This is a genomic window from Acidovorax sp. GW821-FHT10E03 (genome assembly GCF_059415205.1).
In genome coordinates this window covers 344,759-456,864 of record NZ_JBWKMU010000003.1, presented here as the reverse complement: position 1 = coordinate 456,864, position 112,106 = coordinate 344,759, and the positions used below count along the sequence as shown (strand labels likewise).

The 112,106-nt window shown below is 66.7% G+C and carries 104 protein-coding genes (2 of these 104 running past the window's edge); 55 read left to right on the top strand and 49 right to left on the bottom strand.

Annotated elements, in window-relative coordinates; translation table 11 throughout:
• The 11 genes from AC07OD_RS07915 to AC07OD_RS07865 all read right to left on the bottom strand — a co-directional run.
• Positions 1–979, bottom strand: the 5' portion of a protein-coding gene (locus AC07OD_RS07915) for a 2-dehydro-3-deoxygalactonokinase (RefSeq protein WP_494596002.1). The gene continues 68 nt to the left of window position 1, outside the view; 979 of the gene's 1,047 nt are visible here — the first part of the coding sequence; the start codon lies at positions 977–979; its stop codon lies off the left edge, out of view.
• A 7-nt stretch (positions 980–986) separates the two neighbouring features.
• Positions 987–1,925 carry a dihydrodipicolinate synthase family protein gene (locus tag AC07OD_RS07910; protein WP_494596000.1) on the bottom strand — a complete coding sequence of 313 codons (939 nt, stop codon included), beginning with the start codon at positions 1,923–1,925 and terminating at the stop codon, positions 987–989.
• 109 nt (positions 1,926–2,034) lie between these two features.
• On the bottom strand, positions 2,035–3,768 hold the full coding sequence (locus AC07OD_RS07905) for an IlvD/Edd family dehydratase (protein ID WP_494595999.1): 1,734 nt from the start codon (positions 3,766–3,768) through the stop codon (positions 2,035–2,037).
• Between the two features lie 35 nt (positions 3,769–3,803).
• On the bottom strand, positions 3,804–4,859 hold the full coding sequence (yjfF, locus tag AC07OD_RS07900) for a galactofuranose ABC transporter, permease protein YjfF (protein ID WP_494595998.1): 1,056 nt from the start codon (positions 4,857–4,859) through the stop codon (positions 3,804–3,806).
• Positions 4,856–5,908: an ABC transporter permease gene (locus AC07OD_RS07895; RefSeq protein WP_494595996.1), complete on the bottom strand. Its 1,053-nt coding sequence runs from the start codon at positions 5,906–5,908 to the stop codon at positions 4,856–4,858. The genes yjfF and AC07OD_RS07895 overlap by 4 nt, the downstream gene beginning before the upstream one ends.
• Complete coding sequence (locus AC07OD_RS07890) at positions 5,901–7,427, bottom strand: sugar ABC transporter ATP-binding protein (RefSeq protein WP_494595994.1); 1,527 nt, start codon at positions 7,425–7,427, stop codon at positions 5,901–5,903. Before AC07OD_RS07890 ends, AC07OD_RS07895 begins: the two co-directional genes overlap by 8 nt.
• Positions 7,428–7,670: 243 nt before the next feature.
• A complete protein-coding gene (gene mmsB, locus AC07OD_RS07885) occupies positions 7,671–8,900 on the bottom strand; it encodes a multiple monosaccharide ABC transporter permease (protein WP_494595992.1) in 1,230 nt (409 codons plus the stop codon).
• A gap of 5 nt (positions 8,901–8,905) precedes the next feature.
• Positions 8,906–10,543, bottom strand: coding sequence for a multiple monosaccharide ABC transporter ATP-binding protein (gene mmsA, locus AC07OD_RS07880; protein ID WP_494595990.1), 1,638 nt, complete (start codon positions 10,541–10,543; stop codon positions 8,906–8,908).
• Positions 10,544–10,652: 109 nt separating this feature from the next.
• Positions 10,653–11,723, bottom strand: a complete 1,071-nt coding sequence (gene chvE / locus AC07OD_RS07875; RefSeq protein WP_494595988.1) for a multiple monosaccharide ABC transporter substrate-binding protein — start codon at positions 11,721–11,723, stop codon at positions 10,653–10,655.
• A 140-nt stretch (positions 11,724–11,863) separates the two neighbouring features.
• Complete coding sequence (locus AC07OD_RS07870; RefSeq protein WP_218341018.1) at positions 11,864–12,829, bottom strand: ABC transporter substrate-binding protein; 966 nt, start codon at positions 12,827–12,829, stop codon at positions 11,864–11,866.
• A 76-nt stretch (positions 12,830–12,905) separates the two neighbouring features.
• Complete coding sequence (locus AC07OD_RS07865) at positions 12,906–14,360, bottom strand: aldehyde dehydrogenase family protein (RefSeq protein ID WP_494595986.1); 1,455 nt, start codon at positions 14,358–14,360, stop codon at positions 12,906–12,908.
• 118 nt (positions 14,361–14,478) lie between these two features.
• On the opposite strand from AC07OD_RS07865, the gene AC07OD_RS07860 reads away from it, so the two are divergent.
• A complete protein-coding gene (locus AC07OD_RS07860) occupies positions 14,479–15,441 on the top strand; it encodes a LysR substrate-binding domain-containing protein (RefSeq protein WP_494595984.1) in 963 nt (320 codons plus the stop codon).
• Between the two features lie 175 nt (positions 15,442–15,616).
• Here the strand turns inward: AC07OD_RS07860 and AC07OD_RS07855 are convergent, their stop codons facing one another.
• Positions 15,617–16,414 (bottom strand): SDR family NAD(P)-dependent oxidoreductase, encoded by a 798-nt coding sequence (locus tag AC07OD_RS07855; RefSeq protein WP_492804833.1) that lies wholly within the window; start codon positions 16,412–16,414, stop codon positions 15,617–15,619.
• 131 nt (positions 16,415–16,545) lie between these two features.
• On the opposite strand from AC07OD_RS07855, the gene AC07OD_RS07850 reads away from it, so the two are divergent.
• Together AC07OD_RS07850 and AC07OD_RS07845 are read left to right on the top strand one after the other, a co-directional pair.
• Positions 16,546–17,478 (top strand): SMP-30/gluconolactonase/LRE family protein, encoded by a 933-nt coding sequence (locus tag AC07OD_RS07850; RefSeq protein ID WP_494596053.1) that lies wholly within the window; start codon positions 16,546–16,548, stop codon positions 17,476–17,478.
• Between the two features lie 22 nt (positions 17,479–17,500).
• Positions 17,501–18,433, top strand: coding sequence for an aldose 1-epimerase (locus AC07OD_RS07845; protein ID WP_494595981.1), 933 nt, complete (start codon positions 17,501–17,503; stop codon positions 18,431–18,433).
• A 79-nt stretch (positions 18,434–18,512) separates the two neighbouring features.
• Here AC07OD_RS07845 and AC07OD_RS07840 read toward each other — a convergent pair whose 3' ends face one another.
• Positions 18,513–20,114 carry a rhodanese homology domain-containing protein gene (locus AC07OD_RS07840; RefSeq protein ID WP_494595979.1) on the bottom strand — a complete coding sequence of 534 codons (1,602 nt, stop codon included), beginning with the start codon at positions 20,112–20,114 and terminating at the stop codon, positions 18,513–18,515.
• A gap of 31 nt (positions 20,115–20,145) precedes the next feature.
• The gene (locus AC07OD_RS07835) at positions 20,146–20,811 is read right to left on the bottom strand and encodes a cysteine dioxygenase family protein (protein WP_218341023.1); all 666 of its coding nucleotides are present in this window, start codon (positions 20,809–20,811) and stop codon (positions 20,146–20,148) included.
• Between the two features lie 161 nt (positions 20,812–20,972).
• Between AC07OD_RS07835 and AC07OD_RS07830 the strand changes: the two genes are divergently transcribed.
• From AC07OD_RS07830 to AC07OD_RS07815, 4 genes are all read left to right on the top strand, one after another.
• Complete coding sequence (locus AC07OD_RS07830; protein WP_218341024.1) at positions 20,973–22,001, top strand: ABC transporter substrate-binding protein; 1,029 nt, start codon at positions 20,973–20,975, stop codon at positions 21,999–22,001.
• 192 nt (positions 22,002–22,193) lie between these two features.
• Positions 22,194–23,279, top strand: a complete 1,086-nt coding sequence (locus AC07OD_RS07825; RefSeq protein WP_494595976.1) for an ABC transporter permease — start codon at positions 22,194–22,196, stop codon at positions 23,277–23,279.
• Complete coding sequence (locus tag AC07OD_RS07820) at positions 23,273–24,076, top strand: ABC transporter ATP-binding protein (RefSeq protein WP_494595974.1); 804 nt, start codon at positions 23,273–23,275, stop codon at positions 24,074–24,076. The genes AC07OD_RS07825 and AC07OD_RS07820 overlap by 7 nt, the downstream gene beginning before the upstream one ends.
• Positions 24,077–24,085: 9 nt before the next feature.
• On the top strand, positions 24,086–25,255 hold the full coding sequence (locus AC07OD_RS07815) for a c-type cytochrome (RefSeq protein WP_494595972.1): 1,170 nt from the start codon (positions 24,086–24,088) through the stop codon (positions 25,253–25,255).
• A 122-nt stretch (positions 25,256–25,377) separates the two neighbouring features.
• Here the strand turns inward: AC07OD_RS07815 and AC07OD_RS07810 are convergent, their stop codons facing one another.
• The 8 genes from AC07OD_RS07810 to AC07OD_RS07775 all read right to left on the bottom strand — a co-directional run bounded on the left by AC07OD_RS07810 (position 25,378) and on the right by AC07OD_RS07775 (position 32,757).
• Complete coding sequence (locus AC07OD_RS07810) at positions 25,378–25,767, bottom strand: VOC family protein (protein WP_494595970.1); 390 nt, start codon at positions 25,765–25,767, stop codon at positions 25,378–25,380.
• Between the two features lie 184 nt (positions 25,768–25,951).
• On the bottom strand, positions 25,952–26,320 hold the full coding sequence (locus AC07OD_RS07805; RefSeq protein ID WP_218294645.1) for a hypothetical protein: 369 nt from the start codon (positions 26,318–26,320) through the stop codon (positions 25,952–25,954).
• Between the two features lie 308 nt (positions 26,321–26,628).
• Entirely contained in the window at positions 26,629–27,621 is a 993-nt protein-coding gene (locus AC07OD_RS07800; protein ID WP_494595968.1) for a Bug family tripartite tricarboxylate transporter substrate binding protein, read from the bottom strand.
• A 129-nt stretch (positions 27,622–27,750) separates the two neighbouring features.
• Positions 27,751–28,968: an acyl-CoA dehydrogenase family protein gene (locus AC07OD_RS07795; protein WP_218294647.1), complete on the bottom strand. Its 1,218-nt coding sequence runs from the start codon at positions 28,966–28,968 to the stop codon at positions 27,751–27,753.
• Between the two features lie 132 nt (positions 28,969–29,100).
• Positions 29,101–30,717 (bottom strand): AMP-binding protein, encoded by a 1,617-nt coding sequence (locus AC07OD_RS07790; protein WP_494595966.1) that lies wholly within the window; start codon positions 30,715–30,717, stop codon positions 29,101–29,103.
• A 128-nt stretch (positions 30,718–30,845) separates the two neighbouring features.
• A complete protein-coding gene (locus tag AC07OD_RS07785; RefSeq protein ID WP_494595965.1) occupies positions 30,846–31,274 on the bottom strand; it encodes a DUF1801 domain-containing protein in 429 nt (142 codons plus the stop codon).
• Positions 31,275–31,359: 85 nt separating this feature from the next.
• Positions 31,360–31,677, bottom strand: coding sequence for a hypothetical protein (locus tag AC07OD_RS07780; protein ID WP_494595963.1), 318 nt, complete (start codon positions 31,675–31,677; stop codon positions 31,360–31,362).
• A 75-nt stretch (positions 31,678–31,752) separates the two neighbouring features.
• The gene (locus AC07OD_RS07775) at positions 31,753–32,757 is read right to left on the bottom strand and encodes a LysR family transcriptional regulator (protein ID WP_494595962.1); all 1,005 of its coding nucleotides are present in this window, start codon (positions 32,755–32,757) and stop codon (positions 31,753–31,755) included.
• 201 nt (positions 32,758–32,958) lie between these two features.
• On the opposite strand from AC07OD_RS07775, the gene AC07OD_RS07770 reads away from it, so the two are divergent.
• The 3 genes from AC07OD_RS07770 to AC07OD_RS07760 all read left to right on the top strand — a co-directional run bounded on the left by AC07OD_RS07770 (position 32,959) and on the right by AC07OD_RS07760 (position 35,977).
• Complete coding sequence (locus AC07OD_RS07770) at positions 32,959–34,065, top strand: LLM class flavin-dependent oxidoreductase (RefSeq protein WP_218294651.1); 1,107 nt, start codon at positions 32,959–32,961, stop codon at positions 34,063–34,065.
• Complete coding sequence (locus AC07OD_RS07765; protein ID WP_494595960.1) at positions 34,065–35,132, top strand: ABC transporter substrate-binding protein; 1,068 nt, start codon at positions 34,065–34,067, stop codon at positions 35,130–35,132. The genes AC07OD_RS07770 and AC07OD_RS07765 overlap by 1 nt, the downstream gene beginning before the upstream one ends.
• Before the next feature lie 287 nt (positions 35,133–35,419).
• Complete coding sequence (locus AC07OD_RS07760; protein ID WP_494595958.1) at positions 35,420–35,977, top strand: dihydrofolate reductase family protein; 558 nt, start codon at positions 35,420–35,422, stop codon at positions 35,975–35,977.
• Positions 35,978–36,123: 146 nt separating this feature from the next.
• Here the strand turns inward: AC07OD_RS07760 and AC07OD_RS07755 are convergent, their stop codons facing one another.
• Positions 36,124–37,062, bottom strand: a complete 939-nt coding sequence (locus AC07OD_RS07755) for a LysR family transcriptional regulator (RefSeq protein WP_494595956.1) — start codon at positions 37,060–37,062, stop codon at positions 36,124–36,126.
• 97 nt (positions 37,063–37,159) lie between these two features.
• Between AC07OD_RS07755 and AC07OD_RS07750 the strand changes: the two genes are divergently transcribed.
• Positions 37,160–38,398, top strand: coding sequence for an MFS transporter (locus AC07OD_RS07750; protein WP_494595954.1), 1,239 nt, complete (start codon positions 37,160–37,162; stop codon positions 38,396–38,398).
• Between the two features lie 118 nt (positions 38,399–38,516).
• On the opposite strand, the gene AC07OD_RS07745 is transcribed toward AC07OD_RS07750, so the two are convergent.
• Both AC07OD_RS07745 and AC07OD_RS07740 read right to left on the bottom strand, forming a co-directional pair.
• Entirely contained in the window at positions 38,517–39,116 is a 600-nt protein-coding gene (locus AC07OD_RS07745) for a putative pterin-binding protein (RefSeq protein WP_218294656.1), read from the bottom strand.
• Positions 39,117–39,216: 100 nt separating this feature from the next.
• Complete coding sequence (locus AC07OD_RS07740; protein WP_494595952.1) at positions 39,217–40,248, bottom strand: ABC transporter substrate-binding protein; 1,032 nt, start codon at positions 40,246–40,248, stop codon at positions 39,217–39,219.
• Between the two features lie 477 nt (positions 40,249–40,725).
• Between AC07OD_RS07740 and wecB the strand changes: the two genes are divergently transcribed.
• From wecB to AC07OD_RS07710, 6 genes are all read left to right on the top strand, one after another.
• Entirely contained in the window at positions 40,726–41,871 is a 1,146-nt protein-coding gene (gene wecB / locus AC07OD_RS07735) for a non-hydrolyzing UDP-N-acetylglucosamine 2-epimerase (protein ID WP_494595950.1), read from the top strand.
• Positions 41,846–43,171: a glycosyltransferase gene (locus AC07OD_RS07730; RefSeq protein WP_494595948.1), complete on the top strand. Its 1,326-nt coding sequence runs from the start codon at positions 41,846–41,848 to the stop codon at positions 43,169–43,171. The genes wecB and AC07OD_RS07730 overlap by 26 nt, the downstream gene beginning before the upstream one ends.
• Before the next feature lie 2 nt (positions 43,172–43,173).
• A complete protein-coding gene (locus tag AC07OD_RS07725) occupies positions 43,174–44,334 on the top strand; it encodes a glycosyltransferase family 4 protein (protein ID WP_494595946.1) in 1,161 nt (386 codons plus the stop codon).
• Positions 44,335–44,349: 15 nt separating this feature from the next.
• Positions 44,350–45,840, top strand: a complete 1,491-nt coding sequence (locus tag AC07OD_RS07720) for a polysaccharide pyruvyl transferase family protein (RefSeq protein ID WP_494595944.1) — start codon at positions 44,350–44,352, stop codon at positions 45,838–45,840.
• A 148-nt stretch (positions 45,841–45,988) separates the two neighbouring features.
• Entirely contained in the window at positions 45,989–48,181 is a 2,193-nt protein-coding gene (locus AC07OD_RS07715; RefSeq protein ID WP_494595942.1) for a glycosyltransferase, read from the top strand.
• Positions 48,178–49,101, top strand: coding sequence for a class I SAM-dependent methyltransferase (locus AC07OD_RS07710; protein WP_218294664.1), 924 nt, complete (start codon positions 48,178–48,180; stop codon positions 49,099–49,101). Before AC07OD_RS07715 ends, AC07OD_RS07710 begins: the two co-directional genes overlap by 4 nt.
• A gap of 23 nt (positions 49,102–49,124) precedes the next feature.
• Here the strand turns inward: AC07OD_RS07710 and AC07OD_RS07705 are convergent, their stop codons facing one another.
• From AC07OD_RS07705 to AC07OD_RS07695, 3 genes are all read right to left on the bottom strand, one after another.
• A complete protein-coding gene (locus tag AC07OD_RS07705) occupies positions 49,125–50,384 on the bottom strand; it encodes an ABC transporter ATP-binding protein (RefSeq protein ID WP_494595940.1) in 1,260 nt (419 codons plus the stop codon).
• Positions 50,374–51,192, bottom strand: coding sequence for an ABC transporter permease (locus AC07OD_RS07700; protein WP_494595939.1), 819 nt, complete (start codon positions 51,190–51,192; stop codon positions 50,374–50,376). Before AC07OD_RS07700 ends, AC07OD_RS07705 begins: the two co-directional genes overlap by 11 nt.
• 114 nt (positions 51,193–51,306) lie before the next feature.
• Positions 51,307–51,957, bottom strand: a complete 651-nt coding sequence (locus AC07OD_RS07695) for a 2OG-Fe(II) oxygenase (protein ID WP_218341038.1) — start codon at positions 51,955–51,957, stop codon at positions 51,307–51,309.
• Between the two features lie 816 nt (positions 51,958–52,773).
• On the opposite strand from AC07OD_RS07695, the gene AC07OD_RS07690 reads away from it, so the two are divergent.
• From AC07OD_RS07690 to AC07OD_RS07665, 6 genes are all read left to right on the top strand, one after another.
• A complete protein-coding gene (locus tag AC07OD_RS07690) occupies positions 52,774–53,595 on the top strand; it encodes a class II aldolase/adducin family protein (RefSeq protein ID WP_494595937.1) in 822 nt (273 codons plus the stop codon).
• Positions 53,592–54,746, top strand: coding sequence for an acyl-CoA dehydrogenase family protein (locus AC07OD_RS07685; RefSeq protein ID WP_494595935.1), 1,155 nt, complete (start codon positions 53,592–53,594; stop codon positions 54,744–54,746). Before AC07OD_RS07690 ends, AC07OD_RS07685 begins: the two co-directional genes overlap by 4 nt.
• Entirely contained in the window at positions 54,743–55,795 is a 1,053-nt protein-coding gene (locus AC07OD_RS07680; protein ID WP_494595933.1) for an NAD(P)-dependent oxidoreductase, read from the top strand. Before AC07OD_RS07685 ends, AC07OD_RS07680 begins: the two co-directional genes overlap by 4 nt.
• A gap of 190 nt (positions 55,796–55,985) precedes the next feature.
• Positions 55,986–56,939: an ABC transporter substrate-binding protein gene (locus AC07OD_RS07675; RefSeq protein ID WP_218294671.1), complete on the top strand. Its 954-nt coding sequence runs from the start codon at positions 55,986–55,988 to the stop codon at positions 56,937–56,939.
• A 187-nt stretch (positions 56,940–57,126) separates the two neighbouring features.
• Positions 57,127–58,332: an MFS transporter gene (locus AC07OD_RS07670; RefSeq protein WP_255591468.1), complete on the top strand. Its 1,206-nt coding sequence runs from the start codon at positions 57,127–57,129 to the stop codon at positions 58,330–58,332.
• A 97-nt stretch (positions 58,333–58,429) separates the two neighbouring features.
• Positions 58,430–60,496 (top strand): hybrid sensor histidine kinase/response regulator, encoded by a 2,067-nt coding sequence (locus tag AC07OD_RS07665; protein WP_218294672.1) that lies wholly within the window; start codon positions 58,430–58,432, stop codon positions 60,494–60,496.
• 36 nt (positions 60,497–60,532) lie between these two features.
• Here AC07OD_RS07665 and arsB read toward each other — a convergent pair whose 3' ends face one another.
• Genes arsB through AC07OD_RS07650 form a run of 3 tightly spaced genes read right to left on the bottom strand, consistent with a single transcriptional unit; the run spans position 60,533 to position 62,518 of the window.
• A complete protein-coding gene (arsB, locus tag AC07OD_RS07660) occupies positions 60,533–61,597 on the bottom strand; it encodes an ACR3 family arsenite efflux transporter (RefSeq protein ID WP_218294673.1) in 1,065 nt (354 codons plus the stop codon).
• A gap of 60 nt (positions 61,598–61,657) precedes the next feature.
• Complete coding sequence (locus AC07OD_RS07655; RefSeq protein WP_494595929.1) at positions 61,658–62,149, bottom strand: ArsI/CadI family heavy metal resistance metalloenzyme; 492 nt, start codon at positions 62,147–62,149, stop codon at positions 61,658–61,660.
• Between the two features lie 42 nt (positions 62,150–62,191).
• Positions 62,192–62,518 (bottom strand): ArsR/SmtB family transcription factor, encoded by a 327-nt coding sequence (locus tag AC07OD_RS07650; RefSeq protein ID WP_494595928.1) that lies wholly within the window; start codon positions 62,516–62,518, stop codon positions 62,192–62,194.
• 292 nt (positions 62,519–62,810) lie between these two features.
• Here AC07OD_RS07650 and AC07OD_RS07645 point away from each other — a divergent pair, with 292 nt between their 5' ends.
• Complete coding sequence (locus tag AC07OD_RS07645) at positions 62,811–63,866, top strand: methionine ABC transporter ATP-binding protein (protein WP_218341043.1); 1,056 nt, start codon at positions 62,811–62,813, stop codon at positions 63,864–63,866.
• A 15-nt stretch (positions 63,867–63,881) separates the two neighbouring features.
• Entirely contained in the window at positions 63,882–64,547 is a 666-nt protein-coding gene (locus tag AC07OD_RS07640) for a methionine ABC transporter permease (protein ID WP_218294677.1), read from the top strand.
• A gap of 123 nt (positions 64,548–64,670) precedes the next feature.
• On the opposite strand, the gene AC07OD_RS07635 is transcribed toward AC07OD_RS07640, so the two are convergent.
• Both AC07OD_RS07635 and AC07OD_RS07630 read right to left on the bottom strand, forming a co-directional pair.
• Positions 64,671–65,636, bottom strand: coding sequence for a tripartite tricarboxylate transporter substrate binding protein (locus AC07OD_RS07635; RefSeq protein ID WP_218295295.1), 966 nt, complete (start codon positions 65,634–65,636; stop codon positions 64,671–64,673).
• A gap of 142 nt (positions 65,637–65,778) precedes the next feature.
• On the bottom strand, positions 65,779–66,870 hold the full coding sequence (locus AC07OD_RS07630) for a tartrate dehydrogenase (protein ID WP_218294678.1): 1,092 nt from the start codon (positions 66,868–66,870) through the stop codon (positions 65,779–65,781).
• Positions 66,871–66,975: 105 nt separating this feature from the next.
• On the opposite strand from AC07OD_RS07630, the gene AC07OD_RS07625 reads away from it, so the two are divergent.
• Together AC07OD_RS07625 and AC07OD_RS07620 are read left to right on the top strand one after the other, a co-directional pair.
• Positions 66,976–67,956, top strand: coding sequence for a LysR family transcriptional regulator (locus tag AC07OD_RS07625; RefSeq protein ID WP_494595925.1), 981 nt, complete (start codon positions 66,976–66,978; stop codon positions 67,954–67,956).
• 91 nt (positions 67,957–68,047) lie between these two features.
• Complete coding sequence (locus AC07OD_RS07620; RefSeq protein ID WP_494595923.1) at positions 68,048–68,677, top strand: Lcl C-terminal domain-containing protein; 630 nt, start codon at positions 68,048–68,050, stop codon at positions 68,675–68,677.
• A 33-nt stretch (positions 68,678–68,710) separates the two neighbouring features.
• Here the strand turns inward: AC07OD_RS07620 and AC07OD_RS07615 are convergent, their stop codons facing one another.
• Positions 68,711–69,553, bottom strand: coding sequence for an EamA family transporter (locus AC07OD_RS07615; protein WP_492253378.1), 843 nt, complete (start codon positions 69,551–69,553; stop codon positions 68,711–68,713).
• A 123-nt stretch (positions 69,554–69,676) separates the two neighbouring features.
• On the opposite strand from AC07OD_RS07615, the gene AC07OD_RS07610 reads away from it, so the two are divergent.
• Positions 69,677–70,582, top strand: a complete 906-nt coding sequence (locus tag AC07OD_RS07610) for a LysR family transcriptional regulator (protein WP_218294682.1) — start codon at positions 69,677–69,679, stop codon at positions 70,580–70,582.
• Positions 70,583–70,690: 108 nt separating this feature from the next.
• Here the strand turns inward: AC07OD_RS07610 and AC07OD_RS07605 are convergent, their stop codons facing one another.
• From AC07OD_RS07605 to AC07OD_RS07595, 3 genes are all read right to left on the bottom strand, one after another.
• On the bottom strand, positions 70,691–70,999 hold the full coding sequence (locus AC07OD_RS07605; protein WP_218294683.1) for a hypothetical protein: 309 nt from the start codon (positions 70,997–70,999) through the stop codon (positions 70,691–70,693).
• Positions 71,000–71,114: 115 nt separating this feature from the next.
• Positions 71,115–71,663, bottom strand: a complete 549-nt coding sequence (locus tag AC07OD_RS07600; protein ID WP_218341047.1) for a GNAT family N-acetyltransferase — start codon at positions 71,661–71,663, stop codon at positions 71,115–71,117.
• Positions 71,660–72,277 carry a helix-turn-helix domain-containing protein gene (locus tag AC07OD_RS07595; RefSeq protein ID WP_494595920.1) on the bottom strand — a complete coding sequence of 206 codons (618 nt, stop codon included), beginning with the start codon at positions 72,275–72,277 and terminating at the stop codon, positions 71,660–71,662. The genes AC07OD_RS07600 and AC07OD_RS07595 overlap by 4 nt, the downstream gene beginning before the upstream one ends.
• A 12-nt stretch (positions 72,278–72,289) precedes the next feature.
• Here AC07OD_RS07595 and AC07OD_RS07590 point away from each other — a divergent pair, with 12 nt between their 5' ends.
• From AC07OD_RS07590 to AC07OD_RS07545, 10 genes are all read left to right on the top strand, one after another.
• Complete coding sequence (locus AC07OD_RS07590) at positions 72,290–72,463, top strand: hypothetical protein (protein ID WP_494595918.1); 174 nt, start codon at positions 72,290–72,292, stop codon at positions 72,461–72,463.
• A gap of 85 nt (positions 72,464–72,548) precedes the next feature.
• Positions 72,549–73,637 (top strand): DUF6817 domain-containing protein, encoded by a 1,089-nt coding sequence (locus tag AC07OD_RS07585; protein WP_218294686.1) that lies wholly within the window; start codon positions 72,549–72,551, stop codon positions 73,635–73,637.
• A gap of 103 nt (positions 73,638–73,740) precedes the next feature.
• Positions 73,741–74,538 carry a MetQ/NlpA family ABC transporter substrate-binding protein gene (locus tag AC07OD_RS07580; RefSeq protein WP_494595916.1) on the top strand — a complete coding sequence of 266 codons (798 nt, stop codon included), beginning with the start codon at positions 73,741–73,743 and terminating at the stop codon, positions 74,536–74,538.
• Positions 74,539–74,661: 123 nt separating this feature from the next.
• Positions 74,662–75,870, top strand: a complete 1,209-nt coding sequence (solA, locus tag AC07OD_RS07575; protein WP_494595914.1) for an N-methyl-L-tryptophan oxidase — start codon at positions 74,662–74,664, stop codon at positions 75,868–75,870.
• A gap of 141 nt (positions 75,871–76,011) precedes the next feature.
• Positions 76,012–76,503 carry a rhodanese-like domain-containing protein gene (locus AC07OD_RS07570; protein WP_218294689.1) on the top strand — a complete coding sequence of 164 codons (492 nt, stop codon included), beginning with the start codon at positions 76,012–76,014 and terminating at the stop codon, positions 76,501–76,503.
• A gap of 50 nt (positions 76,504–76,553) precedes the next feature.
• Positions 76,554–77,489: a serine O-acetyltransferase EpsC gene (gene epsC / locus AC07OD_RS07565; RefSeq protein ID WP_218294690.1), complete on the top strand. Its 936-nt coding sequence runs from the start codon at positions 76,554–76,556 to the stop codon at positions 77,487–77,489.
• On the top strand, positions 77,486–77,758 hold the full coding sequence (locus AC07OD_RS07560) for a helix-turn-helix domain-containing protein (RefSeq protein ID WP_218294691.1): 273 nt from the start codon (positions 77,486–77,488) through the stop codon (positions 77,756–77,758). The genes epsC and AC07OD_RS07560 overlap by 4 nt, the downstream gene beginning before the upstream one ends.
• 73 nt (positions 77,759–77,831) lie before the next feature.
• On the top strand, positions 77,832–78,764 hold the full coding sequence (locus AC07OD_RS07555) for a family 2A encapsulin nanocompartment shell protein (protein ID WP_494595910.1): 933 nt from the start codon (positions 77,832–77,834) through the stop codon (positions 78,762–78,764).
• Positions 78,765–78,773: 9 nt separating this feature from the next.
• Positions 78,774–80,831 carry a family 2A encapsulin nanocompartment cargo protein cysteine desulfurase gene (locus AC07OD_RS07550; RefSeq protein ID WP_494595908.1) on the top strand — a complete coding sequence of 686 codons (2,058 nt, stop codon included), beginning with the start codon at positions 78,774–78,776 and terminating at the stop codon, positions 80,829–80,831.
• A gap of 196 nt (positions 80,832–81,027) precedes the next feature.
• Positions 81,028–81,579 (top strand): NADPH-dependent FMN reductase, encoded by a 552-nt coding sequence (locus AC07OD_RS07545; RefSeq protein WP_218294693.1) that lies wholly within the window; start codon positions 81,028–81,030, stop codon positions 81,577–81,579.
• A gap of 168 nt (positions 81,580–81,747) precedes the next feature.
• Here AC07OD_RS07545 and AC07OD_RS07540 read toward each other — a convergent pair whose 3' ends face one another.
• On the bottom strand, positions 81,748–82,392 hold the full coding sequence (locus AC07OD_RS07540; RefSeq protein ID WP_218294694.1) for an FMN-dependent NADH-azoreductase: 645 nt from the start codon (positions 82,390–82,392) through the stop codon (positions 81,748–81,750).
• Between the two features lie 261 nt (positions 82,393–82,653).
• Here AC07OD_RS07540 and AC07OD_RS07535 point away from each other — a divergent pair, with 261 nt between their 5' ends.
• Positions 82,654–83,601: a LysR family transcriptional regulator gene (locus AC07OD_RS07535; RefSeq protein ID WP_218294695.1), complete on the top strand. Its 948-nt coding sequence runs from the start codon at positions 82,654–82,656 to the stop codon at positions 83,599–83,601.
• A gap of 170 nt (positions 83,602–83,771) precedes the next feature.
• Complete coding sequence (locus tag AC07OD_RS07530; RefSeq protein ID WP_494595905.1) at positions 83,772–84,641, top strand: HDOD domain-containing protein; 870 nt, start codon at positions 83,772–83,774, stop codon at positions 84,639–84,641.
• 33 nt (positions 84,642–84,674) lie between these two features.
• Here AC07OD_RS07530 and AC07OD_RS07525 read toward each other — a convergent pair whose 3' ends face one another.
• The 3 genes from AC07OD_RS07525 to AC07OD_RS07515 are packed head-to-tail and all read right to left on the bottom strand — an operon-like array spanning position 84,675 to position 87,387.
• Positions 84,675–85,817, bottom strand: a complete 1,143-nt coding sequence (locus tag AC07OD_RS07525; RefSeq protein WP_494595903.1) for an ankyrin repeat domain-containing protein — start codon at positions 85,815–85,817, stop codon at positions 84,675–84,677.
• The gene (locus AC07OD_RS07520; RefSeq protein ID WP_494595901.1) at positions 85,814–86,434 is read right to left on the bottom strand and encodes a sigma-70 family RNA polymerase sigma factor; all 621 of its coding nucleotides are present in this window, start codon (positions 86,432–86,434) and stop codon (positions 85,814–85,816) included. Before AC07OD_RS07520 ends, AC07OD_RS07525 begins: the two co-directional genes overlap by 4 nt.
• A gap of 38 nt (positions 86,435–86,472) precedes the next feature.
• Complete coding sequence (locus AC07OD_RS07515; protein WP_494595899.1) at positions 86,473–87,387, bottom strand: hypothetical protein; 915 nt, start codon at positions 87,385–87,387, stop codon at positions 86,473–86,475.
• A gap of 219 nt (positions 87,388–87,606) precedes the next feature.
• Here AC07OD_RS07515 and AC07OD_RS07510 point away from each other — a divergent pair, with 219 nt between their 5' ends.
• The 8 genes from AC07OD_RS07510 (at position 87,607) to AC07OD_RS07475 (ending at position 94,695) form a co-directional block, all read left to right on the top strand.
• The gene (locus AC07OD_RS07510) at positions 87,607–88,335 is read left to right on the top strand and encodes an AAA family ATPase (protein ID WP_494595898.1); all 729 of its coding nucleotides are present in this window, start codon (positions 87,607–87,609) and stop codon (positions 88,333–88,335) included.
• Positions 88,336–88,447: 112 nt separating this feature from the next.
• Positions 88,448–89,089, top strand: a complete 642-nt coding sequence (locus tag AC07OD_RS07505) for a peroxiredoxin (RefSeq protein WP_218294700.1) — start codon at positions 88,448–88,450, stop codon at positions 89,087–89,089.
• A 66-nt stretch (positions 89,090–89,155) separates the two neighbouring features.
• A complete protein-coding gene (locus AC07OD_RS07500) occupies positions 89,156–89,740 on the top strand; it encodes an RBBP9/YdeN family alpha/beta hydrolase (RefSeq protein ID WP_218294701.1) in 585 nt (194 codons plus the stop codon).
• A gap of 229 nt (positions 89,741–89,969) precedes the next feature.
• Positions 89,970–90,974 carry a sulfate ABC transporter substrate-binding protein gene (locus tag AC07OD_RS07495; protein WP_494595895.1) on the top strand — a complete coding sequence of 335 codons (1,005 nt, stop codon included), beginning with the start codon at positions 89,970–89,972 and terminating at the stop codon, positions 90,972–90,974.
• 157 nt (positions 90,975–91,131) lie between these two features.
• Positions 91,132–91,983 carry a sulfate ABC transporter permease subunit CysT gene (gene cysT / locus AC07OD_RS07490; RefSeq protein ID WP_218294703.1) on the top strand — a complete coding sequence of 284 codons (852 nt, stop codon included), beginning with the start codon at positions 91,132–91,134 and terminating at the stop codon, positions 91,981–91,983.
• Complete coding sequence (cysW, locus tag AC07OD_RS07485) at positions 91,980–92,888, top strand: sulfate ABC transporter permease subunit CysW (protein ID WP_494595893.1); 909 nt, start codon at positions 91,980–91,982, stop codon at positions 92,886–92,888. The genes cysT and cysW overlap by 4 nt, the downstream gene beginning before the upstream one ends.
• Before the next feature lie 12 nt (positions 92,889–92,900).
• Positions 92,901–94,025 (top strand): sulfate/molybdate ABC transporter ATP-binding protein, encoded by a 1,125-nt coding sequence (locus AC07OD_RS07480; protein WP_218341063.1) that lies wholly within the window; start codon positions 92,901–92,903, stop codon positions 94,023–94,025.
• A 142-nt stretch (positions 94,026–94,167) separates the two neighbouring features.
• Entirely contained in the window at positions 94,168–94,695 is a 528-nt protein-coding gene (locus tag AC07OD_RS07475) for a disulfide bond formation protein B (RefSeq protein ID WP_218294705.1), read from the top strand.
• 80 nt (positions 94,696–94,775) lie between these two features.
• On the opposite strand, the gene AC07OD_RS07470 is transcribed toward AC07OD_RS07475, so the two are convergent.
• Positions 94,776–95,396 carry a glutathione S-transferase gene (locus AC07OD_RS07470; RefSeq protein WP_494596050.1) on the bottom strand — a complete coding sequence of 207 codons (621 nt, stop codon included), beginning with the start codon at positions 95,394–95,396 and terminating at the stop codon, positions 94,776–94,778.
• Between the two features lie 53 nt (positions 95,397–95,449).
• Positions 95,450–96,454, bottom strand: a complete 1,005-nt coding sequence (trhO, locus tag AC07OD_RS07465; protein ID WP_494595890.1) for an oxygen-dependent tRNA uridine(34) hydroxylase TrhO — start codon at positions 96,452–96,454, stop codon at positions 95,450–95,452.
• A gap of 92 nt (positions 96,455–96,546) precedes the next feature.
• On the opposite strand from trhO, the gene AC07OD_RS07460 reads away from it, so the two are divergent.
• Positions 96,547–98,178 carry a GAF and HD-GYP domain-containing protein gene (locus AC07OD_RS07460; protein WP_494595888.1) on the top strand — a complete coding sequence of 544 codons (1,632 nt, stop codon included), beginning with the start codon at positions 96,547–96,549 and terminating at the stop codon, positions 98,176–98,178.
• Positions 98,179–98,353: 175 nt separating this feature from the next.
• Here AC07OD_RS07460 and AC07OD_RS07455 read toward each other — a convergent pair whose 3' ends face one another.
• Complete coding sequence (locus tag AC07OD_RS07455; protein ID WP_494595886.1) at positions 98,354–99,085, bottom strand: Crp/Fnr family transcriptional regulator; 732 nt, start codon at positions 99,083–99,085, stop codon at positions 98,354–98,356.
• A gap of 329 nt (positions 99,086–99,414) precedes the next feature.
• Between AC07OD_RS07455 and AC07OD_RS07450 the strand changes: the two genes are divergently transcribed.
• The 4 genes from AC07OD_RS07450 to AC07OD_RS07435 are packed head-to-tail and all read left to right on the top strand — an operon-like array spanning position 99,415 to position 103,213.
• Positions 99,415–99,954, top strand: a complete 540-nt coding sequence (locus tag AC07OD_RS07450; protein ID WP_494596048.1) for an ester cyclase — start codon at positions 99,415–99,417, stop codon at positions 99,952–99,954.
• The gene (locus tag AC07OD_RS07445) at positions 99,951–100,736 is read left to right on the top strand and encodes an SDR family NAD(P)-dependent oxidoreductase (protein ID WP_494595884.1); all 786 of its coding nucleotides are present in this window, start codon (positions 99,951–99,953) and stop codon (positions 100,734–100,736) included. The genes AC07OD_RS07450 and AC07OD_RS07445 overlap by 4 nt, the downstream gene beginning before the upstream one ends.
• 26 nt (positions 100,737–100,762) lie before the next feature.
• On the top strand, positions 100,763–101,836 hold the full coding sequence (locus AC07OD_RS07440; protein ID WP_494595882.1) for an MBL fold metallo-hydrolase: 1,074 nt from the start codon (positions 100,763–100,765) through the stop codon (positions 101,834–101,836).
• A 54-nt stretch (positions 101,837–101,890) separates the two neighbouring features.
• Positions 101,891–103,213: an MFS transporter gene (locus AC07OD_RS07435; RefSeq protein WP_494595880.1), complete on the top strand. Its 1,323-nt coding sequence runs from the start codon at positions 101,891–101,893 to the stop codon at positions 103,211–103,213.
• A 69-nt stretch (positions 103,214–103,282) separates the two neighbouring features.
• On the opposite strand, the gene AC07OD_RS07430 is transcribed toward AC07OD_RS07435, so the two are convergent.
• Positions 103,283–104,158, bottom strand: coding sequence for a LysR family transcriptional regulator (locus AC07OD_RS07430; protein WP_494595878.1), 876 nt, complete (start codon positions 104,156–104,158; stop codon positions 103,283–103,285).
• Positions 104,159–104,256: 98 nt separating this feature from the next.
• On the opposite strand from AC07OD_RS07430, the gene blaACA reads away from it, so the two are divergent.
• Positions 104,257–105,171 carry an ACA family class A beta-lactamase gene (blaACA, locus tag AC07OD_RS07425; protein ID WP_370628465.1) on the top strand — a complete coding sequence of 305 codons (915 nt, stop codon included), beginning with the start codon at positions 104,257–104,259 and terminating at the stop codon, positions 105,169–105,171.
• Here blaACA and argA read toward each other — a convergent pair.
• From argA to AC07OD_RS07405, 4 genes are all read right to left on the bottom strand, one after another.
• Positions 105,158–106,504 carry an amino-acid N-acetyltransferase gene (gene argA, locus AC07OD_RS07420; RefSeq protein ID WP_218294715.1) on the bottom strand — a complete coding sequence of 449 codons (1,347 nt, stop codon included), beginning with the start codon at positions 106,502–106,504 and terminating at the stop codon, positions 105,158–105,160. The two genes, blaACA and argA, sit on opposite strands and share 14 nt — an antisense overlap.
• Before the next feature lie 85 nt (positions 106,505–106,589).
• Positions 106,590–108,620, bottom strand: coding sequence for an AAA family ATPase (locus AC07OD_RS07415; protein ID WP_494595875.1), 2,031 nt, complete (start codon positions 108,618–108,620; stop codon positions 106,590–106,592).
• A 22-nt stretch (positions 108,621–108,642) separates the two neighbouring features.
• Positions 108,643–108,894 carry a hypothetical protein gene (locus tag AC07OD_RS07410; RefSeq protein WP_218294716.1) on the bottom strand — a complete coding sequence of 84 codons (252 nt, stop codon included), beginning with the start codon at positions 108,892–108,894 and terminating at the stop codon, positions 108,643–108,645.
• A 359-nt stretch (positions 108,895–109,253) separates the two neighbouring features.
• Positions 109,254–111,122, bottom strand: a complete 1,869-nt coding sequence (locus AC07OD_RS07405; protein WP_494595873.1) for a serine hydrolase domain-containing protein — start codon at positions 111,120–111,122, stop codon at positions 109,254–109,256.
• 198 nt (positions 111,123–111,320) lie between these two features.
• Here AC07OD_RS07405 and hrpA point away from each other — a divergent pair, with 198 nt between their 5' ends.
• Positions 111,321–112,106 carry the beginning of an ATP-dependent RNA helicase HrpA gene (hrpA, locus tag AC07OD_RS07400; protein WP_494595871.1) on the top strand. 3,297 nt of this gene lie beyond the right edge of the window, so 786 of the gene's 4,083 nt are visible here — the first part of the coding sequence; the start codon lies at positions 111,321–111,323; the stop codon falls past the right edge of the window.

Here is a 112,106-nt window from a genome sequence, read left to right as displayed (position 1 = left end):
CGATCTGCCACAAGCCAGTGACCGTGGCTTGGGCGGCAATAGTGGGCGGCGCAAAGCCATAGGCCTGCAGTGCGATGGCGTAGCGGCGGCACAGGTCGGCCTCGCCGCACAGCACCAGCGGGAGGGGGGCGGGGCCGGTGGGCGGGTGCAGGCGCGCCAGGCTGGCGATCTCGTGCCCGATGAGGATGCCCGACAGGTAGTCTGCCTGCGCCGTGCCGGGCAGTGCGCCCGTCAGGCCCAGCGTGCGGGTGCTGAAGATGTGCGACAGCAGGCCCGGGGCCGCATCGCTGTCGCGCGCCACCTGCAGGCCTTGCGCGAATGCGGCGTCGTCGGGATCGGCCGGGGCCTGCATCGTCCGGCCCAGGATGGTGTGGCCGCGCAGTACGGCAAACACTTCGCCCGTCATGAAGGTGTGGAACCGATCGATGCTGCGCCGGGTGCCGTCTCTCTGCGCCACCACCCACTTGCTGTGCGTGCCCGGCAGGCCCACGAGCAGCGGGCCTTGGCCCGCCAGGGCGGCATCGGCCAGCACGCCCAGCACCTGCGTCTCTTCGCCGCGCATCACATTGGGCAGGCCGGAGCGCTGCAGCAGCCCGGGCACGATGTGCAAGGGTGCGGCGTTGCCACGCTGCACCACGGCCAGCCCGCGCGCCAGATCGTCCAGCGAGGTGGGGGTGTCGATGTAGGGGGCTTCGCGCCAGCCCTGTGCGCTGCCCACCATGCCGCAGGCCAGCACGGCTGCCGAGGGCAGGGCGGCCAGCCAGTCGCCGCAGGCGTCCTGCAATGCGCGCTCGAAGGCCATGCCGGGCTCCGCGTCGGCCTGCCCGGCGGGGGGCGGGGGCAGGTTCATGATGCCCCAGGGGCGGCCGCGCTGTTCCAGCACCTGCCCGCCGGCACCCAGGCGGAAGGCGCGCAGCGAGCTGGTGCCCCAGTCCAGGGCGATCAGGCGGGTGTCCGGGAGGTTGGCGGTGTGGGCCATGGCGTGCCTATCGGCCCCAGCGCAGCACCAGCGGGTCCAGCCGGCGCGCGATGTCGATGAGGCCCCTGCGTACTTCAGGGTGCATGGCCGGGAAGGGGTGGCGGCCGGCCTCGCAGGCGATCACGCCGCCTTCCTTCATGAGCGCCTTTGCGGTGAGGATGCCGCCCTGGCGGTTCTCGTGGTTGATAAGCGGCAGCCAGCGCTGGTAGAGCGCGAAGGCCTGGTCCATGTCGCCCTGGCGGTGGGCTTCGATGATGGGGCGGATGCCGTCGGGGAAGGCGCCGCCCGTCATCGCACCGGTGGCGCCGGCGTCCAGGTCGGCCAGCAGGGTGATGGCCTCTTCGCCGTCCCAGGGGCCCTCGATGGCCGCGCCGCCCAGGCGGATCAGCTCGCGCAGCTTGCTGGCGGCGCCGGGCACCTCGATCTTGAAGTAGGCCAGGTGCTCGATCTCCTGCGCCATGCGCGCGAGGAAGGGGGCCGACAGCACCGTGCCGCTGGCGGGCGCGTCCTGCACCATGATCGGGATGCCGATCGCATCGGACACGCGGGCATAGAACTCGTAAATCTGCGCCTCGGGCACGCGAAAGGTGGCGCCGTGGTAGGGCGGCATGACCATCACCATGGCGGCGCCCATGTCCTGCGCGGCGCGGCTGCGCTCGGCGCACACGCGGGTGCCGTAGTGGGTGGTGGTGACGATGACCGGCACACGGCCTGCCACATGCTCCAGCGATGTGAGGGTGATGACTTCGCGCTCGGCGTCCGATAACGAGAACTGCTCGGAGAAGTTGGCCAGGATGCAGACGCCGTCCACACCGGCATCGATCATGAAGTCAAGGCAGCGCTTCTGGCTGTCGAGGTCGAGCGTGCCGTCTTCATGGAAGGTGGTGGGCACCACGGGGAAGATGCCTCGGTGGCGAGGGTTCTGGAGGGAATGGGTGGCTGGCATGGCGGAGGAAAGGTGGAGATTTGAGTGGAATACGGCTCTGGCGCCTGTCTATCAAGCGCTAAGTGCTATAGAATATGTAGCATTCCAACGAGCTGGTTCGCCGCCGGCATCAGTGAGAGTGGCGAGGGACGGCGGCGCCACGGCAGCCGACGAGGAAGTCGAAGTCGCAGCCATCGTCCGCCTGCAGTACATGGTCCACATACAGACGCTGGTAACCGCCGCGCCCGCCGTTGTCGGTGCTCGCCAATGCGGCCAGGCGTGCCGCCAGTTCATCGTCGCTGATGTCCAGGTGCAGGCGGCCCTGCTCGCAGTCCAGCTCGATGAAGTCGCCGTCGCGCACGGCGGCCAGCGGGCCACCCGCGGCGGCCTCGGGCGCCACGTGAAGCACCACGGTGCCGTAGGCCGTGCCGCTCATGCGTGCGTCGGAGATGCGCACCATGTCCTTCACGCCCTGGCGCAGCAGCTTGGGCGGCAGGCCCATGTTGCCCACCTCGGCCATGCCAGGGTAGCCCTTGGGGCCGCAGTTCTTCATCACCATCACGCAGCTGGCGTCGATGTCCAGGTCTTCATCGACGATGCGCTCCTTGTAGTGCTCCAGGTTCTCGAACACCACGGCGCGGCCCCGGTGCTTGAGCAGCTCGGGCGAGGCGGCCGAGGGCTTGAGCACCGCGCCGCGCGGCGACAGGTTGCCGCGCAGGATGCAGATGCCGCCATCGGCGATCAGCGGGTTGTCGATAGGGCGAATCACCTCGTCGTTGTACTGCGGCGCCTCGCGCACGTTGTCCCACAGGCTCTTGCCGTTGACGGTGAGGGCGTCGGGGTGCGGCAGCAGCCCGTTCTCGCCCAGGCGGCGCAGCACGGCGGGCAGGCCACCGGCGTAGTAGAACTCTTCCATCAGGAAGCGGCCCGAGGGCTGCAGGTCCACCAGCGTGGGCGTGCCGCGGCCGATGCGTGTCCAGTCCTCCAGGTCCAGCGGCACGCCGATGCGGCCGGCAATCGCCTTCAGGTGGATCACGGCATTGGTCGAGCCGCCGATGGCGGCATTGGTGCGGATGGCGTTCTCGAAGGCCTCGCGCGTGAGGATCTTGGAGAGCGTGAGCCCCTCGTACGCCATCTCCACGATGCGCCGCCCCGACATGTGGGCCAGCACATAGCGGCGCGAGTCCACGGCCGGGATGGCCGCGTTGTGCGGCAGCGAGGTGCCCAGCGACTCGGCCATGCAGGCCATGGTGCTGGCCGTGCCCATGGTGTTGCAGGTGCCGGCCGAGCGCGACATGCCGGCTTCGGCCGCAAAGAACTGGTGCTCGTTGATCTCGCCCGCCTTCAGCGACTCATGCAGCCGCCACACGGCCGTGCCCGAGCCGATGTCCTTGCCGTCGAGCTTGCCGTTGAGCATGGGCCCGCCCGTGACCACGATGGCCGGCACGTCGCAACTGGCCGCGCCCATCAGCAGAGCCGGAGTGGTCTTGTCGCAGCCGACGAGCAGCACCACCGCGTCGATGGGGTTGCCGCGGATGGCTTCTTCCACGTCCATGCTGGCCAGGTTGCGCGTGAGCATGGCCGTGGGGCGCAGGTTGGATTCGCCGTTGGAGAACACCGGAAACTCGACCGGGAAGCCGCCCGCCTCGTAGATGCCGCGCTTGACGTGCTCGGCGATCTTGCGGAAATGGGCGTTGCAGGGCGTGAGCTCGGACCAGGTGTTGCAGATGCCGATGATGGGGCGGCCATCGAACTCATGGTCCGGGATGCCCTGGTTCTTCATCCAGCTGCGGTACATGAAGCCGTTCTTGTCGGCGGTGCCGAACCATTCGGCGGAGCGGAGCTTGCGCGGGGAGGAGGTCATGCTGTTGTGGTTCTGGGAGAGGTGATTCGTGGAATTCAGGAAGGCTTGCCGCTGCGGTGCGTGAGCAGGCGCTGCAGCAGGCAGAAGACGAAGAGCAGCACGCCGACGACGATGCGCGTCCACCACGAGCTGAGCGTGCCGTCGAAGGAAATCAGGGTCTGGATGATTCCGAGCATCAGCACGCCGAACAGCGTGCCGGCCACATAGCCCACGCCGCCCGTGAGCAGGGTGCCGCCGATGACCACGGCGGCGATGGCATCGAGCTCCATGCCCGTGGCATGCAGGCCGTAGCCCGAGAGCATGTAGAAGGTGAACACCACGCCGGCCAGTGCCGAGCAGAAGCCCGAGAGCGTGTACACGCCGATCACCGTGGCGCGCACCGGCAGGCCCATGAGCACCGCCGAGTGCTCGTTGCCGCCCACGGCATACACGTTGCGGCCGAACGGCGTGCAGTGCGCGACGAAGATGGCGACCAGCAGCACCGCCATGGCGATCAGTGCGCCCAGCGAGAGCGACGCGCCGTCCCACAGTTCCAGGCGCCACTGCGCCATCTCGGAATACGCCTCGTCGGCCATGCTGATCGAGTCGATGCTGATCAGGTAGCACAGGCCGCGCGCGAGGAACATGCCGGCCAGCGTCACGATGAAGGGCTGCAGCCGAAAGCGCTCGATCAGAAAGCCCATGAAGGCCCCGAACACCGTGCCCATGAGCAGCACCAGCGGGATGGCGGTGAGCGGGCTCCAGTGGTGGTGCTCCACCAGGCTGGCCAGCACCATGGTGGTCAGCGCCACCACCGAACCCACCGACAGGTCGATGCCGCCCGAGAGGATCACGAAGGTCATGCCCACCGCGACGATGATCAGAAAGGCGTTGTCGATCAGCAGGTTGAGGAACACCTGGGCCGAGAAGAAGCCGGTGTAGAGCACCGAGCCCGCCGTGGCCATGGCCAGGAACAGCGCGATGGTGGCCGCCAGCGGCAGGTACTTGGGGTTCAGGCGCATGCGGGCAGGGATGGTTGGGCGCGCTGGCGCGGTGGCGGGCGTGGCGCTCGTGGGCGCCACATCCAGGGCGGGGCTGTGTCCGCCGCTCATGACAACGCTCCCCCGGCCGCGGGGCGGCGCACCAGGGCACCCACCTGGGCGCGGAAGTCGGGCGACTGCAGCAGCATCACGATGAACACCACCACGGCCTTGACCACCAGGTTGATCTCGGGCGGCACGCCCAGCGAATAGATGGCATAGGTCAGCGTCTGGATGATGAGCGCGCCGATGACGCTGCCCACCAGGCTGAAGCGCCCGCCGGTCAGTGCCGTGCCGCCCAGCGTGACGGCCAGGATAGCGTCGAGCTCCAGCATCTGGCCGGCGTTGTTGGCGTCCGCGCTCTTCACGTTGGAGCTGATCAACAGGCCTGCGATGCCCGCGCACACGCCGCAGAAGGCGTAGGCCGCGACGACCAGGCGGCGCGACTGCACGCCGGCCACGCGCGCCGCCGTCGGGTTGATGCCCACGGCCTGGATGAACAGGCCCAGTGCCGTGCGCGTGACCGCCAGGTACAGCCCGGCAAACACGGCGGCCAGCACGAACAGCGAAAACGGCAGGCCCAGCAGGTAGCCCCCGCCCAGGAAGAAGAAGGGCGCGTAGTAGATGGTGATGATCTGGCCATCGGTGATCAACTGGGCGATGCCCCGGCCGGCCACCATGAGGATCAGCGTGGCGATGATGGGCTGCATGCCCACCTTGGCCACCAGCAGGCCGTTCCACAGCCCGCACAGCAGTGCCGCGCCAATGGCGCCGGCCATCGCCAGCGGCAGGGGAACGCGGCTTTCGGTGCCCGAGACCGAGCCGCCGATCATCCAGGCACCCACGGCGGCGGCGATGGCCACCACCGCACCCACCGAGATGTCGATGCCGCGCGTGGCGATCACCATGGTCATGCCCAGCGACACCAGCGCCAGCGGTGCCGCGCGGTTGAGGATGTCGACCAGGCTGCCGTAGAAGTGGCCGTCGCGCCACTCGATGTGCAGGAAGCTGGCGTTGAACGCCGTGTTCACGGCCAGCAGCAGGGCCAGCGTGACCAGCGGCCAGGTGAGCCGGTGGCGCAGCGCGGCGGCAAACAGGGAAGGGGTGGGTGCGTCAGGCATTTTCGGCGGCAATCAGTTCGTACACGGCTTCTTCGCTGCTGCCGGCAGGCAGCTCGCCGACCTTGCGGCGGTCACGCAGCACCACGATGCGGTGCGCCACGCGCACCACCTCGCTCATTTCGGAGGAGATGAAGACCACGGCCATTCCGGCCTCGGCCAGGCGCAGGATCTGTTCCATGATTTCCTGCTTGGCGGCCACGTCGATGCCGCGCGTGGGCTCGTCCAGGATCAACAGGCGCGGCTCGATGGCCATCCAGCGCGCCAGGATCGCCTTTTGCTGGTTGCCACCCGAGAGCAGCGCGATGGGCGTGTCCACGCTGCTGGTCTTGATGCCCAGCAGCTTGACGTAGCGCTCGGCGATCGCCGTCTGCTCGGCGCGCGACAGAAAGCGCCCCATGCCCATGCGCGCCTGCAACGCCAGGGCGATGTTCTCGCGCACCGAGAGCTCGGCCACGATGCCATCGGTCTTGCGCTCCTCGGGGCACAGGGCCAGGCCCTCGCGGATCGCGTCCATGGGGTTGGCGAAGGCCACTGCCTTGCCGTCGATGCGCAGTACGCCGCGGTCGGGCACCTGCAGGCCGAACAGCAGGCGCGCCAGCTCGGTGCGGCCCGAGCCCAGCAGGCCCGCCAGGCCCACCACCTCGCCGGCCCGCACCTTCAGGTCCAGGGGCTGCAACTGGCCGCTCTGGCCCAGGCCCTCGGCCTGCAGCAGGGCGGTGCTCTCATCATCGAACTGCGGCGAAACAGGCGGTTCGGTGGACTGCGCGGCCAGCTCGCGCCCCAGCATGGCATTGATCAGCGCCTGCGCCGGCAGGTCGGCCGCCGCCCATTCGCCCACCCAGGCGCCGTTGCGCAGCACCGTGATGCGGTCCGACACGGCATACACCTGGTTCAGGAAGTGCGTCACGAACACGATGGACAGGCCCTCGCCACGCAGGCGGCGCAGCACCTCGAAGAGCTTTTGCACCTCGTCGTCGTCCAGGCTGGAGGTGGGCTCGTCCAGTATCAGCACCTTGGCCTCGATGCTCAACGCCCGGGCAATGGCCACCAGCTGCTGCACGGCCACCGGGTAGTCCGAGAGCAGGCGCGTGACGTCGATGGACAGGCCGATGCGCGCCACCAGTTCGCGCGCACGCTGGTGCAGCGTGGCCCAGTCGATGCGAAAGCCCTGGGCGATGCCGCAGCGCGGGTAGCGGCCGGCGAAGATGTTCTCGGCCACCGACAGGTTGGGGCAGAGGTTGACCTCCTGGTACACGGTGCTGATGCCCAGGCGCTGGGCGGCCAGCGGCGAATCGGGCCACACGGCCTGACCGGCCAGGCGCATCTGGCCGCCGCTGGCTTCGAGCACGCCGGTGAGCACCTTGATCAGCGTGGACTTGCCCGCGCCGTTCTGCCCCATGAGGGCATGGATCTCCCCCGGGTACAGGTTCAGCTGCACGTCGCGCAGCACGGGAATGCCCGCGAATTGCTTGTGGATGCCCGCGAGCTGCAGCACGGGAGTTTGGGATGGGCTGCTCATGGTGCTCCAAACAGCCGTTGCTGTCCACACAGTCCGCAAAGCGGGCGCGGCGCAGGCCAGTGCCCCCGCGCAAGGGCCGCACCGCCGCGCTGGGGGCGTCCCCCTCCCAGATTGCGAAGCAAACTGAGAGAGGGGCTGAGGGCCGCGGCTCCAAGCCTGCCTGCGCAGGCTTGGACGTGTCCGAAGAGCGGCCGACTCTGGCGGACGCACGGAGGCGCGAAGCGACTCAGGGGGTGCTTCATTTCAGGCCTTGTTTTTGTTGTACACGTCGACCAAAACCGCCGCCAGCAGCACCACGCCCTTGATGACCTGCTGGTAGTCGATGCCGATGCCCAGGATGGACATGCCGTTGTTCATCACACCCATCACGAAGGCGCCGATCACCGCGCCCATGACCTTGCCCACGCCGCCCGAGGCCGATGCGCCACCGATGAAACACGCCGCAATCACGTCCAGCTCAAAACCCAGGCCCGCCTTGGGCGTGGCGGTGTTGAGCCGCGCTGCAAACACCAGTCCGGCCAGGGCCGCGAGCACGCCCATGTTGATGAAGGCATACAGCGTGAGCCGCTCGGTCTTGATGCCCGAAAGCTTGGCGGCCTTTTCGTTGCCCCCCATGGCGTAGATGCGGCGGCCAATGGTGGTGCGGCTGGTGACGAAGTCGAACAGCACGATCAGCAGCGCCATCACGATGAGCACGTTGGGCAGCCCCTTGTATGACGCCATGAGGTAGCTGAAGTACACCAGCAGGGCGCCAAACACCACCGTGCGCGCGATGAACAGGCCGGCGGGTTCGGCGCGCACACCGTGCCGCAGGCGGTTGGCGCGTTCGCGCAGGCCGCCCACGGCCAGGGCGGCGGCCACGGCGGCGCCCAGCAGCAGCGAGGTCAGGCGCAGCCCCTCCACGTTGAACAGGTCGGGAATGAAGCCCGAGCTGAGCATCTGGAACGCCGAGGGGAATGGCCCCACCGACTGGCCCGCCAGCAGCGCCAGCGCCAGGCCCTTGAACACCAGCATCCCCGCCAGCGTGACGATGAAGGACGGAATGCGCGAGAAGGCCACGAACCCGCCCTGCACCGCACCGATGAGCCCGCCGCAGAGCAGGCACACCAGCGTGGCGGGCACGAAATGCCAGTTGTATTCGACCATCAGCACCGCTGCCAGCGCGCCGATGAAGCCACACACCGAGCCCACCGACAGGTCGATGTGCCCGGCCACGATGACCAGCAGCATGCCCAGCGCCATGATGACGATGTAGCTGTTCTGCAGCACCAGGTTGGTGAGGTTGAGCGGCTGCATCAGCGTGCCGTCCGTCATGTACTGGAAGAAGCCCATGATGGCCACCAGCGTGATCAGCATGCCGTACTCACGGAAGTTGTGCTTGATGTGCTCCAGCAGCGGCTTGTCGTGGTGGGCCGGTGCCTCGGCGGGTGCGCTGGCGAGCGTGGCGGTGGGGGAGGGGGTCATCTGGCTCATTTCAGTTATCCGTTGCGTTGTCCGCTGCCCTTGAGACCGGCGCTGCCCATGCCAGAGCCGCCGCGCAAGGGCCGCCCCGCCCCGCTGGCGGCGTCCCCCTTGAGGGGGAAGGCGCGAAGCGACTCAGGGGGGGCATTGACTATTGCACGCATGATCTTTTCCTGGGAGGCTTCGGCGGTGGGCATCTCGGCCACAAAGCGGCCCTCGTTCATCACGTAGATGCGGTCCGTGATGCCCAGCAGCTCGGGCATTTCGGAAGAGATCACGATCACGCACTTGCCCTCGGCCGCCAGCTGGGCGATGAGGGTGTAGATCTCGTACTTGGCGCCCACGTCGATGCCGCGCGTGGGCTCGTCGAGGATCAGCACCTCGGGGTTGGTGAAGAGCCATTTGCCCAGCACCACCTTCTGCTGGTTGCCGCCCGAAAGGTTCAGCGTCTTCTGGTCCACCCCCGAGCAGCGGATGCGCAGCTTCTCGCGGTAGTCCTGCGCCACCCGGTGCTCGCGGCCGCTGTCGATCACGGTGGCGAACGAAACGCCTTCCAGATGCGCCAGGGAGGTGTTGAACTGGATGTCTTCGTTCAGCACCAGGCCATTGCCCTTGCGGTCTTCGGTCACATAGGCCAGGCCGTGGCGCACGGCCTTTTCCACGGTGCCCACGTCGATGGCCTTGCCGTGCAGCCGCACCTCGCCGCTGATGCGCTGGCCCCAGGACCGGCCAAAGATGCTCATGGCCAGCTCGGTCCGGCCCGCGCCCATCAGTCCCGCAATACCGACGATCTCGCCGCGCCGCACGTTCAGGTCGATCCCCTTGAGGTGCTCGCGGTCGCCGTGCTGAGGGTGGTAGGCACGCCAGTCGCGCACTTCAAAAACGATGCCGCCGATCTGCGGCTGGCGCTGGGGGTAGCGATCGCTCATCTCGCGGCCCACCATGGCCTGGATCACGCGGTCCTCGCTCACCGGGCCTTCGCGGCAGTCCAGCATCTGCACGGTGCTGCCGTCGCGCAGCACGGTGATGGCATCGGCCACCCGCGAGATCTCGTTGAGCTTGTGCGAGATCAGGATGCAGGTGATGCCCTGGGCTTTCAGCTCCAGCAGCAGGTCCAGCAGGGCCTGGCTGTCGTTCTCGTTGAGGCTGGCAGTGGGCTCGTCCAGGATCAGCAGGCGCACCTTGCGCGACAGCGCCTTGGCAATCTCCACCAGCTGCTGCTTGCCCACGCCCAGCTGGCCCACCGGTGTGTCGGGCGACTCGCGCAGACCCACCTTGTGCAGCAGCGCCTGGGCGCGGCTGTGCGCGGCCATCCAGTCGATGACGCCGTGGCGCGCGGTCTCGTTGCCCAGGAAGATGTTTTCGGCGATCGAGAGCAGCGGTACCAGCGCCAGCTCCTGGTGAATGATGATGATGCCCAGGTGCTCGCTGTCGCGGATGCCGGAGAACTGACGCTCCTGCCCGTCGAACAGGATCTGACCGCTGTAGCTGCCGTGTGGGTAGACACCCGACAGCACCTTCATCAGCGTGGATTTGCCCGCCCCGTTTTCGCCGACGATGGCATGGATCTCCCCGGCCTGCACCTGCAGGTTGACCTGGTTCAGCGCCACCACCCCGGGGAAGGTTTTGCGGATGTCCCGCATTTCAAGAAGCATGGTCTCTCAGTCTTTTGGCGGGCTGCGGGCCCGTCCCGGTTGCATTCCGTCCGCTAGGCACCAGAGGTGCCAGGCGGACGGCGGCTCTACGTGCCGAAGCCTGGCATGCCTACTTGATTTGTGATTCCTTGTAGTACCCGCTGCCCACCAGCACCGCGTTCCAGTTGGAGGCATCCACCGACACGGGCTTGAGCAGGTACGAGGGCACCACCTTCACGCCGTTGTGGTAGGTCTTGGTGTCGTTGATCTCCGGCTGCTTGCCCGACAGCGTGGCGTCCACCATGTTGGCGGCCACCTTGGCCAGTTCGCGCGTGTCCTTGAACACGGTGGAGGACTGCTCGCCCTTCAGGATGGACTTGACCGATGGCACCTCGGCGTCCTGCCCGCTGACCACGGGGCAGGGCTGCTGGGCGGTGCAGTAGCCCACGCCCTTCAAGGACGACAGGATGCCGATGGACAGACCGTCGTAGGGGGAGAGCACGGCATGCACCTTGTCCTTGCCGTAGTAGGCCGACAGCAGGTTGTCCATGCGCGCCTGAGCGACCGAGCCGTCCCAGCGCAGCGTGCCCACCTTGTTCATGCCCGTCTGCTTGCTGCGCACCACCAGCTTGCCGCTGTCGATGTACGGTTGCAGCACGCTCATCGCGCCGTCGTAGAAGAAGAAGGCGTTGTTGTCGTCGGGCGAGCCGCCGAAGAGCTCGATGTTGAACGGGCCTTTGCCCTGCTTCAGGCCCAGCTTGTCCACGATGGACGTGGCCTGCAGCACACCGACCTGGAAGTTGTCGAACGTGGCGTAGTAGTCCACGTTCTTCGAGCCCTTGATCAGGCGGTCGTAGGCGATGACCTTCACGCCCTTGTCGGCCGCGTTCTGCAGCACGCGCGAGAGGGTGGTGCCGTCGATGGAGGCGATCACCAGCACCTTGGCGCCCTTGGTGATCATGTTCTCGATCTGCGCGAGCTGGTTCGGGATGTCGTCGTCGGCGTACTGCAGGTCGGTCTTGTAGCCGCGCTCCTTGAGCACCTTGACCATGTTGTCGCCATCTGCGATCCAGCGCGACGAGGACTTGGTGGGCATCGAGATGCCGATGCTGCCCTTGTCCTGGGCATGGACCAGTGGGGTCGCGCCCACGGCGGCCAGCGCCACGGTGGCCAGCACGGCCTTGAAAATTTCGCGCTTCATTTATCTGTCTCCAGGTTCTATGTTTTTTGATGTTGGCCTATGCCATGTCCGCTATCTGTGAAACTGGCGCGCCCCAGGCCAGTGCCGCCGCGCTGGCGCCTTCCCCTTGAGGGGGAAGGCGCGCAGCGACGCAGGGGGCATCAATATTTGCGCTTGGGGAACTCGGCGGCGGCCACTTCCATCGGGAAGATGCCTTCCTCGGTCACGATGCGCTTTTGCACCGCCTTGCCGGCCTTGATGTCCTTCACGGCCGTCATCAGCTGCGGGCCCAGCAGGGGGCTGCATTCCACGCTCACGTTGAGCTTGCCGGCGATCATGGCCTCGAAGGCGCCCTTGACCGCGTCGATGGAGATGATGGTGATGTCCTTGGCGGGCTTGAGGCCGGCTTCCTCGATGGCCTGGATCGCGCCGATGGCCATGTCGTCGTTGTGCGCGTAGAGCACGTTGATCTTCTTGCCCTCGGCCTTGAGGAAGGCTTCCATCACCTCCTTGCCCTTGGCGCGCGTGAAGTCACCGGTCTGCGAGCGCAGGATCTTGAACTTGGGGTCGGCCTTGACGATCTCCTCGAAGCCCTTCTTGCGGTCGATGGCCGGGGCCGAGCCCACGGTGCCCTGCAGTTCGACGATGTTGATGTCGCCCTTGTGGTCCTTCATCTTGTCCACCAGCCAGCGGCCGGCCTTGCGGCCTTCTTCCACGAAGTCCGAGCCCATGAAGGTCACGTACAGTGACTGGTCCTTGACGTTGACCGAGCGGTCGGTCAGCACCACCGGGATCTTGGCGGCCTTGGCTTCGCGCAGCACGTTCTCCCAGCCCGATTCGACCACGGGTGAGAAGGCGATCACGTCCACCTTCTGGGCGATGAAGGAGCGGATGGCCTTGATCTGGTTCTCCTGCTTTTGCTGGGCGTCGGAGAACTTGAGCTCGATGCCCGCCTCCTTGGCGGCGGACTTGATCGACTCGGTGTTGGCGGTGCGCCACTCGCTCTCGGCACCCACCTGGCTGAAGCCCAGCACGATGGGCTTCTGGGCCCAGGCGGCGCCCGGGAGCAGCCCGGCAACGGGGGCGCAGGCAAGGGCGGATACGAGGGTCCGGCGGTTCAGTTTCATCATTTGTCTCCTGTCTGTCTGTTGTTGACGCTGTTGTGGAATAAAGAAATGCACTGCGGGAAAGAAGGCGGGCGATTCAGGCGAGCATGTAGCCGGTCTTGACGGTGGTGTAGAACTCGGCGGCGTAGCGGCCCTGCTCGCGCGGGCCGTGGCTCGAATCCTTGCGCCCGCCGAAGGGCACGTGGAAGTCCACCCCCGCCGTGGGCAGGTTGACCATGGTCATGCCGACCACGGCATTGCGCTTGAAATGCATGGCGTGCTTGAGCGAGGTAGTGCAGATGCCCGCGCACAGGCCATAGGGCGTGTCGTTGGCGAGGGCCAGCGCATGCTCGTAGTCGTCGGCGCGCAGCACGCAGGCCACGGGGCCGAAGATCTCCTCGCGCGCAATGCGGTGCTCGGGCCTGGCCAGGAACAGCGCCGGGGCCATGTAGTGCCCAGGCGTGGCGCGTTCGAGCCGCTCGCCGCCCCAGACATGCTCGGCGCCCTCGCTGCGAGCGATCTCCACATAAGAGAGGTTCTGCTCCAGCTGGCCGGCATCGGCCACCGGGCCCATCTCGGTACCGCGCTCCAGCGCGTGGCCTACCTTGAGGGCCGTGAGCCGCTGGCGCAGCCGGTCCACGAAGGCATCGTGCACGCTGGCTTCGACGATCAGCCGGCTCGATGCCGTGCAGCGCTGGCCGGTGGAAAAGTACGAGCCCTGCAGCGCGCAGTCGATGGCCTGGTCCATGTCGGCATCGGCCAGCACCACCAGCGGGTTCTTGCCGCCCATCTCCAGCTGCACCTTGGCGCGGCGTGCCGTGGCCGACTTGAGGATACGGTCTCCGGTATCGACCGATCCCGTAAAGCTGATCGCATTCACCAGCGGGTGGTCCACCAGGGTCTGGCCGACCTCGCGGCCACTGCCCATGAGCAGGTTGAACACGCCGGCCGGCAGGCCGCAGCGGCTGATGATCTCGGCCAGGGCCCAGCCGCAGGCGGCCACCAGCTCGGCGGGCTTGAACACCACCGTGTTGCCATAGGCCAGGGCGGGGGCGATCTTCCAGGCCGGGATCGCGAACGGGAAGTTCCAGGGAGCGATGATGCCGACCACGCCCACGGGCTCGCGGGTCACGTCCACCTGCACGCCCTGGCGCACCGACGCCATGAGCTCGCCGGGGATGCGCAGCGCCTCGCCGGCAAAGAACTTGAAGATCTGGCCGGCGCGGGCCACCTCGGCCACGGCCTCGGGCAGGGTCTTGCCTTCCTCTCGGGCCAGCAGGGTGCCCAGTGCGTCCTTGCGCGCCAGCAGTTCGCTGCCGATCAGGTCGAGCACGTCGGCGCGGCGCTGGGGGCTGCTCTGGCTCCAGTGGGGCAGGGCGTCGGCGGCGGCGCGGATGGCGCGTTCGGTCTGGTTGCGGTCGGCCCGGGCGTATTCGGCCACCACCTCACGGGTGTCCGACGGGTTGGTGCTCACCCCGGTGGTGGTGCCGATCTCCCAGCGCCCATTGATGAGGTGCCGGGGGGTGAGCTGCTGTGTGTCGCCGAGTTTCATGGGGACCTGGGAAAGAACCTTGGTGCGGATGTGCGGCAAAGTCTAAGATCGATTTAGATATCAATCTAATAGTTTTTTTGACAAAATACATATACGTCCACGCATTCTGGAAAACCCCATGAGCACCTACAACCACTGGTTCATCCGCGCACGCCTGAAGACGCGCCAGCTGCTCTTGCTGGTGGCCCTGGCCGAGGAGGGCAACATCCACCGTGCGGCCCAGGTGCTCAGCATGACCCAGCCGGCGGCCTCCAAGCTGCTCAAGGACCTGGAGGATGTGCTGGAGGTTTCGCTGTTCGAGCGCCTGCCGCGCGGCATGCGCCCCACCTGGTATGGCGAGACCATGATCCGCCACGCGCGCATGGCGCTGGCCAGCCTGAACCAGGCCCATGTGGAGCTGGCGGCGCTCAAGACCGGGCACTTCGGCCAGGTGGGCATCGGGGCCATCACCTCGCCGGGCCTGAGCCTGCTGCCCGCCGCCGTGGCCCTGGTCAAGCAGGAGTACCCGAGCCTGCGCATCTCGCTCGATATCGAGACCAGCCCGGTGCTGATGGACCGGCTCGAGCAGGGCAAGCTCGACATCCTGGTGGGCCGGCTGTTCGAGGAGCACGACAAGGCCAACCTGCGCTACGAGCCGCTGAGCGAGGAACTGGTCTGCGCCATGACCCGCCCGGGCCACCCCCTGCTGGGTGTGCCGGGCCTGGCCCTGCGCGACGTGCTGGCCGCGGGCTGGATCGTGCCGCCCGCGGGCAGCGTGCTGCGGCACCGCTTCGACCTGATGTTCCAGCAGGAGGGGCTGGCGCCGCCGGTCAACGTGGTGGAGACCGCGGCCCTGCTGTTCATGACGCGCATGCTGCAGCAAAGCGACATGATCGCCGTGGTGGGGGCCGACGTGGCGCACTACTACGCATCGCACGGCATGGTGTCGATCCTGCCGCTGGCCATGCCCTGCCACATGGACGCCTTTGGCATCATCACCCGCAGCGACCGCCTGCTGTCGCCCGCCGCCAAGGTGATGATGAAGGCTCTCAAGCAGACCAGCCTGGTGCAGTACGGGCGCCGGCTGGAAGCGGGAGACTGAGCGTGCTTCCCTGTCGGAGCTTGTGCTTGTCGGTGCCGCTCGATACTGGCGCGGCATAGGCCAGGACCGCCGCGCAAGGGCCGCCCCGCCGCGCTGGCGGTGTCCCCCTTCCCGAATGGCGCAGCCATTCGAGAGAAGGGGGAAGGCGCGAAGCGACTCAGGGGGATGGTCCGAATCAAACCCAGCCGGCGTCGACCTTGAATTCCTGCGCGGTGCACATCGCGGCATCGTCGGACGCCAGGAACAGCACCATGCGCGCGATGTCGTGCGGGCGCAGCTTGTCGGGCAGGCACTGGTTGCGCGCCAGTTCCTTCTCGCCCTCGGCGTCGAGCCAGAGCTTGATCTGGCGCTCGGTCATCACCCAGCCGGGCGACACGGTGTTGATGCGGATGCGGTCCTGGCCCAGCGTGCGCGCCAGGCCCCGCGTGAGCCCGTTCACCGACGACTTGGCAATGGCATAGCAGGGGTAGCCTGCGCCCTTGCCCTGCCAGCCCGTGGAGCCCAGGTTGACCACCGAGCCCGCGCCCAGGCGGCGCATGCCGGGCACCACGGCCTGGATGGCGAAGAAGGCCGGGCGCTCGTTGATGGCCATGCGCTCGTCGTAGTAGTCAGGCGTGACCGATTCCAGCGTATGGCGGTCGTCGCTGGCCACGTTGTTCACCAGCACCGAGAAGTCGCTCAGGGTGGCAGCGGCCTGGGCAATGGCCGCCTGCAGCGCGGCGATGTCGCGCACGTCGCATACCTGCCACCAGGGGCGCGCGTGGCCTGCGTCGGCGATCTGCTGCGCCAGGGCTTCGCTGGCTTCGCGCGCCACGTCCACGAAGGCCACGCGCGCACCCTGTTCGGCGAACGCCGCGACGATGGCCGCGCCGATGCCGCTGCCCCCGCCCGTGACGAAGACCGATCGGCCTTGCAGGCTGGGAAATTGGGCGAGTGTGGCGGGCTGGGAGGGGGTATGGATATCAGTTGTCATTGCAATTTGTATATCGAAAAATTCCAAAAATAATCATTCCATGCATCAATTGACGTTGATAAGATGCCCGGCGTCAAGAGGCAGGCAGGTAAACAACAAACAGGAGACAAGCTTTGAGCAACCAGAATCCCATGGCAGCGGCCGCTGCGCCGTCGCGATTTCCCGTCCCCACCCTCACGGGGCCCCTGCGCTGCGTGGTCCAAGCCGATGCGCAGCTGGGGGAGGGGCTTGTATGGTCCGTGCGGGAGCAGGTGGTGTATTGGCTGGACATCCTGGGCTGCCGCCTGTACCGGCTGGACCCGGCCACGGGCGTGCAGAGGCAGTGGCGCTTCGACGAAGAGATCTCGGCCCTGGCCGAGCGCCGGGACGCGCCCGGCCTCATCATCACCCTGCGGCGCGGCTTCGCGCTGTTCGACCCGACCACCGACAGCGCCCCGCACTACCTGCACCAGCCCGCGGCCGAGCTGCCGGGCAACCGCTTCAATGACGGCAAGTGCGACGCGCAGGGCCGCTTCTGGGGCGGCAGCATGGACTTCGACTGCCAGCTGCCCACCGGCGCGCTCTACCGCTACGACCCCGACGGCCGCTGCGCGCGCCATGACGAGGGCTTTGTCGTGACTAACGGGCCCACCTGGGCCCTGGTGGAGGGCCGCCAGTGCCTGTACTTCAACGATACGCTCAGCTCCATCACCTGGCGCTACGATTTTGATGCCGCCGCCGGCACCGTGTCGCACAAGCAGGTGTGGAAACGATTCAGTGCCGAGGATGGCCTGCCCGACGGCATGACCACCGACGCCCTGGGCCGCCTCTGGATCGCCCACTGGGGCGGCCACTGCGTGACCTGCCACGACCCCGAGACGGCCGAGGAACTGGGCCGTGTGGTGCTGCCCGCGAGCCAGGTCACCACCTGCGCCTTTGGGGGCGCGGACCTGCGCACGCTGTTCATCACCACCGCGCGGGTCGGCCTCACGCCCGAGCAGCTCGCTGCACAGCCGCTGGCCGGCAGCGTGTTTGCCATCGAGATCGACAGCCCCGGCGTGCCCGCCCATCTGTTCGGTGGCTGACCTCCTTCATGAAAGCACGTGCATGAACGATTCCACCACCCACCCCATCACCTGGTTGAGCCACGCGGGCCAGCACCTGGGGCTGGTCCCCTCGCTGGGCGGCAGCGTGGCCGCCTGGCAGATCGACGACCCCCGGCAGCCCGGCGGCCGGATTGACCTCTGGCGCCCCTGGGACGGGGCCACGCCCGATCTGTACAAGATGGCCTCCTTCGCCATGGTGCCCTGGTCCAACCGCATCAGCGGCGGCGGCTTCACGCACGCCGGGCAGTTCCATCCCGTGCGGCCCAACCGCGCTGGCGAGCCGTACCCCATCCACGGCGATGGCTGGCTGCAGCCCTGGGAGATGACCCAGCCCGCGCCCGACACGCTGCAGATGACGCTGCGCTCGCAAGGCTTTGACGGCAACCCGTACGACTATGAGTGCGTGCAGACCTTTCGCCTCGTGGAGGGCGGCCTGGACCAGGGCGTGCTGGTGCAGCACCGTGGTGCCCAGCCGCTGCCCTATGGCCTGGGGCTGCACCCCTGGTTTCCGCGCACGCCGGGCACGCGCATCAGCGCGCCGGTGGGGGCCGTCTGGCTCAGCGGGGCCGACCCGCTGCCCACGGAGCTGACGGCCCGGTTCCCGCCAGGCTGGAACCTGAATGAAGGCATCTCCGCCCACGGCAGCCTGATCGACAACGCCTACACCGGCTGGGGCGGCACGGCGCGCATCGAATGGCCGGAGCGGGGGCTGCAGCTCACCGCGCACATGCCCGACTTCGCGCAGGATGGCGGCGCGGCGGGGCACTTCTGCCTCATCTACCGCCCGCCGCAGGGGCCCGCGTTCTGCTTCGAGCCCATCACCCAGCCCATTGACGCCTTTCACCAGCCTGGGCAGCCCGGCCTGCGCACGCTGGCACAGGGGCAGACGCTGGCGCTGAACGTGCAGTGGCGCCACGGCCGCCTGGATGGCTGAGAATCAACATGAAAAATGGCTCCAGCGCTTTTGGAGAAAGCGCTGGCAGCTATGAAATGTGGAGCACCTGGTGGCCTGGTCACAGCACCTTGAAGCCGTGCGTGCCATCGCGCCCCAGCTGCTCCACCAGGCCGAACTCCCAGTCCAGGTAGGCCTGCATGGCTTCGCGCGGGCTCTCGGTGCCTTCATAGGGGCGGCGGTAGCGGTCGATGCGGGGCGAGGCCAGGCGTGTCTCGCCATGTTCCAGCGGCAGGCCGGCCGCGATCCAGGCCAGGGTGCCGCCTTCGAGCACATGCACCGGGGCGCCCGTGAGGCGGGCCAGGTCCTGCGCGGCATAGCGGGCCAGCAGGCTGCTGCCGCAGGTGAGCACATAGCGCTGCGCGCGCGGGATGGACTGCACGGCCTGCGCGAGCTGTGAGCGGATCACGAACCACGCGCCGGGGATGTGGCGCAGCGTGTAGTTGGCGCTGGTGGTCAGGTCCAGCACGGCCGTGTGGTCGGCGCCGCCGTCTTGCAGCCAGGCCGCCAGCTGGGCGGGGGTGGCCCAGGCGATGGGGCCTTCGGGTTCGGGCACGGTGTTGGCCACGGCGCCGGTCTCGCTGAAATCCGCCGGCTGTGCGCCGTCGAGCACCCACACCTCCCAGCCCATCTGGGCCAGCCACGATGCACTCATGTTGGCGCGCACGCCATCGTCGTCCACCAGCACCAGGCGCGCGCCGCGCACGGCGGCCGTGTGGTCGGTCTCCTGCACCAGCTGGCCGCCGGGGGTGTTGCGAAAGCCGGGCAGGTGGCCGGCCGCGAACTCCTCGGGCGTGCGCACGTCCAGCAGGTAGGTGGTGCGGCCGGCCTCGGCCGCGAAGCGGGCCAGGTCTCCGGCCTGGGCGCGCTGCACGCGGGCCCGGTCGGCCACGTTGCGCGCCTGTTGCGGTGCCTGATTGCGGTCGATGTGCACGGCGGGGTCGAAGCGTCGGCTGGCGCCGCGTTCCAGCGTCTGCCCGGCCAGCAGCCAGCCGATGGTGCCGTTGCGCAGCGCGGCCACGGGGTTGGGGATGCCCGCGTTGACCAGCGACTGCGTGCCGATGATGCTGCGCGTGCGGCCCGCGCAGTTCACGATGATCTGCGTGGCCGGGTTGGGCGCGAGCGCCTGCGCGCGCAGCACCAGCTCGGCGCCGGGCACGCTCACGCCGGTGGGGATGTTCATGGTGTGGTACTCGTCGTAGCGGCGCGCGTCCAGTACCACCACGTCGGCCCGGGCGTCGATGAGCGCCTGCACTTCTTCAGCCGCCAGCGAGGGCGTGTGGCGCTCGGCCTCCACCAGCTCGCCGAAGGACTTGCTGGGCACGTTCACGTCGATGAACAGCTCGCCCCCGGCATCGCGCCAGCCCTGCAGGCCGCGCGCCAGCAGGGTCACACGGGTGTAGCCCAGCTGCTGGAGCGTGCGTGCCGCGGGTTCGGCCAGGCCCTCGCCATCGTCGTAGACCACGATGAGGGTGTCGCGGCGGGGAATGCGCGCGAAGGCCTCCAGCTCGATCTTGCTGGCCGGCAGGTTGGCGGCGAACAGCGGGTGGCCCTGGGCATAGGGGTCTTCCTCGCGCACGTCGAGCAGGGCGATTTCCTCGCGGGCGAGCAGGGCCTCGCGGACCTGGAGGACGGAAGTCTCTGGAATGGTGGAAGCAGTCATGGGGAAATCGTACGGGTCTTCGAAAACAGGTTCAGGCCGAGGGCGCCGGGTTGCGGGACAGGTCCCAGATGTTCGGAAGCGTCGCATTGCTGTAGCCCGAGATGAACGGCTTGGCCGTGCCGTCTTCCAGGTACACGCTGCGCTGCACGGCGCCGATGTTGGCGCCATACACGTGGATGCTGATGGAGGTCTGGCCCTCCCACGCATTGTTCACCCGGTGCACGTCGCCGATGGTGGGCGACACGGCATCGACATCGCCGGGCCGCAGCCGGTGCGGTGCGCCCTCTGGCGCCCAGCGCCCATCGGCGGTGCGGGCGAATGCCTGCGAATCTTCGGCGCCGCGCAGCATGCCGATCAGGCCCCACACCGTGTGGTCGTGGATGGGCGTGGCCTGGCCCGGGCCCCACACAAAGCTCACCACCGAGAAGCGGCCCAGCGCATCGGCATGCAGCAGGTACTGCTGGTAGCGGTCGGGGTTCGGCTGCGCAAACGCGGCCGGCAGCCAGTCGTCGTGGGCCACCAGGGCGCCCAGCAGGGCGCCGCCGCGCGCCAGCAATTCTGGCTCCGGCGGCGTACTTTCCACCAGCGCGGCCAGTTGCTGCACGAAGTGGCGCAGGCGGGCGGTGTCGGGCGCTGTGGACGTTGGTGTCGCGTGCGAGGCGGGCTGCGGCAGGACCGTGGAGGCGAGGGCATTCATGCGCTGTATTGCACCAGTGTCCGGCGCGGGGGTGTGTGGAATCTTTTGCATATGCATCTCCGTTTTTCTTCGTTCTCTTTTGGTGCCCGTTCGCATGCAATGCGGTCAGCGGGCTGCGGATGCGCGGCCATTTTGTCTTTTTCACACAAAAGGTGCAGGGCATGAACAACAAGGGTCAGATTCTGGGTGGGGGAGAAGCGCGCTGGTCGCGCCGGCAGTTGCTGCGGGCCACGGGCGCGGCCACGGTGGTGGGCGCCTCGGGCGTGGTGGGCAGCCACGTGCTGGCCGCCGGCAAGCTGCGCGAGGTGAAGCTGGCGTGGAACGCCAATGCCATCTGCCTGTCGGCCGCCCCGGTGGCGATCGAGCGTGGCATCTTCGAAAAGCACGGCCTCAAGGTCGAGCTGGTCAACTTCGCCGGTTCCACCGACCAGCTGCTGGAGACCATCGCCACCTCCAAGGCCGACGCCGGCCTGGGCATGGTGCACCGCTGGATCAAGCCGCTGGAGTCGGGCTTCGACGTGAAGCTGGTGGGCAGCTCGCACGGCGGCTGCTCGCGCCTGGTGGGCTACGAAGCGGCGGGCGTGACCAGCCTGCAAAAGCTCAAGGGCAAGACCATTGCCGTGTCGGACCTCAACAGCCCGGGCAAGAACTTCTTCTCGGTGCTGCTCACCAAGGCCGGCCTGAACCCCGAAAAGGACGTGACATGGCGCCAGTTCCCCGGCGACATGCTGGGCCTGGCCGTGGAAAAGGGCGAGGCCCAGGCCATTGCCGACGGCGACCCCAACCTGCTGCTGATCCAGCGCCGCACCAGGGGCCTGGTGGACCTGGCCTCCAACCTCTCGGGCGAGTACGCGGCCAAGACCTGCTGCGTGCTCGGCGTGAGCGGCGCCCTGGTACGCAACGACAAGGGCACGGCCGCGGCCCTCACGCGCGCCATCATCGAGGCCTCGGACTTCGTGGCCGACAACCCGAACGAGACGGCGCGCATCTTCAGCCCTTACTCCAAGGTGCCGCAGGACGACCTGCGCGCCGTGCTGGGCACGCTCACGCACCGCAGCCACCCCGTGGGCACGGCGCTGCGCCAGGAGATCGAGTTCTATGCGCGCGACTTCAAGCTGGTGGGGGTGCTCAAGCCCTCCACCGATCCCGCACGTTTCGCCGCCCATGTGCATGCCGACGTGCTGGCCTGAAGTGGCGCATTCCCTGAGTCGCTTCGCGCCTTCACCCCTCTCTCGCATTGCCGCGCAATGCGGGAGGAGGACGCCCCCAGCTCGGCGCTGCGGGGCGGCCCTAGCGCGGGCGCACTGGCTGTGGGCGCGCCAGTTTCACGGGTTGTGGGCGATGCGCATCGCCACACGAACTGACATTCACCGGAGTTTGCCATGAGCACCGTTGCCGACCATATCCTGCCAGCGCCCAATTCCGTGGCCGAGGCGCCCCGGGCGCGACGCCCCGCGGCGCCTCCCGCGAAGGTGGCCGCGCCCGCCGCATTCGGCGCGGCCCGGCCCATTCCCGCCTTCTGGCGGACGGGCCTGTTGGCCGCCGCCGCCTGGGCGGCGCTGGGCCTGCTGACCTACCTGTGGCCCAACAAGCCGGCAGGCTTCAGCGAGTGGGCATTCACCGAAGAATTCGCCATCGGTGCCGGTGCCGTGGCAGTGCTTCTGGCGGTGCTGGCGTTCGTTGCGGGCGCGCTGGGGCCCGTGGGCCACAAGGTGCGGCGGGCCGGCCCCTGGCTGGTGGCCATCGCCGCCGGCCTCACGGTGTGGGAGGTGTTCACCGCCAAGCTGGGCACCTTGCCGCCCCCGTTCTTCGCACCGCCGCAAAGCCTGGTGGAGGTCTACGCCACCGACTGGGCGCGCCTGCTGGAAAGCGCGGGCGCATCGGTCCGCCTGCTGGGGCTGGGCATCGCCATCGGCGCGGCGGCGGGTTTCACCACGGGCGTGCTCATCGGCTGGTCGCGCCAGGCCAGCTACTGGATCCACCCGGTGCTGCGCATCCTGGGTCCCGTGCCCACCACGGCGCTGCTGCCGGTGAGCTTTTATTTCTTTCCGTCGAGCTGGTCCACGGCCATCTTCCTGATCGCGCTGGGCACGGCCTTCCCGGTCGCCATCCTCACCTGGTCGGGCGTGGCGGGCGTGCACAAGAACTACTACGACGTGGCGCGCACCATGGGCGCGTCCCCCTGGTTCCTGGTGCTGCGCGTGGCCATCCCGGCGGCGCTGCCGCAGGTCTTCGTGGGCCTGTTCATGGGCCTGGGCGCGGCGTTCTCCACCCTCGTGGTGGCCGAGATGCTGGGCGTGAAGGCGGGCCTGGGCTGGTACCTGACCTGGGCCCAGGGCTGGGCGGCGTACCCCAACATGTACGCCGCGCTGATCGTGATGGCGCTGCTGTTCTCGGGCGTGATCACCTTGCTGTTCGTGCTGCGCGACCGGGTGCTGTCGTGGCAGAAGGGGGTGGTGAAATGGTGAGCACCGCGACCGCCTCTGAAGCGGGTGTGGGAGCCAAGGTCACCGGCGCACGCATCGACGTGCGCAATGTCAGCCACTGGTTCGACCTGCCCGCCGGCCCGCTGCACGTGATCGACGAGCTGGACCTGTCCATCGCCACCGGCGAGTTCGTGGCCCTGCTCGGGCCCAGCGGCTGCGGCAAGAGCACCTTGCTGCGCCTGGTGGCGGGGCTGGAGCCCGCGACCACGGGCGAGCTGCTGCAGGACGGCCAGCCCATCACCCAGCCCGACCCGTCGCGCATCGTGGTCTTCCAGGACCCCACGCTGTTTCCCTGGCGCACCGTGTGGGACAACGTGGCCCTGGGCCTGCAGGCGCGCGGCATCCTGCGCCAGCAGCGCCACCGGGTGGACGAAGCGCTGCGCCTGGTCGGCCTGCAGGACTTTGCCAAGGCCTTCCCGCACCAGCTGTCGGGCGGCATGGCGCAGCGCGTGGCATTGGCCCGTGCGTTGGTCAACGACCCGAGCCTCCTGGTGCTCGACGAGCCGCTGGGCAAGCTCGACTCGCTCACGCGCCTGACCATGCAGACCGAGCTCGTGGACCTGTGGCAGCGCACGGGTTTCTCGGCCCTGCTGGTCACGCACGATGTGGAAGAGGCGCTCTTCATGGCCCAGCGCGTGGTGGTGTTCTCCGACCGGCCCGCGCGCATCCAGCAGGTGCTGGTGAACGATTTGCCCTACCCGCGCCACCGCGGCGACCCGCGCCTTGCGGCCCTGCGCCACGAGGCCCTGGCGTTGCTGGGCCTGGGTGCGAGCTGGTAGGCCAGCGGGTTGTCGCCGGATCTGCTGAACGGCCTGCTCGAAGGCCTGCTCGCCGCGCAGCAGGGCCTGCGCGCGGTGCTGCATGCGCTGGGCCTGGCGCCGGAAGTCCATGGCCAGCCCGCATGGCCGTGGGGGCACCGCATCGCGGCCGAGATGCTGGCGGTGGACGCGGGCCACGCGCGGCAGGTGCTGCTGTCCCTGCTGTGCGCGGGGGCCGCGCTGCTGGCCCTGGCGGTGTCGCTGCCCTTCCAGCGCGCGCGCCCGTGGCTGATCGCCTTGGCGGTCGCATTGCTGGTGTTTGCCCCCTGGCCCCAGGCGCACCTGCTGCTCGCGCCCGCCGTGCCCACCAGCCTGCACCAGTCGCCCACCCGTTTCGCTGCCGGGGGCATCGTGCGCGGCCAGGCTGTCTACCAGCAGCACTGCGTGCGCTGCCACGGCGCCGATGGCCGGGGCGAAGGCCCCGATGCCCCGCAGCTGGCCCAGTGGCCGCCCAACCTGAACGGCGCGCTGCTGTGGAAGCGGCTCGACGGCGAGCTGTTCTGGCGTGTGCGCGAAGGCATGCACAACCGCGCCGGCGTGCAGACCATGCCGGGCGTGGGCAGCGCGCTGCGCGACGAAGAGATCTGGGACGTGCTGGACTACCTGCAGGCCCATGCCGCAGGGCAGATGCTGCGCGAGGCCGGAACCTGGGACCGGCCCGTGCGCCTGCCCGGCATGGCCGTGGAGTGCCGCCATGGCCGGGCCCGCCAGAGCCGGGACCTGGTGGGCCAGCGCGTGCGTGTGGCCGTGGCGGGCCCGGGCGTGCCGCTGGTGGCCGATGACCCGCGCCTGGTCACCCTGGTGGCGGGCGCCTTGCCGGCGGGCGCCGATGCCGAGTGCCAGCCGCAGGGCGATCCGCAGCACAAAAGCGCCGTGGAGCAGGCGCTGGCCCTGGTGCTGGGCGTGTCTGCCGCCGAACTGCCGGGCTACCAGCTGATCGTGGACCGCGCGGGCTGGCTGCGTGCGCGGGGCCAGCCCGGCAAGGCCGCGTGGTCCGAGGACGACCTGGTCTGCCGGGCCACCGCCGCGCCCGCGCCGCCGGTCGGGGCCGCCACGGCGCCGGTGGATGGCCTGCAGGCGCTCATACGCCGCATGGACGCCGAGCCGGTGCGCCTTGTGCGAGGAGGCTTTCCCCACTGAGCACCGGGCCTTGGGCCGCCGTGGGGCCAGGGCCCGGAAAATGAATGAAAACGGCTTGTAGCGCCGTTGGACAAGCGCTGATAGCTATCAATGAGATAGCGTTTCGCCCCGGCCTCGGTGGCTCACACTCCCGGCTGGACCAGGTTGATGAGATTGCCGCACGTGTCCTCGAACAGCACCGCCTTGATGGGCCCCATGGCCAGGGGTGTGCCACGGAACGCCACGCCCCGCTCCGAAAGCCTGCGGAACTCCGCATCGATGTCATGGGTCATGAACGCGGTGGCCGGAATGCCCGCCTCGAACAAGGCCTTCTGGTAGACCCGCGCGGGCGCGAAGGCCATGGGCTCCAGCACCAGCTCGACGCCCGTGGCGCCTTCCGGCGATGTCACGGTGAGCCAGCGGAAGGTGCCCATGGGAATGTCATGCTTCTTCTCGAAGCCAAGGACCGTGGTGTAGAAGTGCAGGGCGTGGTCCTGGTCTTCGACGAACAGGCTGGAGAGCGTGATTTGCATGGGTTCTTCCTCGCGGTTTTCGTGGGGGGAGGGGCTGCCGGGCCGGAACCTCCCTGGATTCCGGCGGCCTGTGGGCCGGATTCTCCACGGTACGGCTTCGCGCCGCCACCGCGCCACCCGAAGCACAAAAGCCCGCGGGGGCGGGCTTTGTACACGGAATGGCGGGCCACGGGCGGCGAGAAAGCTAGGGCTTCTCTATGTATCCCGGCTCGGCGGCTTCGTCCGCGGGCTCCTTGGGCGCTTCGGGTTCGACCACCTGGCCCACGGCCGCGCCGCCGAGGGCGCCGGCGATGGCGCCTGCCGTGCCGCCCACGAATACGCCCACGGGCCCGGCCACCGCCACGCCCACGGCCGCGCCGGCGGCGGCTCCGGCCATCATGCCGCCCCCCATCAGGGCGGATTTGGACTCGCGCTCGGATTCACTCGGGCTCAGGGTATGTTGTGCGGCGGGGTCGGGGTCCTGCGAGGGGACGCCGTGGCCGGGCACGGCCTGTGCGGCCAGGTCGGGGTCGATGGGTTTTTCCTCGGCCACGGGATTCGAGAGGGTGTTCATGGGGCTCTCCTTGTCGTGTTGCGGGCAGGCGAGCAATGTCACTCGCTGCATTCATTCTTGGACGGGGCGGGCGCGCTGCCCGCCATCCAAGGAATCGGCCGCCTGTCGGACAAATGCCCGTGGCGCGGGCCTGCTTGACGGTGGTCAAGGAGCGGGCGGCCCCGGGGCCGGCCCGTGGCGCAAGGGTGCGAACGCACGGCGGCCGCGCCGCAGCCAGGGTTTGGGTATGAAAAGTGCCGCTGCCGACCATCCATCCAGCGGTAGTTGCTATAAAAGGAGAAGCGTTGGCGAGAAACGGCCGGCCGCCGCTACATCGGCTCCAGCCGCGCCCTCTTCATCATGGTTTCCGTGAATGCGATTTCCTTGCCGAAAGCGCGTGTGAAGGCCTCGCTGTCCTGCACGAAGACCTGGCCGCCCTGTTCTTCCAGCGCGCTCACGACGGCGGGCTGCCTGAGCGCGGCATCGAGGGCGGCGCGCACGCGCGCGACGATGGCGTCGGGCGTGCCGGTGGGCACCGAGACACCGCCCCACGACGTCAGCTCCACGCCGGGCACCTGCAGCTCCGCCAGCGTGGGCACGCCCGGCAGCTTGGGGTTGCGCCGGGGGCCGGTCACGGCCAGGGCCCGCAATTTGCCAGCCTGGATGTTGGCGTACGCCACGGAGGTGATGGGGGCGCCGAAAGTCACCTGCTGGCCCATCACGGCATTCACGATCTCCGAGGCGCCCTTGTAGGGCACGTGGGTGGCTTCGGCCTGGGCCACGCTCAGCAGCATCTCCACCCCCAGGTGCGACGGGGTGCCGATGCCGCCCGACGCGTAGTCGATCTTGCCCGGCTGGGCGCGCATGCGGGTGAGCAGCTGCTCCAGCGTGCGGATGTCGGAGCTCGCGTGCACGATCACCGTGGTGTCGGAACTGGTGAGCCCGATCACGTGGCGGAAGTCCTTGAGCACGTCATACCCGGGCGCCTTGTACATGCGCATGCTGGCCGCCATGGGCGAGCCCGAGTAGATCCAGGTGTAGCCGTCCGGCGCGGCCTTGGCCACCTGCCGCGCGCCCAGGTTGCCGCCCACGCCGCCACGGTTCTCGATGACCACGGGCTGGCCCAGTTCCTTGGACACGGCCTCGGCCACGATGCGGGCCGTGGTGTCGGGCCCCGTGCCGGCCAGATAGGGCACCACCCACTTGATGGCGCGGCTGGGCCAGGGGGCGGAGGCCAGGGCGGGCGGGCCCGCCAGCAGCGGCAGCAGGCTGGCGGCCAGCAGGGCGCGGCGGCGCGGGGAGGATGGGGAATGGGTTGTCATGTCTTGTCTCCTTGTGATTGTCGGGTGGGTGCGCGCGCGCACTGGGGCACCGTTGTGGCGGTATGGTGGACCCGAGCAACTGGCCTGGCCCGGGCCGGGGCCTGCGCGCCGCAGCGGCGGCGCAGCCGCTCAGGGGGCTGCCAGCAATTCCTTGGCGATGGTGTTGCGCTGGATCTCGCTCGTGCCCGTGAGCACCCGGTACATGCGCAGCATGCGGAACAGGAATTCCACGCGCCGGCCCTGCACGATGCCTTCGCCGCCGTGGATCTGCACCGCGCGGTCGGCAATGCGGAACGCCGCTTCCGAGCAGAACAGCTTGGCCATCGCTGCCTGCGCGCGCGGATCGCCGCCCGCGTCGATCTGCCGGGCGGTGGCCAGCATCAGCCCGCGCGCGGCGGCCCAGTCGGTCGCCATGTCGGCCAGCATGTGCTGAATGGCCTGGAACTGCCCGATGGCGCGGCCGAACTGCTGGCGCTGCTGCGCGTAGTCGCGCGCATCGCGCAGCGCCACCTGGGCCAGGCCCAGCATGGCGGGGCAGTGCAGCAGCCGGTTCACGGTGATGCGGCCCAGCGCCAGCGCCAGGCCCCGGCCCGGCTCGCCGATGAGGTGGGTGGCCGGCACGCGCGCGCCGTCCAGGGCGATGTTGCCCGTGCTCGTCTGGCCCGCCATGGTCTTGTAGCCCGCCTGCACGCGCACGCCGGGCGCATGCAGGTCCACGAAGAACGCGGACACCTCGCGCTGCGCCGGATCGGTGGCGGTGGAGGCCATCAGCACCGCATAGTCGGCAAAGGGCGAGCCCGAGATGAAGCGCTTCTCGCCGGTGAGCACGTAGTGGTCGCCATCCTTCACGGCGCGGGTCTGCACGTTGCCCGCATCCGAGCCCGCCTCGGCCTCGGTCAGCGCAAAGCAGATCGCCATGTCGGCCTGCGCCACGGGCAGGATGAAGTTCTGCAGCTGGAACGGCGTGGCGACGCGCGCCAGCGCGCCCACGCGCGGCGGGCCGCTCAGCTCGCCGAACACATGCGGCGCGAAGGGCGAGCCGCTGGCATAGATCGCTTCCTTCACGAGCACATGGTCCAGCACCGACAGGCCCAGGCCGCCCATCTGCGGAGGCAGCGTCATGCCGTAGAAGCCCAGCGCGTGCGAACGTTTCCACACCTGGCGCAGCAGCGCCTTGCCGGGGCTGTTCTCGTGGTCGATGCCATGCTCGCGCGCCAGCGCGGCCAGCTCGCCGTGCAGGTACTCGTTGATGCGGGTGATCAGCTCGGCCGCCTGCGGCGAGCCTTCGAACGGCACGCCCGGAAACAGTGGCGCGGGGATGGGGGAGGTGATGTCGTGGTTGTTCATGTCGAGATTCCTTGTCGGTTGTGGTGCCGACTGGATATGGAAACTGGCGCGGCCCGGTGCCGCGGACGCGGGGCGAGGGCCGCCTCTGGCGGACGCGCCAGGGCGCGCGGCGCCTCGGGGGGATGCCGCTCTCTAGTTCACCATGCGGCCCCGGCCTTCCCAGTAGGGGGCCTGCACCGCGCGGCGCATGACCTTGCCGTTGGGGTTCTTGGGCAGCGTGGGCACGAACTCGATGCGCCGGGGCCGCTTGAAGCCACCCAGGTGCTGCGCGCAGAAGGCGTCGATGGCGGCGCTGACCTCGTCGCCCGCCGTGTGGCCGGGCTTGAGCACCACGTGCGCGGCCACGGCCTCGCCCCACTTGTCGTCGGGCACGGCGAACACGCAGGCATCGGCGATCGCGTCGTGCTGGTACAGCACGGCTTCCACCTCGGAGGGGTACACGTTGAAGCCGCCGCTGATCACCATGTCCTTCTTGCGGTCCACGATGTAGACAAAGCCTTCGTCGTCCATGCGGGCCAGGTCGCCCGTGTGGTACGCACCGTCCTTGAGCACCTCGGCCGTGAGCTCGGGCGCGCGCCAGTAGCCCGCGAAGACGTCGTCGCCGCGCACCACGATCTCGCCGATCTCGCCCGTGGCCACGGGCCGGCCGTCGTCGCCCAGGATCTGCACGTCGCATTCCAGGAACGGCCGCCCGCACGATGCCAGGCGCTCGGGCCGCGCGGCGCGGGCAAACAGATGGTCTTCCACCGACAGGCCACAGACACCCGAGGTCGTCTCGCCTGCGCCATAGCCTTGCTGCAGGATGGGCCCGAACACATCCATGGCCTTCAGGATGCGCGCGGGCGCCATGGGGGCGGCGCCATAGCCCAGGCGCAGCAGGTCCGGCAGGGGGCGGTACTGGCCCTCCAGCTCGGCCAGCAGCATGTTGATCATGGTGGGCACCATGAAGGTGTGCGTCACGCGGTCGGCGCGCATGTCGGCGATGAAGCGCGCGGGCTCGAAGCCGTTGAACAGGCGGATGGTCACGCCCTGGCACAGCGCGGGCACGATCTGCATGCCCGATGCGTGCGTGATCGGCCCCACCAGCCCCAGGATGTGCCCGGGCTGCTGTCCGTCCGAGCGCATGAGGAACTTGCGCAGCTGCGCCAGCCGGTTGCCAAAGGTCTGCATGGCCGCCTTGAGCACGCCCGACGAGCCCGAGGTGTAGTGCAGCACGGCCACCTCGTGCTCGTGCACCTGCACGGGACCGAAGGCATCGCTGGCCTGCGCCAGTGCGGCCTCGTAGCTTGCGGCACCTGCGCCATCGAGCAGCAGCAGGCGAGGCATGCCGCCCTGCAGTGCCTGCTCCACGTGCGGGCGGATGGCCTCGGCCCGCTCGGCTGTGGTGACGATGAGGGCGGCATCGCAGTTGGCCGCCACGGCGCCCACTTCGGCGGGCGACAGACGGGCGTTGAAGGGTGCCTTGACGAGCCCGGCCTTGTAGCAGGCGATCTCGATCTCGACGATTTCCACGCAGTTGGGCAGGTAGATGCCCACGCGGTCGCCGCGCGCCAGGCCCAAGCCGAGCAGGGCGTTGGCCAGGCGGTTGGAGCGCTGCTCCAGCTCGGCATAGGTGACGCTGCGCGCGGGGCTCTTCACGGCCACGCGCCGGGCGTGCGTCCGGGCGCTCCTGGCGACAAGCGCGCCCACGTTGGCGACCGCGCGGGGAGGGAGGGGGGAGGGGGTGGTAATGGCTGTCTCCTGAAACACCGGCCCCGTCGAGCGCGGGGCATGGGGCCACTGTTCCAGAAGACGGGGGTATCAGGGAAATACCGATTGCTGATGGGGAGGTATCAGATGAATTGATGGCCTTGCTGCCGGCCACCACCCTGGGAACACTATTTCGCCTTGGCGCGGGCGGCGGGCTTTCTGCCGGCGGGCCTGGCGGCATTGAGCTCCACCGCAGCGCGGATGAGCGCCTTGAAGGCATCGGCATCCACCTCATCGCCTTCATGGATGTCGATGGCCCGCCGCGCGTTGCCGTCCAGGCTGGCGTTGAAGAGCCGGGCCGGGTCGGGCAGCGAGGCCCCCTTGAGAAAGGTGAGCTTCACCGCCGCCTTGTAGCTCTCGCCGGTGCACAGGATGCCGCCCAGCGACCACACGGGCGTGCCCATCCACTTCCATTCCTCCACCACGCCGGGCGCGGCCTCGTGGATGAGCTGGCGCATGCGGGCCAGCGCGCGGCCGCGCCAGTCGGCGAGGTCGGCGATGCGCTGGTCGATGAGGGTGGAGGCGGGCAGGGTGGATGGGGCTGGTTTGGATGCCATGGGGTGGGTCTCATTGACGAGATGGATGCCTTGCTGTGCACGCGAGGCGAATGGCTACGTGCACCGACTGCCCTGGGCAAGTGCGTCACTGCGATTTGCTAAAGACTTCTTTAATCGTCCCAAAAACGTACTCATGCATCCAGGAGTTTCCACCGCTGGAGATTAAGTCGTCGTCCTCGTTCTGAAAGGTCAGTACAGGGCAGACTTCGTCGTTGCCGAAACTTGCGTCTCTGCTGCCATCCAGGATGACCGCCAGAGAAAACGATATGTTCTCAACCAGCTTTCGTGTCAAGGCTGGGTCAAGCTTTTCGGCCTCCAGTTCGGCCTTGACCGATTCAATCAACGCCCCGATGAGGGTTCGCTGCATCTCATCGTAAACACGACTGTCCGTAGTGAGTTTCATAGCTTTGGTTTTCCAGATGAATTCAGTCAGGAGTCATTGACACCGAGTTGGGTATTTTGTGTAGTCCATTGATCCTCACACCACCGCCTCCCACTTCCCCGACACCACCAGTTCCAGCACCACCGCGATCAGCGCCTCCATCACCACCTGCATCACGCCGTCCACCTCGCGGTCGGCGGTGGTGGCCAGGGTATAGCTGCGCGCCAGCTCGGGGTTGACCACGCGGGCCACCATCCAGTCGGGCCCGGCGGCAGGCGCGTCGCCCAGCGCGCAGGCGGGCGTGAAGGTGAAGCCGCCCCCGCACGCGTACAGCGACCGAATCACGCGGGCGGAGTCGTGTTCGTGGGCGATGTTCAGGGCCACGCCGCGCGCGGCGGCGGCTTCTTCCACCCGCTGGCGGATGGAGTAGCGGCGCGACTGCAGCACCAGGGGCTGCGCGGCGGCGTCGGCGAAGTCGATGGTGGGGCGCGCGGTGGCGGCCGCCGCGCCCGCAACGGTGCCGGTAGTGGCGGCGATGGCGTTGGCACCCGGTGGCTTGCGCAGCAGCGCCCGCACGGCGCCGCCGGGGTCGTGCCCGCAAAAATACATGGCCTCGCGCACCAGCGGGCGGCAGTGCAGGCCCTCCACCTGCGCCGCGTCCACCAGGATGCCGATGTCCGCGCGGCGGTCGAGCATCGCCTTTTTCACCATCAGGCTCAGGTCGTCCAGGACAAAGACGCGGATGCGTGGGTGCGACTCCTTCAGGTGCGCCAGCAGCGGGCCCATGATCAGCGACGAGAGCAGGAACGGCACCGCGATCGTCACCGAGCCCTCGGGCCCCTGCGGCAGGCGCTGGATGCGCTCGCGCATCGCGGCGGCGTCGCTCAGCAGGCGGCGGGCGTCTTCGTACAGCTGCTGCCCGGCGGGCGTGGGCGTGACGCCGGCGTGCGAGCGCTCGAACAGCCGCGCGCCCAGCTCGCCCTCGAGCTTCTTGATCTGCGCGGTGAGCGCGGGCTGGGCGATGTACAGCGTGCCCGCCGCGCGCGAGAGGCTGCCGGCTTCCAGCACGGCGATGAAGTAGCGGAGCGCGCGCAGGTCCATGGGGCAGGGCGGAATCTGGGGGAGGAAGGAGGGTGGTCGGCGGATGAATCGCACGCAACTCTAACCTGCCCGCCACCCCGGGCCGGGGGTATGCGGAGGGCGAGTTTGCAAACGCGTTTTTCTTCGTTGAGGCGCGGGCTCCGCGCGCGGATCATGCCCTTCAACCCCATCCCCCAACCGCTTATCCCGCAGGAGCCCGCTATGCCCGTCCAGTTCATCGGCATGATCCAGCCGAACGAAGTGTCAGAAACCATTCCCCGCCGTGGCCCGGCGGTGGACCCCGCCTATGTGCGCGTGTTCGCCCAGGCGCACGAGCACGCGGGCTTCGACCGCATCCTGGTGCCCGCCAGCTCATCGAGCCCCGACACGCTGCTCACCGCCACCTACGCGGCCTCGGTCACGCAGAAGATCGGCCTGCTGCTGGCCCACCGCCCCGGCTTCGTGGCGCCCACGCTGGCCGCGCGCCAGCTGGCCACGCTGGACCACTACACCGGCGGCCGCCTGGCGGTGCACTACATCAGCGGCGGCTCGGACGAAGACCAGCAGCGCGACGGCGACTTCCTCGGTCACGACGAGCGCTATGCGCGCACCGACGAATACCTCGGCATCCTGCGCCGCGTGTGGGCCGAGGACAAGCCCTTCGACCACGAAGGCACCTACTACCGCGCCAAGGGTGCCGTGTCCGAGGTGAAGCCGCTGCAGGGCCAGCGCGTGCCCATCTACTTTGGCGGCGCATCGGCCCCCGCCTTGCAGGTGGCCGGCAAGCATGCCGACGTGTACGCGCTGTGGGGCGAATCGCTGGCCCAGGCCGGCGACCTGGTGCGCCGCGTGCGCGCCGAGGCCACCTTGCACGGCCGCCATGTGGATTTCAGCATCTCGTTCCGTCCCATCCTGGGCAAGACCGAGGACGAGGCCTGGGCCAAGGCCGAGCGCATCCTGGACGACACCCGCCGCCTGCGCGTGCAGCAGGGCTATGCACGCGGCGTGGGACCGCAGCAAAGCGAAGGCGCGCAGCGCCTGCTGGCCGATGCGGCCAAGGGCGACCGCGTGGACGAACGCCTGTGGACGGCCATCGCGCGCGAGATCGGCGGGCGGTCCAACTCCACCTCCCTGGTCGGCACGCCCGAGCAGGTGGCCGACGCGCTGCTCAAGTACTACGACCTGGGCATCACCACCTTCCTCATCCGGGGCTTCGACCCGCTGGTGGATGCCATCGACTACGGCCGCGAGCTGCTGCCCCTGGTGCGCGCCAAAGTGGCTGAACGCGACGGCGAGCATGCCGCGCAAACCCTGCGCAAGGCAGCCTGATGAGTGGCCGCATCGACCACGCCGAGGGCAACCGCCCCGGCATCGGCAGCGACGACAGGGGCAGCGCCGGCCACCGCAGCCGCCCCGGCGCATCGCGCCGCCAGTGGCTGCAGCAGGCGGCGGCCCTGTCGGTGGGCGCCACCGGCATCCTGGGCCCGGGCTCCGCCGCCCGCGCCCAGGCGCAGGCACCTGCGGCATCGCTGGTGCTGGGCGACCAGGCCGGTGGATTGCGTGCCCTGTTCGAAGCCGCCCGCACGCTGGAGGGCGCACCGTTTGCCTGGCGCTGGGCCAACTTCCAGGGCGCGGCGCCGCTGTTTGAAGCGCACCGCAGCGGCGCGGTGGACACCGCCATGGCCGGCGACCTGCCCGTGCTGGCGGCCGCGGTGGGCAAGACGCCGCTCAAGATCGTGGCCACCCGCGTCGGCCAGCCCGACTCGCTGGGCATCGTGGTGCAGGGCGACTCGCCGCTGGGCAAGGTGGCCGACCTGCGGGGCAAAACCGTCATCGTCTCGTCCGCGCGCGGCAGCATCTCGCAATATCAGCTGTACGGCGCGCTGGAAGAGGCGGGCGTCAAGCGCGAGGAGGTCACGGTCAAGTTCGTGCTGCCCACCGACGCAGCCGCCGCCTTCGCCTCCCGGCAGATCGACGCGTGGGCGATCTTCGACCCCTACTACACCATCGCCCTGCAGCAGGGCGGCCGCATCCTGCGCGACGGGCGCGGCATCAACACCGCCCTGGGCTTCATCACCGCCACCGAGGCCGCCCTGGCCGACCCGGCCAAGCGCGCCGCCATCGTGCAGTACCTGGACCGCCTGGCCCGCGCCGGCGACTGGGCCCTGGCCCACCGCGAGGCGTATGCGCAGGTCTATACCCAGCTCACGCGCCTGCCCATCGACGCCTCGCGCATCATCACCGGGCGCGCGGCCATCGCGGCCCGGCCCGTGACGCAGGCGGATGTCACGGCGCTGCAGACGGTGGCGGACCGTTCCGCGCGCGATGGGATCCTGCCGGTGCGGGTGGATGTGGCGGCGATCACGGATATGCAGGTTTGGCGAGGGACCGTGTGAGCAGTGGATTCTCTGTTTTGAATGAAAAATGGCCCTGGCGCTTTCTGGTCAAGCGCTGGGTGCTATTGAAACGAGAGCGGACGATGTGCCGCTCTTTTTCTTTCGGCCGTGAGGAGATCCGGGCCGAACTAGCGCACGAGGCCTGACAATTCATTCCAGCCAACGCCGCTTCGTGGCGCGGCTTCACGGCCAGGCGCCAGCCGGCACGGGGGCACGCCTCGCGAAGGGGCTCGTGCACGGGAGCCAGGCGGCGAGCGGCTCGTTGCGTATCTCGCACGGAGGACACCATGGGACTCTTGACCTTCAGCATCAACGTCACCCTGGACGGCTGCGTCGACCACCAGGAAGGAATCGCCGACGAGGAGACACACGCCTTCTTCACCCGCCTCATGGACGAGAACGGGGCGATGCTGTGGGGCCGCGTGACCTACGAGATGATGGAGAGCTACTGGCCAGCGGTGGCGCGTGGCGACGTGGAGGCGCCGGCGGCGGTGCGCGAGTGGGCGGTCAAGCTGGAGGCCAAGCCGAAGTACGTGGTGTCCTCGACGCGAAAGGACTTCCCGTGGACCCGCAGCCACCACATCGCCGGCGACCTGCGCACGGGCGTGCAGCAGCTCAAGGACGCGACCCCAGACGGCGTACTTCTCGGTAGCGGCAAGCTCGCGACCGAGCTGGACCGGCTGGATCTGATCGACGAGTACCAATTGCTCGTCCATCCCAGGATCTCCGGCCACGGCCCAACCCTGTACGAGAGCGGGCTGCCCGGTACGCGGCGGTTCGCGTTGATCTCGGCGAGGCCGCTGCGCTGCGGCGCGGTCGCCATGCACTACCGGCGCGCGCGCTGAGGCAGGGAGGGGCCCTGCCGCCTCACGGCGTGCAGCCCTTGGACGGGTCCGCGCTGCGTGGCCCGCCGGTGAGGCGGGCGTTGCGGCGGCGCCGCCAAAAAAAGCCACCGGCAGCCCCTGGCCGGGACGCGTCTTGCATCTGGCGCTCAGCCCGCCACCGCCCGCATTCCCACCAGCCCGGGCATCGCGCCCCGCATCGCCTCCAGGAACAACCGCAACCGCGCCGGATAGAACCGCGCGTAGGGGTACACCAGGTACACCGGCAGCGGCGCGGCGTGCCATGTGGGCACCAGGTGCAGCAAATGCCCCTGCCGCACATCGTTGTCCACGATCCACGCCGATGAAATGCATGCCCCCAGTCCGGCCAGTGCGGCGCTGCGCAGGGCATACAGGCTGTCGGTGGCCAGGCGCGGTGTGATGCCGAAGGTGTGGGCCTCCCCGCTGGGCTCGTGAACCAGCGTCACGTCGCGCCGGTAGAAGGTGCTCAGCGCCAGCCAGGGCAGCCGCTGCAGGTCCTGCGCGTGTTCGGGCGTGGGGCGCCCGGCCATGAGGGCCGGGGAGGCGAGCACGATGCGGGGCACTTCGGCCAGGCGCACGGCGACCACGCTGGGGTCGTCCACCGCGCCGACCTGGATGGCGCAGTCGATGCCTTCGGCGATGAAGTTGGGGCGCCGGTCGTGCAGCATCCATTCCACGTCCACCTCGGGGTAGCGGCGCAGGTAGGCCATCAGCGGGGCGATGAACTGGTCTTGCCCGAAGGCGTGCGGCGCCAGCACGCGCAGGGTGCCGCGCGGAGTGTCGGCGGTGCCGCGCAGGTCGTCTTCCATGGCGCGCCAGTCTTCCAGCAGGGCCTTGGCGTGGGCAAAGCAGCGCTCGCCGTCTTCCGTCAGCTTCATCACGTGCGTGGAGCGCTGCAGCAGCTTGATGCCCAGGCTGCGCTCCAGCGCCTGCAGGCGGCGGCTCACGGTGGGCTGGCTGGTGCCCAGTTGCTGGGCGGCGGCAGACAGGCTGCCGGTCTCCACGATGCGGATGAAGGTCTGCATCAGCTCGATGCGGTCGGTGCCAGACGGCAGGGTGATGGTCATGCGCCAAGCGTATAACAAATCTGCAGCTTGGCCCACTACCCAAGGGGAGGATGCGCTAGAACAATCGCACCATTCCTTTTGTTGAGCGGGTGTTGAGATGTCTTCCATTCAAAGTGTGCATGCAACAAGCCCTGCCGCCGGCACGGCCCCGGCGCGGCCGCCTGCCGAGGGCGCGGTGAGCGCGCCGCTCTTGCTGCTGCTGGCCACCACGGCGGGGCTGAGCGTGGCGTCGCTGTACTACAGCCAGCCCATGCTGGGCGTGCTGGGGCCCGACATGCAGGCCGACAGCCGCGTGGTGGGCCTGGTGCCCACGCTCACCCAGCTGGGGTATGCGCTGGGCATTCTGCTGCTGGCCCCGCTGGGCGACCGGTATGACCGGCGCCGCATCATCGTCATCAAGTCCATCGCGCTGATGCTGGCCCTGCTGCTGAGCGGCCTGGCGCCCGGCATGGGCGCGCTGCTGGCGGCCAGCCTGGCCGTGGGCCTGGCGGCCACGGTGGCGCAGGACGTGGTGCCCGCCGCCGCCACGCTGGCCCCGGCCGCGCAGCGCGGGCGCATGGTGGGCATCGTGATGACCGGGCTGCTGCTGGGCATCTTGCTGTCGCGCGTGGTCAGCGGCTTCGTGGCGCAGCAGTGGGGCTGGCGCACGGTGTATGTGGCGGCGGCGGTGGCCATTGCGCTGCTGACGGTGGCCGTGTGGCGCGGGCTGCCGCGTTTCGCGCCCACCACGCAGCTGGGCTATGGGGCGTTGATCGGCTCGATGGTGGCACTGTGGCGCCAGCACGGTGCACTGCGCCGCGCGGCGTGGGCGCAGGGCCTGCTGGCCGTGGGCTTCAGCGCCTTCTGGTCCACGCTGGCGGTGATGCTGCACAGCCAGTTCCACCTGGGCACGGCGGCGGCGGGTGCGTTTGGCCTGGCCGGGGCGGCGGGCGCATTGGCCGCGCCCCTGGCGGGGCGCCTGGCCGACAAGCGCGGGCCCGAGGTCGTGACCCGCTATGGCGCCGGGCTGGCGGCCGCATCGTTTGCCGTGATGGCGCTGGCGCCGCTGCTACCGGCACAGGCGCAGCTCGCGTTGATCGTGGCCAGTGCCATCGGTTTTGACTTTGGCGTGCAGGCCACGCTGGTGGCGCACCAGACCATCGTGTACGGCATCGACCCCGCCGCGCGCAGCCGGCTCAATGCGCTGCTGTTCACGGGCATGTTCATCGGCATGTCGGCCGGCGCGGCGCTGGGCAGCCTGGTGCTGGCGCAGTGGGGCTGGCTGGGGGTGGTGGCGCTGGCCACCGTGGGGTCGCTGGCGGCCCTGGGGGCTCGGATGGTGGGGAGGGCACCCTGATTGGAGTGAAAATGGCCCCTTGCGCTTGTTGGACAAGCGCTGGCAGCTATGAAAAAAAGAGCGGCCATCGGGCCGCTCTTTTTCTTTTTCTTGGGGCTGCGTCATCCGGCAGGCTGACTCAGGCCTTTTTCACCTCGATGTGGTAGAGCCCCCAGGGGCACAGGCCAAAGCGCTCTTTCACCGGCTTGTCCTTGAACGCGGGCAGCACATCGGCGTCGTACACGGCCCACTGGGGGCCCAGGCCGCCCAGGGCCATGGGCTGGCCGTCGATGTGGGTGGCGACGATCATGCGGTAGGCCTGCGCATCGGCCATGCTGATGGTGACGTTGTAGCCGTCCACCGCGCGCAGCACCAGCTGCACCGGGCTGCCCGCCGCCACGCCCGCTGCCGCGAGCACGGTGGTGAGCAGGGGGCCTTTGAGCGTGTGGGGCTTGGCGTCGTACTCCAGCGTGGGTTTGATGGTGACGGCCGCCATGCGCTGCAGGGCGGCGGCGTCGAACGCGTGCGCCTGGGTGAACTGGATGCCATGCTTGCCCATCATCTGGTCGATGGTGGGGTCCAGCGCGCCACGGTTGGGCTTGGTGATGGCGCCGCTGATGGTCAGCAGCGCGGGGTTGCCGGCGGCGGCGGGCGGGGCCGCGTGGCTGCTGCCGGTGGCGGTCCACAGCCCTGCCAGTCCCATGCTGGCCGCGACGAAATGGCGCTTTTGCTTGTTCATCATGCTCCTCGTTGTGGTTGAGGGGCGCATGGTAAGCGCAAGGCGGGCTGGTGCCACGCAAAAAATGACCGGCCGGCCGGATGCCGGCCGGTGCATTGCCTCAGCCCGCCGTGGCCAACCCGGGCGGCTGCAGCACGCTCTTGAAGCTGCGGTCCCACAGCGGCGCGACCTGCGCGGGGCCGTCCAGCACGCCCAGCTGCAGGAAGGCGTCGGCCACGGCCTGGTGGCCCTTGACCACGCCGTCGTCCACGGGGCGCAGGTCGTAGTCGGTGCTGCGGTTGTTCCACAGCTCGATCAGGTCGCCCACGGGCACGCGGGTTTCGGCGGACTGGGCGCGGGCGTAGCCGAGGTAGTTGCCATTGGCCCACAGGTAGGCGCGGCGCAGGCGCTGCAGGTAGTCGCTGATGGCGGCGTGGCGGGCCGGGTCTTCCACCGCGCGCGGGTTGGCGTAGATGGGGAAGTTGCCCGACAGATACCCCTGGCCCGTCTTGAGCACGCGTGCGCCATAGCGCAGCCGCGCCAGCTGGCCGTTGTAGCCGTAGATGGCCCAGGCATCCAGGTCGCCCCGGTCGAAGGCCGACAGCCCATCGGCCGGCGTGAGGTTGATGGCGCTGATGTCGGCGAACGACAGGCCCGCCTCGGCCAGTTGCCGGCTCAGGTAGTAGTGCGAGGTGGTTGCGCGCACGTAGCCCACGCGCTTGCCCTTGAGGTCCGCGATGCGCTGGATGGGCGCGTCCTTGCGGGCCAGCGTGACCTGGTTGTGGAGGTCTTCGCGCACCACCGCGATGAAGCGCACCTGTGCCTTCTGGCGCGCGGCGAACAGGGCCGGGATCTCGCTGCCCGAGCCCAGGTCCAGCGCGTCGCCGTTCAGGGCCTCGATGTGCAGCACGCCGTTGTTCAGCTCGCGCCATTCGATGCGGTAGGGCGTGCGGCCCTGGCCGGACGCGGCGATGAGGGCGCGCCACAGGCCCTTGTAGGTGCCGATGCGCAGCGTCACCTTGGAGAGGTCGGGTGCGGGTGGCGTGGGTGGCGCGGCCAGCGCGGGCACGCCCGCCGTGGCGGCCCAGGCGGCGGCGCCCAGGCCGGCCTGGATGAGGTGGCGGCGGTTCAGGGGTTGGGGTGTGTGGGGCATGGCGGGCAGGTTCGTGGAGCAGTGGGACAGGCCGCGAGGTTCCGACAAGCGCTACGGCTGCGCAAAGACCATTGCGTAGCATCGATATGCGCTAAATGCGGCACCCGCAAGGGTCCCCGGCAAACAGGCTTCCGCGAAACTGCGGATGCCCCAATGAACCGGAGCCTCCGTCCCCGCAGAGGAGTGCGCACTGGGCACCGGTAACCAGAAGCATCCTGGTGCGATGCCAATGAAATTGACGGGCTGCGTCCAAGGGGGTCTGGGCGTACGATGGATGGCCGCTGGCGTTGTAGCAATATCCTGCAGCTCTCCGCCCCGGGGAGCCGGGGCTTCGTGTTTTTTCACTCCCACTTTAATGTGCGTGAGAAATACAGGGCATGAACGAAAGACGAGAATTTCTCCGATAGAGATTAATCTGATCAAGAGCGTGGCTGGCAACGGCCTCGTTGTTATTTTTCGCAGCTTCATCCTTTTGTAATGTACTTGTCCAACAGAATAAAAATAATTTGCGTAGTTGGCACCAGGCCAGAGGCCATTAAAATGGCGCCGCTGATTATCGCATTGCGTAGCACCAGCTGGGCATCAGTGCGAATTGTTTCGACAGGACAGCATCCTGTTCTGGTCGAGAAGATGCTTTCTCATTTTTCGCTGGCTCCAGATATCATTTGTGAGGTGATGGCGCCAAACCAAAGCCTGTCGAAACTGACGATTCGGTTGCTTGGTGAACTGGATCGTTGTTTTCAGGCTGAAAAACCGGATATTGTCATTGGGCAAGGGGACACAACATCCGTACTGGCTGCAGCGCTTGCTGCATTCTATCTTCGCATTCCATTTGCGCACGTGGAGGCGGGCTTGCGAACCAGGGACTATGACAATCCATTTCCAGAAGAAATGAACCGTGTTGTGGTTGGAAATATGGCTCGGTGGCATTTTGCACCAACGGATATTGCTCGAAATAATCTCATTGAGGAAGGAAAAGCCGCCGATACCATTCATGTAACTGGTAATACGGTTGTTGATGCATTGCTCTATACGGCAGATCTTTGTCCATCACCGGTATCATCGGAATTTAAAAAATCCAGAATGATACTGTTTACCGCACATAGAAGGGAGAATATCGGGGAACCTTTTTTTGAAATATGCCGAGCGGCAAGACATCTGGCTGATGTGCGGAATGACATCTTTATTCTCTTTCCGGTTCACCCGAATCCTGCCATAAAAAATGCAGCATATGAATATCTTTCGGATCATCCTAGGATTCGCCTTGTCCCGCCGCTTGATTATGTGGATTTCGTTGCGGCCATGAAATCTGCATTTTTCATACTGACTGACTCTGGTGGAGTCCAGGAAGAGGCGCCATCATTGGGAAAGCCTGTGCTTGTTTTGCGCAATGAAACTGAAAGACCCGAAGGCATAGACGCTGGAGTGACGAAGCTGGTAGGGTGTGATTTTGACTCCATTGTCAAATCATCGTTGCAGCTGCTTGATGATGATGCTCTCTATCAATCATTTTCATCGCGAAACTCCCCTTACGGCGATGGCCGTGCATCCGCAAGAATTGTGGATATATTGCAAGAGGCATTGACCAAAAGTAGCTATGCGCATTCTTCTGATCGCCTATGAGTTTCCTCCCATCGTCTCAGCACAGTCACTACGATGGTTCTATCTGGCGAATGAACTGGCAAGGCTCGGCGTAGAAGTGCATGTACTTTGTCCCGATATGCCCGCATTGCCACCCTTTCACCAGGATTTTGCGCCTGGAGTGATCATCCACCGGGTTTGGCCTGGGCCGTATGTTGGCTTTTCACAGAGTGCCTATTTATATATATCCAGGCGATCACAAGGTGCCGGTGTTGTGGGCCCCATTGGCGGTGACTCCATTTGGCTAAAAATGCATCGCTGGGGGCGTCGTGCACTCGATCAGATCATATTTCCTGATCTGCGTACCGAATGGGTACCCACCGCATCTTTGCGTTTGATTCACTTGCTCAGAACGACGAAATTCAGTGCAATCGTGGCTTCCCATGAGCCCGGGGCCGACCTTCTTCTCGGCCTCCTGGCCAAACGGATCTTTCGAATTCCACTCATCATCGATCTTGCTGACCCGGTCGTTGCTCCTTATACGCCGCGCTGGCGTCAGCGAATTGATCTGGCCTTTGAGGCAAAAATTATCACCCATGCTGATGCGATGGTGGTGACGACAACGGCTGTTGTTGATCTTTTGAGAAAGCGCCATGACCTGCATGATGTTGGCGGAAAATTCACATGCATCGCGCAGGGGTTTCCAAGTAAAAATAGTGGATTTATTGAAAACTGCGATCGATCGAAGTCTCTACGCCTTGTATATACCGGGAATTTTTACACAGATTTCCGTTCGCCCGCCGAATTGGCAATAGCGTTGCGATCGCTTCGTGATTTGGATATCTCAGTCGACTTTTACGGAAATCACGTTGCGTATCAATCACTGTTCGACGGTATTTCAGGCATCAAATTTCATGGAGTTGCCGATCATGGTAAATGCATTTTGGCACAGCAGAATTGCAATGTGCTGCTTAGCATTGGCAATAGCCAGCCATTCCAGATTCCAGGAAAGATTTATGAATATCTTGGTGCAGGCACTCCTATATTGCATATTTCCAGTGCGGCCACGGATGAGGCCGGAGCGCTGATCATGCGAGTCTGCGCGGGATGGGTTATCCAGAACAATGCAGCTTCAATTGAGCGTACCCTTCGCGAAATTCATGCGTGCTGGTTGGGCGGGGCCCTGAAATCGATGTTTTTGCGGAATGAGAGTGCCATTGCCGAGTTTGCGTGGAGCAAGAGAGCAATTCATTACAAGGAGGTGATCCATAGAATTTTAGAAACCTCAAAAAATACCGGATCGGCAGATGATTCGGAACAAAAAAAGAAAAAGGAAATGTAGCTATGCGCATAGCCGTGGACATCAGCATGCTTGAAATACCCGGTTCAGGTATTGCGAGGTACATAAAATGCCTGCTGCCGTTGATGATTGAGCAGAGTCAAGGCCGGCATCACTGGTTGCTCTATGGAAGGGTTTGTCCAGCGGCTCATTATGTCCAGCTGCCGAATGTGACTTGTCGATCCGATTACTTTCCCCGTGATGTCGGAAGGATCGCCAGTCTGTTCTTCTCGCAAGTCATCTGGGGGAGCATTGATCAGCCCGATGTCTACTGGAGTCCCGCGCATAGATTGCCGTGGTCGTTACCACGAAAAACAGCCACAACAGTGACCGTTCATGATCTTTGCTGGCTGAAGCAGCCAGAAACAATGCGCCGCGTCACGTACTGCCTGGACCGCTTCTTCATGCCTCGAAGCCTTGCGGCCGCTCAACAGATCATCGCGATCTCGGAATCAACGGCGGAGGATATCAAACGGTATTTTGGGGAATCGGTCCGGAAAAAAGTGTCAGTTGCAACCGAAGGCGGGGCGCATATGCCACCCCCATTGCCGCTCGTTCATTTAAGGAGCTTGGGTATTGAAAGGCCATATGTACTGTTTGTGGGCAGCTTCGAGCCCCGAAAAAATTTGGCAAGATTGCTGCAGGCTTTTCAACGCATGATCGACCGTACGGAGGCCAAAATTCTTTTGGTGCTGGTGGGGGCTGCGAGCTGGGGCCGAAATTCCGTGAAGAATGATATTGAAGCCCTGGGGATCAGGGACAAGGTGGTCATCCTGGAAAATGTTGATGATCAGGTTCTGTCAACACTGTATCGGCATGCGCAATGCTTGGCTGCGCCGTCTCTTCTGGAGGGCTTTTGTTTGCCGGTAGCGGAAGCAATGTCATTTGGAACCCCGGTGCTGGCTTCCGTATCGTCAGCATTTCCAGAAGTGGTTGGGCGAGGAGGTGTACTCGTAGATCCCCTCAATGTGGATTCAATTGCTGACGGACTCGCCAGACTCATCACCAACGAAGACTTGAGACAGGAACTCAGCGAGCATGCACTCAGGCACTCTTCGAGTTTTTCGTGGGAGCGAGCGGGATTGGCGACGCTGAAGATCCTAGAAAGCGCGCATGAAAACCAAGTGCAGAGAAGTATGAGTCCGGGTCGTGATGGAGTACCCTAGATCTCTGATCTATCGATGATGAATAATATTGGTCTGGTTGACCGTGATGGTTTACCTCGTCAGCAGTTTTTGCAAACGCGAGAAATGAATACAAGCGATTCCAATGCAATGAAAAATCAACGTTCCTGGCGCATTGGCATCTTTGGCACGTTTGATGTTCAAAATTATGGTGATCTGCTTTTTCCGATCATTGCTGAACTGGAGCTTTCTCAAAGGCTCGGGAACATTGAAATCGTCCCTTTCTCTTATCACGCCAAATCTTCGCAGGATTGGCCATATGGGGTGGAATCACTTGCGGACCTGCCCCGCATGGCCAGTGGTCTTGATGCGATCCTGATCGGCGGCGGTTTTATTGTACGTTTTGATAAATTCATCGCCCCTGGATATGAGCCGCCGGTAGCGTGGATTCAACATCCCACAGGATACTGGCTGACCCCGGCATTGCTTGGTGCACAACATGGTGTTCCGGTGATATGGAATGCACCGGGCATGCACTGCAACGATATACCAAGCTGGAGCCATCCGCTACTTTCTCTGGCTCTGGAGTGCAGTACTCATATTGCAGTACGAGACGAGCCCTCGAAAACCGCGCTCATGCCATTTGTTGACCCGCAGCGTGTGCATGTGATGCCTGATACAGCATTTTCAATTAGACGCTGTTTGAAGTCTCATTCCGGAACCGATGAGGCAGATGCAATCCTCAAGTACTTAGGCCTCAAGACGCCCTACATAGTTATTCAAGCGACTCAAAATCTCGAGCGATTTACTGATTATGTCAAGAAATTTCGAGTTGAGCTGCCGAACCTTAGTTTCCTTCTCCTCCGCCTTGGCCCCGTGCTTTGTGACCACGAATCGTTCATCGATGCTGATCTCCCAGGTACTTTCTGTCTCGGTGAATGGCCGTCGCCAATGGCCCTGGCATCATTGATCAGCGGATCCGAGGCTGTTGTGGGGCACAGCTATCATCTTGCGATCACAGCATTGTCGTGTGGTATTCCGGTGTTCAGTTCCAGTGATCTTTCCCAAGGAAAATTCACGGCACTTTCCAAATACAGCTCCGTGCATCCGCTGCCGCCGGCAGGCTGCGATGATCCCGAATGGCTGTCCCAGCGGATTGGCCGAAAAGAACCTTCGCAGTTGGCCATCGAGGCAAATGATGTGCTGGAAAATTACTGGGATCATGTTGCCGATATGGTTCGGAGTGGCAAGACCGATTCCATGGTCGTCATGAATGCTTTTTGGATGTCACTGCCTGGCATTCTTGAACGTGAATCTCGACGGGCTGGAGCCACCAGGTCAGAATCCCCCGGGGAACTGCAAGATTTTGAGGCTCGTTTGAGCGACAGCAAAAATTTGCTTGATGCAGCAAAAACGCAGTTGGTCGACGCATCGGAGAGGTCGCTCGAGCTTGAAAAAAGGCTGCTTGAAATGCAGGAATCCATTTCCTGGAGAATGACTGCTCCCTTGCGCAGTGCGTGGCGCTGGGTGCAAGGTTTGTCTATCTGAAGCAAATTAACACTATTTTCTCATGAAGACATATTCAGAGCCGCAGGAAAATTCCTCCGCGAATTCCGTGCGCACCACCAGCAATGGGGGCTGCGAATGCTTCCCCGGTTGCGCGTGCTATGACGAAATAGCTGCAATGCGGCAGACTATGCAGCAACTTGAACGGGAGTTGATCCTCGGCAAGGAGACAATTGCGTCTCGAGACATTGCCATTGATTGGCTAAAAAAAGAGGTTGACGCCGCGAGGATGACGTCGGAGTGGCGTCGCAAAAGCCTGAAATATCTGCTTGTCGATCTTATATATCTGCTGGCCGACCGTTCGACGCTGGCCCGTACGCTTGGCAATATGCTTTTGCCAAGGCGCATTAAAAGAAGGCTGCATGCGGAATCGATAAACAATCAGTTGCAGGGAGTTCCATCCCAGCATGTACCAGCCATGCCACTGCTCGGTAAGGTATGCAATGGGAAAATTGATATTGTTTGTTTTGCCAATATTGAGTGGTCTGCCCGGTATCAAAGACCACAGCAGATGATGTCTCAATTTGCTGGCCATGGTCACCGTGTATTTTATATTGTCCGCTCAAAAATGCCTGCGCGCGGCGCTCCCTATGAGTTGAGGCAGGTAGCCGAAAAAATATTTGAAGTGAGCCTTGCATTTAATGAATATGAGGATTTCTATTCGGAGCGGATGTCGCCTTCCAATCGAAGGGCTGGGAACGAGTCATTTTCCCGCTTGGCGCTTGATGCGGAAATAAGGGCAGCCTTGGTTGTTGTTCATCTGTCTTACTGGACGGCGTTGTCCATTGATCTGCAGAAATCACGTTCCTGGCGTGTGCAATATGATTGCATGGATGAATGGGCTGATTTTCCAGATATTGGAGTGCAACTTGTAGAGGAAGAAGAAATACTGGTTAAACATGCAGATTTGGTAACGGTCACGGCATCCATTCTAGAAAAAAAATGGATGCAAAAAAATACAAAATGCCTCCTTGTCCGAAATGCGGTGGACTATGATTTTTTTGCAGACCGATGTGTGGAAAATGGCTTGCTTGCTCACTTGGGAACACCAGTTATTGGATTCTACGGCGCCTTGGCCCCTTGGATAGATTTCTCCCTGCTGCGTTTCTTGGCAGAAAATCGCCCCAATTGGAGTTTTGTGCTAGTCGGCGATTGTTTTGTCAAAGATATGGCTGGGCTTGACAGGATGCCCAACGTGCATCTCACGGGTCGAAAGCCTTATGAAGACATGCCTCGCTATCTCCATGGCTTTGATGTATGCCTTATTCCATTCAAGTTGAACAAGGTTACGCATGCGGTCGATCCGGTGAAATTTTACGAATTCATGAGCGCGGGGAAGCCTGTTGTGAGCGTGCCACTTGAGGAAATGGCCATATATCAAGATTATGTGTACTTCGCCTCTGAGTTTGAGGATTTTCTTGAAAAAATTGAAACAGCTTTGGCCGAGAGTAACCCGGATTTAAAGAGTCGAAGAATTGGTCTGGCCAAAGAGAATGATTGGCGGCATCGCTACCTTGCGACCGATGAGGCCATCAAAGCGCTATATGGAAGGTGCTCAATTGTGATCGTGAGCTATAACAACGTCGAACTCACAAAACAATGTATCGAAAGCATATTTTCCCGGACCACTTATCCCAACTATGAGGTAATTGTTGTTGATAATGCTTCTTCTGATGGTACAGAAGACATGTTGCGACAGATGCAGATCCAGCACGCAACGGTAAAAGTGGTTATTAATAATAGCAACAGAGGTTTCGCAGCGGCGAATAATCAGGGAATTGCGTTGGCAGAGGGGGAGTATATCGTATTGCTTAATAATGATACTGTGGTCGCCAATGATTGGCTGGAAGCAATGCTTCGGCACTTGCAGAACGAGAATATAGGCATGGTCGGGCCCGTCACCAATTCAATCGGAAATGAGGCAAAGATAGATACAAACTACCTCAACCTGGAGCAGATGCATGACTTTGCTTCTCGCTATACCCTTGCGCATGCTGGACGCCATTTCGACATCTCGATGCTTGCAATGTTTTGCGTGGCAATGCGGCGCGATGTTTTCAATGAAATTGGAGCGCTGGATGAGATGTTCGGTCTTGGGATGTTTGAGGATGATGACTACAGCCGAAGAATGCACGTTGCCGGCTATCGCACAGTGTGCGCGGAAGATTCCTTTGTTCATCATTACGGGCAGGCATCGTTTGGGAAATTGATTGAAACAGGGGAGTATCAGGCCCTCTGGGATAGAAACCAGGCTTACTTTGAAGGCAAATGGGGCGCTTGGAAGCCACACACGCACAACCGCAATCGGCAGGAGACGGAATGAAATCCGATGACGAAATTACTGCCGCCCATTGGTCGAAGAATGTGGCGAGTTCAGATGCTTTTTCACCCCAAGTCTATTGGCTCGCTGTACCGGCTGTTCAGCAGCGTTTTCAGCGGCTTGCCTGTAGGGGAACAGATCATCGCTGGTGGGTGGAATACTGTCTGGGCGAATTCCTGCGCCGCTCGACATCCTCGGCCAGAATGCTGAGCATTGGCTGTGGCAGCGGTACCTTGGAGCGCGACCTTTTTCGGCTGAATGCATTTTCCGAGTGCGACGCAATTGATATCGCATCCGGTGCCATTGATATCGCCCGGAAGGAAGCGCATTTGATTGGTGCTTCCAATATCAACTATCACGTACAGAATGTTCAGGAAACCCCGCTGGGCGAGAGTATTTACGATGCGGTCTGGTTTAATGGCTCCTTGCATCATATCAAGCAACTGGAATCGGTTTGTGAGTCGGTTCGGGTCGCCCTGAAGCCTGGAGGATGGGTATTTTTTAATGAGTATGTTGGGGCGAACCACTTCGCTTTCTCAGAACGCCAGCGTGAGGTCATTGAAAATGCATTCCGATTGTTGCCTCCGGAATATCGTCGATCATTTCAGCCGGAACATTTTGGGAAAGTACAGTTGAAGGTTCAGCTTCCTGATCCAGCAGACGTGATCAGGGTGGACCCTTCCGAGGCAATTCGATCACAAGATATCCGTGCGGTTCTGTCTGATTACTTTGTTGAACATGCATTTAATTCTTGTGGGGGCAACATTTTGCAATTCGCCCTGCACGGAATCGCAGGTAATTTTGTAGAAACTGACTCACGCTCAATGGCACTGCTGCAGATGCTGTTTGATATTGAAGACACGCTATTGGAAAATCAATTTTTTGCGACTGATTTTGCGGTTGGGGTCGTGCGGGTTCCGTAGCGGAATGAGGGTGATGCAGAATTTCATTCGTCAGGGGTATTGGATACTGGGGTGCTTGCTTCGATTCCTAAATCGACGATACCAAGAAATGAATTGCTTCCGTGAGCTACTGTGTCAAAACTCAAGATACCTACTTGTTTGTCAATCAGCAGCGAGGTCTCTTCGGTGCGGCCATTCATCAGCTTGATGGTGACGTGATATCGACCGGCCGCCAGGATCGCTGGAAAGTGGAAAGTAATGGTTCCCTCTCGCCAATCGCTTTCCACATTGGAGTAAGGGAGGTCGAAGTTTTTTCCGCCAACCACGAGCAGCCGGGCTTCCTGGATGGTAATGCTGATGTTCGGCAGTAAAACAGATTTGCTGACCCTATACCCGATGGCAATATCAATCGTCTCACCGTAGGCAAATGATGAGTAGTGACTCTCGGTATTGGTGAACCTAGCTGAAATAATTTCACCTTCTTCTGTCCCAAATGCGATGCGGGCTTCGTTCAGTTCTTTTTTTCTAGCGACCGATGTCTTCCCGCCGCTGGCCCACCGGCGTTGTTCATCTCGCATATCCAGCAAATACATTTCGGATATTGTCTCCGGGGTTCCAGATGCCTTTAACATTCCTTCGGTGAGATAAATTGCGGTGTTGCAAAATCTCTTGACCATGCTCATGTCATGAGATACAAACAGCAGAGTCGTCCCTTTTCCTGCCAGCTTTTCTAGCCGTCCCAGGCATTTGAATTGAAAAGACGCGTCACCGACGGCAAGGGCTTCGTCGACGACCAGTATGTCGGGTTCTACGCAGACGGATACCGAAAATGCCAGGCGTACGAGCATTCCACTCGAATATGTCTTGGTTGGCTGATCGATGAAATCCCCGATATTGGCAAAATCGGCTATCTCATCAAAGCGAGCATCTATTTCTGCCCGCTTCAATCCAAGCAGTGCTCCATTAAGATAGACATTTTCACGGCCGGTGAATTCTGGGTTGAACCCTGAACCCAGTTCCAACAAGGCAGCGATTTTCCCGTGAGCCAGAACCTGCCCCGACGTGGCGCGAAGTGTATGGCAGATCAGTTGAAGAAGGGTGGATTTTCCACTTCCGTTTCGGCCAATGATACCGAGGGCTTCCCCTTTGCGGACGCGAAATGAGATATCTTTCAGTGCCCAAAATTCGCGAAACCGCTGCTGCCCAGCGAAAGGTAGCATTTGCAGTAGGCGGTCTTGCGGCTTGTCATAAATTTGATAGCATTTGCTGATTTTTTCGACTTCAATGGCGAATTCAGAGGACATCAGAAAATCCCTCGCGACTTTTCTGAAATAAGCAGAGGCTCGATATTGCAAAGATAGTGGAGAAAATAACCGATTCTCCCCATTCAATAAAATTTGGTATGCCTCCCCAAAAAATTACCATGCGTGCATTTTCAATCACTTGCGCCAAGGGGTTCATTCCCATCGCCTGATGCAACTCCGGAGGCAGGGCGCTTGTCGGGTAAAAGACGGGCGTCAAGAACATGAGTGGCAGCAATAGCGCTGAAATAATATGAGTAATATCCCGAAAATATACACCGAGAGCACTGAGGATCCAGGAGAGCCCGAGTGTGCAGAGGAGTAGAGGAAGTAAAATGACCGGAAAAATAATGCAGGACGCAGGTGGTGCTCCCATCGTCAATCCATAGAAGGCCAACCATACGGCAGAACTGACAAGCATGTGAAAAATGCCCACACCCAAGCTTATCCAGGGCAGGGCTTCAAGGGGGAATTTTATTTTCTTGACGTAGTTTGTATTGGTGACAATCAATGCTGGTGCGCGGAGCACGCACTCCGAGAATAGATTGAAAACTGTCATGCCAATAAAAATAAGCAATGCAAATTCGATGGGTGATTCCTTTCCCCCAGGCCAGCGAACTGTAAATACCTTTGTGAATACGAGCGTGTAGACGGCAAGGGTAAATGCAGGATTGATTATTGACCAAATCAATCCAATAGTAGAACCTCGATAGCGGGAATGGATTTCTCTTTGAATTAATGAGAAGATAAGTTCCCTGTGTGTCCAGGGAATAAATAGATTGACGAGATAAAAAAATGACTGCCTGGTCATGTATTGCCAATGGTTGCGAACTTGGCGTTAAAACCGCGTCCCGGTGATTGTCTTCAATGCTTCATTGAAAACTAGCGAAACCAGAGATGACTGTGCATTGAGCGAGAAAGCAGGTCAAGCTGCGTAGTCGTGCAATTCCATCTCCACGCCTGCGGGCCACATTGAACTGACGGATCCAGGCTGATAAAACGTCACAGTCACGCTCCGCCGGGATTGGCTGGCTCGCTCTGAAACCCGTGTCACCTCATGCCAGGAATTGTCTGACCTCACAAAGGTGGCTGAATTCCCGATGACCGGATTCACCAAGGCTGCAATGTCTTTTGCATCGGAAGAATTGAGGATGGCGAGGCAACCTCCGTCCGTGGGGTGCCACTTGTGGTTGAAATAGAAGACATGGGTAACCATTTTTTCAGGAAGATCGCGATGGGGGCCGAGAAGCCCGCCACGGCCATAGTGGTACACATGCGCCTCCATCGGAAGGCTAGTCAAGTCAAGGCCGGTGATTGACGACATCGCCATCCGGTATTCAGTGGAAAGCAGGTCTTTTGCCAGTTGCTGCCATGGAAGACTCAGGAATTCGGCATGCGATATGGTTTGCTCGCCCATTGGAATCAGAGAACGGGCGTCATACCGGTAATCTTTCTCTCCTCCATAAGCCTCAATGGTCCGGAAGTGATCGTGAGGATAGGTTTCGGAAAGCGCAGCGCAATCGGCCTGTGAATAGAGATTCGATATTTCAGCCCATCTAAAAGGCTGAGTGTTCATGCGACATTCCCTAATTTTTGAAAAATCGATCATGGTCTGATAACTGATGATGAAAAGAGAAGGTTGGTGAAGCGTTGACAACGTGGAGAAGAGAGTTTTTTCGCGCGGTCGAAACAGTATGCACTTCGCTTCGCCGCCCGTCCGAGGCCGCAGATTCGCACGGCGCGACGGTTGTGTGAAGGCCTTCTCGCCGGATTTTTCAGTAGGGGGCGTTGTCCGTGCCCCGACCCTATCAAGCGTGCCGCTGTTGCCGCGCTGTGATCATTCAGGAGAGGATGAGAGGCGAACGCGGCCATGGACATGCTTGATTGACGGGCTCAGGTCGAGCCATTTTGACCCGCCAGCTGAATCGCTCCGGATTTCCACGGGTTTTCGTTCGCCGGATGGGTGGGACTGCGCTAAGCGGTTCCGTGCGCACATCCATCCCGGGCCCTCCAGTCACAGATGTCCGAAGCACGGCCTCGGTACGCGGCGGGAGCCTGACGTCAGAGCGCCCAATCCGTGTAAGTCGGCGCTCATCGAAAGAGTTGGCGCGTGTGGGGCATAACCGCGCCGCCCATCCCCCGTGGCATCGCGCCTGGGCGCCACCATTGGCAATCGCAGTCCATTGCCCAGCAAGGCTGGTCCACCGCAGAACGAAAGGGCTCTGGCGCTACGCTGGCGATAGAGCTGGACAACGTTCCTGTGGGGCATGCAAAAACCGCATGTGGTCACGCGGATTTCTTCGTTGGCGAAGCAGGAGGGGACTTCTAAGGTGGCTGCGTTCTTCCGCCTCTTGCTTTTGCCAACCCTCTCCGCTTCCGAAAGCCATTGCCCATGTCTGCAGTCCTCACACCCACTCCTGCCATTCACACTCTTGTCCCCAACGCCCAGCCCCGGCGCAAGGACTGGTTCGACGCCCCGGCGGCCCGCCCCACGGTCGAGGCCGAGCGCCGCCACCGGCAGGAGACGCTGGCCGTGGCCTTCCGGCTGTTTGCGCAGCAGGGCTTCAACTACGGGCTGGCCGGTCACATCACCGCGCGCGACCCGGAGTGGACGGACCACTTCTGGGTGAACCCTCTGGGCCTGCATTTCTCGCAGATCAAGGTGTCCGACCTGCTGCTCGTGAACGCTGCCGGCGAGATCGTGGTGGGCCAGGGCCCGCTGAACCGCGCGGCGTTCGCCATTCACGCCGCGCTGCACGAGACGCGGCCGGACATCGTGGCCGCCGCTCACACGCATTCGACCTACGGCAAGGCCTGGTCGTCGCTGGGCCGCAAGCTTGATGCGCTCACGCAGGACTCGTGCATCTTTTATGAAGACCATGCGCTGTTCGACGACTTCACCGGCGTGGTGCTGGAGACCGACGAAGGTTTTCGCATCGGCGAAGCCCTGGGCGCGCAAAAGGCCGTCATTTTGCAGAACCACGGCATCCTGACGGCAGGCCCGTCGGTGGAGGCCGCCGCGTGGTGGTACATCGCGCTGGAGAACGCCTGCCAGGCCCAGCTGCTGGCCGAAGCCGCCGGCACCCCCAAACCCATCCCGCACGAGATCGCGCTGCGCACGCATGCGCAGATCGGCGGGCCGGGCGGTGCGCAGTTCGCGTTCAAGAGCCTGTTCGACATCATCGTGCGCGACCAGCCCGAGGTGCTGCAGTGAATGCGCCACTGACCTGGGGGCAAGCCGCACGCGCGCTGGCGGCGGAGTTCGGTGCGCGCGCCGCGGTGCACGACCGAGACGGGAGCTTTCCGCACGCCAACTTCGCCGAGCTGCAGCAGGCCGGCCTGCTGGCCCTGGCCGCGCCGCGGTCGCTGGGCGGGCAGGGCGCCTCGGTCGCGCAGCTGGCCGAGGTGGTCGGTGCCATCGGCCAGGGCTGCCCGGCCACGGCGCTGGTGCTGACCATGCAGTACATCCAGCAGCGCGGCATGGGCCGCCCCGGCTCGCCCTGGCCGCCGGCGCTGGCGCAGCAACTGGTGAATGAATCGGTGCATGAGGTCTCACTGATCAACGCACTGCGCGTGGAGCCCGAACTGGGCTCGCCCGCGCGTGGCGGCCTGCCGGCCACGGTGGCGCGGCATACGGCCGAGGGCTGGCGCATCAGCGGGCACAAGGTGTATTCCACCGGCGCGCCCATCCTGCGCTGGTATGTGGTGTGGGCCCGCACGGACGAGGCCACGCCGCGCACCGGCGCCTTCCTGGTGCGAGCGGGCCTGCCCGGCATCCGCATCGCGGAGACCTGGGACCACCTGGGCCTGCGCGCCAGCGGCAGCCACGATGTGCACCTGCACGATGTGCTGATACCCCACGCGCACGCGCTGGACCTGCGCCTGCCGCAGGACTGGGCGCGCGGCGAACCCGCGATGCAGGCCGAGATGACGGTGATGCTGGCCGCGCTGTACACCGGCGTGGCACGCGCCGCGCGCGACTGGCTGGTGCAGTTCCTGCGCGAGCGCGTGCCCGCCAGCCTGGGCGCGCCGCTGGCGACCTTGCCCCGCGCGCAAGAGGCCGTGGGCCGCATCGAAGGCCTGCTGCTCACCAACGACCGCCTGATCGTCAGCCTGGCCCACGACCTCGATGCCGGTACGCTGGTGCCCACCGTGGACAGCGGCCTGGTGAAGACCCTGGCCACGCGCAACGCCATCGAGGCCGTGCAGGCCGCGCTGGAGCTGACCAGCAACCACGGCCTGGCGCGCAAGAACCCGCTGGAGCGCCACCTGCGCGACGTGCTGTGCGGCCGCGTGCACACGCCGCAGGACGACAGCGCCTATGTTGCCGCGGGCCGCAGGGCGCTGGCCGTGGGGGCCGCATGAGCGCGGTGCTGGCTGCGCACGATCCTGGCAGCGGCACGGTCGATGCACGTGACGACGATGATGCCAACGCAGGTGCCGACCGCTGGGTCGTTCTGAACCAGGCAGGCCCGGAGGCCGATGCGCTGCTGGAGGTCGCGGGCCTGCCCGTGGTGCTGGCGGCCGACGATGCCGATGTGCCCGCCTGGGATCGCGCGGCCGATGTGGACATCCTCTTCACCGGCCCGCGCAACGGCTGGCGCCATGCGCCGGCCACCGCCCCCGCAGGCTGGCCCGGGCGGTTGAAATGGGTGCAGGTGGCATCTGCAGGCATCGACTTCTTTCCGCCCTGGCTGCTGCAGGTGCCGCAGGTCACCTGCTCGCGCGGCGTGGCGGCCGTGCCCATTGCCGAATATGTGCTGACCGCGCTGCTGACGCACCAGCGCGCATGGGACACGCTGCAGGTGTCGGGCGCCGGGCCGTGGCGCGAGACCTTTGCTCGGGTGGACCAGTACCTGCCCGGCACGCTGCAGGCGCGCGCGCTGGGCATCGCGGGCTACGGCGCCATCGGGCGCGAGGTGGCGCGGCTGGCGCGGGCATTCGGAATGCAGGTGACGGTGCTGCGACGCGGCGGAGCGCAGGTGCAGGGCGATGATGGCGTGCGCACGGTCGGCTCCATCGAGCAGCTGCTCGCGGCCTCGGACCACCTGGTGCTGGCCCTGCCGATCACCGCGCAGACCTACCATCTCATCAACGCCGCCACCCTGGCGCACGCCAGGCCCGGGCAGCACCTGGTGAACATTGCACGCGGTGCACTGGTGGACCCGCAGGCGCTGCTGCAGGCGCTGGACAGCGGGCGCCTGTCCGGCGCCACGCTGGACGTGACCGATCCCGAGCCCCTGCCCGACGGCCACCCGCTGTACAGCCACCCGCGCGTGCGGATCACGCCCCATGTGTCATGGGCGGCGCAGGGCGCAGCGCAGCTGACGGCCCACAAGTTCGTGGCCAATCTGGCGCGCCATGTGGCGGGGGAGCCGCTGGAAGACGTGGTGGACGGGGCGCGGGGCTACTGACCCCAGGGGTGCGCCGGGTCGTTGCAGCGGCAGCAAGGGCGGGGCAGGGTGCCTGCAAGCGGCCCGTGCCCGGCATGCGAAAACCGCATATGGATGGTCGCAAGGCTTCGTTGGTGGAGCGCGGGCCGGGTGATGCAATGGAAGCCAGAGTCCCTTCGACAGTGCCAACCCCCTTTCACACCCGACCACCATGCTGCGCCGCCAATTCCACCATCTGCTGACCGCTTCCGTTGCCGCCAGTTCGTTCCTCTCGCCCGTGCTCACCCATGCCCAGCAGCGCGTGTTGCTGCGTGCGGGCGACCAGAAGGGCGGGCTGCAGGCGCTGCTCGACGCTGCGGGCGAGCTGAAGAACCTGCCCTACGACATCAAGTGGAGCGAGTTCCCGGCCGCAGCGCCACTGGCCGAGGCGCTCAACGCCAACGCCGTGGACTTCGGGCCTATCGGCGATGCGCCGCTGCTGTTCACCCTGGCGGCGGGCAGCCGGGTCAAGGCCTTTGCGGCCAGCCGGTCGGACGCGTACGGCACCGCCGTGCTGGTGGCGCCCCACTCGCCGCTCAAGACGGCGGCAGACCTCAAGGGCAAGAGCATCGCCACCAACCGCGGCTCCATCGGCCACTTCGTCACGCTCAAGGTGCTCGAATCCGCCGGGCTCAAGGCCGACGACGTGCAGTTGCGCTTCATCCCGCCGCCCGACGCCAAGCTCGCGCTCACGCAGGGCTCGGTGGACGCCTGGGCCACGTGGGAGCCCTACACCGCGCTGGCCGAAACCAGCGGCCATGCCCGCGTGCTGGTCAGCGGCCGGGGGTTGTGGACGGGCCTGTCCTTCCTGGCCGCCACCGACGCGGCGCTGGCCGAAAAGCGCGCGGTGCTGCAGGACTTCAAGGAGCGCGTGGCGCGCGCCCAGGTGTGGTCCTACCAGAACGCCAAGCCGTTCGGCCAGTCGCTCGCCCGCATCATCGGCATCCCGGCCGACGCCGCGCAACTGCAGTTCGAGCGCCGCGCCACGCGCTGGCAGGACATCGACGCCCAGGTGCTGGCGGACCAGCAGAAGACGGCCGACTTCTACCTGGCGGCCGGCCTGATCAAGCAGCGGCTGGATGTGCGGGGCACCTTCGACACCAGCTTCAACCTGGCCAAGGGCTGAGGCCCGCGCAGGCGTGTCTGTCGGGCAAGTCCGGCGCCCCCTGGGCGCGGATGCCGCGCGGGCCGGTGCTGGCCGGTGAATTCGTCCGAACCACCGGGCGGCCGGCGGCGAAGGGCCGCGCGGCGGTTTGCGGGCCATTGGCGGGTGTGCCTGCACCGTGGCGCGCGCCGCCCCACAATCGGGTCATATGACCTCTTCTTCGACGATGCTGCGGCTGATCAGCCTGGCAGCTTTCTGCAGCATGGCGTCCATGCGTGTGTGCGACCCCATGCTGGTGTCCCTGTCCCATGAGTTCCATGTCACCACGGGCGATGCCTCCGCCGTGGTGGCGGCCTTCGCGGTGGCCTATGGCGTGCTGCAACTCGTCTACGGACCGCTGGGGGACCGGCTGGGCAAGCTGCAGGTGATCATTGGCGCCACGTCAGCCTGCGCGGTGTTCAGCGCGGCCACCGCGCTGGCGCCCAGCTTTACCGTGCTGGTGGTCGCGCGTGCGGCCATGGGGGCGGCGGCGGCGGGGATCATTCCGCTGTCCATGGCCTGGATCGGTGACGAGGTGGACTATGGGCAGCGGCAGGAGACGCTGGCGCGCCTCATGGTGGCCACCGTCACGGGGATGATGGCCGGCCAGTGGTTTGGCGGCTTTGCCACCGAAACCCTGGGCTGGCGTGGCGCGTTCGCCGTGCTCTCGGTGCTGTTCATGACGGCGGCGGTGCTGCTGCTGCGCCGCCTGCGGGCCGGCGGGGCCGCAGCGGCGCACCCCGCGGGCGCGCAGGAGCCTGGGGCCGGGTTTTCGCTGGCGGCCTACCTGGCCAGCACCCGGAACCTGCTGCGCATGCCGCGCGTGCGCTGGGTGCTCGCGGTGGTGTCCATCGAGGGGGCGCTGGCCTTTGGCACGCTGGCCTTCGTGCCCGCGCGCCTGGTCGACGGTTTCGGCCTGTCGGCCTCGGCGGCTGGCGGCGCGATGGTGCTCTATGGCGTGGGCGGGCTCCTCTACAGCATGTTCGCCCGCCGGTGGCTGGCCGCGCTCGGCGAACAGGGGCTGGCGCTTGCCGGGGCCTCCCTGATCGCCAGCGGCCTGCTGCTGCTGGCCTGGGCGCCGTGGGTGGCGTGGGCGGTGCTCGGGTGTTTCCTGGCGGGCATCGGTTTCTACATGCTGCACAACACGCTGCAGGTGCAGGCCACGCAGATGGCGCCGCAGGCGCGCGGCACGGCGGTTACGCTGTTTGCGTGCCTGCTGTTCCTGGGCCAGTCCCTCGGGGTGCTCGCCGTGGCGTTCAGCGTGGACCGGGGGTGGCTGCCGCCCGTGTTCTCGGTGGCGGCGCTGGGGATCTTCGTGCTGGGTTTCCTGGTGTCGCGCCGGGTGCAGCGGCGCGGCGCCGTCGCGGGCGCCTGAGGGTGCCGGGGTTCGCGAAGCGGTGGCGCTTCGCCTGTAGACTGCATGCACTTTGTGCCTGGGCGCCAGCCCCTGCTGCTGCCGCGCCCCATCCACCATGAACGATTCCCCGCCCGCCACCGTGCTGCCATTTCCCCGCGCCGAGGGCGCCATGAGCGAGAAGGTGCGCCGCTACGACTGGGCGGGCAGCGCGCTGGGGCCCATGCAGGCATGGCCCGCCACGCTGCGCTACTGCGTCGAGGCCCTGCTCGCGTCGCGCTTTCCGTCATGCCTGGTCTGGGGGGCGCAGTTCACTACCATCTACAACGATGCGTTCCGCCTGATACTGGGCAACAAGCCCGAGGCGCTCGGGCGCTCCTTCAAGGATGTGTGGAGCGAGGCCTGGCCCACCATCGGTCCCATCGCCGAGCGCGCCTATGCCGGCGAAGCCACGTTCATCGAGGATTTCCCGCTGGAGGTGAACCGCTACGGCCACCCCGAGCAGGCCTATTTCACGTTCTGCTACAGCCCGGTGCGCGACGAGCACGGCGCGGTGGTGGGCATGCTGGACACCGTGATCGAGACCACCAGCAAGTTCAACGCGCTGCGCCAGTGGCGCGATGTGGCGGCGTCGCTGGAGCAGCAGGTGGCGCAGCGCACGGCCGACCGCAACCGGCTGTGGCAGCTCTCGGACGACGTGCTGCTGGTGGCACGCCTGGACGGCACCATCACCGCCGTGAATCCCGCCTGGACCGCGACGCTGGGCTGGTCGGAGGCGGAGACCGTGGGCCATCCGCTGGCGGCGTTCGCCCATGGGCACGACATGGCGCAGGTGCAGGACGAAATGGCCCTGCTGGCCACCGAGCCCACGCGCCGCCAGATCACCGCGCGCTACCGCCATCGCGACGGCGGCGAGCGGTGGATCGCCTGGACCGCCGTGCCCAGCGAGGGCTTCATCCAGGCCGTGGGCCGCGACACCACCGAGGAGCACCTGCGCAAGGAGGCGCTCAGCAACGCCGAGGAGCTTTTGCGCCAGAGCCAGAAGATGGAGGCCGTGGGCCAGCTCACCGGCGGCATCGCCCACGACTTCAACAACATGCTGCAGGGCATCGTGCTGCCGCTGCAGCTCATCCGGCAGCGCATTGCCCAGGGGCGCCATGACGAGGTGGGGCGCTACATCGAGTCGGGCCTGGCGGCGGCCAAGCGGGCGGCGTCGCTCACGCAGCGCCTGCTGGCGTTCTCGCGCCGCCAGCCGCTGGATTCCCGGCCCGTGGACCTGGTGTCCTCGCTGGGCGGGCTGGAGTCCATGCTCAAGACGACGTGCGGCGAGAACATCGCGCTGCAGCTGCACCTGCCGCAGGACCTGTGGCCCGCGCTGACCGATGCCCACCAGTTTGAGAGCGCGGTGGTCAACCTGGCGATCAATGCGCGCGATGCCATGCCGGGCGGCGGTGCGCTGTACATCGCGGCCGACAACGTGCATGCCGACGCCGCCACCGCGCAGGCCACGCCGGGGCTGGAGCCGGGCGACTACGTGCGCGTGACGGTGCGGGACACGGGCACCGGCATGACGGGCGATGTGATCGCGCGCGCCTTCGATCCGTTCTTCACCACCAAGCCGCTGGGGCAGGGCACGGGGCTGGGGCTGTCGATGATCTACGGCTTCATGCGCCAGTCCGGCGGCCTTGCGGTGCTGGACAGCGCCGTGGGGCTGGGCACCAGCGTGGCGCTGTATTTCATGCGGTCGCAGCACGAGGCGATGGCCGAGCTGCCCGAGCCGGTGGCCAATCTCTCCAGCGCGCGCCGACCCGATTCCACCCTGGTGGTGGAAGACGACGACACGGTGCGCACGCTGGCCGTGGAACTGCTGCGCGACATGGGTTTCCACGTGATGGAGGCCGCCACCGGCAGCGCCGCCATGGCCCTGCTCTCGGGGGCGGTGCACTTTGACCTGCTGGTGTCCGACGTGGGCCTGCCCGGCCCCAACGGCCGCCAGGTGGCCGACTATGCGCGCGAGAAGTTTCCGTCCATCAAGGTCATCCTGATGACGGGCTATGCCGAGCAGGCGGCCATGACGCCGCAGTTCCTCGGCGCGCAGATGGAGCTGCTGGTCAAGCCCTTTGATGCCCAGACCCTGGTGGGCAAGGTCAACGCGGTGATGGGGCACGGTCCGCGAGACGCCTGAGGGCCATCGCCGGGGCGGCCTGCCGCGCGCGGGCCGTCAGATACCGGCTTCATACCAGCCCTTGCTGCGGTTGACGGCGTGCACCACCAGCAGCATCACCGGCACTTCGACCAGGACACCCACCACGGTGGCCAGCGCCGCGCCCGAGTGCAGTCCGAACAGGCTGATGGCGGCGGCCACGGCCAGCTCGAAGAAGTTGGATGCGCCGATCAGCGCCGACGGGCAGGCGATGCTGTGTTTTTCGCCCACGGCGCGGTTCAGGCCGTAGGCCAGCGCGGAGTTGAACAGCACCTGGATCAAGATCGGCACGGCCAGCAGGGCGATCACCAGGGGCTGCCGCAGGATGGCCTCGCCCTGGAACGCGAACAGCAGCACGAGGGTGGCCAGCAGCGCGGCGATGGACCACGGGCCGGTGCGCGCCATGGCCGCCTGGAAGGCCGCTTCGCCCCGGCGCAGAAGCCGCCTGCGCAGCCACTGCGCGATCGCCACCGGGATCAGGATGTACAGCACCACCGAGGCAAGCAGCGTGTCCCACGGCACGGCAATGGCCGACAGGCCCAGCAAAAAGCCCACCAGCGGCGCGAACGCCACGACCATGATGCTGTCGTTGAGCGCCACCTGCGACAGCGTGAACAGCGGGTCTCCGCCCGTGAGCCGGCTCCACACGAACACCATGGCCGTGCAGGGCGCGGCCGCCAGCAGGATCAGCCCGGCGATGTAGCTGTCGATCTGCTCGGCGGGCAGCCAGGGGGCAAACCAGTGGCGGATGAACAGCCAGCCCAGCAGGGCCATCGAAAACGGCTTGACCAGCCAGTTGACGAACAGCGTCACGCCAATGCCCCGCAGGTGCTGGCGCACCCCGGCCAGCGCGCCGAAGTCCACCTTCAGCAGCATGGGGATGATCATCACCCAGATGAGCAGGCCCACCGGCAGGTTGACACGCGCCACCTCCAGCGCGCCCACCGCGCGGGCCGCGCCCGGCAGCCATTGGCCGAGCGCAATGCCCGCCACGATGCACAGCAGCACCCACACGGTGAGGTAGCGCTCGAACACCGCCATGCCGGCGGCCGGGGCGGACTGTGAAGGGTTTTTGGGGTGCATGGGGATGTCAGTGCGCGGGCAGTTCGCGGGCAGGGGTCGTCGGCGTGGGTCCCGTTCGGGTCAGCAGCACTTGTTGGGGTTGGTGGCCGTGGGGCCGCAGCAGGCGGCCTGGCCCGGCTCGGGGATTGAGGGCGCGCCCGTGGGGCAGCAGGCGGCCTGGGCGGGCTGGGCCGCGGCTTCGTTGAACACGGGAATGTTGCCCAGCGTGTGGAAGTGTTCCCACGCCACGCCCTGCGGGTCGGCGATCCAGTGCTTGTCGCTGCGGGCATAGCAGCAGGTGGTGGCGCCTTCGTCCAGCAGGGCCATGTCGGCGCCCTGGGCGCGCGCCTTCAGCTCGGCCAGTTCGCCGGCCTCGTCCACCTGGAAACCCAGGTGGTCCACGCCGGGCTTGTCGCCGCGGGTGGAGATGGCGAAGTTCACGCGCGGGTCTTCGAGCATCCATTTGGCGTAGTCGGCCTCCACGCGCGCGGGGGCGGCCGCGAACAGCCGGGAATAGAACGCGATGCTCTTGGCGAAGTCATCGACATGCAGGTGGACGTGGAATCGCTTCATGGTGGCTTCCTTTAGGCCGTGGGCCGTGGCGTGGGTTGTGGGTCAGCAATCGCAGGCGGCGGTGGCGGTGCCGGGCAGGCAGGCGGCGCCCTGGCAGCAGTTCTCGGTCAGGTAGGCCAGCAGTTCGTTCATGGTGGCAAACGATGCGCGGTAGATCAGGTTGCGGCCCTGGCGCTGCGGGCTCACCAGGCCCGCGTGGGTCAGCTCCTTGAGGTGGAACGACAGCGTGTTGGGCGCAATGCCCAGCTGTTCGGACAGCGCCCCGGGCGTGAGTCCGTCCTGGCCGGCCACCACCAGTGCGCGGAACACGCGCAGGCGCACTTCCTGGGCCAGGGCGGCGAGGGATCGGATGACGTCGGGTTCTTGCATTATTCGATATTACAACAAAAGTTGAAATATAGAAGCGTTCTTGAGAGATCGTTTTCAAGCCTTCATGAAAAAACAGGAAAATTGGCGAATCGTGCTGGATAGTATTGCGCCAGATGCTATGCAATTAGGAGCTATGAAGGTGAACCTATCACGGTCTTCATAACCTGTGGATCTAATCACCCGATTTTTCAATCGTTTGTGAACTTACGATTCGCCGATACAGTCCCGCATCCCATTCCTCACCGCGCGCCACGGACCATCGGCATGTCCTGTGACGCGCCACTGCTTTTTCATGATCGACTTACGGGGTATCACCCAAACCTACCAGGGCTCACAAGGCCCGGTCGAGGCTCTCAAGGGCATCGACCTTCACATCACGCCGGGCGAAGTGTTCGGCATCATCGGCAAGAGCGGTGCGGGCAAGAGCTCGCTGGTGCGCGTCATCAACCTGCTCAACCGCCCCACCACGGGCCAGGTCATCGTCAATGGCCGCGACCTGACCCAGCTGGGCGATGCCCAGCTGCGCGATGCCCGCCGCGAGATCGGCATGGTCTTCCAGCATTTCAACCTGCTGTCCTCGCGCACGGTGTTCGACAACGCGGCCCTGCCGCTGGAACTGGCGGGCATGGACAAGGCCGCCATCCGCGAACGCGTGAACCCGCTGCTGGACCTGGTGGGCCTGTCGGCCCTGGCCCAACGCTACCCGGCGCAGATCAGTGGCGGCCAGAAGCAGCGCGTGGGCATTGCGCGCGCGCTGGCCAGCCGCCCCAAGGTGCTGCTCTCGGATGAAGCCACGTCCGCGCTCGACCCCGAGACCACGCGCTCCATCCTCGACCTGCTGCGCCAGGTGAACCGGGAGCTGGGCCTCACGGTGGTGCTCATCACGCACCAGATGCAGGTCATCAAGCAGGTGGCCGACCGCGTGGCCGTGATCGAGGCCGGCCGCATCGTGGAGCAGGGCCGCGTGCTGGATGTCTTCACGCGCCCGCAGCAACCCATCACCAAGAGCCTGATCGACGAGATCCTGCCGCAGGAGCTGCCCGCCAGCGTGCTCGGCCATGTGCGCACGCTCGCAGTTCAGCTCGCTGCCACGGCACCGGACCGCACGGGCCAGCTGCTGCGCCTGTCGTACGCAGGTGACAGCGCGTACCAGCCCATCCTGTCGCAGCTCATCCGCCAGTTCGGCGTGGACATGAGCATCCTGCACGGCCAGGTGGACGAGATCCAGGACGAGACCTTCGGCTCGCTGGCCGTCTATGCCAGCGGCGAGGCCGACCGCCTGCGCGGCGCCGTGGCGCACCTGCGCGCCAGTGGCGTCGCCGTCGAAGAAGTGGCCGTACCGGCTTGAGGAAGGGAAAAAAACATGTTCGACAACTTCACCCCGGCCATGCTGGACCTCTTCGCCTCGTCGCTGTGGGAAACGCTGGTCATGGTCGGCATCTCCGGCCTGGTCGGCGGCCTGCTGGGCGTGCCGCTGGGCGTGTTCCTGCGCCTCACCGACCAGGGCGGCGTGCTCGAAAACGGGCCCGTCAACAAGCTCGTGGGCTGGCTGGTCAACGCCGTGCGCTCCACGCCCTTCATCATCCTGCTCGTGGCCATCATCCCGTTCACGCGCTTCATCACCGGCTCGTCCATCGGCACGGCCGCGGCCGTGGTGCCGCTGACCATCGCCGCCGCCCCGTTCGTGGCGCGCCTGGTGGAGGCCGCGCTGCGCGAGGTGGACCACGGCCTCGTGGAAGCCGCCCAGGCCATGGGCGCGACCACCAGCCAGATCGTGTGGAAGGTGCTGCTGCCCGAGGCGCTGCCCGGCATCGTGGCGGGCCTGACCATCACCTTCGTGAGTCTCACGGGCTACTCGGCCATGGCCGGCGCCATCGGCGGCGGCGGCCTGGGCGACCTGGGCATCCGCTACGGCTACCAGCGCTTCCTACCCGAGATCATGCTGGCCGTGGTGCTGGTGCTGATCTTCTTCGTACAGGCCGTGCAGAGCCTGGGCGACTGGGCGGTGCGCAGGCTCAGCCACCGCTGACCCCAGGCACCAGTCGCCTGTTGATTGCTATCTAATCGATAGCTATTGGCGCTTGATGGTAAAGCGCTTGTGGCTGTTTTTTGCTGCAAGTTTGGTGCGGGGCTGTGCCCGCCGCCGGATGCTTCATTCCGCAGAGATCCGGTGGTCCGCCACCAGCCTGGCAAAACGCGCCGTGTCGCTGGCGATCTGCTGGGCCATCTGCGCCGGGGTGTTGCCGACGGGCTCGGCGCCGATGTCCAGCATGCGCTTCCTGAAGTCGGCCGACTGGATCACCTTGACCATTTCGGCGTTGAGCCGTTCCACGACCTCGGGCGGCGTGCGCACGGGCGCGAGCACGCCGAACCAGGTGCCGATGTCGAAGCCCGCGAAGCCGCTCTCCTGCAGGGTGGGCACGTCGGGCAGCGCGGACGACCGCCTGGCCGTGGTCACGGCCAGCGCGCGCAGCTTGCCGGCCTTGATGTGCGGCAGCACGGGCGTCACGGTGTCGAACGACATCGATACCTGGCCGCCCAGCAGGTCGGTGGTCAATGGCCCGCTGCCCTTGTAGGGCACGTGCAGCAGCGGCTGGCCGATGGCCGTGGCGAACTGCGTGCCGATCAGGTGCTGCGCGGTGCCCGCGCCGTTGGAGCCGTACGAGAACTTGTCGGGCGCGGCCTTCACCAGGGCCACGAGTTCCTTCACGTCCCTGGCGGGCGTGGCGGCGCTCACGGCAAGCACATTGGGCACGAGCGCCACGGTGGTGATGGGCGCGAAGCTCTTCTGGAAGTCGTAGCCGAGCTTCTTGTACACGCTGGTGGCGATGGTGTGGTGCACCGCGCCCATCAGCAGCGTGTGGCCGTCGGCAGGTGCCTTGGCCACGTAGTCGGCGCCAATGGTGGCGCCCGCGCCGCCCCGGTTTTCCACGATGACCGGCTGGCCCAGTGCCACGCCCAGCTTTTCGCCCAGTGCGCGCGCCAGCACGTCGGTGGTGCCCCCGGCCGCGAACGGCACGACGATGGTGACGGGCTTGGCGGGCCAGGCCGGGCCCTGCGCGTGGGCCTTTGTGCCGGGCAGCAGGCAGGCGGCTACGGCGACCGCCGCCAGGGCCATCAGGTAGGGGCGGCGCAGCGGCTGGGCGATGCAGGTGGGATGGGGGGTAGGGCGGCGCATGGTTTGTCTCCGAAAGGGTGGTTGTGCGGCGGGTGCATGGCCTTTGTGGCCTTGTTGTTCTGCCCGCCGGGGGCAAGTGCGGTCAGGCGGCTTTGCGCGCGGCCGGTGCGCTGCTGATGAGCGCGCACACGGCATCGGTCACCTGCGCCGTGGTGGCCGTGCCGCCCAGATCGCGGGTGTGCAGGGCGGGGTTGGCGGTGACCTGCTCGATGGCCTGCATCACGGCGCGGGCCGCCTCGGCCTCGCCCAAGTGCTCCAGCAGCATCACCACCGACCAGAAGGTGCCGATGGGGTTGGCCAGGCCCTTGCCCATGATGTCGAACGCCGAGCCGTGGATGGGCTCGAACATGCTGGGGTAGCGGCGCTCGGGGTCGATGTTGCCGGTGGGCGCGATGCCCAGGCTGCCGGCCAGCGCCGCGGCCAGGTCCGAGAGGATGTCGGCGTGCAGGTTGGTCGCGACGATGGTGTCCAGCGTGGCGGGGCGGTTGACCATGCGGGCCGTGGCGGCGTCCACCAGTTCCTTGTCCCATTGCACATCGGGGAACTCGGTAGCCACCTGCGCGGCGATCTCGTCCCACATCACCATGGCATGGCGCTGCGCGTTGCTCTTGGTGATGACGGTGAGTTGCTTGCGGGGGCGCGATCGGGCCAGGCGGAAGGCAAAACGCAGGATGCGCTCCACGCCCACGCGGGTCATGATGGAGACATCGGTGGCGGCCTCGATGGGGTGGCCCTGGTGCACGCGGCCGCCGACGCCGGAGTATTCACCCTCGGAGTTTTCGCGCACGATGACCCAGTCCAGGTCCTGGGGCGTGCAGCGCTTGAGCGGCGCGTCGATGCCCGGCAGGATGCGCGTGGGCCGCACGTTGGCGTACTGGTCGAACCCCTGGCAGATCTTCAGGCGCAGGCCCCACAGCGTGATGTGGTCGGGGATGTCCGGGTCGCCGGCCGAACCGAACAGGATGGCGTCCTTGCCGCGCAGGGCGTCCAGGCCATCGGCCGGCATCATCGCGCCGTGGGCGCGGTACCAGTCGCCGCCCCAGCCGAAATTCTCGAACGCGAACTGCAGGCCAGGGTGCTGGGCGGACAGGGCTTCCAGCACGCGCTGGCCTGCGGGAATCACTTCCTTGCCGATGCCGTCTCCGGGAATGGTGGCGATTTGGTAGGTGGTCATGGGGTGTACAAAGAACGGTGGTGGATGGCTGGACTTTAGGCCGCCGTGCGCACAGGAAATGCCCTGAAAGTGAATCCATCGTTAACCGTGGGTTAACATGGATGCATGAGCTCCAGCACCATCCAGCCCGCCGAACTGGGCTTTTTCTCCACCCTGGCCGCCAGCCCCAGCCTGAGCGCGGCGGGGCGCGAAATGGGCGTGTCCACCGCCGCCGTGAGCAAGCACCTGGCGCAGATGGAGCGGCGCCTGGGCGTGGTGCTGGTGAACCGCTCCACGCGGCGCATGAGCCTCACGCCCGAGGGCGAACTGCTGCTGGAGCACGCGCGCCGCATCCTGCGCGAGATCGATGCGCTCGATGAACTCATCGTGCAGTCCCGGGCAACCCCCAAGGGCCTGCTGCGCGTGAACGCCACGCTGGGCTTTGGCCGCATGCACATCGCGCCGGCCATCTCCGACTTCGTGCGGCTGTACCCCGAGGTGGACGTGCAGCTGCAGCTGTCGGTGCACCCGCCGCCGATCACCGACGACGCCTACGACGTGTGCGTGCGTTTTGGCGAGCCGCCCGACGGCCGCGTGATCGCGCGGCGCATCGCGCCCAACCGGCGCGTGTTGTGCGCGGCCCCGGCGTACCTGGACCGCCACGGCAGGCCGCGCGTGCCGCGCGACCTGATGGAGCACCGGTGCATCGGCATCCGCCAGGGTGACGAGGCCTACGGCTTGTGGCGCCTGACCACCGGGCGCGGGAGCAAGGCGCACACCGAGTCGATCAAGATCACGGGCAACCTGACCACCAATGACGGCGAGATCGCCGTGCTGTGGGCGCTGCAGGGCCACGGCATCGTGATGCGGGCGGAGTGGGACGTGAACCGGCACCTGGCGCAGGGCCTGCTGGAGCCCGTGCTGCCGCAGTACCAGACGCCCGCGGCCGACGTCTATGCGGTCTATCCGCAGCGCCACCAGTTTTCCACGCGGGTGCAGACCTTCGTCACCTTCCTGGCGCAGGCGCTGGCGCGGTCGGGCGCGCTGGCGGGCGTGGCACCGGATGCGGGGCCGCAGGCGGGCAGGCGCACCGCGAAGGTTTCTTGATCTGGCGCGGGGCGCGGGGCGGGCCATGCGGTTAGGCTGTGGTCCATCGCGGCCCACGCCCACCGTGGCCGCGTCGCCCCCCCTCCAGCACATGACCACACCGTCCCGCCCACACCTTCATCCCGCCGCCTTGCTGGGCGGCACACTGGCCTTCGCCACGGCCTGTGCCGCCCCCTGGCCCGCGCGGGCGGCCGAGCCCTTGGCCGCCACCGACTGGGCGCTGTCGAAGGATGGCGCGGTGGTCCTGGACCTGCGCGCCCGGCTTGCCTGGCCGCGCTGCGCCGAGGGCATGCAATGGAGCCGCCAGACCGGCACCTGCACCGGCAAGCCACGGTTGCTGGACCGCGCCGAAGCCGCGGCGCTGGCCAGCGACCGCTGGAAGGCAGAGGGCGTGGCCTGGCGCCTGCCGCGTGCGCCGGAGCTGCAGCGGCTCATCGACCGCACGGCCAGTCCCCCGGGCCTGAACGCCGCGCTGTTTCCGGCGGCCCCCGCGCAGTGGCACTGGTCCGCCACGGCCAATGTGGTCGCGCAACGGGGCAACCCGTACAACTACAACACTGTCATGCAGGGGCGTTCCGGCGACGCGGCGGCCCAGATGGGGGCGATCAATGGCTGGGCGGTGAACCTGTCCACCGGCGAGGCGCGCGGCGACGTGGCCCGCGCCAGCAAGCTGCCGGTGCGGCTGGTGCGCCCGCTCGGCGAGGCCGAAGCGCCGCAGTAGCTGCCCTGGCCGCCCTGGCCGCTCGCACGGCCTTCAGGACGAGAGCCGCACCATCAGCAGCCCCGCGCACACCAGTGCGGCCGAAGCCATGCGCGCCGCGCCCAGGGGCTCCTTGAGCATCCAGGTGGAAATCAGCGCCACCAGCAGCACGCTGGTCTCGCGCAGGGCCGACACGGCGCCCATGGGCGCGCGCGCCAGGGCCCAGACGGCGATCCAGTAGGCGCCCATCTGCATCGTGCCGGCCGCGGCGCAGCGCCAGAGCATGGGCGGGTCGACCCGGAAGGCGCGGGGCCCTTTCCACCACAGAACGATGAGCGCCGTGGCGATGCCGTCGCCCAGCGTGAGCACCACCGCGAAGCCGATGGCCGACCCCGCCTGACGTGCCCCCAGCGCATCCACCACCGTGTAGGCGGCGATCAGCACCCCGGTCAGCAGCGCATACCCCACGGCCCGGCGCTGCGTGCCGCCACCCCGCACGAGCGCCAGCGACAACACGCCCGCGCACAGGCAGGCAACGCCCCACAGCGCCCCGGCCCCTGGCCATTCCCCCGCGAACATGGCCGCCCCCGCCACCACCAGCAGCGGCGCCGAGCCCCGGGCGATGGGGTAGACCTGCCCCATGTCGCCGTGGTTGTAGGCAATGGGCAAGGCGAAGTGGTAGGCCGTGTGCACCGCAACGGACAGCGCGAGCAGCGGCCAGCTGGCCGCGGCCGGCAGGTTGACCCATGGCAGCGCCAGCAGGGACAGACCGCTGCCCATGAGCGTGGTGATCGCCATGGCGGTGATGCGGTTGCCGCCCAGCTTGATGGCGCTGTTCCAGCCCGCGTTGAGCGCGGCCGACAGCAGCACGATGAGGAAGACGTCGTTGGTGAGCATGGCGATGGGGTTCCGGGGGCTGAGTGAGTGCGCGCAGGGGCCAGTTTTTTGATGAGCGAATGATGTTTTTCAGCCAGACATCTGTAAAGTTGAATTCAATGACTATTGAATTCAGGATTCCTGATGCGAAACCTCAACCTGGACCAGGTCCAGACCCTTGTTGCCATCGCCGACCTGGGCACGCTGGCCGCCGCGGCCCAGGCCCTGCACCTGGCGCCACCGACGGTCAGCCTGCACATCAGTGAACTGGAGTCGCGGCTGGGCGCCGCGCTGGTGGTGCGCGGCCGGCGCCAGGCCAGCCTGACGCCGGCTGGCGAGGCGCTCGTGGCCGGGGGGCGCCGCCTGCTGGCCGGGGCCGACGAGGTGGTGGAGCAGGTGCGCCGGCGCGCGCAGGGGCTGGAAGGCCTGGTGCGCCTTGCCACCACGGCGGGCGTGAGCGCGGGCTTGCTGCCCCGCCTGCTGGAGCGGCTGGCCCGTCAAAGCCCGGGCGTGGATGTGAAGCTGGATGTGCTCAGCTCCGCCGAGGCCATGGCCCGGCTCGGCGCGGGCACGCTGGATCTGGCCATCGTCGCGATGCCGCAGGCCGCCGGCGGCGACGTGCAGGTGCGCCCCTGGCGCACGGACCCCATGGTGGCGCTGATTCCGCCCGCATGGGATGCGCCGGCACAGGCCACGCCACAGTGGCTGGCCGGCCAGCGCTGGATGTCCTTCGGACCGGCCACGCAGATGTACCGGCTCATCGCCGGCTGGTTCGCGCAGGCCGGCCTGAACCCCCGCCCCCGCATGGAGCTGAACCACCCGCTGGCACTGCGCAGCCTGGTGGGCGCCGGCCATGGCGTGGCGGTGCTGCCGCTGGAGCAGCCCGGGGTGGCGGGCGGCGATGTGGAGCAGGACAACGCGGGCCTGCAGGTGCGCCCGCTGAGCCCGCCGCTGTGGCGGGAGCTGGGGCTGGCGCGGCGGGCGTCGCAGGTGCACGACACGGCCATCCTGGCGGTGTGGGCGGCACTGGAGTCCCTGGCCGTGCCGTGACGGGCACTGGCTGCGCGCTACCGCGTCTTGCCGCCTCCCTCATTCCCGGCCCCTGGTCCGTCCAGGCAGGGGCAGGGCAAGGCAAGGCAATGGGCCCCCGAAAGAGGCTTACAGCAGCCGGACCTCGAAGTACGCGCCGTCTCCTTCCCCCAGGTCGCGAAACCCCGCCTGCCGCGCGGCGACGCTGGCTTTGCCCCATTGCTTGATCAAGGCGAGGTCACCGGCCGACACGATCTCGGGCGGCGATTCTTCCAGGCTGGACATGGTGTCCAGGGCCGCGGCGACCTGCGCGGGGCCGCCGAGCTGTTTTTCGAGCTCCCTGGCATAGCGTGCCTCGGCGGCCATGCGCTCCCGGGGTGGCAGCTCTTCAGGGTAGTCGCGCAGGGCGACCGCGTAAGTGGATTCAAGAACTTCCATGGCGCTTCTCCGTAAATGATTGACTGTATGAATATACAGTTTTATCGGGCGCGCTGCATGCGGGTTGGTCCGGGGCGGGTGCCGGGGGCGCTGTCCCCGGAGGGGCAGGGAAAGGTCAGATCCGCTTGCAGAAGAACGTGGTGCCGCAGAACGCGCCGTCCGGCATCAGCGCATAGTCGGGCACCACGCCCACGCGCTGCCAGCCGGCGCGCTCGTACAGGCGCTCGGCGTCGCCGCCGGTCACGGTGTCGAGCACGAGCACGGTCTTGCCCTCGGCGCGCGCTGCGTCGTCCACGGCGGCCATGAGCTGCTGGGCGATGCCCCGGCGGCGGGCCTGGCGGTGCACCAGCATCTTGGCCACGTCGGCGCGGTGGGGCTGGTTGTCGGGCATGGCGGTGACGAGCTGCACGGTCCCCACGATGTGGCCTCCCGGGGCCTCGGCCACCAGCAGCACGCGTTCGTTGCGGGCCACGCCGTCGGCCACGCCGCTCCAGAACGCGAGGGCCTTGTCGCGCGGCAGCGGCCACATGAAGCTCACCGACGCCCCACCTTGCACGCAGTCGATCAGCACGTCGGCCAGCGCCGGCACGCTCGCGGCCGCCTCGCGGGCGCCCAGGCGCCGGATGGTGACGGCGGGCGAAGGGGCCCGTATGTCGGTGGTCATGGTTTTCTCCTCGGGGTGGGGGATGCGAAGCGGGCAGGCGGCAGGCCCAGCGTGGTGAGCGCCACCAGGTAGCGCGCGGGCCGCGTGCCCGGGTTGTGGAACACGATGGGCTGGTTGAGCTGCATGGCCAGGCAGTCCCCCGCGCCCAGCGCCCAGGTGGTGGTGCCCACGGTCAGGTCCATGCGGCCTTCCACCAGCCAGACCTGCTGGTGGATGTCGGCATCGTGCACGGCCGAGTCGAGGGCGACGCGCTGGCCGGGCGGAAACTCCACCTCCACCAGCTGCAGCGGCGAGGGCGCGGGCGGCGACAGCCGGCGGCGCACATAGCCCGAGGCCGGGTCCTGCCAGCGGGGCTGGTCGGCGGCCCGGATCAGGGGCGAGGGCAGGGCCTCGCGCTCGCCATCGGTGCCGTCCTCGAAGAAGGAGGCGAGTGCCACGCTCAGCCCGACGGCCAGTTTGTCCAGCACGGCGGCCGTGGGGCTGCTCTGGCCGCGTTCGATCAGCGAGATGTTGGAGCGGCTCACGCCGCTGCGCTCGGCCAGCGTGTCCAGTGAGTAGCCCCGGGTGTCGCGCAGCTCGCGCAACCGGCGGGCGATGCGGTGGTTGATGTCCATGGCGGCAGTTTAATGGAAATTTATTCCATAAAACTGGAAGTTGGTGGCGGCAAGCTCACGGACGGGAGCGTGTCGCGGGATGGGGATGCGGCAGATGGGAGACTTTTTGCTTCTGTTTTAATAGCTGAAAGCGTAAATCTAGAAAGCGCTGCCGCCATTTTTTATCGAATTGATACACCCACGTGACCTTGGCGGCCCGCGCCAGCCGCGCTGATACTGTGTGTACTTTGCATTTCGATCTGCCAGAACAACCGCCGGAGACATTCAGACCATGACGCTGCCTTTTCACACGCTCGACCCCGACCTGTTTGCCCGTGCCCAGCCACTGCTGGATGAAGAGTGGCTGGCGCGCGACGCCGACCTCGCGCCCGCGCTGCCCACGGTGCTCGCACGCAACGTGGGGCAGGACTGGCACAAGGCGGGCACCTTCCGCCACCATCTGGTGGGCGTGGCGCGCTCGCTCACCGTGTGGCGGCAGCCGCGCGATGTGCGCCTTCTGGGGCTGCTGCACAGCGTGTATGGCAATGCCTTCGTGGACCTGGTGAAGTTCGACCCCGCCCGGGAGCGTGCGCGCGTGCGCGAGATCGCGGGCGAATCGGCCGAGCACCTGGTCTACCTGTTCTGCACGCAGTCGCGCACGCAGTTCGTGCAGCGCGTGCTGGCCGGGCAGCTGGAGCCCGATGGCAGCCTGGCGCTGGAGAAGGACGGCGTGCGCCACGTGCTCACGCCCTACGAGGTGGCGGCGTTCATCATCGTGAGCATGGCCGACACCATCGAGCAGTGGTTCAGCTGGCAGGACGACATCTTTTCGCGCTTCCCCGCGGTGCAGCACCGTCCCCAGCCGGTGCACTGGGCCGCGTCGCTGTGGCCCGGGCCGATGCGGCCGAGCGGACGCATGGTCTCGCAGATCAACGGCCTGGGCCTGGCGCTGCAGCACCCGGGCCTCCAGGGCCTGCTGCCCACGCCGCCCGTGTTTGCCCATTGCACGCAGCCGCTGGCGGCGGCGGACGAGGCGGCGGCCGCCTCGCTGTACTGGTCGGTGATCCAGCAGGACCAGCCGCTGGTGGACCTGGATGTGGCCACCGGGGTGCTGGAAAGCGCGGTCCGTCACAACCCCTGGGTGGGCGAGCCACAGATGGTGCTGGCGCAGCTGTATCTGTCGGCGGGCCGCAGGCAGGACGCCAGGGCGGCGGCGGACAGCGCGCTGCAGCTGTTCAGCGCCTGGGGGAATTCGTGGGACAAGCGGGTGCAGTGGGACGCCTGGGTGGCCTGGACGCGCATTTTGCTTCAGGGCGCGACGGTGGAAGGCACCTGGCCCGAGCGACTGGACAAGCTCAACAACGTCGCGCTGCGAGGGTGATAAACGTTATTCATATTAATTGTAAGAACATAAAAACTTATTCGTTCCTGTTTTATCGGGGAAACCCTAGGATGCCTGCATCTCTTAACGAAAGGTGTCTTCCGTGAACAAGCGCTCGCTGCTGCAAACCACTCTCGCCCTGGCCCTCGCCGCCGGCTTTTCGACCGGCGCCCTGGCGCAGGACAAGCCCCTGAAGATCGGCGTGACGGGCGGTCCCCATGCGCAGATCTTCGAAGTGGTCAAGAAGGTCGCCGAGAAGGACGGCCTCAAGATCCAGGTCGTCGAGTTCAGCGACTACGTGCAGCCCAATGCCGCGCTGTCGGCCGGCGACCTCGATGCCAACAGCTACCAGCACAAGCCCTACCTGGATGCCCAGGTCAAGGACCGTGGCTACAAGCTGGTGCCCGTGGGCTATACCGTCAATTTCCCGATCGGCCTGTATTCCAGGAAGGTCAAGAAGCTCGAAGACCTGAAGGAAGGCGCCAAGTTCGGCATTCCCAACGACCCCACGAACGGCGGCCGCGTGCTGCTGGTGCTGCAGGACAAGGGCCTGATCAAGCTGCGTGACGGCGCCGACCTGAAGGCCACGCCGCTGGACGTGGTGAGCAACCCCAAGAAGCTCAAGTTCGTGGAACTCGATGCCGCCCAACTGCCCCGCTCGCTGGATGACCTGGACGCCTCGGCCATCAACACCAACTTCGCGCTGTCGGCCGGCCTGAACCCGGGCAAGGACGCCATCGCGCAGGAAAACGCCAAGAGCCCCTACGTCAACCTGATCGCCGTGCGCGAAGCCGACAAGGACAAGCCCTGGGTGGCCAAGCTCGTGAAGGCCTACCACTCGGAAGAAGTGCGCAAGTTCATCCAGACCGAGTTCAAGGGTTCGGTGCTGCCAGGCTTCTGATGCTTCCAGCTGCCGGTGCCTGAACGGGCCTCGGGACGGCTTGTCCGCGGGCGTGCCGCACCCTGCGCGGCGCCATGGTGCCGCCCGGCCACCTGCTGCCGGTGCTGATCATCGGATCGTTGCATGGCACATTTCGACAGTATCGTCGTCGGCCTCGGGGCCGTGGGCTGCGCCACGCTGTACCAGCTGGCGCGGCGCGGGGCCAGGGTGCTCGGGCTGGACCAGTTCCAGCCGCCGCACAGCCTGGGCTCCTCGCACGGCCAGACCCGCATCACCCGGCTGGCGGTGGGCGAGGGCGACGAATACGTGCCCCTGGTGCGCCGCTCGCACGAGATCTGGCGCGAACTGGAGGCCGCGACCGGCCAGCCCATCTACACCCGCACCCACGGCCTGGTGCTCGGGCCGCGCGATGGCGCGCCGCTGCACCAGGGACGCCGCCTGGACTTCGTGCACAACACCATCGAGATCGCGCGCCGCCATGGCATAGACCACGAGGTGCTGGACCATGCCGACCTGCGCCGGCGCTACCCGCAGTTCCAGCTCAACGACCACGAATTCGCCTACTGGGAGCGCGACGCCGGCTTCGTGCGGCCCGAGGCCGCCATCAGCGCCCAGTTGCAACAGGCCCAGGTGCATGGCGCCGCGGTGCAGACAGGGGTGCGCGTGACCGGCCTCGCGCGCGAAGGCGGGCACCTGCGGGTGGACACCACGCAGGGCCGCTACAGCGCCGGGCAGGTGGTGCTGGCCGCGGGCCCCTGGCTCCCGGGCCTGCTGGGCCAGGAGCTGCGCCATGCCTGGGCACCCCGGCTGGCGGTGTACCGCCAGGTGATGTTCTGGTTCGACGTGGGGGCCGCCAGGCCCTCGTTCGAGCCCGGGGTGTTTCCGGTCTTCATCTGGACCTTTCGCGACGGACCGGACGACTCGATCTATGGGTTCCCGATCGCGGATGCGGGCGCGCCGGCCTTCAAGGTGGCCACCGCGCAGTACCTGGAGACCACCACCCCGGACACCGTGGACCGCACCGTGGCCGATGCCGAGAAGCACAGCATGCTGCAGCGCCACGTGCTGCCGCGCTTTGATGCCCCGGCCGCCCGCTGCACTGACGCCCGCGCCTGCCTGTACACCGTGACTCCCGACCACGGCTTCGTCGTCGACCGGCTGCCCGGCTGGCCAGGCGTGCACGTGGCCTCCGCCTGCTCGGGCCATGGCTTCAAGCACTCGGCCGCCGTGGGGGAGGCCCTGGCGCAGCAGGTGCTGGACCTGCCGGAGCGCCTGGATCTGCGGCCCTTTGGCCATGCCCTGCACGGGCTGGCAGCCACAGGGTTTGCCTGAACAAACTCAAGGATGTTTTGGTTTTATAGAAACCAAATTTTATTCTTTTGGGTTTTATGAGAAGGGTTCTAGAGTGAACACATTGTTCACGGCAGCCCCGCCCATGAGGGCTGCGAAACCCTAGCCTCAAGGACCCCTGCCATGCTTTCATCCGCCATCCAGGACACCCAGGACGCTGTGCTCGCACACGAATTGGAATCTGCCCGCTCGGTCGCACTGGCGTCCGGCCTGCCCTATGCGGGCGGCGTTGCGCCCACCGTGGCGTGGAAACTCGTCCTGGCCGGCGATGCCGTGCTGGTGGACGTGCGCTCGGCCGAAGAGCTGAAGTTCGTCGGCCAGGTGCCGGACAGCCTGCACGTGCCCTGGGCCACGGGCACCGCCCTGCAGCGCAACCCGCGCTTCGTGCGCGAGCTGGAGGCCCGCCTGGCCAGCCACGGCGGCAAGGAGGCCACGGCGCTGCTGCTGTGCCGCAGCGGCAAGCGCTCGGCCCTGGCGGCCGAGGCGGCGGCCAAGGCCGGCTTCACCCGCGTCTTCAACGTGCTCGAAGGCTTCGAGGGCGAGATCGATGGCCACAAGCAGCGCGGCCATGCCGATGGCTGGCGCTTTCACAACCTTCCCTGGATCCAGGACTAGCCCCGGGGCACGGCCCGCCTCCACGACTGAACCACAGCTTCCCTTTCCCCATGGCCGTCTTCAACATCGAACCCATCGTGCAGTCCCTGCACGCCGTGCGCCGCGACTGGCGCAGTCTGCAAAAGCGCTCCCAGGAGCCGGGCGGGCGCGAGTTCCCATCGCGCGACGCGCTGGCCGATATCGTCGACAAGCTCAAGGGCGTGCTGTTTCCCATGCGCCTGGGCCCACCCGACCTGCGCCAGGAGAGCGAGGACTTCTACGTCGGCCACACGCTGGACGCCGCCTTGCATGCGCTGCTGGCGCAGATCCGGCTGGAGTTGCGTTATGTGCTGCGCCACCAGCCGGTGGAAGAGCAGAACATCGAAAAGCGCGCCGTGCAGACGGCCCGCAGCTTCGCCACCTCGCTGCCCGAGATCCGCAGCCTGCTCGACAGCGACGTGCTGGCCGCCTACCACGGCGATCCGGCCGCGCGCAGCGTGGACGAGGTGCTGCTGTGCTACCCCGGCATCCTGGCCATGATCCACCACCGCCTGGCGCACACGCTGTACCAGCTGGAGCTGCCGCTGCTGGCGCGCATCGTGGCCGAGCAGGCCCATGCGCAGACCGGCATCGACATCCACCCCGGCGCGCAGATCGGCGCGGGCTTTTTCATCGACCACGGCACGGGCGTCGTGATCGGCGAGACCGCGGTGATCGGCGAGCGCGTGCGTGTCTACCAGGCCGTCACGCTGGGCGCCAAGCGCTTTCCCACGGACGAGGATGGGCACTTGCAGAAGGGCCAGCCACGCCACCCGGTGGTGGAAGACGACGTGGTCATCTACGCCGGCGCCACGGTGCTCGGCCGGGTGACGCTGGGGCGCGGCGCCACCATCGGCGGCAATGTCTGGATCACGCACGACGTGCCCGCGGGCGGCAACGTGACCCAGGCCCTGTCGCGCCACAACGGGCACCACGACGGCGACGAACCCAGGGTGGGCGTGGCATGAGTGAGGTGCTGGTGCGCAGTTTCGGCACGGCCGTGCGGCGCCTGCGCGAGGCGCGCGGCTGGTCGCAGGAGCAACTGGCCGAGCATGCCGACCTGAACCGCTCCTATGTGGGCGAGATCGAGCGGGGCCGCGCCATTGCCTCGCTGGTCACCATCGACAAGCTCTCCCAGGCCTTCGGCGTGCGCAGCGCCACGCTGCTCGGGCACTGCGACGCATTGAGCGATGCGAATGCGCTCAATGGCACGCGATTGGCGGCTATAGCATGTTGAAGCACTGAGGCCTCCGTCGGAAACTGGCTGGGAGTTTTTCTCTCATCCCACCTTTTCTGATACGGAGCCTCACATGACGGCAACAGTGGGCGGCACGACCGCCCTGGGCGACAACGCAGCACGGCAACTTGCCAACGCGACCAAGACCACCGCACAACTCTCGACCATCTCGCCGCGCTGGCTCACGCACCTGCTGCAGTGGGTGCCGGTGGAGGCAGGCATCTACCGCCTCAACCAGGTCAAGAACCCCGAGCTGATCAAGGTCACCTGCACGGCCCGCGAGGAAGAGAACCAGTTGCCGCGCACCTTCGTGGACTACGAAGAGAACCCGCGCGAGTTCTTCCTGAACGCCGTGAGCACCGTGCTCGATGTGCACACCCGCATCTCCGACCTGTACAGCAGCCCGCACGACCAGATCAAGGAACAGCTGCGCCTGACGATCGAGACGATCAAGGAAAACCAGGAGAGCGAGCTCATCAACAACCCCGACTACGGCCTGCTGGCCCAGGTGACGGAAGAGCAGCGCGTGTTTCCGCTCACCGGCGCGCCCACGCCGGACGACCTGGACGAGCTGCTCACCAAGGTCTGGAAGGAGCCCGCCTTCTTCCTGGCCCACCCGCTGGCGATTGCCGCCTTCGGCCGCGAAGCCACGCGCCGTGGCACGCCGCCGCCCACGGTGAGCCTGTTCGGCTCGCAGTTCATCACCTGGCGCGGCATTCCGCTGATCCCTTCGGACAAGGTGCCCGTGGCCGACGGCAAAAGCAAGATCCTGCTGCTGCGCGTGGGCGACAAGCGCCAGGGCGTGGTCGGCCTGTTCCAGCCCGGCCTGCCGGGCGAGCAGAGCCCCGGCCTGTCGGTGCGCTTCATGGGCATCAACAACCATGCCATCGCGTCCTACCTGATCTCGCTGTACTGCTCGCTGGCCATGCTCACGCCCGATGCGCTGGCCGTGCTGGACGACGTGGAGATCAACAAGTACCACGACTACCCCGACACCTACAAGTAAAGCGGCCGCGTGGTGACCACTCCATCCTCCCTTCCTGCCAGCGTGCCCGCCACGCTGCAGCCGCCGATCGACCCGGCGCTGCTGGCCGGGCTGGCGACGGCCCTGTTCGCGGCCCGGCCTGGCGAAGAGCCACGCTTTGCCGGGCCGGCCGCAGGCCGGCCCTCCACGCCACCGGGCTCGCTGCCTGGTGCGGGGCAGGGCACGCCCTGGCCGCCTGGCGTGCAGGCGCCCGTCAACATCGCACCGGCCGGCTCGCCGCTGGTCAGCCCGGCGGGCTTTGGCCCCGGCGTGCCCGGCACCCCCATCCCGCAAGGGCTGGTGCCGGGTGCCAACCTGGTGCCGGCCTCGCCCACGCCGCTGGCCTCGCTGGCGCACCGTGCGCCGGCCCTGCTGCCTCATGCGGTGGCTGGCAACGGCGTACCCGACTCGGTGATCAGCACCTTGCCGGCCTACGAGCCGCGCTTTGGCAGCGGCGTGCTGGGGGTGCCCGAGGCGGCGCAGCCTTCCGCACCACCCGTCCCATCGACAGCATCGCCGTACTACTTTCTCGGTGAGCGCCATGGCCACCCGCTGGCGGCCGACCGCGCACCGCAGGTGGCACCGCCCGACGGGCATGGCGCCGTTCCCGGCGGGCTCGATGCCCTGGCGCGCCTGCCTTTTGCCGCACCCGAAGTGCCGCGCGTGGGCTCGCCCACGGCCGGCACCGGCGTGCCCAGCACGGTGCCATCGGCCGAGCCGCGTTTCTACTTCGCCGACGCCGTGGTGCTGCCCGGCGGCTACACCACGCCCGGCCGTGCTCCGGCTGCCGGCAGCGTCCCGCAGGCCGACCGCAGCGCCCACCCCGCGTTCGACGTGCATGCGGTGCGCCGCGACTTCCCGGTGCTGCAGGAGCGCGTGAATGGCCGCCAGCTCGTCTGGTTCGACAATGCGGCCACCGCGCACAAGCCGCAGTCGGTCATCGACCGCATCAGCCACTTCTACGCGCACGAGAACTCCAACATCCACCGTGCGGCGCATGAACTGGCCGCCCGTGCCACGGACGCCTACGAGGGCGCACGCCAGCGCGTGCAGCGCTTCATCAATGCGCCCGACGTGAACGAGGTGATCTTCGTGCGCGGCACCACCGAGGCCATCAACCTGGTGGCCAGGAGCTGGGGCGCGCAGCATGTGGGCGAGGGCGACGAGATCATCGTCAGCCACCTTGAGCACCATGCCAACATCGTGCCCTGGCAGCAGCTGGCCGCCGCCAAGGGAGCGCGCCTGCGCGTGATCCCGGTGGACGACTCGGGCCAGGTGCTGCTCGACGAATACCAGAAGCTGCTCAACGACCGCACCAGGATCGTCGCCGTCACCCAGGTCTCCAATGCCCTGGGCACCGTGGTGCCGGTCAAGGAGATCGTGGCCCTGGCCAGGCGGGCGGGCGCCACGACCCTGGTCGACGGCGCGCAGTCGGTCTCGCACATGCGGGTGGACGTGCAGGACCTGGGGGCCGACTTCTTCGTGTTCTCGGGCCACAAGGTCTTCGGACCCACTGGCATCGGCGTGGTCTGGGGCAAGCGTGCGGTGCTCGAAGACATGCCGCCCTGGCAAGGCGGCGGCAACATGATTGCCGACGTGACCTTCGAGAAGACGGTGTTCCAGCCCATCCCGAACAAGTTCGAGGCCGGCACCGGCAACATCGCCGACGCCGTGGGCCTGGGCGCCGCCATCGACTACGTGAACCGGGTGGGCATCGAGAACATTGCGCGCTACGAGCACGAACTGCTGGTCTACGGCATGCGCCACCTGGGTGCGATCCGCGGCGTGCGGCTCATCGGCACGGCCGACGACAAGGCCAGCGTGATGTCCTTCGTGCTCGCGGGCTACACCACGGAAGAGGTGGGCAAGGCGCTCAACGAGGAGGGCATCGCCGTGCGCACCGGCCACCACTGTGCCCAGCCCATCCTGCGCCGCTTCGGCGTGGAGACCACGGTGCGGCCTTCGCTGGCGTTCTACAACACCTTCGACGAGATCGACCGCCTGGTGGCCGTGGTGCAGCGCCTGGCCGGGCAGCGGCGCGCGGGCTAGCGGCCGACCGGGCGGGCCTTCATGGCGGCGCAATACGCTATACAAAATGCAGCAATTGCGCCGGGCCCGCCGCCCTGCGTTTTCGCGGGGCTGTGGCTATCATGGCAAGCGCTGTGTACAGCATGGCCCGGTACGTTCCGGTCGATGCCATGCGGTGCTTTTTTTCTCCGTTGTCGTCCATTCACAAGGAGTTTTCATGAGCAATGTCCAGATCGCCGTCATCGTCGGCAGCCTCCGCAAGGATTCCTTCAATCGCCAGCTGGCCACCGCCATCGCGCGGCTGGCACCGGCGGATTTCCAGTTCACGCAGTTGCGCATTGACGACCTGCCTTTGTACAACCAGGACGACGATGGCCAGCAGGCCGCGCCAGTGTTGCGCCTCAAGCGCGAGATCCAGGCCGCGCAGGGCGTGCTTTTCGTGACGGCGGAGTACAACCGGTCCATCCCCGGCGTGCTCAAGAACGCCATCGACCATGCGTCGCGGCCCTATGGCCAAAGTGCATGGGCGGGCAAGCCCGCGGGCGTGATCGGCGCGTCGGTGGGGGCCATCGGCACGGCCCTGTCGCAGCAGCACCTGCGCAACGTGCTGGCCTACCTTGACATGCCCACCCTGGGCCAGCCCGAAGCATTCATCCATGCCAAGGATGGTCTTTTCGATGCCGATGGCAACGTGGGCGAAGGCAGCAGGAAGTTCCTGCAAGGCTGGGTGGACAAATACGTGGCCTGGGTGAAGGCGCACGCGGCCTGAGCGGCCGCGCCATCTGCACCTTTGGCGTCAGCGCGCGCAGGGGCGCAGATGCCGCTCGAAGAAGCTCAGAGGGTCTGCGATCACGGCTGCCCTGATGCGGGGGGCCGCCGGCGGCAGCAGTTGCGGTGCAGCCGGCTGGCGGCGGTCCACCCCGGCTGCGGATGCCGCTCAGGCTGCCTGTGCCACCCGGGCCTGGTTGGCCGCGACGGTGGTGTGGGCCTGCAGGTCACGGTCGGCATTGGCCAGGGCCGCTGCCTTGGCGTCCGGGCCCATGCCCACGCCTTCGGCGCGCACGAAGCGCACGTCGGTGATGCCGAAGAAACCGAACACGACCTTCAGGTAGCTTTCCTGGTGCTCCAGGGCCTGGCCGCCTTCGCTGGTGGAATACACGCCGCCGCGGCTGGACGCCACGATCACCGTCTTGCCCCCGGCCAGGCCCACGGGGCCCTTGTCGGTGTACTTGAAGGTGCGGCCCGTCTGCGCGATGCGGTCGATCCAGGCCTTGAGCTGGCTGGGTATCGAGAAGTTGTACAGCGGAGCGCCGACCACGATCACGTCGGCGGCCAGGAACTGGCTCACCAGCGCTTCGGACACGGCGTTTTCCTGGCGCTGGAGTTCCGTCGCCGCGGCCTGGCCGGTGCGAAAGCCCAGGGAGTCGGATGACAGGTGCGAAGGAGCCTGGGCGGCGAGGTCGAGGTACTGCACGCTGGTGCCGGGGTGGCTGGCCTGCCATGCGCCCACGATGCGGGCGGTGAGTTCGCGGGAGACGGATTGTTCGCCGGTGATGGCGGAATCGATGTGAAGCAGTTGCATGAGAGAACTCCTTGGGGGTGTGTCAGCGGTGGGACCACGGCGTGTGGCCATGGGATGAATTGTGGGGATGCATCAAAATGTTGATAAGGTAGTGAACTTGCGATAGATTGTTCTATCCATAGAACGATCAGGGCGTCTGATGCGCCTTGCCTTACCGTGGGATCTCCATGCCGGTGATCGCTGGGCGCGGGCACAGGCCTTGTGGTCCCGGCTTTCGCGGGCACGTCAACGTGCACAACACGCTCACAACACGCTCTCACCATGCAAGACCTCAACGACATGCTGTATTTCGCCGAAGTGGTGGAGCGGGGCGGCTTCGCCGCCGCCGGGCGGGCGCTGGGGATCCCCAAGTCGCGCCTCTCTCGGCGCGTGTCGGATCTGGAAACGCAGCTGGGCGTGCGGCTGTTGCAGCGCACCACGCGCAAGCTCTCGCTCACCGAGGTGGGAGAAGCCTATCTGCGCCATTGCCAGGCCATGCGGGAATCCGCCCAGGCGGCTGCCGACACCGTGGCCCAGGTGCAGACGGCACCGCGGGGCACCATCCGCGTGAGCTGTCCGGTGACGCTGGCGCAGACCGTGCTGGCCGAGCTGATGCCGCAGTTTCTTTCCACCTACCCCGAGGTGCGGGTGGAGATGCTGGTGAGCAACCGCGCCGTGAACCTGGTGGAGGAAGGCATCGACGTGGCGCTGCGCGTGCGGCCCTCGGTGGAGGACAGCGGCAGCATGGTCGTCAAGCGCCTTGACCATGCAACCCAGATCCTGGTGGCCAGCCCGGACCTGCTGATCCGCCAGGGCACCCCCGAGACACTGGAGGACCTGGGGCGGCTCGACAGCATCGCCATGTCGGCGCCCGATGGCCGGTCCACCTGGAACCTCATCGGGCCCGGCGGTGTGCACCAGGTGGTGCACCACGCCCCCCGCTACGTGGCCGATGACCTGCTGACCCTCAAGATCGCGGCGATGGCGGGCACCGGCATCTGCTGGATGCCGGACTACATGTGCTCCGAGGAAATACGGGCGCGCCGGCTGGTGCGGGTGCTGCCGGACTGGGCTCCCCTGCCCGCCATCGTGCATGCGGTGTTTCCATCGCGCCGGGGCCTGTCCCCGGCGGTGCGGCGTTTTCTGGACTACCTGGGCGAGGCCATGCCCGGACGCAGCAGCCTGAGCACCCGCCAGGCCCTGATGGGGGTGGACGGGGCGGATATCTGAGCCGTGGCTGCGGCGCGGCGCGCCCGGCGTGCGGCATCGCCGGCCGTGGAAAAGACGGTGCCCCACCCGTGCCGCGCCTGTGCCCCGCCTTTTGGCGCCACAATGCAACGAATTGCAACTGTGCGGGCAACCCCTGTGTGTACCGTACCGGGGCGGCCCGGTGATTCTTCGTGACCGCTCCACACCCCATCGATCAAGATATCCGGCAAGCCCGCGTGCACCCTGCGGTGCGGGCCATCGTGGTCCCGCCGTGCCCCGAGTCGCTGCTGCGCCTGCAGCAGATCGTGGTCGCGCCCGAGCTGGACTCTGCCGCCCTGGAGCAACTGGCCTCCTCGGACGTGGCCCTGGCCGCGGCCGTGATGCGGCTGGCCAACAGCCCGCTGTATGGCCTGGCCCAGCCGGTTCAGACCGTGGGCATGGCGCTCACGGTGCTGGGCCTGCAGCCGGCGGTGGAGCTGCTGTCGGCCTTCATCACGCGCAATGCCCTGCAGGTGCGGTCTCCGCTGCTGGAGCATTTCTGGGAAAGCTCGCAGCGCCGCGCCATCGCGTGCGAGCACATCGGCCACCAGCTCTACAGCTTTGACCCGGGCCTGGGCTACAGCTTCGGGCTGTTCTGCCATGTGGGCATGCCCGTGCTGGTGAAGGCCGTGCGGGGTTATGCCGGCACCGTGACCGAGGCCCTGGCCCGCAAGGACCGCACCTTCACCCAGACCGAAAACGCCAGCCACCGCACCGACCACGCGGTGATGGGCGCCATCGTGGCCCGCACCTGGCACCTGCCGGGGGATGTGGCGCAGGCCATCTGGCTGCACCACGACTTTGCGTGCCTGGGCGATGAGCGCTTCAACCCCACGGTGCGGTACCTCGTGGCGCTGGGCCTGCTGGCCGAGTACCTGGTGAACCACCACGACAGCCTGGCCCCCACGCGCGAATGGCTGCAGCATGGCCAGGCCTGCATGCAGCATCTGCATGTGACGCAGGATGAGCTGGACCACTGGATCGACGCGCTGCACCCGGCTTTCGAGGCCGTGCGGTTCTGAGCCTGGACACTCCCTGCGCTGGAGGTTCCGCGGCTAGCGTTGTTCAGCCTCGATCAGGTCCGCAATGCGCGCATGTCCCCGTTGCCGGGCTTGCTGCGCCGCGTTCAGGCCTTCGCGGTCCACCAGGGTTCGGTTGGCGCCCAGGGCCAGGAGTTTCTGGACGGCGGTGGCCTGGCCGTGGATGGCCGCGAGCATTAGTGCCGTCCGGCCAGCGCTGTCGCGGGCGTCGATGGGCGCGCCCTGGCGAACGAGGCTTTCCACCTGGAGGGGGTCGCCTGTACGGGCGGCTTCCCACAACTGCTGCGACAACAAGACGCTGGAACCCGCATCGGCGCTGGGTGCGGTGGCAGCAAGTTTGCCGTTCGCAGCGTTGCCCCCTTGTAGGCTGCGGGCCGCAGCAGCGGCGGCAGGTGCCGCAGCGGATGGCATGGCCTGGGGCTGTGGCACCACTTCCCTCGAAGCGGCACCATCTTGCGCCGCGGAGCGCTCGCGCATTTCAGCGCGGGGGGCTGGCGCAGCGGAGGGCGCGGGGGGCGGTGCGGGACGGGGCGTGATGGCCTTCTCGGCCGTCATGGGCGGCGATGCGGGAAAGCCTGAAACGGCCCCGGCTGCGTTGTGGCCCGGTGAGGACTCGGCCTCGGGGGCCGCGATTGCGGGGGCCGGTGCCGGTACAGTCTTGGCCAGTGGCCTGGCCTGGCCTGGCGCCGCAGAGGCTGGTTTTTGTGCCGTGGACCTGGCCGGTGGGATCGCCGTGTCGCGGGCACGGTCTGGCAAACCCGCAGCGGCCGATGGCGCCGCTGAGCTTGTTTCTGCCGCTGGGGCCGTGGAAGGTGCAGGTGCGGGAGCTGGCAATGCGGCGGGGGCTGGCGCTTCGGCCCGGCGCTGGCCATAGGCGACTTCTTTTTCTTCGGGCGTCCCGCGCTCGAATTGCAGCATCAGCAAGCCAGTCAGCCCCACCACGGCCACGGTGGCCAGGGCCGAGATCTTCCAGCGCGACTGGTTGGCGGCGGCACGGGTGGGTGGGGCTGCCGTGGGTGATGGGGCCGTGGCGGCTGCTGCCGCCAGCATCTGCGCATGCGCGCGCACAGCATCGCGCACCTGCGCGCCGGGGCGGGCATCTTCCTGCGCGCTGGCTTCGCGGTATCGCCGGACCAGTTCGTCGTCTGGCGCGCTCATGCTGCAAACTCCTTGAGGTGCTGGCGAAGGCTGGCCCGCGCATAACGCAGGCGGCTCTTGGCGGTTTCAAAATTCACGCCCGTGGCCTGTGCAATCTCCTGCACGCTGAGGTCACCTTCGGCCTGCAGCAGAAAGGCCTCCCGCTGTTCGAGGGGCAGTTGCTCCACGGCGGCGATCAGCGCCGCCGCCTGCTCGCGGGACTGCAACTGCCGTACCGGCCCGAAGCCGGAGTCGGCCACCAGCGTGTCCGCCAGGCTGCGCGCGTCATCGTCGTCGCTCGCGTCCAGGCTGGCGTGGTGCTTGGCGGTGCGCAGGTGGTCGACCAGCCGGTTGTGCGCCAGGGTGAACAGCCAGGTGCGGAATTTCGCCTTCACCTCGTAGCTGCCGGCATGGCGCGCCACGGCAAACCAGACATCCTGCAGCAGGTCGTCGGCCACGGCCTGGACCTTGACGCTGCGAAACACGAACCGCCACACCGCCAGTTCGTGCCGGCCATACAGCGCGTCGAATGCGCCCATGTCTCCCCCGGCATAACGCAGCATGAGCATCTCGTCGGTTTCGTCCGTGGGGGCGGGGGAGGGGGCGGTCGGCACCCGCGCATTATGCGAGGCCCTCATGCACCGGCGGGCCTCTGCAGAGCGGAAGCCCTCAAGGCCTACCTCGGGTCGGGCACATACGACAGGTTGTCCGACTGCGGAAATGCGCGGGGCACATGCGGCCGGGCCAGTGGCTCGCGGATCACGCCGCTGGCGACCAGGTTTTCGCGGCTGTCATACCGGATGCTGATCACTTCATTGGGCTGGTCCTGCAGGCGCGTGAAGGTGGTGTGCGAGACGACCGAGGTCTCGCGCTGGCCATGGGCCGTTCCCAGCTTGGGAGACGGCATGGGCGCCGCCTTGGCCACACTGTCCGCAGCCATCGACCGTGCGGAAGACTCGGCTTCCGAGGAGGGGGCGGGTGCCGCAGCCGCGGGTGCTGCCGATGGCGAGGGCAGATGGGGGACAGGCTCCTCGCGCAGGCGTCCCAGGCTGTTGCCGTTGCCGCCGCTGTTGTCGCGGCGCTGGCTCTGGCTGTAGGGCTCGGGGGTGACGGCGGGCGAGGGCACGGGCGCCTGTTCGCGGAACAGCGCGACACCGATCACGCCCACGTGGGCCGGGCGGCCCGTGCGGCTGGCGTAGGAGTTGGCAATGCTGGAGAACTCGAAGGCCGCGACCTGGCTGTCGCTCTTGCGCCAGCCGGTGATCTGGTAGCGCTCGTAGGGCGAAAACACATAGCCGCGCTGGTCCCAGGCGGCGGTTTCACCGCTGAGCACATTGACGCCATCCACCGAGGGCACGGCCAGCACCCGTTCACCCGAGCGGTTGCGCACCGTGATGGCGTAGCGCGCGCCAGGGCGGCCAGCCACCCAGTATTCGCCCTTGGCGTAGTGCACCGGCAGCGTGGTGCCCGTGTCGCGGTCCACGATGGTGACATCGGCCAGGCGGCCAATGGCCTGGGCCGGCAGGCTGGCCACTGCCAGCAAGGCGGCCAGCGCGGTGAGTGCGGGAAGGGTGAATGAACCGGGTGTCATGGCAGCTCCATCAAAGTGTTGTTGGTGCTGGGTGAAACGAACGGGGCGGGGGAATGGGGTTGAAGAACAGAAAAATAATGGGAAATATTTTTCTATTACCTCCGGATTCGGCGCTGCCGCGGGATTGAGGGTCGATACCTGCCGTGCCACCGGATAAACCGCCGCCAGAGCCGCTTAGGCGATCGCCCTCAGAGCCTTGCCGCCCGTTAGCATGGCGACATGCTGTCTGCCAAACCCTACCTCCAGAGCGCCTGCATCCGCCCAGATGCGGAGATCGACTACGACACCTACCCGTACAGCATCCCCGCCATCCGCGAGTTGGGCAGGCTGGAGTTTCACCCGGACGTGACGTTCTTCGTGGGCGAAAACGGCTCTGGAAAATCGACGCTGCTGGAGGGCATCGCCCTGGCCCTGGGCTACAGCCCCGAGGGTGGCACCCGCAATTTCCAGTTAGCCACGGCCGGTTCGGAATCGTCCCTGCATGAGGTGCTGCGGCTGGCGCGCAGCTACCGCTCACCGCGCGATGGCTACTTTCTGCGGGCCGAGAGCTTCTTCAACGTGGCCACCTACATGGACGAGGTGGGCTATCTGGACTCCTATGGCGGCAAATCGCTCCATGCCCGCTCGCATGGCGAAGCGTTCATGGCCCTGCTCACGCACAAATTCCAGGGCAAGGGGCTGTACCTACTGGACGAACCCGAATCCGCGCTGTCCCCCAATCGGCAACTCGCTGCGCTGTCGGCCATCCACCAGTTGGTAGAGGACAAGTCGCAGTTCATCATCGCTACGCACTCGCCCATCCTGCTGTCTTACCCGAACGCCAAGATCATCCAGTTCGACGGTGGCGGTTTGACCGAAGTCGCTTTCGAGGAGACCGAGCACTACGTGGTGACGCACGATTTCCTCAACAACTTCCCGGATCGGCTGAAACGCCTATTGGAAGGGTGACGGATTGCTCCGTTTATAGACGTTTTGGCGATTAAGTAAGAGCAATATATTCGTTTGGGTTTTAAAGGACCGATCGGAGAATGCTCCCTCAGACATTGAAGGAGCGTTCCACATGGCCACCTTGCGACTCGGCGACACCGCCCCCGACTTCACCCAGGAATCCACCGCCGGCACCATCCGTTTCCACGAATGGGCCGGTGATTCGTGGGTCGTGCTGTTCTCGCACCCCGCCGATTTCACGCCCGTCTGCACCACCGAACTGGGCAAAACGGCTGCCCTGGGCGGCGAATTTGCAAAGCGCAACGTCAAGCCCATCGCCGTGAGCGTGGACCCTGTCGATTCGCACAACCGCTGGGTGGGCGACATCAACGACACGCAGAACACCACCGTCAACTTCCCCATCCTGGCCGATGCGGACAAGAAGGTGGCAGACCTCTACGACATGATCCACCCCAACGCATCGACCACGGTCACGGTGCGCAGTGTGTTCATCATCGATCCCAAGAAGGTCATCCGCACCACCTTCACCTACCCCGCCAGCACGGGGCGCAATTTCGACGAGATCCTGCGCGTGATCGACTCGCTGCAACTCACCGACAGCCACAAGGTGGCCACTCCCGCCAATTGGAGGGACGGCGACGACGTGATCATCGTGCCCAGCCTGCAGGACCCGGCCGAGATCGCGCTGCGCTTTCCCAAGGGCTTCAAGGCGGTGCGCCCCTACCTGCGCATCACGCCCCAGCCCAACAAGTAAGCAGAAGAAGCAAGACACAACAGGGCAGGGCCGCGGCGCGAGGCTGTGGCGGGCCCTCTGATTTCCGTGAGCACCTCCACCTCCATCATCATCGTTCCCGGCTGGCGCGACTCCGGTCCCGGCCACTGGCAAAGCCTGTGGGCCGAGCGCATCCCGCACGCCCGCCGCGTGGTGCAGGACGACTGGATCACGCCCACGCGGTCTGCCTGGGTGGGCCAGCTTGAAAAGACCGTGCTCGCGGCGCCCGGCCCGGTGGTGATCGTGGCGCACAGCCTGGGCTGCATCGCCACGGCCCACATCGGCCCCGAAGCGGCTGCCCGCGTGTGCGGCGCGCTGCTGGTGGCCCCGGCCGACCCCGAGCGCCGGGCCGTGCTGAGCGACTTCGCGCCGGTGCCCTATGCCGCGCTGCCGTACCGCAGCATCGTGGTGGCCAGCAGCAACGATCCGTATTGCCCCATTCGCCTGGCGGGCGCCTATGCCCGTGCCTGGGGCAGCGAGTTCGTGCGCATGCAGAACGCCGGGCACATCAACATCGAGTCCGGCCATGGAGAGTGGCCCCTGGGCTGGGCGCTGCTGCAGTCGCTGGAGGGCGAACACGGCGCCCTGCCGCCATCCGCCGCCCATCCACACGCCACGTCGGCGGCATTCTGATTGCTATATTTTTAATAGCTTTCTGCGCTTGATCATCAAGCGCTGCGGGCCATTTTTTCTTGAAATCCGTCGCCAGGACGCTTGCCAGGCCCGCTGGCAATCACCGGCCGGCCCGCCATTGAAAATCTATATTCCAATAGCTGATTATTTAACAAGAATATATTCTTTTGAGTTTTAAGCACCGCTCCGCACAATGGAGCATCTCCAGTACTTTTCGGGCGAAGGCACCATGACCTCTTTGAAACTCAAGACCCTTCTGGCCACCGTGGCCCTGGCTGCCAGCGGCATGGCCGCTGCACAGAATTCGCTGCTCAACGTGTCGTACGACGTGGCCCGAGAGTTCTACAAGGACTACAACGCCGCCTTCGCTGCCCACTACAAGAAGACCACCGGCCAGGACGTGAAGATCGACCAGTCGCACGCCGGCTCCAGCGCCCAGGCGCGCGCCGTGAACGACGGCCTGGCGGCCGACGTGGTGACCATGAATACGACGACCGACGTGCAGTTCCTCGCCGACAGCGGCGTGGTCGCCAAGGACTGGGCCAAGAAATTCCCGCACGACGCATCGCCCACCACCTCGACCATGCTGTTCCTGGTGCGCAACGGCAACCCCAAGGGCATCAAGGACTGGGAAGACCTGATCAAGCCCGGCGTGCAGGTGATCGTGGTGAACCCCAAGACCGGCGGCAACGGCCGCTATGCCTACCTGGCCGCCTGGGGCGCCGTGCGCGAAAAGGGCGGCACCGAGGCGCAGGCCGCCGAATTCGTGGGCAAGCTCTACAAGAACGTGCCCATCCTGGCCAAGGGTGGCCGCGATGCCACCGCCACCTTCCTGCAGCGCAACCAGGGCGACGTGCTGATCACCTTCGAATCCGAAGTGGTCTCCATCGACCGCGAATTCGGCGCCGGCAAGGTCGATGCGATCTACCCGTCGGTGAGCGTAGTGGCCGAGAACCCCGTGGCCGTGGTGGAGCGCACCGTGGCCAAGAAGGGCACCGCCCAGCTGGCCAAGGCGTACCTGGACTACCTGTACTCCGAGGAAGCCCAGGAAATCGCCGCCAAGCACGCGATCCGCCCGCGTTCTGAAACGGTGCTCAAGAAGTACGCCGATACCTTCAAGCCGCTCAAGCAGTTCACGGTGGCCAAGTACTTCGGTTCGCTGACCGAAGCGCAGAAGGTGCACTTCAACGACGGCGGCCAGTTCGACAAACTCTACACGCCCGGCGCCAAGTAGTAGTGGACAACCCCCTGAGCCGCTGTGCGGCTTCCCCCTTCTCTCGGCTATCGCCGGGAAGGGGGACGACCCCAGCGCCGCGGGGCGGCCCTTGCGCGGCGTCTGCTGGCTTGGGTCGCGCCGGTTCCTACCGACGATGCGCAATGGATAACAACATATGAACGGTAAAAAAAGCGCACCAAGAAGCGCTAGGAGGGTATTGCCCGGCTTTGGGCTGACCCTGGGCTACACGCTTTTCTATCTGAGCATCATCGTGCTGATCCCGCTGTCGGCATTGATCTTCAAGACCTTCACGCTCACCTGGGAGCAGTTCTGGGCGGCCATCAGCGCGCCGCGCGTGATGGCCTCGTACCGGCTGACCTTTGGGGCCTCGTTCCTCGCGGCGCTGGTCAACCTGGTGTTCGGCCTGCTGATTGCCTGGGTGCTGGTGCGCTACAAGTTTCCGGGCAAGAAGATCGTCGATGCACTGGTGGACCTGCCGTTCGCCCTGCCCACGGCGGTGGCCGGCATCTCGCTGACCGCCTTGCTGGCCGGCAACGGCTGGGTCGGCAGCATCCTGGAACCCCTGGGCATTCAGCTCGCGTTCAAGCCCGCGGGCATCGTGATCGCGCTCATCTTCATCGGCCTGCCGTTCGTGGTGCGCACCGTGCAGCCCGTGCTGGAAGACGCCGAAAAGGAGCTGGAAGAAGCCGCCACCTGCCTGGGCGCCACGCGGCTTCAAACCTTCACCAAGGTCATCTTGCCTTCCATCACTCCAGCGCTGCTCACCGGCTTTGCCATGGCGTTCGCGCGGGCGGTGGGGGAGTACGGCTCGGTGATCTTCATCGCCGGCAACATGCCCATGGTGTCTGAAATCACGCCGCTGATCATCATCGGCAAGCTCGAGCAGTACGACTACGCCGGCGCCACCGCCGTGGCCGTGGTCATGCTGGTCATCTCGTTCATCCTGCTGCTCATCATCAACGCACTACAGGCCTGGCAGCGACGCCACGCGGGGGCTCCAGCATGAGCGGCAACAACTCCCGGACTATCCGCCGCGCACAGGCGGGCACGACTGAAGCGCCCTGGGTCCGCTACACGCTGATCACCGTCGCGCTGATCTTCATGCTGCTGTTCCTGGTGCTGCCGCTGGCCGCCGTGTTTGCCGAGGCGCTGCGCAAGGGCTTTGGCGCGTACCTGGAAGGCCTGCGTGAACCCGATGCCTGGTCGGCCATCAAGCTCACGCTGATCACTGCACTCATCGCCGTGCCGCTGAACCTCGTGTTTGGCGTGGCGGCCGCCTGGTGCATTGCCAAGTACGAGTTCAAGGGCAAGGCGTTCCTGACGACGCTGGTGGACCTGCCGTTTTCGGTATCGCCCGTGGTGGCGGGCCTGATCTACGTGCTGATGTTCGGCGCGCAGGGCTGGTTTGGCCCCTGGCTGCAGGCGCACGACATCAAGATCATCTTTGCCGTGCCGGGCATCGTGCTGGCCACGGTCTTTGTGACCTTCCCGTTCATCGCGCGTGAGCTGATCCCGCTGATGCAGGCGCAGGGCAACGACGAGGAGCAGGCCGCCATCGTGCTGGGCGCCACCGGCTGGCAGACCTTCTGGTACGTGACCCTGCCCAACATCAAGTGGGGCCTGCTGTACGGCGTGATCCTGTGCAATGCGCGGGCCATGGGCGAGTTCGGCGCGGTGTCGGTAGTGTCCGGCCACATCCGTGGGCAGACCAACACCATTCCGCTGCACGTCGAAATTCTCTACAACGAGTACCAGTCCGTGGCCGCGTTCGCCGCTGCATCGCTGCTGGCCTTGCTGGCCCTGGTCACGCTGGTCATCAAGACCATTGCCGAACACCGCAACGAGCAGGCCTTGAAAGCCGCCGCCGAGTTGCCCCCCGAGCGGCCCGCACCCGCGTCAGCCGCCCGCTGAAGGAAGAAGACCATGAGCATTGAAATCCGTAACGTCAGCAAGCAGTTCGGCGACTTCCAGGCGCTGCGCGACGTGAGCCTGGACATCGCATCGGGCGAACTCATCGCGCTGCTCGGCCCCTCGGGCTGCGGCAAGACCACGCTCTTGCGCATCATCGCGGGACTGGAGACGGCCGACGTCGGCACCATCCACTTCAGCGGCGAGGACACCACCGACGTGCACGTGCGCGAGCGCAACGTGGGCTTCGTGTTCCAGCACTACGCGCTGTTCCGCCACATGACCGTGTTCGAGAACGTGGCCTTCGGCCTGCGCGTGAAGCCCCGTGGCGAGCGCCCGAGCGAGGCGCAGATCAAGCAGAAGGTGACCGACCTGCTCAAGCTCGTGCAGCTCGACTGGCTGGCCGACCGCTACCCCTCGCAGCTCTCGGGCGGCCAGCGCCAGCGCATCGCGCTGGCCCGCGCCCTGGCGGTGGAGCCCAAGGTGCTGCTGCTGGACGAGCCCTTCGGCGCGCTGGACGCCAAGGTGCGCAAGGAACTGCGCCGCTGGCTGCGCCGCCTGCACGACGAGCTGCACGTGACCAGCATCTTCGTCACGCACGACCAGGAAGAGGCACTGGAGGTGGCCGACCGCGTGGTCGTGATCAACCAGGGCCGCATCGAGCAAAGCGGCTCGCCCCAGCAGGTGTGGGACCAGCCCGCGAGCCCCTTCGTCTACGGCTTCCTGGGCGACGTGAACCTGTTCCACGGCCGGGCGCACGAGGGCCTGGTGCACCTGGAGGGCATGCAGATCGACTCGCCCGAGCACCAGGGCGCGCAGAACGCCAAGGCTTTTGCCTATGTGCGCCCCCACGACCTGGATGTGGAGCGCTACTCCCCGGGCGCCGGGCTCGACGCCCAGGGCCGCCCGCGCGGCATCGTGGCGCAGCTGAGCCGTGCCATCGTGGTGGGCCCGATCGCGCGCCTGGAACTTATTCCATCCCAGGATCACAAACCAGCGGACAATGCGTCCCCGGAACACTTGATCGAAGCGCAGATACCTGCGCAGCAGTTCAAGGAGATGGGGTTCAAGGAGGGCGAAACGCTGGTGGTGACGCCGCGCCGCGCCCGTGTTTTTCTGGACCACGCCGCCGGGATCTGATTCCCCCGAGCCGCTGCGCGTCTTCCCCCTGGGCGGACGTACCCGGTGGACTGGCGGGGCCAGATCCACGGGTGCACTGGTGCGGGGCACGCCCGTTTTACCGGCGGCACCGTTTGCAACGGCTATTGATGAGGGATAAGAAATGAACTGGTTGACTGCGGCCCCGCGCCGTGTGCTGGCGCTGATCAGCGTGGCGTGTGTGGCGATGCTCGCCTTCGGCATGTACCTGCAGCATGTGGTGGGCCTGGAGCCTTGCCCCATGTGCATCGTGCAGCGTTATGCTCTCATTGGTGTAGCAATCTTCGCAGGTCTGGCAAGCGCCAGGGACGCTAAAGGCTGGTGGATGGGCTGGGGTGTGCTGGCCCTGGTGGCCTCGGGCTTCGGCGCCTTCGTGGCGGCCCGCCAGAGCTGGCTGCAGTGGTACCCGCCCGAGGTCGCCACCTGCGGCCGCGACTTCTACGGAATGATCGAGAACTACCCCATCAGCCGCGCCATTCCCATGATCTTCCGGGGCTCGGGCGACTGCGCGGCGGTGGACTGGACTTTCCTGGGGGGCTCGATCGCCAACTGGTCGTTTGTCTGCTTCGTGGGTTTCGCGGTGGTGCTGCTGGCGCTGCTGGTGCGCGGCATGCGCGGTGGCCGCCGTGGCGGCGGGCTGTCCATGGCCTGAGTTTTCCAGGCTTCGTTTCAAGGCAAAGGCGCCCCTCGGGGCGCCTTTTTTGTGGCTAGACCGCGTGGGCCCGCCCCGGCTCAGGCGAAATCTGCTTCGGCAAACGGAAACGCCACACCCTCCGTGCCATCCATCCACGCCGGCAGTTTGGGCATCACGCTGGCCAGCAGTGGTGATGACTGCCAATCAGCCAGCCAGGCCTGTAAATGCGGCCAGGGCTGGGCCGCCCACCAGCCCATGTCGATGCCCGCGAACTGGCGCACGAACGGGGCGATCGCCATGTCGGCCAGCGCTGCATGGGCGCCGAACAGGTGGGGCTGGGCGCACAGGCGCGCATCCAGCGTGCCCAGCCAGGCGGTGGCCGCCGCGCGTTCGGCCTCGATGTCCGCACCCGGGTGGCGGCTGGGGTACTTGCAGCGGTCCAGGGCCTGCTTGAAGGGGCCGTCGCATTCGGCAATCAGCGCCAGCATCTCTGGCACCGTGCCCCCGGCGGGCGCGAGCCAGCCTTGGGGGTCGTGCTGCTGCAGCGCCCACAGCATGATGTCCAGGCTCTGCTCCAGCACGCGGCCATCAGGCAGGACGAGCACCGGCACGGTGCCCTTGGGCGAGGCCTGCAGCAGGCCCCGGGGCTTGTTCTTGAGCACCACCTCGCGCAGTTCGCAGGCCTGGCCGCTCACGGCCAGGGCCAGCCGGGCGCGCATCGCATAGGGACAGCGGCGGAACGAATACAGAACGGGCAGGGCGGTGGCGGTGCTCACGCGGTGTCGTCCTTTTGGGGGGCGCCTTCCGGGGCTCCGCCGTGCACGCGCACTGGCGTGCCGGGCTGGCGCGCGCCGATGTGTTCCTGGCCGCGCCGGGCGGCCAGCTGCATCTGCCGCTCGCGCTCGGCCAGGGCGCCCTCCTGCTTGGGCGTGCGGGTGCCGTGGCAATAGGGACAGCTCACGCCCGCCACGTAGTGCGGCGACTGCAGCTCCGCCTCGCCCAGGGGCATGCGGCACGAGCGGCACAGCTGGTGGTGCCCGGGCACCAGGCCGTGGCCCACCGACACGCGCTCGTCGAACACAAAACAGTCCCCATGCCAGCGGCTGGTTTCCTCGGGCACGGTCTCCAGGTACTTGAGGATGCCGCCTTCGAGGTGGAAGACCTCCTCGAACCCCTGCGATTTGAGGAACGCGGTGGATTTTTCGCAGCGGATGCCGCCCGTGCAGAACATGGCCACGCGGGGTTTGCCCGCCAGCACGCCGCCGGGCCCCGATTGCGCGGCCACCCAGGCCGGAAACTCCGCAAAGCTCCTGGTGTGCGGGTTGACGGCGCGCTCGAACGTGCCGATGCCCACCTCGTAGTCGTTGCGTGTGTCCACCACCACCACGCCGGGGTCGTCGATGAGCGCGTTCCAGTCCTCGGGCTTCACATAGGTGCCAGCGTTGCGGGCCGGGTTCAGGCCCGGTACGCCCAGGGTGACGATCTCGCGCTTGAGCCGCACGCGCATGCGGTAGAACGGCATGCGCTGCGCGTGCGCCTCCTTGTGCTGCAGTGCTGCAAAGCGCGGGTCGCTGCGCAGCCAGGCCAGCACGGCCAGCACATCGGCTGGCTCGCCCGCGATGGTGCCGTTGATGCCCTCGGGCGCCAGCAGCAGCATGCCGCGCACGCCGCGCTCGTCGCACAGGGCCTGCAGCGGCGCGCGCAGCGCGGCGCAGTCGGGCAGATCGACAAACTGGTAGAGGGCGACGGTGAGAAAGCGGGGTGTGACCGAGTGCACAAGAAATGGGAAAGCGGGAAACAGAAGGTCGATGATAGCCGTCACTTTTCGTTACGATGAGCGGTCGCCAACGCTGCACCCAAGGTGGTTTTATGGGCAAGGAATCCACAGTCAACCTGTTTCGCCGGCTGGAGCAGCTCAACGGCATCGGCGCCGCGCTCTCGCGCGAGCGGGACATCGACCGGCTGCTGGAGAACATCCTGGAGGCGGCCAAGGCCATCACCGGCGCCGATGGCGGCACGCTCTACAGCGTGACCGAGGACCAGTCGGCGCTCAAGTTCGAGATCCTGCGCACGGATTCGCTGGGCATCCGCCTGGGCGGCACCACGGGCAAGCCCATCGATTTTCCGCACCTGCCGCTGCGCAACGCCGATGGCTCGCCCAATGATTCGCTCGTGGCGGCGCACGCCGCCATCCACGACCGCACCGTGAACATCGCCGATGCCTACAGTGCCCAGGGCTTCGACTTCTCGGGCACGCGCGCCTTCGATGCGCGCACGGGCTATCACTCGCAGTCGTTCCTCACCGTGCCGATGAAGAACCACGACCATGAGCTCATCGGCGTGCTGCAGCTCATCAACCCCCGCGACCCGGAGACGGGCGCGGTCACGACCTTTTCCGAGGCCGACCAGGGCCTGGCCGAGTCGCTGGCCTCGCAGGCCGCGATCGCGCTCACGAACCGGCTGCTCATCTCGCAGCTCGAACGCCTGTTCGAGTCGTTCGTGAACCTCATCAACCTGGCCATCGACGAAAAATCGCCCTACACCGGCGGCCACTGCCAGCGCGTGCCGGCCCTCACGCTGATGCTGGCCGATGCGGTCAACGCCACACGGCAGGGGCCGCTGGCGAGCTTTCGCATGAGCGAGCGCGACCGCTACGAGCTCAAGATGGCCGGCCTGCTGCACGACTGCGGCAAGATCACCACGCCCGTGCACGTGGTGGACAAGGCCACCAAGCTGCAGACGATCTACGACCGCATCGGCCTGGTAGACACGCGCTTCGAGGTGCTCAAGCGCGATGCGGAACTGGCCGCGCTGCGCCGCCAGCTGGCGCTGCGCCCCGTGGTGGATGCGCGGGCCGAGGGCCAGGAGCTGCAGGCCCTGCAGCACGAGATCCAGGCGCTGGAAGAAGACCGCGACTTCCTGCGCCGCTGCAACACCGGCACCGAGGCCATGCGGCCCGAGGACCAGCAGCGCGTGCGCGACATCGCCGCCATGCGCCACTGGCGCAACCCGCAGGGCGTGCAGACGAGCTTCTTGACGGCCGAGGAGGTGGAGAACCTCACCATCCGCGCGGGCACGCTGAACCAGGCGGAGCGCGACACCATCAATTACCACATCGTCGCCACCATCAAGATGCTGGAGACGCTGCCCTGGCCCCGGCACCTGAAGAACGTGCCCGAGTACGCGGGCGGCCACCACGAACGCATGGATGGCAAAGGCTACCCGCGTGGCCTCACGCGCGAGCAGATGTCGCTGCAGGCCCGCATGATGGGCATTGCCGATATCTTCGAGGCCCTGACGGCGGCGGACCGGCCGTACAAGAGCGGGATGACTTTGTCAGAGGCGCTGGCCATCATGTGCCGGATGCGGGACAACGGGCACATCGACCCAGACCTGTTCGAGGTGTTCGTGCGCGAGGGGGTGTATCTGCGGTATGGGCAGGAGTTTCTGGATGCGGGGCAGGTGGACGGGGTGGATGTGGGGGCATTGGGGTTTGTGTAGCTGGGGTTGCTAGCTGCTGTTGATAGCTTGTGCTGTTGTTGTGCTGTGCTTGTGTTGGGGGCGGGGGCCGGGCGCACACCCCGGCCTCCGCCCTTCGATCAGAAGCAGTAATTACTATAAAAACAATAGCGGCTGGCGCTTTCTATATAAGCGCACACGGCCCATTTTGATCAAATCACCCCCCATCCCGCACACACCCCTCCAGCTTTCCCCGATCCATCACCTCCACCACCCGGTACCCCACCCGCAGGATTCCCTCGTCCTCCCACAGCTTCAACTGCCGGTTCACGCTCTGCCGTGACACCCCCAGCATGAAGGCCAGGTCTTCCTGCGACACCGCCAGCGTGGTCGCCCCGTCCGAAGCCTCGGGCCGCGCGTCCAGCGTCAGCAGCCGGTGCGCCAGCCGCACGGGCAGCGGCTGCAGGATGGCGTCATCGATCCACGCCAGCGCCTGGCGCAGCCGCATGCACACCAGCCTGGTAAACGCCATGTGCACCTGGGGCTGCGTGTTCACCAGGTGGTGGAAGTCGTCGGCATAGACCACGGCGATCTCGGTGGTATCGGCCGCGCAGGTGTCGTACACGCGCTCACGGCCCACGAATAGGGAGACCTCGCCAAACCAGTGGCCGGGCTCCAGCACGGCGATCACCGCCTCGCGCCCGCCCGGGGCTACCACGCTCACGCGCAGCGAGCCGCTGACCACGCCGAACAGCGCATCGGGCGCCGAGCCCTTGAGGAACAGCGAATCGCCGCGCTGCAGCTGCTTGTGGTGCGCCACCCGCAGCAGTTGATGCTGCACATCGTCCGGCAGGCGCAGGCGGTCGGCGGCGTCGGGCGCGGTCAGCGCATGGGGTGTGTCGGGGGACACGGTGGGGGAGCGGGGCGGGGGCGTGCGCAGGGGGGGCATGGGGCGATGGCGGGCGGTAGGGCGCGTGCGTGTGCGTACAGGTGGAGCGCGAGCAGGAAGGAGGCGGGCGGGGCGGGTGGCACGGTGTACCGCATGCGGCGCCCGGGTGGAAGGCCTGTGCGGGTTTGTCCGGGGCCGCAATTGCCAACAACGGACAGTCTGCACAACGCCGGCTGCGGATAGTCGGTGGCTGAGCAGCGCAGGGCGCAAGAAAACAAGCGCAGCGCCCTGACCCGAACCCTCCATCTGAAAGACGATCCGCGATGACCTCCACCCCCTCCACCCCCTCCACCTCCACCTCCACCTCCTCCACCTCCTCCACCTCCGGCATGCCCACCACCCCACGCACCGCCCTGCAGGCCCTGCGCGAGAAAACCGTGCTGGACCATTTTGCCGACGAGACCCGCCAGGACTTCGACGCGGTGCTGGACACCTTTCCGCACCCGCACTACGAACTGATTCCCACCGGTGAGGTGCACGACGGCAACGATGCGGTGCGTGCCTATTACCTGGCCTCGCGCAAGGCCTTCCCGGACCAGCGGCACGAGATCATCCAGCTGCGCCACACCGACGACGCGGTGATTGTGGAGTTCTGGCTGCTGGGCACCCACCGGGGCCCGCTGGGCAACCTGCCGCCCACGGGCAACAGCTTCCGCTGCCGCATGATTGCGCTCTTCATCTTCGAGGGCGAGCGCCTGGTCTGCGAGCGCGTGTACTTCGACTCGATGACCATGCTGCGCCAGTTGCTGGCCGGCGTGCCGCCCGCGCAGCTACCGGCCATTGTGGGTTCGCTGCTGGCGGCCGGGCCCACCAGCGCGCCTGCGGCCGCCCCGCGCCAGGCCGAACCCGCCGCCGCGGCGGCCGCATGAGCGCCGGGCTGGCGGGGCACCATGCCGTCATCACGGGGGGTGCCCAGGGCATCGGCCTGGCCATTGCCCGGCGCTTCCTGGCCGATGGCGCCCGTGTGTCCCTGTGGGACCGCGACGCCCGTGCGCTCCAGGCCGCCCGTGCCGCGCTGGATGCCGCCGGCCGCATCCACACGGCCCGGGTGGATGTGGCCCAGGAGGCCGATGTCGAGTCGGCCGCGCAGGCCAGCGAGGCGGCGCTCGGGCCCATCACCGTGCTGGTGAACAACGCCGGGGTGCTGGGGCCGCTGGCCCCGTTGTGGGAACACACCCCGGCGCAGTGGCGCCAGGTGGTGGAGGTGAACCTCACGGGCGCCTTTCTGTGCTGCCGGGCCGTGGTGCCGCGCATGCTGCGGGGCCTGGCAGGTGAGCAGCCGCCCGGCCTGGGGCGGCGCATCGTCAACATCGCGTCGGTGGCGGGCAAGGAGGGCAACGGCCTGAACGCGGCGTACTCCGCGTCCAAGGCCGGGCTCATCGCACTCACCAAGTCGCTGGGCAAGGAGCTGGCGGGGCCGGGCATCCTGGTCAATGCCATCACGCCCTCGGCGGCCGACACGGCGGTGTTCGATGCCGTACCGGCCGAACACCAGGCCGCGCTGCGCCAGAACCTGCTCGCGCGCGTGCCCATGGGCCGCTTCGTGCTGCCCGATGAAGTGGCCGCGATGGCGGCCTGGCTGGCCTCGGCCGACTGCTCGTTCAGCACCGGTGCGGTGTTCGACATCTCGGGCGGGCGTTCGCTCTACTGATCTGCCCATTTCTCCAGGAGAACTCCATGAAAAGAGACAACGCCCCTTCCACCCTGGCGGCGGTCACGGACTTCGACGGCGCCCGCAGCGCGCCGTCGCCACAGGACCGCCTGCGTGCGCTGCGCCGCAGCGGCGCGCAGTTCCGCGAGTGGTTCCTCGACGAGCCGGCCGTGCGCTATGCCCGCAGCTTCGACCTGCTGCGCATTCCCTATCCGGCCTGGTATGCGTTCAGCGGCGTGTATTCGCAGCAGCTGCTCAAGCCGCACATGGTGCATCTGCTGGCGCGCACGGTGCTCATCCAGTTCGAGGACTTCGGGGGGCAGCTGCGCCACCTGCTGTTCACGCCGGCAGACCACGAGACGGGGCGCGACACGCCGTACTTCCGCCGCCTGAGCGAGCAGACACCGGCCTTCCTGCACGGCACCATCGCGCCCATCCACGGCACCGTGCTGGATGCCCTGGCCAGCGTGGGCGTGGCGCCCGAGCGGATCGACTACATCACCTACGACCACCTGCACACGCAGAACCTGCGGCGCTGGCTGGGCACGGACGGCGGGCCTGGCCTGCTGCCCAACGCGCGCCTGCTGGTGCATCGGCAGGAGCTGGCGAGCGTGGCGGGCCTCTTGCCCACCCAGGCCGACTGGTACTGCCCCGATGGCCTGCGCGGCGTGGCCAGCGACCGCATCGTGCCATTCGACGGCAGCGTGCAGCTGGGCCGGGGCGTGGCGCTGGTGCACACGCCGGGGCACACCGAGGGCAACCATTCGCTGGTCTACCGCGTGCCGGACGGCCTGCGCGTGAGCAGTGAAAACGGCGTCTCGGCCGACAGCTGGGCGCCCGAGGTCTCGCGCCACAACGCCATCCGCCGCTTCGCCAAGGCGACCGGGGCCGAGGTGATCCTGAACGGCAACACGCAGGAAAACAGCAACGACCAGTACCTCTCGATGGTGCTGGAGAAGACCATCGCGGGCACCTCGGCGTCGCACGGCTTCAGCAACGTGGTGCCGTCGAGCGAATGTTCGCCGCACTGGCTCTTTCCGGGCGCGCCCACGGGCCACCTCTGGGGCACCACCGAATCGGGACAGCTGCAGCGCGTGTGACGCCAGCGCACTGCAGGTGCACCACGCGACAAGAACAAACCCAGGAGACAACCCATGAACACGGCCACCTATGGCGCGGCTGCGGCGGCATCCGCTGCCACCGAGGACACCAGCACCCACGCGCTCTACCGCAAGATCAGCTGGCGGCTCATACCGCTGCTGTTCGTCTGCTACATCTTCAACTACCTGGACCGCACCAACATCGGCTACGCGCAGCTGCAGATGAAGGCCGACCTGGGCTTCGGCGATGCGGTCTTCGGCCTCGGGGCCGGGGTGTTCTTCATCGGCTACGCACTGTTCGAGATCCCCAGCAATGTGATGCTGGCGCGCGTGGGCATGCGGGCCACGCTGCTGCGCATCATGGCGCTGTGGGGTCTGGCATCGGCGGCCACCTTGTTCGTCACCACGCCCACGCAGTTCTATGTGCTGCGGTTCCTGGTGGGGGTTTTCGAGGCAGGCTTTGCGCCGGGCGTGCTGTTCTACCTCACGCTGTGGTTCCCGGCGCAGCAGCGTGCGCGGGCCACGGCGCTGTTCTTCATGGCCTACGGAGCGGCACCCATCGTGGCGGGCCCGCTGGCGGGGCTGACCATGACGTACCTGGACGGCGCCCTGTCCCTGCGCGGCTGGCAGTGGCTCTTCGTGGTGGAGGGCTTGCCGTGCGTGTTGCTGGGCGTGCTGGCCTATCGCTGGCTCGACAACCGCCCCGAGGAGGCTGGCTGGCTCACATCGCAAGAAAAAGCCCAGGTGCGGCGCGATCTGGCGCAGGAGCAAGCCATCGGTGGCGGCGCGCCGCAGTCCTTTGGCAGCGCATTGCGCAACCCGCAGGTGTGGCTGCTGGGGTTCATCTCGTTCCTGGTGATCCTGGGCATCTACGCCATGTCGTTCTGGCAGCCCACCCTGCTGCAGTCCATGGGGCTGTCGGTGCTGCAGATCGGGTTCTACTCGGTGGTCCCGGCGGCGCTGGGCATCGCTGCCACGCTGGTGGTGGCGCGGCATTCGGATCGCACCCAGGAGCGGCGCTGGCACTTTGCCGTGGGCGCGGTGCTCGGGGCCGTGGGGCTGTCGCTGACGACCCTGTTCATGCACAGCCCCTGGGCGGCCGTGGCCTGCCTGTCGCTGTCGGCCATGGGGGTGTCCAGCGCCTTCGCGGTGCTGTGGGCGGTGCCCGCCAGCCTGCTGGCCAAGGACGCCGCGGCGATGGGCATTGCGCTCATCACCACGCTGGGCGGCACGGCGGGCGTGGTGGCGCCGGTGATGGTGGGTGCCATCAAGTCGGCCACGGGGAGCTTCAGCCTGAGCCTGTACATCCTGAGCGGCGCGCTGGTGCTGGCGGCGGCGCTGATGGTGGCCGTGGGGCCCCGCAGGCGTGTTGCCTGACGGGATACATCTGCTATTGTCGTGATAGCTGCTAGCGCTTTATGAACAAGCGCTGGAAGCCAATTTCATTCATGTTTCCTCCGCCGCCATGCGGGCCTGAGCCCGGAGCCAGTCGCTGAACGCCAGCAGGGCGTCCGTGGCCGGGCGCGACTGCAGCCGCGTGAGCCAGTAGGCGCCCCGGTGCAGTTCTTGGACAAAGGGCCGCACCAGGCGGCCCTGCTGCAGTTCGCGTGTGAACATGCGCACCGGCAGCAGCGCCATGCCCGCGCCCTGTGCCGCTGCTTCCGCCAGGGTGAGGGACGAGTCGAACACCGCGCCGCGCACCACGGGGCAGGGGGCGCCCGCGGCCTCGAACCACGCCGCCCATTCATCGGTGCGGTAGCTGCGCAGCAGTGGTTGCCGTGCCAGGTCGGCCGCCGTGCGCAGGCCGTGGGCCAGCGCGGGCGAACACATCACGGACATGGGCGCGTCCATGATGCGTTCGGCATGCGTGCCGTGCCAGGCGCCGTCGCCAAAGCGGATCGCGCAGTCCAGCCCTTCGCCCGCCATGTCCACCCGGTTGTTGTGCGTGAGCAGGCGCAGGTCCACAAAGGGGCAGGCTTGCTGGAAGTCGCGCAGCCGGGGCAGCAGCCAGCCCACGGCAAAGGTGCCCACGGCGCCCACGGTCAGCACCTCGCGCGGGCGGGTGTCGCCCAGCTTTTCCAGCGCACGCTCCAGGCTGGCGAACGATTCCACCACCACCGGCAGCAGCGCCTGCCCCTCGTCCGTCAACGCCAGGCCGCGCGGCAGGCGGCGGAACAGCGGCTTGCCCAGGCGGTCTTCGAGCTTGCGGATGTGCTGGCTCACGGCGGTCTGGGTGACGTGCAGTTCCTCGGCCGCCCGCGTGAGGTTCAGGTGGCGCGCCGAGGCTTCGAACGCGCGCAGGGCATTGAGCGGAAGATGCATAAGTTTTTCTGGGGGCTGGCGGCAATTATTGTCGATGGTGCTGGGGGCTGTATCACCGTATCGTTCGGTCCTTGCTTCAACTCACCCCTCCATCTCTTATGCAAAGACGACAGTTTTCCTTGGGTTTGATGGCTGCCACCGCCCTGCCTATCTGGGGCTGCGCCGCCGCCGGCACCGCGGCGGACCGCGGCACCACGGCCCGCCAGTGGAATGACACGCTGGCCGGCATCGAACGCGCCGCCCAGGGCCGCCTGGGCGTGGCCATGCTGGACACCGGCTCGGGCCTGGCGCTGGGCTGGCGCCAGGACGAGCGTTTTGCCATGGCCAGCACCTTCAAGGCGGTGCTGGCGGGCTGGATGCTGGCGCTGGTGGACCAGGGCAAGGAGCGGCTGGACCACCGCCTGCACTACGGCCGCGAGGCCGTCATCGCCCATTCGCCCGCGAGCGGCCCGCGCGCGGGCGACGGCGGGGGCCTCACGGTGGGCGAACTCTGCGCCGCCACCGTGAGCCTGAGCGACAACACCGCCGCCAACGTGCTGCTGGCGCGCCATGGCGGGCCGGCCGGGTTCACCGCCTTCGTGCGCTCGCTGGGCGACACCACCACGCGCCTGGACCGCACCGAGCCCACGCTGAACGAAGCCAAGGTGGGCGACCCGCGCGACACCACCACGCCGCTGGCCATGCTGCAGACCCTGCAGAAACTGGTGCTGGGCGATGTGCTCACACCCGCGTCGCGCGCCTGGCTGCAGCGCTGGCTGGTGGAGACGAGCACCGGCGACCAGCGCCTGCGCGCCGGCGTGCCGGGCTGGAAGGTGGGCGACAAGACGGGCACGGCCGGCGACAGCGGCACGGCCAACGACATCGGCGTGTTGTGGCCCCCGGGCGGCGGCGCGCCGGTACTGGTGACCTGCTACCTCACGCGGTCCGCCGCCGCGCCGCAGCAGCGCGACGCGGCCATTGCGCAGGTGGCGCGCGCCGTGGCGGCGGCGCGCGAAACACTCAGAGCCTCTTGACCAGCACCTGGCTGCGGCGGTCCCAGTTGTACTTGCGCTTGCGCGCGTCGGGCAGCCAGTCAGGGTCCACGGGCTGGAAGCCGCGCTTGATGAACCAGTGCATGGTGCGGGTGGTCAGCACGAAGATGCTGTCCAGCCCCTGCAGGCGCGCGCGCTGCTCGATGCGCTTGAGCAGCTTCTCGCCGTCGCCCGTGCCCTGGCTTTGCGGGGACACGGTCACCGCGGCCATCTCGGCCGTCTTGGCCTCGGGGTAGGGGTAGAGCGCCGCGCAGCCGAAGATCACGCCGTCGTGCTCGATGATGGTGTAGCTGGCGATGTCGCGCTCGATCTCGGTGCGGTCGCGCTTGACGAGGGTACCGTCCTTCTCGAACGGCTCGATCAGCTGCAGGATGCCGCCCACGTCGTCGATGGTGGCTTCGCGCAGCTCTTCGAGCTTCTCGTCGATCACCATGGTGCCGATGCCGTCGTGCACGTACACCTCCAGCAGCAGCGAGCCATCCACCGCGAATGGCAGGATGTGGCTGCGCTCCACCCCGGCCTTGCAGGCCTTCACGCAGTGCTGCAGATAGAAGCCCGTGTCGGTGGGCGTCTGCGCGGTGGGCAGCGTGGCCAGCAGGGCCTGCGCGGCGGCCAGGGGCAGCTCGGTGTCGATGGGGTTGTCCTCGCTCTCGGGTTCGCCGGGCAGCATGCGGATGCCCGGCACCTCGGTCAGGAAGATCAGCTTGTCAGCGCGCAGCTCGATGGCCACGCTGGTGGCCACTTCTTCCATGCTCAGGTTGAAGGCCTCGCCCGTGGGCGAGAAGCCGAACGGCGAGAGCAGCACCAGCGCGCCCATGTCCAGCGTGCGCTGGATGCCGGCCACGTCCACCTTGCGCACCAGGCCCGAGTGCTGGAAGTCCACGCCGTCCACGATGCCCACGGGCCGCGCCGTGAGGAAGTTGCCCGAGATCACCCGCACCGTGGCGCCCGCCATGGGCGTGTTGGGCAGGCCCTGGCTGAACGCGGCCTCGATCTCGTAGCGCAGCTGGCCTGCGGCTTCCTGCGCGCAGTCGAGCGCCACCGAATCCGTGATGCGGATGCCGTGCGAGTATTTCGCCGCATGGCCCTTGGCCGCGAGCTGCTCGTTCACTTGCGGGCGAAACCCGTGCACCAGCACGATGCGCACGCCCATGGCCTGGATCAGCGCCAGATCCTGCGCGATGTTGTGCAGCTTGCCCGCCGCGATGCCTTCGCCCGTGAGCCCGATCACGAAGGTCTGGTTGCGGAACTTGTGGATGTAGGGCGCCACCGAGCGGAACCAGGGGACGAAGGTGAAGTTGAAAACGGCGGACATGGGCGGTGGAGGGCGGTGGGGTGGCCTTGGAGTGAGGGGAAAACCGGCAACGGCGGGCGGCCGCGTGCGGCCGCCAAGTCGCGCATCATAAGCATGCAGGGCTTTCGCTGTCCGGGGCAGGTGCGGGTTGGCTTCCGGTTTGTTGCCGAAACGCGGCCAGCCGGGCCGCGAAGGGCTCCAGGATCAGGGCTTCGTCGGGCCCCGTGTGGGCTGCCACCGCAATGGCCACGCCACTTCGGGCCATCAGCGTCTGCATCTCGGGCTGGGCGATCATGCCGTGGTCCAGCAGGGCCTCCACCAGGCGGGTGAGGGCCTCCCGGTGCTGGCGCAGCAGGGCGCTGGCGCGCTGGTACTGGGACTGCAGCAGTTGCTCGATGGCCGCATTGCTGGGTTCCACGTCGGTGTTGAGGTGGTTGTCCAGCTCCACCGTCACGTCGGTGCGGGACAGGCGCGTGCCAAAGCCGTGGTGGCGGATGAACCGCGCCGCTTCGGCCGTGACCTGCTTGTAGTCCTGCTCGGCGCCGGTCGTGCAGGCCATTTCGCCAAACACCAGCTCCTCGGCCACCCGGCCCGCCAGGCCCACGCACATCATGTCGAGCGCGTTCTGCCGCGTGGTGACCTTCAGGCCCGCGAAGCTGTTGTAGCCGCCCTCGAACGAGGCGATGTTGATCTTCACCTCCTGCGGGGCCTGGCCGAACAGCAGGCAGTACACCAGTCCGTGGCCGGCTTCGTGCACCGCCAGCAGGGCGCGGAAGTCGGCATTGGCGCGCTGCTTGAGGCGGTTGAGCTCCAGCGCCACCGCAAACTGCGCCTGCCGCGCCTCGCCCTGGCCGCCGAGGCCGCGCACCACCAGGTGGCGCTTGTCGGCCGCCAGCGTGATGGCGACGTCCTGTGCCAGGGGCAGCTGCTGCTCCAGTGCCCACAGCGCGGCGTTGACCAGGTTGGCGCTCAGGATCGCGTGCACCGACGAGAACAGCGGCCGCGTGCCCTGCGCCGGAAACACCGCGTTGGCATACAGCTCGTCCAGCACGTCCTGCCCGATGGCAAAGCGCACGCCGCACTGTGCGGCGATGTCGTCGCAGTAGCGCGCGCACAGGTTGCGGATGAGCTGCTCGTAGGTGGCCTTGTTGAACGAGGGGTAGATCACGTGCTCGTTGCCCAGCCGGGCGATCTGCTCGGGCTTGAAGCGTTCGCTCAGGGCCTTCTTCACGTCGATGAGCGAGAGCTTGCGCGTGAGGTGGTGGAAGATGTCGGCGTCGGTGTCGCAGTCTTCCACGCGCTGCGCGGTCTCGTGGTACATCTCGTCGAGGTTGCCGCAGACGAACACCAGCAGCTTGCTGTAGTCGGTCTCCCAGGACGACAGCGACTGCTGGAACCGCGTGAACAGCGCCTGCACCTGCGCGGGCGGCCACTGCATGATCTCGGCCAGGGGCTCCGAGAGCTTGAGCATGCGCTTGAGCTCCTGGGCATCCCAGGCGTCGAGCTGGAAGCGGTAGGGCTTCTTGCCGGCGCGCTCGTCCTCGTTGTCGTCGGCGCGTTCGGCTTCGTAATGCGCGTCGGCCAGCTTGCGCTCGATGTTGGTGAGGGCGCTCAGCGCGGGCGGCAGGCGCCCGTCGGACAGCAGCGTCCACACGTCCTGGTAGCGCTCCACCTTCACGTCGGCGCCTTTGGTGTCCACCGTGCGAAAGCGCTGGAACTCGTCCAGCACCAGCATGCCCGGCGCGCCCTCGTGGATGCCGGAGTCCGCGAGCATGCCCGAGATGGACGAGCTGCGGTAGCTCGCGCCGTGGCTGAAGCCGTCCATCTGCACCTCCACGAAGCGGTCGTAGAAGCCCAGCAGCTGCGCCAGGCGCCGCGTGAGCTGCGTCTTGCCCGTGCCGGTCAGGCCCCACAGGCACACGATCACGGGCCGGGTGATGAGCTGGGGCAGCACGTACCAGGCGCGGATGGCGTCGACCACGCGGTCGATCACGTCGTCGATGCCAAACAGCTCGGCCTTGAGCTGCGCTGCGGCCAGCGCCAGCGCCTGCTGGCGCTGGGCCAGCAGCTCCCGCTGCGCGATGGGCGGAGCGGGCCGCTTGTGCGGCGTGTCTTCGGAAAGGGTGGAAAGGTCCATGGTTTTCAATCGTTGTGTCGCATCAGTCGCTTTCGGTGAAGCGGGATGTCTGGATCGCCTTGCGCAGGGCGACGTTGTCCGCGCGGCGCTGGGCCCCGCGGGCTCGGATGTGCTTGCCTGCCGCGCTCGACAGGCTGCGCCGGGCCAGTGCGGTGGCCACGGGATTTCGGGGCGGGCCCGAGGACTCGAGAACTACGACCAGGGGCTGCTTCATGCGGCGCAGCTTCTTGATCTCACCCTGGGCATAGGCCCGGGACAATTTTTTGGCACTCATGTGCACTCCACAAACAAAAAACCCCGGCAATGGAGCCAGGGCTTGCGGAGCGCGTGGGGGCGCCGGGGGCCAAGGCTGGACAGTGCGTGCGCACACGGTCCAGCCGGGGCGGTGGACTGTGGTCAGGCGGGAGCGAACAAGGGAACAAACATAGCGGTGACCTCCAGTGTTTTCAGGGGCTGCCGTGGCGGCGGGCACATGCCTGAAAGAAAGAAGCGCGAATTGTGGCGAGGCCCCGGGGGCTTGGCAAGCGCAGGGGGCCGCGAACGGCTGCATTTGTCGTGTGAAAGGAACAGTGCCGGGCGGCCCGTGCCCTGCGCCTGTGTGCTGCGGTGGTTGCGGGGCGGGCGGGCCGGCGCTCAGCCCTGCCGGCGGTAGGCCCAGCCGGCGGCGTGCATCCATTCCTCCTTGTCGCGGGTTTCCACGACCAGCTCCACCAGATCGCGGCCGTCGTTGAGCGGCACCTGCACCGCCATGCCGGCGCGGTCCGGCGACAGGGGCAGCAGGAACTGGCTGTCGTCCCAGAAGAGGTAGCCGGGAAGCTCGGGCAGCTCGCGCAGGGCGGCCGCCCCCACACCCAGGGCCAGCGGAATGGATTCGGACGCTTCGTTCGCGAGCAGCCAGGTGCTGTCCAGCCGCGATATCCACTGCGCAGGGAGCGCGGCGGCGGCGCGCGGCATCTGCTGGCCCACGGGCATGGTGACCCAGTAGTGTCCCGCCGTGGCGGGCTCGCGCGAAAGCAGGTAGCGGCGGCCGTCGGCCATCTCCCAGCGGTAGTGGGTGCGGGGCTGGGCATCCGACCACCACCACCCGTCGCTGCGCGGGCGAAGCCCCGTGCACAGCGGTGCCCAGTCCTTCGCCGGCGCGGACCAGATCCACAAGTCGATCTGCTGGCTGTCGGGCGAGAGGACTTTCAGGGGTTTCGAGGAGCGGCCATAGATGCCGAGCACCGCATCGACCGCGCTGGACGACGAGGTGGCCAGCGCGGGGGCGGCGGTGGACACCTTGGGCGGCAGCGCAGGGAGCTGGCCGGTTTCCTGCAGCGCGCGCAGCAGAATGCCTTCGGCGATGGGCCCGGGCTTGAAGCTGGAGGCGCTGCCCGTGAGCAGCAGGGCCAGGCCCGCCTGCGGCAGCACGTGGAAGTCGCTGGCGTAGAACATCGTGCTGCCGCTCTTTTGCCATGCGAGGACGCCCGCGGCGCCCAGGCCCTGATGCCGCGTGCTGTCCCATCCCAGGCCGGCGTGCCAGTCGGGCGTGAGGTGAAGGTGCGTGCCCTGGCCCTGGTCGCGGCCCATTTCCAGCACGGCGGCTTTCGAGACGATGCGCCGGCCGTCGTATTCACCGCCCTGCAGGAGCATCGCGGCGAGCTTCATCATGTCGCCCGGCGTGGTGCACAGCCCGCCGGTGGCGTAGCCCATCACGAACTCCTGGCCCTGGCGCACCTTGTGGATGTACCCATGGGCGAAGCTGCCTTCGGGCAGTGGCAGCAGCGTGTAGCCCGAGCGGGCCATGGCCAGTGGGTTGAAGAGGACCGATTGCACGAATGCCGGGTAGCCTTGCCCGGTGACCGCGAGCACGATGCGCTCGACCAGCGTGAAGCCGTCGTTGCAGTAGGTCGCCAGCGCCCCGGGCGCATGTTTGAGGTGCACGCCGGCCAGCGCCGCCTCCAGCCCCGCCGCATAGCCTGACAGCGGCGCAAAGGAAAACATGTTGTGCGCGTGGGTGCCCGGCAGCCCGGAGGCATGGCTCAGCAGGTGGCGGACGGTGATGTCGCGGTAGTCTTCCGACAGCATCGTGAACCGGGGCAGATAGCGCACCACGGGGGCGTCGAGCTGCACGAGCTGGCGGTCCACCAGCACCATGACGGCCAGCGCCGCGAGCACCTTGCTGACGGAGCCGACATTGAAGCGCGTGTCGGGCGTTGCCGGGGTGGCGGACGTGTCGTCCAGCACCCCGAACGCCTCTTGCCAGACGAGGCGGTCGCCGTGCAGCAGCGCGACGGAAGCGGCCCGCGCATCGCTGCGCAGCATGGCCTGGCGTATTTCGTTGCGGCCCCAGGCCATGGTGGCCGACATCGCGGGGCCGGGGTTGCCGGTGCCCCCGCAGGCCGGCAGCAGGGGGCCCAGGGCTGCGGTGCCGGCCCATGCGAGCCAGTCGCGGCGCGAGGAGGGCGGTGGGGTGGCGCTGTCGCGGGCGGAAAAATTCGGGGCAGATGTCTGCGGGAGCATGCGGTCATTCCGGAGGGCACCCGCCACGCAGACATCTTCGGGGCGGAACCGGGGTATTACATACTGAAATCCCCGGCACCAAAAAGTGGCGTTTGACAAAAGACCGCGCAAGGGAGGAAGCGCGGGGTGCTCCGTTTGGCCGCGCGCATGGCCTGTGTTGCACGGGGCCAACGTCCGCCTCGGATAATGCGTGGCTTCATGACCGAATCCGCGCCTCCCACTCCCCCCCGATCCGCCCCGCGAACCGCGCCGCTGCGCATCACCTTTCCCGAATCGTTGCCCGTATCTGGCAAGCGCGACGAGATCATGGAGGCCATCGAGAAGCACCAGGTCGTCATCGTCTGCGGCGAAACCGGCTCGGGCAAGACCACGCAGCTGCCCAAGATCGCGCTGGCCCTGGGCCGGGGCAAGTGCAATGCGCCCGCAGGCCAGAAGGGCCAGTTGATCGGCCACACTCAGCCGCGCCGCATCGCGGCCAGCAGCGTGGCCAAGCGCATCGCCGAAGAGCTGCAAACGCCGCTGGGCGACGTGGTGGGCTTCAAGGTGCGCTTCCAGGACCGGCTCTCGCGCGACGCCTCGGTCAAGCTCATGACGGACGGCATCCTGCTGGCCGAAACGCAGACCGATCCGCTGCTCAAGGCCTACGACACCATCATCATCGACGAGGCGCACGAGCGCAGCCTGAACATCGACTTCCTGCTGGGCTACATCCGTCAGATCCTGCCGCGCCGGCCGGACCTCAAGGTGGTGGTGACCTCGGCGACCATCGATGCAGACCGGTTTGCCAAGCACTTTGAGTCGGCCAAGGGGCCGGCGCCGATCATTTATGTCTCCGGCCGCACCTTTCCGGTGGAGCAGCGCTGGCGGCCGTTCGAGGACACGCGCGACTACGGCCTCAACGAAGCCATCGCCGATGGCGTGGATGAACTCTGGCAGGGCAATGCGGCCGGTGACATCCTGATCTTCCTGCCCGGCGAGCGCGAG

Coding starts and splice junctions, on each gene's coding strand:
- arsB (WP_218294673.1), bottom strand. CDS start 61,597: ATGCACCCCAAAAACCCTTCACAGTCCGCCCCGGCCGCCGGCATGGCG.
- AC07OD_RS07800 (WP_494595968.1), bottom strand. CDS start 27,621: ATGACAACCCATTCCCCATCCTCCCCGCGCCGCCGCGCCCTGCTGGCC.
- AC07OD_RS07455 (WP_494595886.1), bottom strand. CDS start 99,085: ATGCCCCCCCTGCGCACGCCCCCGCCCCGCTCCCCCACCGTGTCCCCC.
- AC07OD_RS07760 (WP_494595958.1), top strand. CDS start 35,420: ATGGGACTCTTGACCTTCAGCATCAACGTCACCCTGGACGGCTGCGTC.
- argA (WP_218294715.1), bottom strand. CDS start 106,504: ATGTCCGCCGTTTTCAACTTCACCTTCGTCCCCTGGTTCCGCTCGGTG.
- AC07OD_RS07430 (WP_494595878.1), bottom strand. CDS start 104,158: ATGCATCTTCCGCTCAATGCCCTGCGCGCGTTCGAAGCCTCGGCGCGC.
- AC07OD_RS07470 (WP_494596050.1), bottom strand. CDS start 95,396: ATGCGCGCCCGGCTGGCCCTGGCCGTGAGCGGCCAGGCCTGCGAACTG.
- AC07OD_RS07520 (WP_494595901.1), bottom strand. CDS start 86,434: ATGAGGGCCTCGCATAATGCGCGGGTGCCGACCGCCCCCTCCCCCGCC.
- AC07OD_RS07495 (WP_494595895.1), top strand. CDS start 89,970: ATGACCTCTTTGAAACTCAAGACCCTTCTGGCCACCGTGGCCCTGGCT.
- AC07OD_RS07825 (WP_494595976.1), top strand. CDS start 22,194: ATGAGCACCGTTGCCGACCATATCCTGCCAGCGCCCAATTCCGTGGCC.
- AC07OD_RS07890 (WP_494595994.1), bottom strand. CDS start 7,427: ATGAGCAGCCCATCCCAAACTCCCGTGCTGCAGCTCGCGGGCATCCAC.
- AC07OD_RS07870 (WP_218341018.1), bottom strand. CDS start 12,829: ATGAAACTGAACCGCCGGACCCTCGTATCCGCCCTTGCCTGCGCCCCC.
- AC07OD_RS07810 (WP_494595970.1), bottom strand. CDS start 25,767: ATGCAAATCACGCTCTCCAGCCTGTTCGTCGAAGACCAGGACCACGCC.
- AC07OD_RS07570 (WP_218294689.1), top strand. CDS start 76,012: ATGCTTTCATCCGCCATCCAGGACACCCAGGACGCTGTGCTCGCACAC.
- AC07OD_RS07705 (WP_494595940.1), bottom strand. CDS start 50,384: ATGTCCTCTGAATTCGCCATTGAAGTCGAAAAAATCAGCAAATGCTAT.
- AC07OD_RS07860 (WP_494595984.1), top strand. CDS start 14,479: ATGAGCACCTACAACCACTGGTTCATCCGCGCACGCCTGAAGACGCGC.
- mmsB (WP_494595992.1), bottom strand. CDS start 8,900: ATGAGCCAGATGACCCCCTCCCCCACCGCCACGCTCGCCAGCGCACCC.
- AC07OD_RS07770 (WP_218294651.1), top strand. CDS start 32,959: ATGCCCGTCCAGTTCATCGGCATGATCCAGCCGAACGAAGTGTCAGAA.
- AC07OD_RS07405 (WP_494595873.1), bottom strand. CDS start 111,122: ATGCTCCCGCAGACATCTGCCCCGAATTTTTCCGCCCGCGACAGCGCC.
- AC07OD_RS07410 (WP_218294716.1), bottom strand. CDS start 108,894: ATGAGTGCCAAAAAATTGTCCCGGGCCTATGCCCAGGGTGAGATCAAG.
- AC07OD_RS07805 (WP_218294645.1), bottom strand. CDS start 26,320: ATGAACACCCTCTCGAATCCCGTGGCCGAGGAAAAACCCATCGACCCC.
- AC07OD_RS07765 (WP_494595960.1), top strand. CDS start 34,065: ATGAGTGGCCGCATCGACCACGCCGAGGGCAACCGCCCCGGCATCGGC.
- AC07OD_RS07775 (WP_494595962.1), bottom strand. CDS start 32,757: ATGGACCTGCGCGCGCTCCGCTACTTCATCGCCGTGCTGGAAGCCGGC.
- AC07OD_RS07845 (WP_494595981.1), top strand. CDS start 17,501: ATGAACGATTCCACCACCCACCCCATCACCTGGTTGAGCCACGCGGGC.
- chvE (WP_494595988.1), bottom strand. CDS start 11,723: ATGAAGCGCGAAATTTTCAAGGCCGTGCTGGCCACCGTGGCGCTGGCC.
- AC07OD_RS07670 (WP_255591468.1), top strand. CDS start 57,127: ATGACCTCTTCTTCGACGATGCTGCGGCTGATCAGCCTGGCAGCTTTC.
- AC07OD_RS07440 (WP_494595882.1), top strand. CDS start 100,763: ATGAAAAGAGACAACGCCCCTTCCACCCTGGCGGCGGTCACGGACTTC.
- AC07OD_RS07610 (WP_218294682.1), top strand. CDS start 69,677: ATGCGAAACCTCAACCTGGACCAGGTCCAGACCCTTGTTGCCATCGCC.
- AC07OD_RS07620 (WP_494595923.1), top strand. CDS start 68,048: ATGACCACACCGTCCCGCCCACACCTTCATCCCGCCGCCTTGCTGGGC.
- AC07OD_RS07905 (WP_494595999.1), bottom strand. CDS start 3,768: ATGACCTCCTCCCCGCGCAAGCTCCGCTCCGCCGAATGGTTCGGCACC.
- AC07OD_RS07780 (WP_494595963.1), bottom strand. CDS start 31,677: ATGAAACTCACTACGGACAGTCGTGTTTACGATGAGATGCAGCGAACC.
- AC07OD_RS07505 (WP_218294700.1), top strand. CDS start 88,448: ATGGCCACCTTGCGACTCGGCGACACCGCCCCCGACTTCACCCAGGAA.
- AC07OD_RS07595 (WP_494595920.1), bottom strand. CDS start 72,277: ATGGACATCAACCACCGCATCGCCCGCCGGTTGCGCGAGCTGCGCGAC.
- yjfF (WP_494595998.1), bottom strand. CDS start 4,859: ATGAGCGGCGGACACAGCCCCGCCCTGGATGTGGCGCCCACGAGCGCC.
- AC07OD_RS07625 (WP_494595925.1), top strand. CDS start 66,976: ATGAGCTCCAGCACCATCCAGCCCGCCGAACTGGGCTTTTTCTCCACC.
- solA (WP_494595914.1), top strand. CDS start 74,662: ATGGCACATTTCGACAGTATCGTCGTCGGCCTCGGGGCCGTGGGCTGC.
- AC07OD_RS07655 (WP_494595929.1), bottom strand. CDS start 62,149: ATGAAGCGATTCCACGTCCACCTGCATGTCGATGACTTCGCCAAGAGC.
- AC07OD_RS07555 (WP_494595910.1), top strand. CDS start 77,832: ATGACGGCAACAGTGGGCGGCACGACCGCCCTGGGCGACAACGCAGCA.
- AC07OD_RS07515 (WP_494595899.1), bottom strand. CDS start 87,387: ATGACACCCGGTTCATTCACCCTTCCCGCACTCACCGCGCTGGCCGCC.
- AC07OD_RS07445 (WP_494595884.1), top strand. CDS start 99,951: ATGAGCGCCGGGCTGGCGGGGCACCATGCCGTCATCACGGGGGGTGCC.
- AC07OD_RS07675 (WP_218294671.1), top strand. CDS start 55,986: ATGCTGCGCCGCCAATTCCACCATCTGCTGACCGCTTCCGTTGCCGCC.
- AC07OD_RS07730 (WP_494595948.1), top strand. CDS start 41,846: ATGCGCATTCTTCTGATCGCCTATGAGTTTCCTCCCATCGTCTCAGCA.
- AC07OD_RS07740 (WP_494595952.1), bottom strand. CDS start 40,248: ATGCCCCACACACCCCAACCCCTGAACCGCCGCCACCTCATCCAGGCC.
- AC07OD_RS07600 (WP_218341047.1), bottom strand. CDS start 71,663: ATGACCACCGACATACGGGCCCCTTCGCCCGCCGTCACCATCCGGCGC.
- AC07OD_RS07560 (WP_218294691.1), top strand. CDS start 77,486: ATGAGTGAGGTGCTGGTGCGCAGTTTCGGCACGGCCGTGCGGCGCCTG.
- AC07OD_RS07680 (WP_494595933.1), top strand. CDS start 54,743: ATGAGCGCGGTGCTGGCTGCGCACGATCCTGGCAGCGGCACGGTCGAT.
- AC07OD_RS07650 (WP_494595928.1), bottom strand. CDS start 62,518: ATGCAAGAACCCGACGTCATCCGATCCCTCGCCGCCCTGGCCCAGGAA.
- AC07OD_RS07795 (WP_218294647.1), bottom strand. CDS start 28,968: ATGAACAACCACGACATCACCTCCCCCATCCCCGCGCCACTGTTTCCG.
- AC07OD_RS07895 (WP_494595996.1), bottom strand. CDS start 5,908: ATGCCTGACGCACCCACCCCTTCCCTGTTTGCCGCCGCGCTGCGCCAC.
- AC07OD_RS07535 (WP_218294695.1), top strand. CDS start 82,654: ATGCAAGACCTCAACGACATGCTGTATTTCGCCGAAGTGGTGGAGCGG.
- AC07OD_RS07585 (WP_218294686.1), top strand. CDS start 72,549: ATGACGCTGCCTTTTCACACGCTCGACCCCGACCTGTTTGCCCGTGCC.
- AC07OD_RS07910 (WP_494596000.1), bottom strand. CDS start 1,925: ATGCCAGCCACCCATTCCCTCCAGAACCCTCGCCACCGAGGCATCTTC.
- cysT (WP_218294703.1), top strand. CDS start 91,132: ATGAACGGTAAAAAAAGCGCACCAAGAAGCGCTAGGAGGGTATTGCCC.
- AC07OD_RS07460 (WP_494595888.1), top strand. CDS start 96,547: ATGGGCAAGGAATCCACAGTCAACCTGTTTCGCCGGCTGGAGCAGCTC.
- epsC (WP_218294690.1), top strand. CDS start 76,554: ATGGCCGTCTTCAACATCGAACCCATCGTGCAGTCCCTGCACGCCGTG.
- AC07OD_RS07615 (WP_492253378.1), bottom strand. CDS start 69,553: ATGCTCACCAACGACGTCTTCCTCATCGTGCTGCTGTCGGCCGCGCTC.
- AC07OD_RS07710 (WP_218294664.1), top strand. CDS start 48,178: ATGAAATCCGATGACGAAATTACTGCCGCCCATTGGTCGAAGAATGTG.
- AC07OD_RS07645 (WP_218341043.1), top strand. CDS start 62,811: ATGATCGACTTACGGGGTATCACCCAAACCTACCAGGGCTCACAAGGC.
- AC07OD_RS07865 (WP_494595986.1), bottom strand. CDS start 14,360: ATGAAACTCGGCGACACACAGCAGCTCACCCCCCGGCACCTCATCAAT.
- AC07OD_RS07415 (WP_494595875.1), bottom strand. CDS start 108,620: ATGGACCTTTCCACCCTTTCCGAAGACACGCCGCACAAGCGGCCCGCT.
- AC07OD_RS07510 (WP_494595898.1), top strand. CDS start 87,607: ATGCTGTCTGCCAAACCCTACCTCCAGAGCGCCTGCATCCGCCCAGAT.
- AC07OD_RS07840 (WP_494595979.1), bottom strand. CDS start 20,114: ATGACTGCTTCCACCATTCCAGAGACTTCCGTCCTCCAGGTCCGCGAG.
- AC07OD_RS07480 (WP_218341063.1), top strand. CDS start 92,901: ATGAGCATTGAAATCCGTAACGTCAGCAAGCAGTTCGGCGACTTCCAG.
- AC07OD_RS07590 (WP_494595918.1), top strand. CDS start 72,290: ATGGAAATTTATTCCATAAAACTGGAAGTTGGTGGCGGCAAGCTCACG.
- AC07OD_RS07695 (WP_218341038.1), bottom strand. CDS start 51,957: ATGAACACTCAGCCTTTTAGATGGGCTGAAATATCGAATCTCTATTCA.
- AC07OD_RS07725 (WP_494595946.1), top strand. CDS start 43,174: ATGCGCATAGCCGTGGACATCAGCATGCTTGAAATACCCGGTTCAGGT.
- AC07OD_RS07690 (WP_494595937.1), top strand. CDS start 52,774: ATGTCTGCAGTCCTCACACCCACTCCTGCCATTCACACTCTTGTCCCC.
- AC07OD_RS07785 (WP_494595965.1), bottom strand. CDS start 31,274: ATGGCATCCAAACCAGCCCCATCCACCCTGCCCGCCTCCACCCTCATC.
- AC07OD_RS07640 (WP_218294677.1), top strand. CDS start 63,882: ATGTTCGACAACTTCACCCCGGCCATGCTGGACCTCTTCGCCTCGTCG.
- AC07OD_RS07665 (WP_218294672.1), top strand. CDS start 58,430: ATGAACGATTCCCCGCCCGCCACCGTGCTGCCATTTCCCCGCGCCGAG.
- AC07OD_RS07715 (WP_494595942.1), top strand. CDS start 45,989: ATGCAGCAACTTGAACGGGAGTTGATCCTCGGCAAGGAGACAATTGCG.
- AC07OD_RS07540 (WP_218294694.1), bottom strand. CDS start 82,392: ATGCAACTGCTTCACATCGATTCCGCCATCACCGGCGAACAATCCGTC.
- mmsA (WP_494595990.1), bottom strand. CDS start 10,543: ATGCTTCTTGAAATGCGGGACATCCGCAAAACCTTCCCCGGGGTGGTG.
- AC07OD_RS07450 (WP_494596048.1), top strand. CDS start 99,415: ATGCCCACCACCCCACGCACCGCCCTGCAGGCCCTGCGCGAGAAAACC.
- AC07OD_RS07755 (WP_494595956.1), bottom strand. CDS start 37,062: ATGACCATCACCCTGCCGTCTGGCACCGACCGCATCGAGCTGATGCAG.
- AC07OD_RS07820 (WP_494595974.1), top strand. CDS start 23,273: ATGGTGAGCACCGCGACCGCCTCTGAAGCGGGTGTGGGAGCCAAGGTC.
- cysW (WP_494595893.1), top strand. CDS start 91,980: ATGAGCGGCAACAACTCCCGGACTATCCGCCGCGCACAGGCGGGCACG.
- blaACA (WP_370628465.1), top strand. CDS start 104,257: ATGCAAAGACGACAGTTTTCCTTGGGTTTGATGGCTGCCACCGCCCTG.
- AC07OD_RS07630 (WP_218294678.1), bottom strand. CDS start 66,870: ATGACCACCTACCAAATCGCCACCATTCCCGGAGACGGCATCGGCAAG.
- AC07OD_RS07700 (WP_494595939.1), bottom strand. CDS start 51,192: ATGACCAGGCAGTCATTTTTTTATCTCGTCAATCTATTTATTCCCTGG.
- AC07OD_RS07750 (WP_494595954.1), top strand. CDS start 37,160: ATGTCTTCCATTCAAAGTGTGCATGCAACAAGCCCTGCCGCCGGCACG.
- AC07OD_RS07475 (WP_218294705.1), top strand. CDS start 94,168: ATGAACTGGTTGACTGCGGCCCCGCGCCGTGTGCTGGCGCTGATCAGC.
- AC07OD_RS07850 (WP_494596053.1), top strand. CDS start 16,546: ATGGCAGCGGCCGCTGCGCCGTCGCGATTTCCCGTCCCCACCCTCACG.
- AC07OD_RS07635 (WP_218295295.1), bottom strand. CDS start 65,636: ATGGCCCTGGCGGCGGTCGCCGTAGCCGCCTGCCTGCTGCCCGGCACA.
- AC07OD_RS07745 (WP_218294656.1), bottom strand. CDS start 39,116: ATGAACAAGCAAAAGCGCCATTTCGTCGCGGCCAGCATGGGACTGGCA.
- AC07OD_RS07830 (WP_218341024.1), top strand. CDS start 20,973: ATGAACAACAAGGGTCAGATTCTGGGTGGGGGAGAAGCGCGCTGGTCG.
- AC07OD_RS07855 (WP_492804833.1), bottom strand. CDS start 16,414: ATGACAACTGATATCCATACCCCCTCCCAGCCCGCCACACTCGCCCAA.
- AC07OD_RS07525 (WP_494595903.1), bottom strand. CDS start 85,817: ATGAGCGCGCCAGACGACGAACTGGTCCGGCGATACCGCGAAGCCAGC.
- wecB (WP_494595950.1), top strand. CDS start 40,726: ATGTACTTGTCCAACAGAATAAAAATAATTTGCGTAGTTGGCACCAGG.
- AC07OD_RS07545 (WP_218294693.1), top strand. CDS start 81,028: ATGAGCAATGTCCAGATCGCCGTCATCGTCGGCAGCCTCCGCAAGGAT.
- AC07OD_RS07835 (WP_218341023.1), bottom strand. CDS start 20,811: ATGAATGCCCTCGCCTCCACGGTCCTGCCGCAGCCCGCCTCGCACGCG.
- AC07OD_RS07605 (WP_218294683.1), bottom strand. CDS start 70,999: ATGGAAGTTCTTGAATCCACTTACGCGGTCGCCCTGCGCGACTACCCT.
- AC07OD_RS07720 (WP_494595944.1), top strand. CDS start 44,350: ATGATGAATAATATTGGTCTGGTTGACCGTGATGGTTTACCTCGTCAG.
- AC07OD_RS07435 (WP_494595880.1), top strand. CDS start 101,891: ATGAACACGGCCACCTATGGCGCGGCTGCGGCGGCATCCGCTGCCACC.